At 51.7% G+C, this 115,343-nt stretch carries 105 protein-coding genes and 2 pseudogenes (1 of these 107 running past the window's edge); 53 read left to right on the forward strand and 54 right to left on the reverse strand.

Annotated elements, in window-relative coordinates:
• Positions 1 to 48: 48 nt before the first annotated feature.
• The 4 genes from hemG to pepQ are packed head-to-tail and all read right to left on the reverse strand — an operon-like array spanning position 49 to position 4,045.
• A complete protein-coding gene (hemG, locus tag B4923_RS10200) occupies positions 49 to 588 on the reverse strand; it encodes a menaquinone-dependent protoporphyrinogen IX dehydrogenase (RefSeq protein ID WP_109054260.1) in 540 nt (179 codons plus the stop codon).
• A gap of 19 nt (positions 589 to 607) precedes the next feature.
• A complete protein-coding gene (trkH, locus tag B4923_RS10205; protein ID WP_109054261.1) occupies positions 608 to 2,059 on the reverse strand; it encodes a Trk system potassium transporter TrkH in 1,452 nt (483 codons plus the stop codon).
• A 40-nt stretch (positions 2,060 to 2,099) separates the two neighbouring features.
• On the reverse strand, positions 2,100 to 2,714 hold the full coding sequence (locus tag B4923_RS10210) for an IMPACT family protein (protein ID WP_109054262.1): 615 nt from the start codon (positions 2,712 to 2,714) through the stop codon (positions 2,100 to 2,102).
• The gene (pepQ, locus tag B4923_RS10215) at positions 2,714 to 4,045 is read right to left on the reverse strand and encodes a Xaa-Pro dipeptidase (RefSeq protein WP_109054263.1); all 1,332 of its coding nucleotides are present in this window, start codon (positions 4,043 to 4,045) and stop codon (positions 2,714 to 2,716) included. Before pepQ ends, B4923_RS10210 begins: the two co-directional genes overlap by 1 nt.
• Positions 4,046 to 4,246: 201 nt before the next feature.
• Between pepQ and fadB the strand changes: the two genes are divergently transcribed.
• Positions 4,247 to 6,436 (forward strand): fatty acid oxidation complex subunit alpha FadB, encoded by a 2,190-nt coding sequence (gene fadB, locus B4923_RS10220; protein WP_109054264.1) that lies wholly within the window; start codon positions 4,247 to 4,249, stop codon positions 6,434 to 6,436.
• 11 nt (positions 6,437 to 6,447) lie between these two features.
• Positions 6,448 to 7,611 (forward strand): acetyl-CoA C-acyltransferase FadA, encoded by a 1,164-nt coding sequence (gene fadA, locus B4923_RS10225; RefSeq protein ID WP_109054472.1) that lies wholly within the window; start codon positions 6,448 to 6,450, stop codon positions 7,609 to 7,611.
• A gap of 81 nt (positions 7,612 to 7,692) precedes the next feature.
• On the opposite strand, the gene fre is transcribed toward fadA, so the two are convergent.
• Both fre and ubiD read right to left on the reverse strand, forming a co-directional pair.
• Positions 7,693 to 8,394: an NAD(P)H-flavin reductase gene (fre, locus tag B4923_RS10230; RefSeq protein ID WP_109054265.1), complete on the reverse strand. Its 702-nt coding sequence runs from the start codon at positions 8,392 to 8,394 to the stop codon at positions 7,693 to 7,695.
• A gap of 53 nt (positions 8,395 to 8,447) precedes the next feature.
• The gene (ubiD, locus tag B4923_RS10235) at positions 8,448 to 9,944 is read right to left on the reverse strand and encodes a 4-hydroxy-3-polyprenylbenzoate decarboxylase (protein ID WP_109054266.1); all 1,497 of its coding nucleotides are present in this window, start codon (positions 9,942 to 9,944) and stop codon (positions 8,448 to 8,450) included.
• A gap of 170 nt (positions 9,945 to 10,114) precedes the next feature.
• Between ubiD and rfaH the strand changes: the two genes are divergently transcribed.
• Positions 10,115 to 10,603, forward strand: coding sequence for a transcription/translation regulatory transformer protein RfaH (gene rfaH / locus B4923_RS10240; RefSeq protein ID WP_109054267.1), 489 nt, complete (start codon positions 10,115 to 10,117; stop codon positions 10,601 to 10,603).
• Between the two features lie 40 nt (positions 10,604 to 10,643).
• Here rfaH and hemB read toward each other — a convergent pair whose 3' ends face one another.
• The 12 genes from hemB to argC form a co-directional block, all read right to left on the reverse strand.
• Positions 10,644 to 11,666 carry a porphobilinogen synthase gene (gene hemB / locus B4923_RS10245; protein ID WP_109054268.1) on the reverse strand — a complete coding sequence of 341 codons (1,023 nt, stop codon included), beginning with the start codon at positions 11,664 to 11,666 and terminating at the stop codon, positions 10,644 to 10,646.
• A gap of 17 nt (positions 11,667 to 11,683) precedes the next feature.
• The gene (gene tatD / locus B4923_RS10250; protein ID WP_109054269.1) at positions 11,684 to 12,466 is read right to left on the reverse strand and encodes a 3'-5' ssDNA/RNA exonuclease TatD; all 783 of its coding nucleotides are present in this window, start codon (positions 12,464 to 12,466) and stop codon (positions 11,684 to 11,686) included.
• Between the two features lie 102 nt (positions 12,467 to 12,568).
• The gene (gene tatC / locus B4923_RS10255; protein ID WP_109054270.1) at positions 12,569 to 13,321 is read right to left on the reverse strand and encodes a Sec-independent protein translocase subunit TatC; all 753 of its coding nucleotides are present in this window, start codon (positions 13,319 to 13,321) and stop codon (positions 12,569 to 12,571) included.
• A 3-nt stretch (positions 13,322 to 13,324) separates the two neighbouring features.
• The gene (gene tatB / locus B4923_RS10260) at positions 13,325 to 13,846 is read right to left on the reverse strand and encodes a Sec-independent protein translocase protein TatB (protein WP_109054271.1); all 522 of its coding nucleotides are present in this window, start codon (positions 13,844 to 13,846) and stop codon (positions 13,325 to 13,327) included.
• Between the two features lie 3 nt (positions 13,847 to 13,849).
• Complete coding sequence (tatA, locus tag B4923_RS10265; protein ID WP_109054272.1) at positions 13,850 to 14,110, reverse strand: Sec-independent protein translocase subunit TatA; 261 nt, start codon at positions 14,108 to 14,110, stop codon at positions 13,850 to 13,852.
• A gap of 81 nt (positions 14,111 to 14,191) precedes the next feature.
• Positions 14,192 to 15,832 carry a ubiquinone biosynthesis regulatory protein kinase UbiB gene (ubiB, locus tag B4923_RS10270; protein WP_109054273.1) on the reverse strand — a complete coding sequence of 547 codons (1,641 nt, stop codon included), beginning with the start codon at positions 15,830 to 15,832 and terminating at the stop codon, positions 14,192 to 14,194.
• Positions 15,829 to 16,437: a ubiquinone biosynthesis protein UbiJ gene (ubiJ, locus tag B4923_RS10275; RefSeq protein WP_109054274.1), complete on the reverse strand. Its 609-nt coding sequence runs from the start codon at positions 16,435 to 16,437 to the stop codon at positions 15,829 to 15,831. The genes ubiB and ubiJ overlap by 4 nt, the downstream gene beginning before the upstream one ends.
• Before the next feature lie 12 nt (positions 16,438 to 16,449).
• The gene (ubiE, locus tag B4923_RS10280; protein WP_109054275.1) at positions 16,450 to 17,205 is read right to left on the reverse strand and encodes a bifunctional demethylmenaquinone methyltransferase/2-methoxy-6-polyprenyl-1,4-benzoquinol methylase UbiE; all 756 of its coding nucleotides are present in this window, start codon (positions 17,203 to 17,205) and stop codon (positions 16,450 to 16,452) included.
• Between the two features lie 155 nt (positions 17,206 to 17,360).
• Positions 17,361 to 18,893: a DNA recombination protein RmuC gene (gene rmuC / locus B4923_RS10285; protein ID WP_109054276.1), complete on the reverse strand. Its 1,533-nt coding sequence runs from the start codon at positions 18,891 to 18,893 to the stop codon at positions 17,361 to 17,363.
• Positions 18,894 to 19,083: 190 nt separating this feature from the next.
• Positions 19,084 to 20,457 carry an argininosuccinate lyase gene (gene argH, locus B4923_RS10290; RefSeq protein ID WP_109054277.1) on the reverse strand — a complete coding sequence of 458 codons (1,374 nt, stop codon included), beginning with the start codon at positions 20,455 to 20,457 and terminating at the stop codon, positions 19,084 to 19,086.
• Between the two features lie 62 nt (positions 20,458 to 20,519).
• A complete protein-coding gene (argB, locus tag B4923_RS10295) occupies positions 20,520 to 21,296 on the reverse strand; it encodes an acetylglutamate kinase (protein ID WP_211313947.1) in 777 nt (258 codons plus the stop codon).
• A 31-nt stretch (positions 21,297 to 21,327) separates the two neighbouring features.
• On the reverse strand, positions 21,328 to 22,332 hold the full coding sequence (argC, locus tag B4923_RS10300; protein WP_109054279.1) for an N-acetyl-gamma-glutamyl-phosphate reductase: 1,005 nt from the start codon (positions 22,330 to 22,332) through the stop codon (positions 21,328 to 21,330).
• A gap of 205 nt (positions 22,333 to 22,537) precedes the next feature.
• Between argC and argE the strand changes: the two genes are divergently transcribed.
• Positions 22,538 to 23,689 carry an acetylornithine deacetylase gene (gene argE / locus B4923_RS10305; protein WP_109054280.1) on the forward strand — a complete coding sequence of 384 codons (1,152 nt, stop codon included), beginning with the start codon at positions 22,538 to 22,540 and terminating at the stop codon, positions 23,687 to 23,689.
• A 263-nt stretch (positions 23,690 to 23,952) separates the two neighbouring features.
• Positions 23,953 to 26,592 carry a phosphoenolpyruvate carboxylase gene (ppc, locus tag B4923_RS10310; protein WP_109054281.1) on the forward strand — a complete coding sequence of 880 codons (2,640 nt, stop codon included), beginning with the start codon at positions 23,953 to 23,955 and terminating at the stop codon, positions 26,590 to 26,592.
• Between the two features lie 62 nt (positions 26,593 to 26,654).
• Here ppc and B4923_RS10315 read toward each other — a convergent pair whose 3' ends face one another.
• Together B4923_RS10315 and udp are read right to left on the reverse strand one after the other, a co-directional pair.
• The gene (locus B4923_RS10315) at positions 26,655 to 27,440 is read right to left on the reverse strand and encodes a tyrosine-protein phosphatase (RefSeq protein ID WP_109054282.1); all 786 of its coding nucleotides are present in this window, start codon (positions 27,438 to 27,440) and stop codon (positions 26,655 to 26,657) included.
• A gap of 168 nt (positions 27,441 to 27,608) precedes the next feature.
• The gene (gene udp / locus B4923_RS10320; protein ID WP_109054283.1) at positions 27,609 to 28,379 is read right to left on the reverse strand and encodes a uridine phosphorylase; all 771 of its coding nucleotides are present in this window, start codon (positions 28,377 to 28,379) and stop codon (positions 27,609 to 27,611) included.
• 336 nt (positions 28,380 to 28,715) lie between these two features.
• On the opposite strand from udp, the gene B4923_RS10325 reads away from it, so the two are divergent.
• Positions 28,716 to 29,543 carry a dienelactone hydrolase family protein gene (locus B4923_RS10325; protein WP_109054284.1) on the forward strand — a complete coding sequence of 276 codons (828 nt, stop codon included), beginning with the start codon at positions 28,716 to 28,718 and terminating at the stop codon, positions 29,541 to 29,543.
• Between the two features lie 175 nt (positions 29,544 to 29,718).
• Here the strand turns inward: B4923_RS10325 and metE are convergent, their stop codons facing one another.
• A complete protein-coding gene (gene metE / locus B4923_RS10330) occupies positions 29,719 to 31,986 on the reverse strand; it encodes a 5-methyltetrahydropteroyltriglutamate--homocysteine S-methyltransferase (RefSeq protein WP_109054285.1) in 2,268 nt (755 codons plus the stop codon).
• 104 nt (positions 31,987 to 32,090) lie between these two features.
• On the opposite strand from metE, the gene metR reads away from it, so the two are divergent.
• Positions 32,091 to 33,026 (forward strand): HTH-type transcriptional regulator MetR, encoded by a 936-nt coding sequence (gene metR / locus B4923_RS10335; protein ID WP_109054286.1) that lies wholly within the window; start codon positions 32,091 to 32,093, stop codon positions 33,024 to 33,026.
• On the opposite strand, the gene B4923_RS10340 is transcribed toward metR, so the two are convergent.
• The 6 genes from B4923_RS10340 to B4923_RS10365 all read right to left on the reverse strand — a co-directional run bounded on the left by B4923_RS10340 (position 32,932) and on the right by B4923_RS10365 (position 38,247).
• Complete coding sequence (locus B4923_RS10340; protein WP_109054287.1) at positions 32,932 to 33,831, reverse strand: carboxylate/amino acid/amine transporter; 900 nt, start codon at positions 33,829 to 33,831, stop codon at positions 32,932 to 32,934. The genes metR and B4923_RS10340 overlap by 95 nt on opposite strands.
• A 307-nt stretch (positions 33,832 to 34,138) precedes the next feature.
• Complete coding sequence (gene pagP / locus B4923_RS10345; protein ID WP_425428617.1) at positions 34,139 to 34,738, reverse strand: lipid IV(A) palmitoyltransferase PagP; 600 nt, start codon at positions 34,736 to 34,738, stop codon at positions 34,139 to 34,141.
• A gap of 514 nt (positions 34,739 to 35,252) precedes the next feature.
• Positions 35,253 to 36,074 carry a serine O-acetyltransferase gene (cysE, locus tag B4923_RS10350; RefSeq protein WP_109054288.1) on the reverse strand — a complete coding sequence of 274 codons (822 nt, stop codon included), beginning with the start codon at positions 36,072 to 36,074 and terminating at the stop codon, positions 35,253 to 35,255.
• Between the two features lie 111 nt (positions 36,075 to 36,185).
• A complete protein-coding gene (gpsA, locus tag B4923_RS10355; protein ID WP_109054289.1) occupies positions 36,186 to 37,205 on the reverse strand; it encodes an NAD(P)H-dependent glycerol-3-phosphate dehydrogenase in 1,020 nt (339 codons plus the stop codon).
• Complete coding sequence (secB, locus tag B4923_RS10360) at positions 37,205 to 37,675, reverse strand: protein-export chaperone SecB (RefSeq protein ID WP_109054290.1); 471 nt, start codon at positions 37,673 to 37,675, stop codon at positions 37,205 to 37,207. The genes gpsA and secB overlap by 1 nt, the downstream gene beginning before the upstream one ends.
• 140 nt (positions 37,676 to 37,815) lie before the next feature.
• Positions 37,816 to 38,247, reverse strand: a complete 432-nt coding sequence (locus tag B4923_RS10365; protein WP_109054291.1) for a rhodanese-like domain-containing protein — start codon at positions 38,245 to 38,247, stop codon at positions 37,816 to 37,818.
• Between the two features lie 451 nt (positions 38,248 to 38,698).
• Between B4923_RS10365 and envC the strand changes: the two genes are divergently transcribed.
• Together envC and B4923_RS10380 are read left to right on the forward strand one after the other, a co-directional pair.
• A complete protein-coding gene (envC, locus tag B4923_RS10375) occupies positions 38,699 to 40,000 on the forward strand; it encodes a murein hydrolase activator EnvC (protein WP_109054293.1) in 1,302 nt (433 codons plus the stop codon).
• A gap of 2 nt (positions 40,001 to 40,002) precedes the next feature.
• Positions 40,003 to 40,962 carry a divergent polysaccharide deacetylase family protein gene (locus tag B4923_RS10380; protein WP_109054294.1) on the forward strand — a complete coding sequence of 320 codons (960 nt, stop codon included), beginning with the start codon at positions 40,003 to 40,005 and terminating at the stop codon, positions 40,960 to 40,962.
• Between the two features lie 63 nt (positions 40,963 to 41,025).
• Here B4923_RS10380 and tdh read toward each other — a convergent pair whose 3' ends face one another.
• Complete coding sequence (gene tdh / locus B4923_RS10385) at positions 41,026 to 42,057, reverse strand: L-threonine 3-dehydrogenase (protein WP_109054295.1); 1,032 nt, start codon at positions 42,055 to 42,057, stop codon at positions 41,026 to 41,028.
• A gap of 10 nt (positions 42,058 to 42,067) precedes the next feature.
• On the reverse strand, positions 42,068 to 43,264 hold the full coding sequence (locus B4923_RS10390; RefSeq protein WP_109054296.1) for a glycine C-acetyltransferase: 1,197 nt from the start codon (positions 43,262 to 43,264) through the stop codon (positions 42,068 to 42,070).
• 254 nt (positions 43,265 to 43,518) lie between these two features.
• Between B4923_RS10390 and rfaD the strand changes: the two genes are divergently transcribed.
• From rfaD to coaD, 14 genes and pseudogenes are all read left to right on the forward strand, one after another.
• Entirely contained in the window at positions 43,519 to 44,451 is a 933-nt protein-coding gene (gene rfaD, locus B4923_RS10395) for an ADP-glyceromanno-heptose 6-epimerase (RefSeq protein ID WP_109054297.1), read from the forward strand.
• A gap of 38 nt (positions 44,452 to 44,489) precedes the next feature.
• On the forward strand, positions 44,490 to 45,542 hold the full coding sequence (gene rfaF / locus B4923_RS10400) for an ADP-heptose--LPS heptosyltransferase RfaF (RefSeq protein ID WP_109054298.1): 1,053 nt from the start codon (positions 44,490 to 44,492) through the stop codon (positions 45,540 to 45,542).
• Positions 45,539 to 46,522: a lipopolysaccharide heptosyltransferase RfaC gene (gene rfaC / locus B4923_RS10405; protein ID WP_109054299.1), complete on the forward strand. Its 984-nt coding sequence runs from the start codon at positions 45,539 to 45,541 to the stop codon at positions 46,520 to 46,522. Before rfaF ends, rfaC begins: the two co-directional genes overlap by 4 nt.
• Positions 46,523 to 46,551: 29 nt before the next feature.
• Positions 46,552 to 47,802, forward strand: a complete 1,251-nt coding sequence (locus tag B4923_RS10410; protein ID WP_109054300.1) for an O-antigen ligase family protein — start codon at positions 46,552 to 46,554, stop codon at positions 47,800 to 47,802.
• Positions 47,803 to 48,020: 218 nt separating this feature from the next.
• Complete coding sequence (rfaQ, locus tag B4923_RS10415; RefSeq protein ID WP_109054301.1) at positions 48,021 to 49,103, forward strand: lipopolysaccharide core heptosyltransferase RfaQ; 1,083 nt, start codon at positions 48,021 to 48,023, stop codon at positions 49,101 to 49,103.
• A 10-nt stretch (positions 49,104 to 49,113) separates the two neighbouring features.
• Positions 49,114 to 50,235: a glycosyltransferase family 4 protein gene (locus B4923_RS10420; RefSeq protein ID WP_109054302.1), complete on the forward strand. Its 1,122-nt coding sequence runs from the start codon at positions 49,114 to 49,116 to the stop codon at positions 50,233 to 50,235.
• A gap of 9 nt (positions 50,236 to 50,244) precedes the next feature.
• The gene (rfaP, locus tag B4923_RS10425; protein ID WP_109054303.1) at positions 50,245 to 51,042 is read left to right on the forward strand and encodes a lipopolysaccharide core heptose(I) kinase RfaP; all 798 of its coding nucleotides are present in this window, start codon (positions 50,245 to 50,247) and stop codon (positions 51,040 to 51,042) included.
• 23 nt (positions 51,043 to 51,065) lie between these two features.
• Positions 51,066 to 52,025, forward strand: a complete 960-nt coding sequence (locus B4923_RS10430; protein WP_109054304.1) for a glycosyltransferase family 8 protein — start codon at positions 51,066 to 51,068, stop codon at positions 52,023 to 52,025.
• Positions 52,026 to 52,036: 11 nt separating this feature from the next.
• Positions 52,037 to 52,972 carry a sugar glycosyltransferase gene (locus tag B4923_RS10435; protein ID WP_109054305.1) on the forward strand — a complete coding sequence of 312 codons (936 nt, stop codon included), beginning with the start codon at positions 52,037 to 52,039 and terminating at the stop codon, positions 52,970 to 52,972.
• 38 nt (positions 52,973 to 53,010) lie between these two features.
• Positions 53,011 to 53,928 carry a WaaS/CpsH family glycosyltransferase gene (locus tag B4923_RS10440; protein ID WP_109054306.1) on the forward strand — a complete coding sequence of 306 codons (918 nt, stop codon included), beginning with the start codon at positions 53,011 to 53,013 and terminating at the stop codon, positions 53,926 to 53,928.
• Between the two features lie 160 nt (positions 53,929 to 54,088).
• Positions 54,089 to 54,967 (forward strand): glycosyltransferase, encoded by an 879-nt coding sequence (locus tag B4923_RS10445; protein ID WP_109054307.1) that lies wholly within the window; start codon positions 54,089 to 54,091, stop codon positions 54,965 to 54,967.
• A 126-nt stretch (positions 54,968 to 55,093) separates the two neighbouring features.
• Positions 55,094 to 55,431: pseudogene (locus tag B4923_RS21080) on the forward strand (IS630 family transposase); the annotation flags it as partial.
• A 139-nt stretch (positions 55,432 to 55,570) separates the two neighbouring features.
• Positions 55,571 to 56,848: a lipid IV(A) 3-deoxy-D-manno-octulosonic acid transferase gene (gene waaA, locus B4923_RS10455; RefSeq protein ID WP_109054309.1), complete on the forward strand. Its 1,278-nt coding sequence runs from the start codon at positions 55,571 to 55,573 to the stop codon at positions 56,846 to 56,848.
• 34 nt (positions 56,849 to 56,882) lie between these two features.
• Positions 56,883 to 57,368 (forward strand): pantetheine-phosphate adenylyltransferase, encoded by a 486-nt coding sequence (gene coaD, locus B4923_RS10460; protein ID WP_109054310.1) that lies wholly within the window; start codon positions 56,883 to 56,885, stop codon positions 57,366 to 57,368.
• 9 nt (positions 57,369 to 57,377) lie between these two features.
• Here the strand turns inward: coaD and B4923_RS10465 are convergent, their stop codons facing one another.
• The 5 genes from B4923_RS10465 to radC form a co-directional block, all read right to left on the reverse strand.
• Positions 57,378 to 58,463, reverse strand: coding sequence for a glycosyltransferase family 4 protein (locus B4923_RS10465; protein ID WP_109054311.1), 1,086 nt, complete (start codon positions 58,461 to 58,463; stop codon positions 57,378 to 57,380).
• A gap of 39 nt (positions 58,464 to 58,502) precedes the next feature.
• Positions 58,503 to 59,312, reverse strand: coding sequence for a bifunctional DNA-formamidopyrimidine glycosylase/DNA-(apurinic or apyrimidinic site) lyase (mutM, locus tag B4923_RS10470; RefSeq protein ID WP_109054312.1), 810 nt, complete (start codon positions 59,310 to 59,312; stop codon positions 58,503 to 58,505).
• A 140-nt stretch (positions 59,313 to 59,452) separates the two neighbouring features.
• Positions 59,453 to 59,620 carry a 50S ribosomal protein L33 gene (gene rpmG, locus B4923_RS10475; RefSeq protein WP_004392084.1) on the reverse strand — a complete coding sequence of 56 codons (168 nt, stop codon included), beginning with the start codon at positions 59,618 to 59,620 and terminating at the stop codon, positions 59,453 to 59,455.
• A gap of 11 nt (positions 59,621 to 59,631) precedes the next feature.
• Positions 59,632 to 59,868 carry a 50S ribosomal protein L28 gene (rpmB, locus tag B4923_RS10480; RefSeq protein ID WP_009110942.1) on the reverse strand — a complete coding sequence of 79 codons (237 nt, stop codon included), beginning with the start codon at positions 59,866 to 59,868 and terminating at the stop codon, positions 59,632 to 59,634.
• A 238-nt stretch (positions 59,869 to 60,106) separates the two neighbouring features.
• Positions 60,107 to 60,772 carry a RadC family protein gene (gene radC / locus B4923_RS10485; protein WP_109054313.1) on the reverse strand — a complete coding sequence of 222 codons (666 nt, stop codon included), beginning with the start codon at positions 60,770 to 60,772 and terminating at the stop codon, positions 60,107 to 60,109.
• A gap of 184 nt (positions 60,773 to 60,956) precedes the next feature.
• Between radC and coaBC the strand changes: the two genes are divergently transcribed.
• From coaBC to slmA, 3 genes are all read left to right on the forward strand, one after another.
• The gene (gene coaBC / locus B4923_RS10490) at positions 60,957 to 62,213 is read left to right on the forward strand and encodes a bifunctional phosphopantothenoylcysteine decarboxylase/phosphopantothenate--cysteine ligase CoaBC (RefSeq protein WP_109054474.1); all 1,257 of its coding nucleotides are present in this window, start codon (positions 60,957 to 60,959) and stop codon (positions 62,211 to 62,213) included.
• On the forward strand, positions 62,182 to 62,640 hold the full coding sequence (dut, locus tag B4923_RS10495; RefSeq protein WP_109054314.1) for a dUTP diphosphatase: 459 nt from the start codon (positions 62,182 to 62,184) through the stop codon (positions 62,638 to 62,640). The genes coaBC and dut overlap by 32 nt, the downstream gene beginning before the upstream one ends.
• A 111-nt stretch (positions 62,641 to 62,751) precedes the next feature.
• Positions 62,752 to 63,348, forward strand: coding sequence for a nucleoid occlusion factor SlmA (gene slmA / locus B4923_RS10500; RefSeq protein WP_109054315.1), 597 nt, complete (start codon positions 62,752 to 62,754; stop codon positions 63,346 to 63,348).
• A gap of 67 nt (positions 63,349 to 63,415) precedes the next feature.
• On the opposite strand, the gene pyrE is transcribed toward slmA, so the two are convergent.
• The 3 genes from pyrE to B4923_RS20895 form a co-directional block, all read right to left on the reverse strand.
• Complete coding sequence (gene pyrE, locus B4923_RS10505) at positions 63,416 to 64,057, reverse strand: orotate phosphoribosyltransferase (RefSeq protein WP_109054316.1); 642 nt, start codon at positions 64,055 to 64,057, stop codon at positions 63,416 to 63,418.
• A gap of 104 nt (positions 64,058 to 64,161) precedes the next feature.
• A complete protein-coding gene (rph, locus tag B4923_RS10510) occupies positions 64,162 to 64,878 on the reverse strand; it encodes a ribonuclease PH (RefSeq protein ID WP_109054317.1) in 717 nt (238 codons plus the stop codon).
• Complete coding sequence (locus tag B4923_RS20895; protein WP_170116041.1) at positions 64,830 to 65,078, reverse strand: hypothetical protein; 249 nt, start codon at positions 65,076 to 65,078, stop codon at positions 64,830 to 64,832. The genes rph and B4923_RS20895 overlap by 49 nt, the downstream gene beginning before the upstream one ends.
• Between B4923_RS20895 and B4923_RS10515 the strand changes: the two genes are divergently transcribed.
• The 15 genes from B4923_RS10515 to B4923_RS10580 all read left to right on the forward strand — a co-directional run bounded on the left by B4923_RS10515 (position 65,077) and on the right by B4923_RS10580 (position 78,984).
• Complete coding sequence (locus B4923_RS10515) at positions 65,077 to 65,463, forward strand: YidH family protein (RefSeq protein WP_109054318.1); 387 nt, start codon at positions 65,077 to 65,079, stop codon at positions 65,461 to 65,463. The genes B4923_RS20895 and B4923_RS10515 overlap by 2 nt on opposite strands.
• Before the next feature lie 12 nt (positions 65,464 to 65,475).
• Positions 65,476 to 65,823: a DUF202 domain-containing protein gene (locus B4923_RS10520; protein ID WP_109054319.1), complete on the forward strand. Its 348-nt coding sequence runs from the start codon at positions 65,476 to 65,478 to the stop codon at positions 65,821 to 65,823.
• Positions 65,824 to 65,957: 134 nt separating this feature from the next.
• Positions 65,958 to 66,104 (forward strand): hypothetical protein, encoded by a 147-nt coding sequence (locus B4923_RS20900; RefSeq protein ID WP_170116042.1) that lies wholly within the window; start codon positions 65,958 to 65,960, stop codon positions 66,102 to 66,104.
• 17 nt (positions 66,105 to 66,121) lie between these two features.
• Positions 66,122 to 67,087, forward strand: coding sequence for an L-Ala-D/L-Glu epimerase (gene ycjG / locus B4923_RS10525; RefSeq protein ID WP_109054320.1), 966 nt, complete (start codon positions 66,122 to 66,124; stop codon positions 67,085 to 67,087).
• Between the two features lie 20 nt (positions 67,088 to 67,107).
• Complete coding sequence (locus tag B4923_RS10530) at positions 67,108 to 68,985, forward strand: ABC transporter ATP-binding protein (protein ID WP_109054321.1); 1,878 nt, start codon at positions 67,108 to 67,110, stop codon at positions 68,983 to 68,985.
• 41 nt (positions 68,986 to 69,026) lie between these two features.
• The gene (locus tag B4923_RS10535; RefSeq protein WP_109054322.1) at positions 69,027 to 70,568 is read left to right on the forward strand and encodes a glutathione ABC transporter substrate-binding protein; all 1,542 of its coding nucleotides are present in this window, start codon (positions 69,027 to 69,029) and stop codon (positions 70,566 to 70,568) included.
• Positions 70,569 to 70,586: 18 nt separating this feature from the next.
• Entirely contained in the window at positions 70,587 to 71,507 is a 921-nt protein-coding gene (locus tag B4923_RS10540; protein ID WP_109054323.1) for an ABC transporter permease, read from the forward strand.
• An 8-nt stretch (positions 71,508 to 71,515) separates the two neighbouring features.
• Positions 71,516 to 72,415, forward strand: coding sequence for an ABC transporter permease subunit (locus B4923_RS10545; RefSeq protein WP_109054324.1), 900 nt, complete (start codon positions 71,516 to 71,518; stop codon positions 72,413 to 72,415).
• Positions 72,416 to 72,424: 9 nt separating this feature from the next.
• The gene (locus tag B4923_RS10550; protein WP_109054325.1) at positions 72,425 to 73,486 is read left to right on the forward strand and encodes a DmpA family aminopeptidase; all 1,062 of its coding nucleotides are present in this window, start codon (positions 72,425 to 72,427) and stop codon (positions 73,484 to 73,486) included.
• Between the two features lie 10 nt (positions 73,487 to 73,496).
• Entirely contained in the window at positions 73,497 to 74,318 is an 822-nt protein-coding gene (locus B4923_RS10555; RefSeq protein ID WP_109054326.1) for a M55 family metallopeptidase, read from the forward strand.
• A gap of 104 nt (positions 74,319 to 74,422) precedes the next feature.
• Positions 74,423 to 75,376, forward strand: a complete 954-nt coding sequence (locus B4923_RS10560; RefSeq protein WP_109054327.1) for an isoaspartyl peptidase/L-asparaginase family protein — start codon at positions 74,423 to 74,425, stop codon at positions 75,374 to 75,376.
• Between the two features lie 280 nt (positions 75,377 to 75,656).
• A complete protein-coding gene (locus B4923_RS10565; protein ID WP_109054328.1) occupies positions 75,657 to 76,565 on the forward strand; it encodes a LysR family transcriptional regulator in 909 nt (302 codons plus the stop codon).
• Between the two features lie 160 nt (positions 76,566 to 76,725).
• The gene (locus B4923_RS10570; RefSeq protein WP_109054329.1) at positions 76,726 to 77,589 is read left to right on the forward strand and encodes a YicC/YloC family endoribonuclease; all 864 of its coding nucleotides are present in this window, start codon (positions 76,726 to 76,728) and stop codon (positions 77,587 to 77,589) included.
• A gap of 469 nt (positions 77,590 to 78,058) precedes the next feature.
• Positions 78,059 to 78,298 carry a putative hemolysin gene (locus B4923_RS10575; protein ID WP_109054475.1) on the forward strand — a complete coding sequence of 80 codons (240 nt, stop codon included), beginning with the start codon at positions 78,059 to 78,061 and terminating at the stop codon, positions 78,296 to 78,298.
• 350 nt (positions 78,299 to 78,648) lie between these two features.
• Positions 78,649 to 78,984 carry a GlpM family protein gene (locus B4923_RS10580; RefSeq protein ID WP_109054330.1) on the forward strand — a complete coding sequence of 112 codons (336 nt, stop codon included), beginning with the start codon at positions 78,649 to 78,651 and terminating at the stop codon, positions 78,982 to 78,984.
• A gap of 79 nt (positions 78,985 to 79,063) precedes the next feature.
• Here B4923_RS10580 and B4923_RS10585 read toward each other — a convergent pair whose 3' ends face one another.
• Complete coding sequence (locus B4923_RS10585) at positions 79,064 to 80,485, reverse strand: DASS family sodium-coupled anion symporter (protein ID WP_109054331.1); 1,422 nt, start codon at positions 80,483 to 80,485, stop codon at positions 79,064 to 79,066.
• A gap of 40 nt (positions 80,486 to 80,525) precedes the next feature.
• A complete protein-coding gene (locus B4923_RS10590; protein ID WP_109054332.1) occupies positions 80,526 to 81,878 on the reverse strand; it encodes a class-II fumarase/aspartase family protein in 1,353 nt (450 codons plus the stop codon).
• A gap of 244 nt (positions 81,879 to 82,122) precedes the next feature.
• On the opposite strand from B4923_RS10590, the gene B4923_RS10595 reads away from it, so the two are divergent.
• Positions 82,123 to 82,857, forward strand: coding sequence for a GntR family transcriptional regulator (locus B4923_RS10595; protein WP_109054333.1), 735 nt, complete (start codon positions 82,123 to 82,125; stop codon positions 82,855 to 82,857).
• A 40-nt stretch (positions 82,858 to 82,897) separates the two neighbouring features.
• Here B4923_RS10595 and B4923_RS10600 read toward each other — a convergent pair.
• The 3 genes and pseudogenes from B4923_RS10600 to B4923_RS10610 form a co-directional block, all read right to left on the reverse strand.
• Positions 82,898 to 83,074 (reverse strand): annotated as a pseudogene (locus B4923_RS10600) (ketoacyl-ACP synthase III); the annotation flags it as partial.
• A 203-nt stretch (positions 83,075 to 83,277) separates the two neighbouring features.
• The gene (gene argG, locus B4923_RS10605; protein ID WP_109054335.1) at positions 83,278 to 84,624 is read right to left on the reverse strand and encodes an argininosuccinate synthase; all 1,347 of its coding nucleotides are present in this window, start codon (positions 84,622 to 84,624) and stop codon (positions 83,278 to 83,280) included.
• A 242-nt stretch (positions 84,625 to 84,866) separates the two neighbouring features.
• Complete coding sequence (locus B4923_RS10610) at positions 84,867 to 85,799, reverse strand: LysR substrate-binding domain-containing protein (protein ID WP_109054336.1); 933 nt, start codon at positions 85,797 to 85,799, stop codon at positions 84,867 to 84,869.
• 120 nt (positions 85,800 to 85,919) lie between these two features.
• On the opposite strand from B4923_RS10610, the gene dcuC reads away from it, so the two are divergent.
• From dcuC to B4923_RS10625, 3 genes are all read left to right on the forward strand, one after another.
• Positions 85,920 to 87,197 (forward strand): C4-dicarboxylate transporter DcuC, encoded by a 1,278-nt coding sequence (gene dcuC, locus B4923_RS10615; RefSeq protein ID WP_211313944.1) that lies wholly within the window; start codon positions 85,920 to 85,922, stop codon positions 87,195 to 87,197.
• A gap of 14 nt (positions 87,198 to 87,211) precedes the next feature.
• Positions 87,212 to 88,480 (forward strand): amidohydrolase, encoded by a 1,269-nt coding sequence (locus B4923_RS10620; RefSeq protein ID WP_109054338.1) that lies wholly within the window; start codon positions 87,212 to 87,214, stop codon positions 88,478 to 88,480.
• Positions 88,481 to 88,716: 236 nt separating this feature from the next.
• Positions 88,717 to 89,292: a DJ-1/PfpI family protein gene (locus tag B4923_RS10625; protein WP_109054339.1), complete on the forward strand. Its 576-nt coding sequence runs from the start codon at positions 88,717 to 88,719 to the stop codon at positions 89,290 to 89,292.
• Positions 89,293 to 89,340: 48 nt separating this feature from the next.
• On the opposite strand, the gene xylR is transcribed toward B4923_RS10625, so the two are convergent.
• The 4 genes from xylR to xylF all read right to left on the reverse strand — a co-directional run bounded on the left by xylR (position 89,341) and on the right by xylF (position 94,500).
• Positions 89,341 to 90,531 carry a D-xylose utilization transcriptional activator XylR gene (xylR, locus tag B4923_RS10630; RefSeq protein WP_109054340.1) on the reverse strand — a complete coding sequence of 397 codons (1,191 nt, stop codon included), beginning with the start codon at positions 90,529 to 90,531 and terminating at the stop codon, positions 89,341 to 89,343.
• A 176-nt stretch (positions 90,532 to 90,707) separates the two neighbouring features.
• The gene (gene xylH / locus B4923_RS10635; protein WP_245929558.1) at positions 90,708 to 91,877 is read right to left on the reverse strand and encodes a xylose ABC transporter permease XylH; all 1,170 of its coding nucleotides are present in this window, start codon (positions 91,875 to 91,877) and stop codon (positions 90,708 to 90,710) included.
• Positions 91,870 to 93,411: a xylose ABC transporter ATP-binding protein gene (locus B4923_RS10640; protein ID WP_109054342.1), complete on the reverse strand. Its 1,542-nt coding sequence runs from the start codon at positions 93,409 to 93,411 to the stop codon at positions 91,870 to 91,872. Before B4923_RS10640 ends, xylH begins: the two co-directional genes overlap by 8 nt.
• A 93-nt stretch (positions 93,412 to 93,504) precedes the next feature.
• Positions 93,505 to 94,500: a D-xylose ABC transporter substrate-binding protein gene (xylF, locus tag B4923_RS10645; protein WP_109054343.1), complete on the reverse strand. Its 996-nt coding sequence runs from the start codon at positions 94,498 to 94,500 to the stop codon at positions 93,505 to 93,507.
• A 353-nt stretch (positions 94,501 to 94,853) separates the two neighbouring features.
• Between xylF and xylA the strand changes: the two genes are divergently transcribed.
• Together xylA and xylB are read left to right on the forward strand one after the other, a co-directional pair.
• Positions 94,854 to 96,173 carry a xylose isomerase gene (xylA, locus tag B4923_RS10650; RefSeq protein ID WP_109054344.1) on the forward strand — a complete coding sequence of 440 codons (1,320 nt, stop codon included), beginning with the start codon at positions 94,854 to 94,856 and terminating at the stop codon, positions 96,171 to 96,173.
• Positions 96,174 to 96,332: 159 nt separating this feature from the next.
• Positions 96,333 to 97,790, forward strand: a complete 1,458-nt coding sequence (xylB, locus tag B4923_RS10655) for a xylulokinase (RefSeq protein WP_109054345.1) — start codon at positions 96,333 to 96,335, stop codon at positions 97,788 to 97,790.
• 23 nt (positions 97,791 to 97,813) lie between these two features.
• On the opposite strand, the gene B4923_RS10660 is transcribed toward xylB, so the two are convergent.
• Both B4923_RS10660 and exaC read right to left on the reverse strand, forming a co-directional pair.
• The gene (locus B4923_RS10660; protein WP_109054346.1) at positions 97,814 to 98,806 is read right to left on the reverse strand and encodes an acyltransferase; all 993 of its coding nucleotides are present in this window, start codon (positions 98,804 to 98,806) and stop codon (positions 97,814 to 97,816) included.
• A 195-nt stretch (positions 98,807 to 99,001) separates the two neighbouring features.
• A complete protein-coding gene (gene exaC, locus B4923_RS10665; RefSeq protein ID WP_109054347.1) occupies positions 99,002 to 100,537 on the reverse strand; it encodes an acetaldehyde dehydrogenase ExaC in 1,536 nt (511 codons plus the stop codon).
• A 263-nt stretch (positions 100,538 to 100,800) separates the two neighbouring features.
• On the opposite strand from exaC, the gene fdhD reads away from it, so the two are divergent.
• The 3 genes from fdhD (at position 100,801) to B4923_RS10685 (ending at position 105,018) form a co-directional block, all read left to right on the forward strand.
• Positions 100,801 to 101,646 carry a formate dehydrogenase accessory sulfurtransferase FdhD gene (gene fdhD / locus B4923_RS10670; RefSeq protein WP_109054348.1) on the forward strand — a complete coding sequence of 282 codons (846 nt, stop codon included), beginning with the start codon at positions 100,801 to 100,803 and terminating at the stop codon, positions 101,644 to 101,646.
• 502 nt (positions 101,647 to 102,148) lie between these two features.
• Entirely contained in the window at positions 102,149 to 102,775 is a 627-nt protein-coding gene (sodA, locus tag B4923_RS10680; protein WP_109054350.1) for a superoxide dismutase [Mn], read from the forward strand.
• Between the two features lie 350 nt (positions 102,776 to 103,125).
• Entirely contained in the window at positions 103,126 to 105,018 is a 1,893-nt protein-coding gene (locus B4923_RS10685) for a methyl-accepting chemotaxis protein (RefSeq protein ID WP_109054351.1), read from the forward strand.
• 145 nt (positions 105,019 to 105,163) lie between these two features.
• Here B4923_RS10685 and B4923_RS10690 read toward each other — a convergent pair whose 3' ends face one another.
• The 5 genes from B4923_RS10690 to B4923_RS10710 all read right to left on the reverse strand — a co-directional run bounded on the left by B4923_RS10690 (position 105,164) and on the right by B4923_RS10710 (position 110,865).
• On the reverse strand, positions 105,164 to 105,526 hold the full coding sequence (locus B4923_RS10690; RefSeq protein WP_109054352.1) for a YibL family ribosome-associated protein: 363 nt from the start codon (positions 105,524 to 105,526) through the stop codon (positions 105,164 to 105,166).
• A gap of 150 nt (positions 105,527 to 105,676) precedes the next feature.
• The gene (locus B4923_RS10695; protein ID WP_211313945.1) at positions 105,677 to 106,210 is read right to left on the reverse strand and encodes an MltR family transcriptional regulator; all 534 of its coding nucleotides are present in this window, start codon (positions 106,208 to 106,210) and stop codon (positions 105,677 to 105,679) included.
• Positions 106,211 to 106,475: 265 nt separating this feature from the next.
• Complete coding sequence (locus B4923_RS10700) at positions 106,476 to 107,624, reverse strand: mannitol-1-phosphate 5-dehydrogenase (protein ID WP_109054477.1); 1,149 nt, start codon at positions 107,622 to 107,624, stop codon at positions 106,476 to 106,478.
• A gap of 245 nt (positions 107,625 to 107,869) precedes the next feature.
• A complete protein-coding gene (locus B4923_RS10705; protein ID WP_109054353.1) occupies positions 107,870 to 109,777 on the reverse strand; it encodes a PTS mannitol transporter subunit IICBA in 1,908 nt (635 codons plus the stop codon).
• A 383-nt stretch (positions 109,778 to 110,160) separates the two neighbouring features.
• Entirely contained in the window at positions 110,161 to 110,865 is a 705-nt protein-coding gene (locus B4923_RS10710; RefSeq protein ID WP_109054354.1) for a DUF3053 domain-containing protein, read from the reverse strand.
• Positions 110,866 to 111,225: 360 nt separating this feature from the next.
• Between B4923_RS10710 and B4923_RS10715 the strand changes: the two genes are divergently transcribed.
• The 3 genes from B4923_RS10715 (at position 111,226) to B4923_RS10725 (ending at position 115,179) form a co-directional block, all read left to right on the forward strand.
• Positions 111,226 to 112,203, forward strand: a complete 978-nt coding sequence (locus B4923_RS10715; RefSeq protein WP_109054355.1) for a helix-turn-helix domain-containing protein — start codon at positions 111,226 to 111,228, stop codon at positions 112,201 to 112,203.
• Positions 112,204 to 112,292: 89 nt separating this feature from the next.
• A complete protein-coding gene (locus tag B4923_RS10720) occupies positions 112,293 to 113,765 on the forward strand; it encodes an APC family permease (protein ID WP_109054356.1) in 1,473 nt (490 codons plus the stop codon).
• 34 nt (positions 113,766 to 113,799) lie between these two features.
• The gene (locus B4923_RS10725; RefSeq protein WP_245929551.1) at positions 113,800 to 115,179 is read left to right on the forward strand and encodes an aminotransferase class III-fold pyridoxal phosphate-dependent enzyme; all 1,380 of its coding nucleotides are present in this window, start codon (positions 113,800 to 113,802) and stop codon (positions 115,177 to 115,179) included.
• An 82-nt stretch (positions 115,180 to 115,261) separates the two neighbouring features.
• Here the strand turns inward: B4923_RS10725 and B4923_RS10730 are convergent, their stop codons facing one another.
• A protein-coding gene (locus tag B4923_RS10730; protein ID WP_109054357.1) for an iron-containing alcohol dehydrogenase crosses the window boundary here: on the reverse strand, positions 115,262 to 115,343 show its end. It continues 1,064 nt past the right edge of the window; the window shows 82 of its 1,146 coding nt (coding positions 1,065–1,146); its start codon lies off the right edge, out of view; the stop codon is at positions 115,262 to 115,264.

The following is a 115,343-nucleotide window of genomic DNA, read 5'->3' on the forward strand; positions in this document are numbered from 1 at the left end:
AAGCGATTGAGTGCGTTTTTTTTCAACAGTTCGCCGGGAAAGGCAGCGTTATGGGACTTTTTTGGCCGCTAACTGCGCGAATTCCTGTGTGAATCGCGTTACCTGCTGCCAATCCGTGTATTCGATTTCTTTACTACTGTCAGTTTCTCCCCCCGTCATCCTCATAATGAGTTGAATCATTACACGATCGAACCAGCGATAACGCGGGTAACGCAGCGCACCAGCAAAAACGCCGCACAGGTCCGGCTGCCAGGGCGAGTTCAACAGGAATTTACGCGTATAAGCGTTCGTCTGAATTGAACGCTTCTCCGGTTTACGGGCAGTTAGATTGACAGAAAAAAAAGCGCTGGGCATATGTTGTAAGGATGCAAGATTCTGACGAATGAACCGATTAACCACGGGATTAAACCGACCATACCGAACAGAAGCGCCGATCAGAATACAATCATATTTAGTCAAATCAATATTATGCGCACTGAGTAAACTAATGACATCACACTCCAACGCCCCCTTTAAGGCATTGGCAATATAAGAGGCTATTGCTCTTGTTTGCCCATCCTTACTCGAGAACAAAATTAACGCTTTCATCACCCTATTCCTTGCCGCTTTATTCACGCCAGAATGTTGGCGTAAACAAGACTAAAAGAGTAAACACTTCCAAACGTCCGAACAGCATTGTCAGGATCAAAATCCACTTCGCAGCATCATTCATGGAGGTGAAGTTATCGGCCACCGCGCCCAGACCCGGCCCCAGATTATTCAACGTCGCCGAGACAGCCGCAAACGCAGAGAAATCATCAACACCGGTAGCGATGACGGCCAACATACTGACGATGAAAACCAGCGCATAGGCGGAGAAAAATCCCCATACGGCTTCCAGTATCCTTTCGGGCAAGGCTCGATGGCCCAATTTTATCGTGTAAACCGCATTAGGGTGCACCAATCGCTTCAACTCACGCGAACCCTGCAGGAAAAGCAGCAGAATACGAATAACTTTCAATCCCCCGCCGGTAGATCCCGCGCAGCCACCAATAAAAGCGGAGCATAGCAGAAGTACGGGTAAAAACAGGGGCCATGAAGCAATGCTATCTGTCATGAAACCTGCCGTCGTCGCCATGGAAACAACCTGAAAAAACGCCTGATTCAGCGTTTGCATACTGCTGGCATAAACATTGTGAAACCACAGTACAACGGTACATACCGCAACCAAGGACATCTGGACAAAAATGAACATGCGGAATTCAGGATCTCGCCAATAAACACGAAGACTGCGTCCACTCAATACCGCAAAGTGCAGACCGAAGTTACAGCCGGAGATCAACAAGAAGACGGCAATAATGGTATTAATCGTTGGGCTATTAAAATAGCCGATACTCGTGTCATGGGTAGAAAAACCGCCTACCGACACCGTTGAAAAACTGTGGCCAATCGCGTCAAAAATCGGCATGCCAGCCAGCCACAGTGATGTGGCACAGGCAATGGTGAGTAACAAATAGATTAGCCATAGTGTTTTTGCGGTATCGGCAATCCTCGGACGCATTTTGTTATCTTTCAACGGGCCCGGCATTTCTGCGCGATAAAGCTGCATACCACCAACGCCCAAAATAGGCAAAATGGCGACCGCCAGAACGATAATCCCCATACCGCCGAACCATTGCAACATCTGCCGATAGAAGAGGATTGCCTTGGGCAGTGAATCCAGCCCCACCAGTGTGGTCGCCCCTGTCGTCGTCAGGCCGGAAAAAGACTCGAAAAAAGCATCCGTTACGCCAAGGTTAGGATGTTCTGCAAATAGAAAAGGCAGAGCCCCGACGCTGCCGAGCACGGTCCAAAACAGGACAACAATCAGGAATCCCTCACGGGATTTCAGCTCATGCCGTTGCTTCCGGTTAGGCAGCCAAAGTATTACCCCGATAGCCAGTGCGGCAAGAAATGTCTGGGTGAAAGCCCGGCCGGCGCCATCACGATAAATTAAGGCCACTAATCCGGGGATAAACATTGTCCCGGAAAAAAGGATAACCAGCAGGCCCACAATTCGGGTTATGGCACGCAAATGCATTGCAGAAAATTCCTTAGTGATTCATAAAACAGCGCTGGGATTACTGTGAAATTGGCAATAAATGCAACGCACCACGGCTCAGATCGCGCAATCTCACCGTCGCTTCCTCTACCCTTCGGACAGGAATAGACAAACGCAGTGTCACTTCCGCACCATATTCACTATGCAGGATTTGCCCACCGAGCTGATATATCAGCGTTTCAATCTGAGCCAGCAATGCATAGTCACAGCGTAAACCGTATTCTTTCTGTAATATTTTCTCTTGCAGCGGCACCAGCTTCAAAGCCTGTTGAACACCGCCGCCGTAGGCCTTCACTAACCCGCCAGTACCCAACTGTATCCCACCGTAGTAACGAACGACGACAGCGGTAATTTCTCCAATACCGCTTCCCATCAGCTGCGCCAGCATCGGCTTGCCTGCTGTTCCTGAAGGTTCGCCGTCATCAGAAAAACCAAGCTGCTGAGAATCATCCGGCGCGCCTGCCACAAACGCCCAGCAGTGATGGCCTGCGGCAGGATGCCATTCTCTTACCTGTTGAACAAAGCCTTTTGCAGCATCACCTCCCTGCGTAGGCGCCAGCATGGTAATAAAACGGCTCTTCTTGATTTCCTCACTGAAACTCACAGGCTCAATGGGGACCTTATAGCTCTGCATCAGGCCAGGTTCTGATCGCGAGTCATGTTTTCAACCCGCTTTTCATGAATGACGATATTATCTTCAATGCGGATACCGCCAAACGGTTTTAATGCATCAATCTTCCGCCAGTCGAAATGCTGGCTGAATGCACCGGCACGCCAGGGCTCAAGCAACGATTCAATGAAATAAATACCGGGTTCGATGGTCAATACCATGCCAGGTTCAAGAATCCGGGTGCAACGCAGATAGGGATGCTGAGAAGGGGCCGCTAAGTGAGTGCCGTAGTCATCCTGCATAAAGCCGGCTACGTCATGGACCTGTAACCCTAAAGGATGCCCTAATCCATGTGGAAAGAAGGGCGTCGTCAGTCCGTTTTCCACTATCGCTTCTTCACTGATTCCCTGAATCAACTGATGTGATTTCAGCAAATTCGCAATACGTTGGTGCATTTGCAGATGATAATCGGTATAGCGGACGCCAGCCTGAACGGTATCGATCAAACCCAGCTGTTCCTGATTCAGATCTTTCATCAACGCGGCAAACGCATTATCGCTCAGGGAAGAATACGTACGGGTCAAATCAGCCGCATAACCATTATATTCAGTCCCCGCATCAATCAGAAAACTGCGAACTTCTGACGGAACCTGCTGTTCCAACTGGGTGTAATGCAGCACCGCGGCATGCTCATTCAGCGCGATAATATTGCTGTAAGGCACATCGGTATCACGATGACCCGTCGCCGTCAGGTAGGCCAGATTGATATCAAACTCACTCATGCCGGACAGAAAAGCCTCATGCGCGGCGCGATGTCCCACAACCGCAGTTTTCTGAGCCTCCTTCATGCAGGCCAGTTCATAGTCCGTTTTATAAGCACGGTGATAATGCAGATAATCCAGCACGCCTTGAGGGTTGATATTTTCCGCCCGGATGCCCAGATCCACCGCACGCTGTGGGGTATAGCCAATATAGGCCACACGTTGACGCGAAGCCGGAAGCTGCTTTCCGATCTCATCGGCGTGACGCAAAACCGAGATGTCTACGTCGTTCGTCCAGAAACTGTCTGGTACGGGTGCGACGTTATGCCAGTAGTCGACCGGCGAATAGAACCACAGTTTTGGCGGATTAACACCGTCCACCCATAGCCAGCAATGGGGTACCTGTGTGACCGGAACCCAAGCTTTAAACTGCGGATTGACCTTAAAAGGATAGTCGTGATCGTCCAGAAATACAGTCAAGAGCTCGCCAGAGTGAATTAACAACGCATCAAGCTGATGACGTTCCAGAACGGCCTGCGTACGCTGCTGCAAAGTAGCCAGATGGTGGTGATATAAAGAAGCCAGCTTTTCCATGGGTATCCCCGTTCGTCACAACACGATTTTCATCACAACACAATTTTCCATTTTAACACAGCCATGACTCAACGGCAGTGTCCGGTGCTTTGTGATCCTACCGACAAAAAATTAATCTTTCATTTGCAAATAATTAACATTATAACCACAATTCGATCATCTGGTCGTACCAGATCGTTTACACTGAATCCGGAGATCAACATGCTTTATCAAGGTGAAAACCTCTACCTTCGCTGGTTTGAAGATGGCATCGCTGAGTTGGTATTTGCTGCCTCAGGTCCCGTCAATAAGTTAGATACCCGCACGGTTGCCAGCCTGGGTAAAGCGCTCGACGTTCTGGCGGAACAAAAATCACTGAAAGGGTTGTTATTACGCTCGGACAAGCCTGCGTTTATTGTCGGTGCAGACATTACAGAGTTTCTCTCTTTGTTTGCCGCCCCGGCCGACAAACTTCATGAGTGGCTAACCTTTGCGAACAGTATTTTCAATCGCCTGGAGGATTTACCGGTGCCCACGCTGTCCGCCATTAATGGTTATGCTCTTGGCGGTGGCTGTGAATGTGTACTGGCTACCGATTTTCGCATCGCGGCCACCGGTCTACGCATAGGTTTGCCTGAGACCAAGCTGGGCATTATGCCGGGTTTTGGTGGAACCGTTCGGTTGCCACGCCTGTTGGGAGCCGACAGTGCATTGGAAATTATTGCCGCAGGCAAAGATATCGGCGCAGACGAGGCATTGAAGATAGGTTTGGTACAGGCTGTCGTCGCAGAGGAAAAACTTCACTCCGCCGCCCTGAAAATATTGCAGCAGGCTATCAAGGGCGATCTCGACTGGCAAGCCTATCGACGCCCCAAACTTGAAGCATTAACGCTGAGCAAGATTGAAGCAAGCATGGTTTTTGCCACGGCGAAAGCCGTGGTGCTGCAAACCGCAGGTAAGCATTACCCTGCGCCCATGACGGCGGTGAAAACCATTGAAGCCGCAGCATCCATGACGCGCGATGCCGCGTTACAGCTTGAAACGCAAAACTTTGTCCCGTTGGCTCGTTCAGATGCTGCCCGCGCGCTGGTTGGTATTTTCCTTAACGATCAGTATGTAAAAGGTAAAGCGAAAAAGCTCGTCGGCGATCTATCGCCCCCGAAGCAGGCTGCCGTATTGGGAGCGGGGATTATGGGCGGAGGGATTGCCTATCAATCGGCGTATAAAGACGTCCCGATTCGCATGAAAGATATCGATGAGAAGCCGCTCGCTCTCGGCATGAACGAAGCCGCGAAGCTGCTGAATAAACAGCTGGAACGCGGCAAGCTGGATGGCGTGAAAATGGCGCGGATACTCGCTAATATTCACCCAACGCTGGATTATGCCGGTTTTGATCGCATGGACATGGTGGTTGAAGCCGTTGTTGAAAACCCGAAAGTGAAAGCCAGCGTGCTGGCCGAAACCGAATCTCACGTCAATCCGCATACCGTACTGGCTTCCAACACATCAACCATCCCCATTGCACAGCTGGCTACGTCATTAAAACGGCCACAGAACTTTTGCGGTATGCACTTCTTTAACCCTGTTCACCGTATGCCGCTGGTAGAAATTATTCGTGGCCCGCAAACAGATGAAAAAACCATTGCCCGCGTGGTGGCTTACGCCAGCAAAATGGGAAAAACGCCCATTGTCGTCAACGACTGCCCTGGCTTCTTTGTTAACCGCGTGCTGTTTCCCTACTTTGCCGCGTTCAGTTTGCTAATGCGCGACGGCGCGGATTTCCGTGAAATTGACAAAGTTATGGAGAAGCAATTCGGTTGGCCGATGGGGCCAGCCTACCTGCTGGATGTGGTTGGCATTGATACCGCTCATCATGCACAGGCCGTGATGTCGCAAGGGTTCCCACAGCGCATGGCAAAAGACTATCGCGATGCTATCGACGTACTGTTCGACAATCAGCGATTTGGTCAGAAAAATGGTCAGGGTTTCTATCGCTATCAGACCGACAATAGCGGAAAACAACGTAAAGCGCTGGACGAAAACGTCGAGAATTTACTGTCCACGGTCAGCCAACCAAGAAAAAATTTCAGCGCGGAAGAGATCATTGCCCGGATGATGATCCCCATGATTAACGAAGTGGCGCGCTGTCTGGAGGAAGGCATTGTCGATAGCCCGGCTGAAGCCGATATGGCATTGGTATATGGGCTCGGTTTCCCGCCGTTCCATGGCGGAGCATGCCGCTATCTGGATACACTCGGCAGCGCCCGCTATCTGGAAATGGCGCAGCAACTATCATCGCTTGGGCCACTCTATCAGGTTCCTGACGGACTGAAGCAAAAAGCCAAAGGCAATGAAAGTTATTATCCATCGGTCGCGCCACACGCGGACGTTTCCCAGGGGCAACCGGCATGAGGGCAAAAAATATGGAAAATGTAGTCATTGTTGATGCCGTGCGCACCCCCATGGGACGATCCAAGGGCGGCGCGTTCCGTCAGGTACGGGCTGAAGACTTATCTGCCCATCTGATGCGCAGCCTGCTTGGCCGGAATCCGGCGCTGGAGGCCGCCAGCATTGATGATATTTACTGGGGATGCGTACAACAAACACTGGAACAAGGCTTCAATGTTGCCCGCAATGCTGCATTGCTGGCAGAAATTCCGGCGACCGTTCCTGCCACGACCGTGAACCGGCTATGTGGTTCATCCATGCAGGCATTGCATGACGCGGCTCGCGCCATTATGGTCGGCGATGCCCATGTCTGCCTGGTTGGCGGTGTTGAGCATATGGGACACGTTCCCATGAATCATGGCGTGGATTTCCATCCCGGACTTGGCCGAACCACCGCCAAAGCGGCGGGTATGATGGGCCTGACCGCCGAAATGCTGGCTCGCATGCACAGTATCAGCCGGGAAATGCAGGATCAGTTTGCCGCACGTTCCCATCAGAGAGCTGACCGTGCAACAAAATCGGGGGCTTTTCACCATGAAATCGTGCCAACCTCCGGACATGATGCCGATGGTGTTTTACAGCGCTTTGATTATGACGAAGTCATTCGGCCGGAAACCAGCGTTGCCGGTCTGGCCGCGTTAAAACCCGCGTTTGATCCCGTCAACGGTACGGTAACGGCCGGCAGTTCGTCCGCCTTGTCCGATGGCGCTTCAGCCATGTTAATCATGAGCGAATCACATGCGGCGTCATTGGGGTTAACGGTTCGAGCACGAATCCGGGCAATGGCCGTCGTCGGCTGCGATCCTTCCGTTATGGGATACGGCCCGGTACCCGCAACCAGGCTGGCACTGAAACGAGCCGGACTGAGTTTGTCAGATATTGGACTTTTTGAGCTGAATGAGGCTTTCGCCGCGCAAACCTTGCCCTGTATTAAAGATCTGGGGCTACTGGAACAGTTGGACGAGAAGGTCAACCTCAACGGTGGCGCTATTGCGCTCGGTCACCCGCTGGGCTGCTCAGGAGTCCGAATATCGACCACGCTTATCAACCTCATGGAACGTCGCGATATTCAGTTCGGTGTGGCAACGATGTGCATTGGATTGGGACAGGGTATTGCTACGATTTTTGAACGCGCTTGAGCCAGCCGGCAATACATACCTTATAAAAAATCCCGCTGATGACAGGCGGGATTTTTATGCTTGCAGATCAGGGTGATATTTTTAAATAAACGAAAACGCATCGCTGAACATGTGTGCGGCCAGCGCACCGCGTTCATTGCAGAAACGTTCCCGCGCAATTTTCGCCATTTCAAAGCGGCCGGCAATATAAATATCCTGATCGGCTAATGAACCGTAGTCCTGCAATACCGCGCTTAACACCGTACCGGTTCGGCCATTCCAGCCATCTTCAGGCTGCTCAACAACGGGGATCACCCGCAGGTTAGGATGCTGTGCCGTCAGTTTTTCCAGCTCGGCAAGGTCATAGAGGTGCTTACTCTCTCTCCCTCCCCAGTAAATTGAAACATCGCGTTCAGGTTGCTGCGCCAATGCCGTAAGCAGAATAGAGCGGGCATATGAAAAACCGGTTCCGCCGGCAATCAGCACTAACGGTCGCTGACTGTCTTCCCGCAGCCAGGCTTCACCATGCGGAATATCCACCGTCAGCGCTTTCTCTTTAAGAATACGCTCCATCACCGCCATCGCGTAAAGATTAAGCTCAGACGCACCAATGTGTAGCTCAATGAAATTCTGTTCCATCGGCGTAGATGCCAACGAGAAAGGACGCTTGTCACGATCGCCCATCACAACCATCAGATACTGACCTGCACGGAAAGAAAAAGGTGCCTCAGGTAACAAGCGAACACGATAAACCGTATCGGTTATGGCTTCTACCGAAGTCACTTTACAGCTCAATGTTGTCATGCATTCCCTCTGTAGGGTCATAAAAGCAAAACTGAGAACAGAGCAACAGCCACTTAGCGCCGGGGTTCTCTGTCACTAAAAATAGCAAGCTCATCCCATATGGCATCAACGCGGGCGCATACCTGTGGGTCTTTCTTGATCGGATGTCCCCACTCACGCTGCGTTTCGCCCGGCCATTTATTGGTGGCGTCCAGTCCCATTTTGGAACCTAAACCGGAAACGGGTGAGGCAAAATCCAGGTAGTCTATCGGTGTATTTTCCACTAATACCGTATCGCGTGCCGGATCCATGCGCGTTGTGATCGCCCAGATTACATCTTTCCAGTCGCGGGCATTAATGTCATCGTCACAGACAATAACAAACTTCGTGTACATAAACTGCCGCAAAAAAGACCAAACGCCCATCATGACGCGTTTCGCATGTCCGGCGTACTGCTTCTTCATGGTAACGACCGCCAGACGATAAGAGCAACCCTCCGGAGGCAAATAAAAATCGACGATTTCAGGAAACTGCTTTTGCAGAATGGGGACGAATACTTCGTTTAGCGCCACACCCAATACTGCCGGTTCATCCGGCGGACGCCCCGTATAGGTGGAGTGATAAATTGCATCATGCCGCTGGGTAATATGCGTTACCGTAAACACGGGGAAATTGTCGACCTCATTGTAATAACCGGTATGATCGCCGTACGGCCCTTCCGGCGCCATTTCTCCCGCTTCAATATAGCCTTCCAAAACGATTTCCGCACTGGCAGGCACTTCCAGATCGTTAGACAGGCATTGCACGACTTCGGTTTTATGGCCACGCAGTAAACCGGCAAAAGCATATTCAGATAAGGTATCCGGTACCGGGGTAACGGCTCCCAGGATGGTCGCCGGATCGGCGCCCAACGCGACGGAAACAGGAAAACGCTGCCCTGGATTTGCCTGACACCATTCCTGAAAATCCAGTGCGCCGCCGCGATGCGATAACCAGCGCATAATCAGCTTGTTTTTCCCCAACACCTGCTGCCGGTAAATGCCCAGATTCTGCCGCTCTTTATGAGGCCCGCGAGTCACGGTCAGTCCCCAGGTAATGAGCGGCGCCACGTCTTCCGGCCAGCATTGCATGATGGGTATCCGGCTCAAGTCAACGTCATCACCTTGCCAAACCTGTTCCTGACACGGCGCGGACGATAACCGCTTAGTGGGCATATTCAACACCTGACGGAATTTCGGCATGTTATCCACCAGATCGCGAAACCCTTTTGGCGGCTCAGGCTCTTTCAAAAATGCCAGCAGTTTCCCGACGTCACGCAGGGCGCTGACATCTTCCTGCCCCATCCCGAGCGCGACCCGCTTCGGCGTGCCAAATAAATTGCACAGCACAGGCATGGCATAGCCCTTCGGGTTTTCAAACAACAATGCCGGGCCCTCCGCTCTCAGGGTACGATCGGCGATTTCCGTCATTTCAAGATAGGGATCAATGGGCTGGCTAATGCGTTTCAATTCACCCCTCTCTTCCAGCAGCGAGAGGAATTCGCGTAAGTCACGGTATTTCATGCTGATCATCGGGGCAGTCTGTTGAGGCTGATCATTATAAAGTCTCTTCTCCAGCCTGTCGCTGCTTAGTGCGGCTATTTATGACCGTCGCAAACGATGTTTAAAATCGCTCACGACGATTTTTATTACGGGCCTGCTTTTGCTATGCTTGCCCGTCATAATCATAAGTCTGCAAAATCATGGAAGCCTGGTACTTACTGTATTGTAAACGTGGTCAACTGCTACGGGCGAAAGAGCATCTTGAACGTCAGGATGTCGCCTGCATGAGTCCCATGATCACACTGGATAAAATGGTGCGTGGTAAACGTACCGAGGTTTGCGAACCGCTCTTTCCGAACTATCTGTTTATCGCGTTCGATCCCGAGCGAATCCACACCACCACAATCAGCGCCACACGTGGCGTAAGCAATTTCGTGCGATTTGGTAATGTGCCGGCCATCATTCCCCAGCAGGTGATAGACGATCTGTCATTATATCCAATGCAGGGGATTACCGATCCTCATACCCCACAGCCGGGCGATGAAGTGCTGATTACCGATGGGATTTTTAGCGGTCTGCACGCGATCTATACTGAACCAGATGGCGAGGCCCGTTCTATGCTGTTGTTGAATCTGTTGAATAAGCAGGTTCGGCAAAGTATTGATAATCGGCAATTCCAGAAAATGTAATCTCAGCAGAGCGGCAGTACGCCGCTCTGTCATCGCCCTATCAGCGCTGTAAATGCTGATCGTGCAGCCACTGTGCGACACGCTTGGCAAAGTAGGTCAGTACCCCATCCGCCCCCGCGCGTTTAAAACACAGCAACGATTCCATGACGACCGGCTGCTCCTGTAGCCAGCCATTTTGAATGGCCGCCATATGCATCGCATATTCACCAGAAACCTGATAGGCAAACGTCGGCACGCCGAACGACTCCTTCACGCGACGCACCACATCCAGATAAGGCATACCGGGCTTGACCATCACCATATCCGCCCCTTCCTGAAGATCCTGTGCGATTTCCTGCAAGGCCTCATCACTGTTGGCGGGGTCCATTTGATAGGTTTTCTTATTGCCGCCTTTCAGATTACCCGCGGAACCCACGGCGTCCCGAAACGGGCCGTAATAACAGGAGGCATATTTGGCCGAATACGCCATAATCTGTGTATTAATCAGGTTCTGCGCTTCCAGCGTCTCACGGATTGCGCCAATCCGTCCGTCCATCATATCGCTGGGCGCGACAATTTCAGCGCCTGCCTCTGCATGTGATAACGCCTGTCTGACCAGGATCTCCTTGGTGACATCGTTAATCACATAGCCTTCTCCATCAATGATGCCGTCCTGCCCGTGGGTGGTATAAGGATCGAGCGCCACATCCGTCAGCAAACCCAACTCCGGCACGGCGTCTTTCAGGGCGCGAACGGCTCGCTGAACCAGACCATCATGGTTATAGGCTTCTTCGGCATGTAACGATTTTTTATCCGCCTCAATAACCGGAAACAGCGATAAAACAGGAATACCCAATTTAGCGATCGCTTCCGCTTCCTGTAGCAACACATCAATCGACATTCTGAAAACCCCCGGCATAGAGGGAACTTCCTGTCGTTGGTTCGAACCTTCCATAACAAAGACCGGATAAATCAGATCATTGACCGTCAGGTGATGCTCAGCAACAAGACGACGGCTGAAATCATGACGACGGAGACGACGCATGCGGCGTCCGGGGAAAGTGCCGGGAAAAGCATTGCTCATATAATTATTCTCCTGAATCAAGCCAACCGGAAAACCCGGCGAGCATTTTCATCTGTTTTCTGCCCCAGCCATAGGGCGTCTTCTTCACGCCAACCTGCGACCTGATGGACGATATGTGGCAAAAAACAGGGTTCGTTACGACGAGATGCAGGCTTAGGATTTAAATCCCGGGGTAACAAATAGGGTGCATCGGTTTCCAATAACAACCGATCTGCTGGAATATGTTTTAGCAGCGAACGCAGCTCAAGGCCCCGACGCTCATCGCAGACCCAACCGGTAATGCCAACCATTAATCCCGCAGCGAGGCATTCGTCAAGTTCGGCGCGATTGCCGGTAAAACAATGAACGACAGCGGCCGGGAGTTTGCTGATCCAGGGCTTGAGTAAGGCAAGAAAGCGAGAATGCGCGTCACGGCAATGCAGGAATACGGGCAAGGAGAGTTCGGCAGCCAATGCTAATTGAGCGCTGAACGCGAACTCCTGATCGGCAGGCGTTGAGAAATTTCGGTTGAAGTCGAGCCCGCATTCACCGATTGCAACCACACAATCCGATTGCGCCATACCATAAACCTGCTCGGCGGCGGATTCATCCCAGCGGCTGGCATCATGGGGATGGACGCCCGCCGTCGACCAGCAGTATGTTGGATATTGCTCTGTCAGCGCCAGAGCCTGACGGCTTTCCTCAATATTTGTCCCTGTAATCAGCATACCGCTGACGCCAGACTGTTTTGCGCGCGCGACAACCTGCTCCCGGTCTTTCGCAAACTGAGAACTGGTTAAATTGACTCCGATATCAAACATTGGCTACTTACCTCGCGACGGTAGCACCGCTACCAAGGCGAACAAAAAACAAAACCTCTCAAAGAGAGGTCATTTCCTTTCCCAAATACAGGAAGAGCCACCTTATGGCGAAGGCTCTTCAGTTTCAGCACGACGCCCTTTTCCCACATAAAACCGGGAGAAAAATACGCCGATTTCAAACAGCAGGTACATGGGAATCGCCAACAGCGTCTGAGAAAATACATCCGGCGGCGTCAACACCATGCCAACGATAAAAGCACCGACCAGTATATAGGGTCGTTTCTTCTTCAGATCGTCCGGGGTAATCACACCGCTCCAGCATAGCAACACAATGGCGATGGGCACTTCAAACGACACGCCAAAGGCCATAAAGAGCGCCATGACAAAATCGAGATAATTGTTGATATCCGTCGCAATCAGAACCCCCTCAGGCGCGGTTTTAGCAAAGAAGCCAAACGCCAGAGGGAACACAACAAAGTAGGCAAATGCCATACCTGCGTAGAATAGTAGACTGCTGGAAACCAGCAAAGGTATCATCAGGCGGCGTTCATGTTTGTACAATGCCGGGGCAACGAATGCCCAGACCTGATACAACACCAACGGAGCGGAGACAAACACCGATACAATCATCGTCAGCTTTATAGGCGTGAAAAACGGCGAGGCGACATCGGTGGCAATCATGCTGGCTCCCGCCGGGAGTTGCGCAATCAGCGGAGCGGAAACCATCTGATAAATGTCATTGGCAAAATACACCAGACAAAAGAACACCACCAGTATGCAAATAATACTGTTCAGTAACCGTTTACGCAGCTCGATCAGGTGGCTAATCAGCGGTTGAGTATCTTCAGCAGCCATAAACTAACGATCATCACTTGTTTGGTGGGGAGAAACAGCAAGAGGCTGTTCAGATTTTGGCGTGTTCTCTGCAATCGGCGCAGCCGTAGCCGGGTTGATTTCCGGAACCTGGCTCTCTGAGGTTGATGAGGGGGCGTTTTCAACCTCAATCACACCATCGTGAATCGCTTCCGGATCGTTCAGCGGCTGGCTTGTTGACGGCTGTGCCGCATTCCCCTCATCGGTCGGCGATTTTGCATAACCGCGCTTCATTGCCTCAGCCGCTTCCTTGAGTTCATCCATGGACGCTTTCAGTTCCGGCGACAAATTTTGCAGGCTGGCTTTTTCCACCTTCTTCAGGCTTTCCTGCAACTCCTGCAATTTCAATTCCTGCGACAACTCGTTCTGAACCGTAGACGCCAGCGAACGCAGTGTTCTAATCCAGTTAGCCACCGTTCTTACCGCTACGGGCAAACGTTCAGGCCCAAGAACAACCAGGCCTATCACCATGACCAGCAACAGTTCACCAAACCCGATATCAAACACAGATTATACCTGCTCTTTGTGCTGGCTCTTTGCGTCGTCCTGCTTCGTTTCAGACTGTTTTTCTGCGATCGACTTGGTCGCAAAATCCGCATCCTGTTCCGTCTTATCCGTATTGGCAGACGGCTGCTCATCACCCATGGCTTTTTTAAAACCTTTGATGGATGCACCCAGATCTGAACCCAACGTTCTCAGCTTGTTGGTACCAAACAGCAATACGACGATTACCGCAATAATCAACAAGTTCCAAATACTAATGCCACCCATATCGTTTACCTCTTTCAAAAAAAGGGATCATAAAATTACCATCATTATAGTAAGGTAATCCTGCTAGCATCATGATCTGCTTCAACGAGTTCGACGCCAGCCAATAATCCAGGCGACAATTCCCGCCGCCATCAATCCCGAAGGGACGATATCGGCTTCAACATGGCTCACCAGTAACACCGTACCACTGATCAGTAGCGTTGCGCCAATACCCAACAGATAACGGGACTGTCCTTGACGAACATGCTGAGTTCGCAATTCATTGGCAAGCTTGTCTACACTCTGTTTCAACATCTTGTGCTGCCGTAAACCGTCATAAAATAATTCCGGGATTTCTGGCAGTTTCTCCGCCCAAAACGGGGCTTTTTCTTTTAAGGCACGGATCACCGCCGGTAACCCGACCTGTTCTTTCAGCCAGGTTTCCAGGAACGGTTTTGCCGTCTTCCAAAGATCAAGCTGGGGATAGAGCTGCCGTCCGATCCCTTCGATATACAGCAAGGTTTTCTGCAACAGCACCAACTGCGGCTGTACTTCCATGTTAAAACGGCGGGCAGTATTAAAGAGGTTCAATAATACATGACCGAATGAAATTTCCGCTAATGGCTTTTCAAAAATGGGCTCACAAACAGTACGAATTGCAAACTCAAAATCTTCAACGTTGGTATCCGCAGGTACCCAGCCGGAATCCACATGCAGTTCGGCGACTTTACGATAATCCCGGTTAAAGAAGGCGATAAAGTTCTCTGCCAGATAGCGTTTGTCTTCTTTGTTCAGCGAACCAACAATACCGCAATCGATCCCGATATACTGCGGATCTTCAGGATGCTCGTGGTTGATAAAGATATTGCCGGGGTGCATGTCCGCATGAAAAAAGCTGTCACGGAACACCTGAGTGAAGAAGACCTGTACGCCACGTTCCGCCAGAAGCTGCATATTGGTGCCATTGGCTGTCAGGGCCTCAATATCAGAAACCGGAATACCGTAAATACGCTCCATGACCAGCATGCTTTCGCTACAGTAATCCGGATACACTTCCGGGATGTACAGCATCGGGCTTTCTTCAAAATTTCGTCTCAACTGAATCGCATTCGCCGCTTCACGCAACAAATTAAGCTCATCAAGCAAGGTTTTTTCATATTCCTGCACCACTTCCCGCGGACGAAGGCGCCGTCCATCGGGCAACAGTCTCGGCAACCAGCCAGCCAATCGTTTCATCAAGCGCATATCGGCCCTGATGACGGGTAAAATATCGGGCCGGATAACCTTAATAACAATTTCTTTCCCCGTACTTTTCAGACGGGCGGTATGTACCTGTGCTATCGAAGCGGACGCCAGCGGTTTGATGTCAAAATCATCGAACCAACTTTCCAACGGAACGCCTCCCATCGACAGCTCGATCTGCTGGCGCGCCAGCCGGCCATCAAAAGGTTCAACGCGGTCTTGCAGCATAGCCAGTTGGTCGGCAATCGCGGGTGGAAACAGATCGCGTCGCGTCGACATCATCTGACCAAATTTGATCCAGACCGGACCCAGCTCCTGTAGAGCCAACCGCAAACGTTCTCCCAATGGCATATTGCGGTGACGGTTTGGCAACCAGAACAACAGGCGGCGGCCAAAACGCAGCGGTATCGTCAGCCGCATTTTAGGAATCAGCTCATCCAGACCGTAGCTCAGCAAAACGCGAACGATGCTGTAAAGGCGAATCAGCTCACCAGGCATCATCGTAAGGTCTCCAACTTCGCCAGCCGTTCAGACAATCGTTCGGCTGATGTCTCCAGGGCGGTGATTTCATCATGAAGCCAGGCATTTTCAAGTTTACCCGGCGCTAAACGCCACTCTTCCGTGATCGTCTCTGATAACACATGTTGCTGTCTGCACAAGGTACGGCTGAATAAACTCAGCGTTTTTTGCGCCGTCTGGCTTAGGCCCTGAGCAACAATGTCCCCCACATAGGGTGCAAGCCATTCCGCAGGATCAAACTCAGCTAAATCAAGCAGCACAATAAATTGCTGAGCAACCTGAATATCTCCCTCGATCACCAGGTCGCCGCTGCGCATCAGGGCTGACAGGTTCTGGCGATCGCGCAGTTTCATCAGCACGGACAGACGGGTCTTGAGCTGGCAGTCTGCCGGCTCCTCCCATTGGCTTATCACATCGAGCCGCTGCTCACTGAAAACCAGAACCAAAGGCGCGTCCAGTTCAGACAACTCGATTTGCAGCGTTTTCCCCTGTAGGCGCTGACGGGGCGCTTTCATACTGCGGTCGCGAAACAACAGCTGATTCAGCGCTGTTTCCAGCGTGGCAGTCAGGACAGACGTTATCAGCATTGGCATTTCCAATCAGAATTTAAAACCACGGTGCAGCGCCACAATTCCGCCAGTCAGATTGAAATAATTCACATCGTCAAAACCGGCGTCGCTCATCATTCCCTTCAGCGTTTCCTGATCGGGATGCATACGAATGGATTCCGCCAGATAACGATAGCTACCGGCATCGCTCGCCACCATTTCACCGATTCTCGGCAGGATATGGAATGAATAGATGTCGTAAACCTTGCTTAACGGCTTCAGCGTCGGCTTGGAGAATTCCAGCACCAACAGGCGTCCACCCGGCTTCAGCACACGGTACATGGAACGCAGCGCTTTGTTTTTGTCCGTTACGTTACGTAAACCAAAAGAGATGGTAATACAGTCAAAGAAATTGTCAGGGAACGGCAACTCTTCCGCGTTTGCCTGCACATAGCTGATATTATTGATGATGCCCTTGTTGCGCAGTTTCTCACGCCCCACTTTCAGCATCGAAGCATTAATATCGGCCAACACCACTTCGCCTTCGTCCCCCACCATACGGGAGAATTTTGCTGTCAAATCGCCCGTACCGCCAGCAACATCCAGGACACGCTGACCACGCCGCACGCCGCTGCACTCGACAGTAAAACGTTTCCAGATACGATGAATACCGAAGGACATCAGGTCATTCATCAAATCGTATTTTGCTGCTACAGAATGAAAAACATCAGCCACCATGACTTCTTTTTCATCCTTGGCGACAGTACGAAAACCAAAGTCGGTTGTTTTCTCCTGCTCATTAGCCATTTTATCCGCCTACTCTTTCAGTCAAATCGGGTCTACCTAATTAGTGGGAAGAGTGTAACAGACCCGTATAAAAAGCCCACCGCCTAATGCCTATCGGTTAAGGATTCACCGTAGCGTAAAAGTACCGTACAACGCCCAATGGGGTTGCAAGCCACTCAATTTTCTTTCATATCGGCTTTTGCAGGCAGATTCTCCGCATCCATACCGTCAGGCGCCGCAGCCAACGTATCCTGAACCGCATTTTCATGTGCCGTTGCCTGCTCCGCCAGGGAAGGGCTGATTGAACGTTTGATTTCCACGCCCAGATGACGAAACCCCTCCGCCTGACCAATGAGATTACCACGCCCGGAGGAAAGTTTATTCATTGACTGACGATAGCTGCCCTGTGCTTTATCAAGGCTTTGCCCCAATGTTTCCATGTCATCCACAAATAAACGCAGTTTATCGTACAGCCGTGACGCCCGTTCAGCGATCTGCTGTGCATGACGACTCTGCTGCTCATAGCGCCACAGATTATTAATGGTGCGCAACGCGACCAGCAACGTCGTCGGGCTAACCAACATAATATTGTGCTTTAGCGCCTCGCTGATCAACTCTGGCTGCCGATCGATCGCGACCAGAAAAGCCGGTTCGACGGGAATAAACATCAGCACATAGTCCAGAGAACGTAGCCCCGGCAGTTGCTGATAATCTTTACTGCCCAGCATGCGGATATGACCGCGAACAGAAAGCAAATGTTCATTCAGTGCCGCCAGGCGATCGGCGTCATCCTCACTATTGAAGTAGCGTTCATAGGCCACCAGCGACATTTTGGCATCAATGACCACATCTTTCCCCTGAGGCAAACGTACAATCACATCAGGTTGCATGCGGCTGTTAGTGCCGGTCTGTACACTGACCTGAGTCTGATACTCATAGCCTTCACGCAAGCCGGAAGCTTCCAGTACGCGGCTTAATACCACCTCGCCCCAGTTACCCTGTGTCTTATTGTCTCCTTTCAGGGCTTTGGTCAGATTGATGGCTTCGCGCGCCATCTGGGCATTCAGCTGTTGCAGATTACGGATTTCATGCGCCAGCGTATGCCGTTCACGAGCTTCTGCACCAAAACTGTCCTGTACCTGACGACGAAACCCATCAAGCTGTTCGCGCAGCGGCATCAGCAGACGATCCAGACTTTGTTTGTTTTGTTCGTCCACTTTGCGACCGCTGTGTTCAAAAATACGGTTAGCCAGATTCTCGAACTGGGTCGTCAGGCGTTGTTCGCTGTTCGCCAGCAACCGCTGTTTTTCCTCCGCGGCCATGCGGGTTTCTTCCAGCCGGATGGTGACTTCCCGCAGTTCGGCTTCCTGTGCGCGGTTAATCTCCCGCAGCGTCCGCAGTTCCTGATTTAACTGGCCGCATTCGTCACGCAGTTGCCCCAGCTGTTGCAGTTTTTCATGACTGGCCGACAGTTGGGCGTGTACGTTGCGTAGTTCCAGCTCGTTTTGCCGCAACCGTTGCTCGTCCTGTTGCTGAGCCTGCCGGCTCTCCTCCAGCAATGTCTGCGTTTGCTGCAGCGTCTGTTCCAGCAGGCGTTGTTCGGTGTCATGACGGGACAATCGCTGTTGTTGCGTCAGGCTGGCAATCAGCCAGCCCACCAGCAAGCCGACAGATCCCCCGCCCAGTCCATAAAATATACTGATATCCACAATGCCTCCGCAGCATCTACCTCTGTGCGTCAAGGTAAAATGATACTGTATGGATGTCCAGAGACAATTCGGGCTACGGGAACGTTTGGCAAGAAATTCGGTGAAAAATGCGAACAGCCTTCAAGGCAATCGATGAAATATTTCAGGCCGGTACATTTACCGGCCTGAAAGTATGAATGACGGGTACGAATCAGCTCAGACGTTGCTTCGCATCACCAATGGCTTTCGCCACCTGCTGCGGGGATACACCACCCTGTGCGGCGCGTTTGTCCAGACAGGATTGCAGCGACAGGATCGGATAGACATCATCCGCGATAACTGGACTGAACTTCTGTAAGTCAGCCAACGATAGCGCTTCCAGCGCCTTGCCCTGACGAATGGCTTCTACCACCGCCTCGCCGACAATATGGTGAGCTTCGCGGAACGGCACGCCTTTAGCGACCAGATAGTCAGCCAGTTCCGTCGCATTGGCGTAACCCTGCTCCGCCGCTTCCTGGCAGCGCGGCCGTTTCACCTGAATCCCCTCCAGAACCAGACCCGCCATCATCAGGCAGTCATGCCAGGTATCCAGCGAATCGAACAGGCCTTCCTTGTCTTCCTGCATGTCCTTGTTATACGCCAGCGGCAACCCTTTCAGCGTCATCATCATGCCGGTTAACGCGCCCTGAACACGGCCACATTTGCCGCGAATCAGCTCCAGCGCATCCGGATTTTTCTTCTGTGGCATCAGCGATGAGCCGGACGTCACACGGTCAGAAAGCTCAACGAACGCCGCTTCACCGCTGTTAAAGAAAATCAGGTCTTCGGCGAAACGGGACAAATGCACCATGCCGATTGAGGCGTCAGACAGGAGTTCCAACACATGATCGCGGTCGGATACCGTATCCAGACTATTCCGCGTCGCACAGGCAAATCCCAGCCAGCCAGCCAGTTGTTCGCGATCAATCGGATAGGCAGTGCCCGCCAACGCGCCACATCCTAACGGACTGACGTCCAGGCGCTTCAACGTATCTTCCAGACGGCTTTCATCACGTAGCAGCATTTCATGGTAGGCCAGACACCAGTGAGCAAACGTCACCGGCTGGGCCCGTTGCAGGTGGGTATAACCCGGCATCACCGCATCCTGATTCGCTTGCGCGGTGGTCACCAGCGCCTGACGCAGCTGACGCACCGCCAGCAGCAGCTCGGCAATCTGCGCTTTACACCACAGTTTCAGATCCGTTGCGACCTGATCGTTACGGCTGCGCCCCGTATGCAGCTTCTTGCCCAGATCGCCGACTTTGTCAATCAGACGCTGTTCAACCCAACTATGAATATCTTCCGCATCACTTTGCAGGATCATTTCCGGGTCAGCCTGTACTTCAACCAGCAGCGCATTCAATGCCTGTTCCAGTTGCTGCTGCTCCTGCTCGCTGAGCACATTGACGGTCACTAACGCTTTCGACCAGCCAACCGAGCCGATGATGTCCTGCTCTGCCAGACGGTAATCAAACCGCAGTGAGTCATTGAACTGTTTAAACCGTTGATCTGCTGCCTGACTGAACCGACCGCCCCACAAAGCCATAACCATTACTCCAAGAATTCAAATAAATACGAGTATCGCATCATGCCATACCCAGAAGCTGCTTACGCTAAAATACGCGTACCGATCGCCACGCCGTTGAACAACGCAGGCAGTTGATCAGCGTGACGCCAGCTGGCGATGTCCACCGGACGCCCCAGCGTACGCGCGGCATCCAGCGCGGCGTTGACCTTCACGATCATGCCATCGGTGATGATACCCTGCGCGATCAACTGCTCGGCTTTTTGCGCTGTCATCTCGGCAATACGCTGGCCTTTTCCATCCAGAATACCGCTGACATCCGACAGCAGGATTAAATCCGCACCCAGCGTTGCGGCCAGCGCGGTGGCAGCCTGATCGGCATTCACATTCATCAGATCGCCCTGTTCGGTAATCCCGATGGAGCTGACGACAGGCAAATAACCCGCTGACAGCAGCGTATTCAACAGTAGCGGAGAACCCGCTTCCGCTTTACCCACAAAGCCCAGCGCCTCATCCAGCTGCGTGACCCTGGTGCTGCCGCCGTCCGCCAGACATAGGCCGACAGCGTTAATATCGTGTTTCTTCGCCCAGGACAAGAGCGTTTTATTTGCAGAACCGGCCAGCGCCCCTGTAATGATGTCAATCTGATCGGCGGGTGTGACGCGCAGGCCATTTTTCTTCACCACAGGTAACGACAGTTTCTTCATCAGGTCGTCAACCAGACAGCCACCGCCATGCACAATTAACAACGGACGCTGGTGCGTCTGACGATAGGTGACCAATGCGTTAAACAGACGCTCCAGCGCCTCTTCGCTATCCAGTAACACGCCGCCTAGTTTGATAATTAACGGGTTCATTATGCTCTCGCGCCTCAGAATGATAAATTTTTGATCAGAGTAAAGACTGGGTTTCCGGGAAACCAAAACGAATATTCAGGCATTGTACCGCCTGAGCGGCAGCGCCTTTCAGCAGATTATCTTCCGTGGCGACGATGATCAGATGTTCACCCTCAACGGAGAAGCCAATGTCACAGAATGGCAGACCGACGACAGATTTCAATGCTGGAACGCCTTTCTCATACAAACGCACCAGCGGTTTATCATGATAAGCATTATGGTAAGCCTCTGCGATATCCTGTGATGTCACGCCCGGCTGCAAACGGCAGGTGATCGTTTCCAGTATACCGCGCGCAAAATTACCGAGATGTGGCGTAAAGATGACCGGCGTACCAAGGTGGGTTGAAATCTCAGGCGCATGACGGTGGTTGAAGATACCATAAGGTTGCAGGCTGACTTCGCAGAAACTGCTGGTTAAGGAAGCTTTACGTCCGGCGCCGCTCACGCCGCTGACGGCGTTAATGACCGGCCACTGTGCCGGATTCAGCAATTGTCCATCCACCAGCGGTTTCAACGACAGTTGTGCCGCGGTTGGATAGCACCCCGGCACCGCAATCAGCCGGGCGTGTTTGATACTTTCGGCCTTCCATTCGGCCAAACCGTATACGGCCTGAGCCAGCCAGTCCGTATGTTGATGTTCAAATCCATAATAGCGGGTATAGAAATCGGCATCCTGAACGCGGTAGGCGCCCGACAAATCAAAGACGGTACAGCCGGCCGCCAGGAACTCAGGCGCCAAATCATGACTGACCTTGTGATCCGTCGCCAGAAACACCACGTCAACACCTTTGGCGGCTTCAGCAACATGGGTCAACGGCTGTACCGGTAAATCGATAATGCCTTTCAGCTGTGGATGCAAATCGGAAAGCAATTTTCCGGCATCAACACTTTGCGCTGAAACCGCCAAAGCGGTTATGTTCATCTGTGGGTGACGGTTCAGGTAAAGTGCAAGTTCTGCACCGGTATAACCACTTGCACCAACAATCAACGTATTCAGCATGGGATCCGTATACCTTCTTAATTTATCTATGTAACAGGTAACAGGGTTCACCAGCGTAAACACGCTGTTCACCCGCGAAGCTAAGCAAAGTGATGAATTCCTCGCCACCCGGTATCTTGTGGTTTCCTTTCACTTAGCGTTATTGTATTTTTATTCAAAATAAATGCATGAATATTGATACTATCCTAACCAGAGGCTGTCAACAGTGAAGATGAATTTACCCCCTTTTATTGAGCTATACCGGGCGTTGATCGCGACTCCGTCCATCAGTGCAACCGACAGCGCACTCGATCAAAGTAATCAGGCATTAATCAACTTGTTGGCAGGCTGGTTTACCGATTTAGGCTTCCATGTCGACGTTCAACCCGTCCCCGGCACACAACATAAATTTAATATGCTGGCGCGGATTGGTGAAGGTAAAGGCGGTTTACTGCTGGCCGGGCATACGGATACGGTGCCTTTCGATGATGGACGCTGGACGCGCGATCCTTTCACGCTGACCGAGCACGATAATAAACTTTATGGTCTGGGCACCGCCGATATGAAAGGATTTTTCGCTTTCATTCTCGACACGCTGCGTGACATCGATCCAACAAAACTGACGAAACCACTTTATATTCTTGCGACCGCCGATGAAGAAACCACCATGGCGGGCGCCAAATACTTCTCAGCATCCACGCAGATCCGCCCGGACTGCGCCATTATCGGCGAACCGACCTCGTTACAGCCAGTGCGCGCCCACAAGGGCCATATGTCCAGCGCGATCCGGATTCAGGGGCAGTCAGGCCATTCCAGCGATCCGTCCCGCGGTGTGAACGCCATTGAACTTATGCATGAAGCCATTTCGCATCTGCTGGTGCTGCGCAACACGCTACAGGAGCGCTATCACAACGCGGCGTTCAACATTCCTTATCCCACCATGAATCTGGGCCACATTCACGGCGGGGATGCCGCCAATCGTATCTGCGCCTGCTGTGAGCTGCATATGGATATTCGTCCGCTGCCGGGGCTGACGCTGAATGACCTGAATGGCTTACTGGCTGACTCGCTGGCGCCAGTGAGTCAGCGTTGGCCGGGCCGGTTGACCATCAGCGAATTACATCCTCCCATTCCGGGCTATGAATGCCCGGCCGACCATCGTCTGGTGTCGGTAGTGGAAAAATTGCTGGCAACGAAAACCGAGGTGGTGAATTACTGTACGGAAGCGCCGTTTATTCAGGAACTATGCCCGACGTTGGTATTGGGGCCGGGTTCTATCAATCAGGCCCACCAGCCGGACGAATACATTGATACCGCCTTTATCAAACCAACGCGGGAACTGATTGCGCAGGTTATTCAGCATTTCTGCCACCACTGAGTGTGACCGCCAATGTCGCGGGGCCTGCGGGCTCCGCGATCGCCTTCTGATAAGCGCTCCTAATATCAGCTCATTTGTAATTAAATTTCACAAATTGCCATGCCTATATCAATGCAGGTAAAAAGATCCGCAGGTAGAAAGAATAGCGAGAACAAAGAATCGTCAATTGACGAATCAGACTTGTCGTGGCTAGATGAAAGAAGTGCAGAATATCTGTCAAGTGAAACAAACTTACAAAAATAGAGAGATGGGTCAGGGTAAATATGAACGAACAATATTCCGCAATGCGAAGTAACGTCAGTATGCTCGGTAAGCTGCTTGGCGATACCATCAAGGAGGCATTGGGTGAAAACATTCTTGATAAAGTAGAAACAATCCGCAAGTTGTCAAAGTCCTCTCGGGCAGGCAGCGAGAAGCATCGTCAGGAACTGCTGACCACATTACAGAATCTGTCCAACGATGAGTTGTTGCCGGTTGCCCGTGCATTTAGCCAGTTTCTTAACCTGACCAATACCGCCGAGCAATACCATACCATTTCCCCCCACGGCGAGGCAGCCAGCAACCCGGAGTTACTCGCCAGAGCATTTGATCGCTTAAAAGAAAGTAAGCATCTAACGGAAAGAGACATTCGTGATGCGGTGGAATCGCTTTCCATTGAGCTGGTATTAACGGCACACCCCACTGAAATCACCCGCCGGACGCTGATCCATAAGCTGGTTGAAGTGAATACCTGTCTTAAACAGCTTGATCATGACGATCTGGCCGATTATGAACGTAACCAGATTATGCGTCGTCTGCGTCAGTTGATTGCGCAATCCTGGCATACCGACGAAATCCGCAAAATACGGCCCACCCCGGTAGAGGAAGCAAAATGGGGCTTTGCCGTGGTTGAAAACAGCCTGTGGGAAGGGGTGCCTGCTTTCTTGCGCGAACTGGATGAACTGCTGGAGCAATCGTTTGGTTACCGCCTGCCCGTTGAGGCCGTGCCCGTGCGCTTTACTTCCTGGATGGGGGGCGATCGCGATGGCAATCCGAACGTCACCGCCGAAATCACCCGTCATGTGTTATTACTCAGCCGCTGGAAAGCCGCCGACCTGTTTTTGCAAGATATCCAGTTTCTGGTATCAGAACTGTCGATGTCCGAATGTACGCCAGCGCTGCGCAAGCTGGCTGGCGGCGACGAGGTACAGGAACCCTATCGCGCCATCATGAAATCATTGCGCGCCCAGCTCAATACCACGCTGAGCTATCTGGAAGCCCGTCTTAAAGGCGAACAGCTGCTGCCGCCGAAAGACCTGCTGGTCAACAACGAACAGCTCTGGGAACCGCTGCATGCGTGTTACCAGTCACTGCATGCCTGCGGCATGGGTATCATCGCCGACGGCCAACTGCTGGATACGCTGCGCCGCGTGCGCTGTTTCGGTGTGCCGCTGGTGCGCATCGATGTCCGTCAGGAAAGTACCCGTCACACCGACGCGCTGGCTGAAATTACCCGCTACCTGGGTCTCGGCGACTACGAAAGCTGGTCTGAATCCGATAAACAAGCGTTTCTGATCCGTGAATTAAGCTCTAAGCGTCCGCTATTGCCACGCTACTGGGAACCGAGCGCAGACACCAAGGAAGTGCTTGATACCTGCCGCGTAATCGCCAAAGCGCCGCAAGGCTCTATTGCGGCCTATGTGATTTCAATGGCGCGTACGCCGTCTGACGTGCTGGCGGTTCATCTGCTGCTCAAAGAGGCCGGCTGTCCGTTTGCGTTACCGGTCGCCCCGCTGTTTGAAACGCTGGATGACCTGAACAACGCTGACGAGGTGATGACCCAACTGCTGAATATCGACTGGTATCGCGGGTTCATCCAGGGTAAACAAATGGTCATGATTGGCTATTCCGACTCGGCGAAAGATGCCGGCGTAATGGCGGCGTCATGGGCGCAATACCGTGCTCAGGACGCTCTGATCAAAACCTGTGAGAAAGCGGGCATTGCGTTGACGCTGTTCCACGGCCGCGGGGGTTCAATTGGCCGCGGCGGCGCGCCGGCGCACGCCGCGCTGTTGTCTCAACCGCCGGGAAGTTTGAAAGGCGGACTGCGCGTTACCGAACAGGGTGAAATGATCCGCTTCAAATACGGCCTGCCTGAAGTCACTATCAGCAGCCTGGCTCTGTATACCGGCGCCATTCTGGAAGCCAACCTGCTGCCCCCGCCGGAACCCAAGCAGGAATGGCATGAAGTGATGAATGAGCTGTCCCGCGTTTCCTGCGATATGTACCGCGGATATGTGCGCGAGAACCCGGATTTCGTTCCTTACTTCCGCGCCGCCACGCCCGAACTGGAACTGGGTAAATTGCCATTGGGCTCACGCCCGGCGAAACGTCGTCCTAATGGCGGTGTTGAAAGCCTGCGTGCGATCCCGTGGATTTTCGCCTGGACACAGAATCGCCTGATGCTGCCCGCCTGGTTGGGCGCCGGCGCAGCCTTGCAGAAAGTCGTTGATGACGGCAAGCAGAAACAGCTCGAAACCATGTGTCGTGACTGGCCTTTCTTCTCCACGCGTATCGGGATGCTGGAGATGGTATTCGCCAAAGCCGACCTGTGGCTGGCGGAATATTATGACCAGCGACTGGTTGACAAAAAACTGTGGCCGTTAGGAAAACAGCTACGCGATCAATTAGCTGCCGATATCAATGTGGTGCTGACGATCGCCAATGACGATCACCTGATGGAAGACCTGCCGTGGATTGCAGAATCCATTGCCTTGCGTAACGTCTACACCGACCCGCTGAACGTATTGCAGGCCGAACTGCTGCATCGCTCACGGCAACAGGAACAGCCGGATGCCGAGGTGGAACTGGCGCTGATGGTTACGATTGCGGGCGTCGCCGCCGGGATGCGTAATACGGGCTAACCGCCGCATTTAGCGCTGCTGTAACAGACAAAGGCCGGTCTTTAGACCGGCCTTTCAATCGCTCAAACCAGGTATTTATCCTGCAAGAACTGGCGAGCCTGGTTGTCCAACCCATATTCGACCTCAAGCCAGCCATCGACAGAACCATGGCGCTCATAAATGGCCTGTAACGCCGTAACAATAAATTCTTCCTGCACCGACAGCACATAAGAAAACTGCCCCAGCGCTTTTTCATTGAGCGTGTTGGCCAGATGCGTCACCAGCTGCTGACGGAAAGGAGCCAGCGTGGTGTCGGTCAACAGATAATCTTCCACCACCGTTTGCTCATCCGCTCCCAGCGCGAACATCACCAGCGCAGAACCAATCCCGGTGCGATCTTTACCCACGGCGCAATGTTGTACCAGCGCGCCTTCGTCATCCGGCTGCATCAGCAATGCCACCAATTGACGGTAGGCTGAGTTATCAAACGGTAAACGACGGTAAAGCTCCAGCATAAATGCCCGCGAATCAAACGCCGCCAGCACATCAGATCCTAGCGAATCCAGATTCGCCGTCACTTCATGACGCAGAGGATTGGCCGGAAACGCATGGTAGTTCGCGCCGGACCAAAGGACATCGGGTTTACCCGCAATTTCGTCCTCATCCCGGTAATCAACGACGTGAGAAACCGGTACGCCGGCAAGATATTCACAATCGGCATGACTCAGCAAATCCAGGGAACCGGAACGAAACAGTTTGCCGTGACGAATAAGACGCCCATCTGCGGCGCGGTTCCCACCCAGATCGCGGAAGTTAATTCCACCGTCCAGCGGTAATAAAGAAGGATGGAGCAACATTGGTTCGGTCATATATCTCCTTGCGATTTGTTGTAACGGGCGAGCAACGCCACCGTCTGATGGTCAAACGGCACATCATATCGGTCAACCAATAACAGATTATCAGGAGACGGGCGGGTATCAATGTCGATCGCTCAATAAAACCCGGCCCGCAATGCGCTCGGTAAACAGTACGCGGAACTACTCGGCAGCCAGCAATCGGCGGGTGGCATCCAGCAGAACCTTGATAACGGTTGTCTCAGCCAGTTTCATTGTCGCCACGTCAGGAATTTCCTGTTGGGTCCGGTTAACGATCACGCCGGCGATCATCCCGGCTTTCAGTCCCTGACTGGCGCACATGGTCAGCAGCGTAGCGGACTCCATTTCATAATTCAGTACGCCCATGCTTTGCCACTCCTCCATTGAACCACGGAAGCGGCGCACGACGCGACCAGAGAACGTATCATATCGCTCCTGGCCGGGATAAAACGTGTCGGATGATGCGGTTACCCCAATGTGCAGCGCAACGCCATCCGCCTTCGCCGCGTCAACCAGCGCAGTCGTACAGGCAAAATCAGCAACCGCGGGGAATTCCATGGGCGCGAAATGCAGGCTGGCGCCATCAAGACGCACCGCCGCCGTGGTCACCAGCACATCACCCACGTTGATCCCTTCCTGAATCGCGCCGGTAGTACCGACACGCAGGAAAGTACGGATTCCGAGCTGAGCCAACTCTTCTACCGCGATCGAGGTTGATGGACCACCAATGCCGGTGGAGCAAACAATAACAGACTTCCCATCCAACTCCGCACGCCAGGAGGTAAATTCACGATGCGATGCCAGATATACCGGGTTATCCATCAGACGGGCTATCTTTTCAACACGTTCCGGATCGCCGGGAACGATCGCCAGCGTGGCGCCCTGTAAATCATGCTTTGTCAGACCGAGATGAAAAACATCAGATTTAGACATAACCGCCTCCCAGGCAATTAGTTGAGTAGTCAGAGGTATAAAAAAATTCTTCGACGTTGTACGGCATTGCATAAAACAGCGTTCAGAACGTTTGACAGGGGAAAACCCGCAATCAGCAAGACTCTAGCGTATTACCATGTCGTTTTTAGTGATGGCGATCACTCATAAAAAGGAAACAAAAACCAGCATACATAAAAAACGTGATAATAATCACAAATAGAGGCATCAAAAAACCGTTTACGCCGATGCCGCCGCTTTTATTGTAGATTCTTTAATCATTGTTACTATTGGTTATGGCTGTGAATTTTCACCGCCTGCCCAATACAGGAGATCGCCATGAAGACTGATGAGCCAACAGCCCTCAGACACCTGCCGCGAGGATTTTCTCCGGCGGTGACACCGCAAGCCTCCTCAACCATAAATACGGATACCGCGGACATTATCGCCGCTGAGACCACAATCCTTTCTCAGGGCGAGCAGTTGCCAGCTTACCTTGCCAAACCGGCCAATCAACCAGGACCTTTCCCTATCGTGCTGGTGGTTCAGGAAATTTTCGGCGTCCATCAATATATTCAGGATACTTGCCGTCGTCTGGCTAAACAGGGCTATATGGCCATCGCGCCTGAACTCTATTTCCGCCAGGGCGATCCTAGTCAGTACCATGAAATCCAACAGATTATGACCGAGCTGGTCTACAACGTGCCCGATGCACAAGTGTTATCGGACCTCGATCATGCGGCAAATTGGGCCATCAGGCAGGGAGGCGACGCCAGTAAGCTCGCCATCACCGGTTTCTGCTGGGGCGGGCGTATCGCCTGGCTCTACGCCGCACATAATCCGCAGTTAAAAGCCGCCGTCGCCTGGTACGGAAAATTCAGCGGCGCAAAAACGTTGAATAGTCCCAAACACCCTATTGATATCGCGACAGAACTCTGCGCCCCCGTGCTGGGGTTGTATGGCGCCAAAGATGGAGGGATCCCACTGGACGACGTGGATAAGATGCGTCAGGCGCTGCGCGCCGCCAATGCGGATGCAGAAATTATTGTCTATCCGGATGCGGGACACGCATTCCATGCCGACTATCGCCCCAACTATCATGCAGAATCCGCACAAGACGGCTGGCAGCGCATGCTGGCATGGTTTAAAAAATACGAAGTTTGCTAAACAACAGCAGGGAGGCTTACGCCTCCCTCAGACCATTGACAAAGTTAGATTTTAGGGGAAACACGGGGATGAGGTTCCCGCAGGGATGCCTCGCCCCGTGGTCGCCCCGTGTATCTCAGGTTTACAGACGACTTTGTCAGCAATCTCAAGGAGGCTTACGCCTCCCTTTACCATATCAAGCCTGAACTTCACGCAAACGCTGTGCCGCCTGCACCATGTTCGCCAGCGCCTGACGAGTTTCCGGCCAGCCACGGGTTTTCAGACCACAGTCCGGGTTAACCCACAGACGTTCGGCCGGGATGCGCTGCGCCGCTTTCAACAACAGCGCTTCTATCCATTCAACGCTGGGAACGTTCGGTGAGTGGATGTCATATACGCCCGGGCCGATCTCGTTTGGATATTCAAACTCTTCAAACGATTCCAGCAATTCCATATCGGAACGTGACGTCTCAATGGTAATCACATCCGCATCCAGCGCAGCGATGGAATCCATGATGTCATTAAATTCGCAATAACACATATGAGTGTGAATCTGGGTATCATCCTGCGCGACCGCCGCATTCAGACGGAACGCATCCACAGCCCAGGTCAGATATGCATCCCAGTCGGAGCGATGCAGTGGCAAACCTTCACGCAGCGCCGGTTCGTCAATCTGGATAATACCGATGCCGGCTTTTTCCAGATCCGCCACTTCATCCCGCAGCGCCAGCGCGATTTGTTTAGCGATAGTTTCACGGGTCACGTCTTCACGCGGGAAAGACCAGCACAGAATCGTCACCGGACCGGTCAACATGCCTTTCATCGGTTTGTCAGTCAGAGACTGCGCGTACTTCGCCCACTCGACGGTAATGGCTTTAGGACGGCTGACATCGCCAATAATAACCGGTGGTTTCACACAACGAGAACCGTAGCTCTGCACCCAGCCGTTCTGAGTAAAAATGAAACCATCCAGATGTTCGCCGAAATATTCCACCATGTCGTTACGCTCGGCTTCACCATGCACCAGTACGTCCAGCCCCAGACGTTCCTGCTCCGCCACTGCTTGCTTAATATGTTCGGAGATACCGGTACGATAGTTATTGCCATCCAGACGCCCCTGTTTAAAGTCCAGACGCAGGCCACGAATTTCCGTTGTTTGCGGGAAAGAACCAATGGTGGTGGTCGGCCATGCCGGCAAATTGAAGCGCGCACGCTGGGCTTTGGCACGCAGCGGATACGGTTGCTGGCGCTGGCTGTCCTGCGGGGTAATGGCCGCCAGACGCCGGGTAACCGCCGGATTGTTAACCCGAGCCGAAGTACGGCGAGCACGGATCGGTGCGCTGTACGCTTCCAGAGCCTGCGCGTTGCCGCTGTTGAGCGCCTGGGACAACAGAGACAGCTCTGAACATTTCTGGATAGCAAATGCAAACCAGCTTTTTACTTCATCGTCCAGACGCGTTTCGACGCTTAAATCGATAGGACTGTGTAACAGTGAGCAGGCGCTGCCCAGCCACAGCGTACGCTTGCCAACCAGTGGTTGCAGGCGCTCAAACCAGTTGCTCAGATCGGCACGCCAGACGTTACGTCCGTTGATCACCCCCAGAGACAGCAGCCAGTCGGCAGGTAATTGCGCATTCAACCCGGCCGCATCATCTTTACCATGGACCAGGTCCACATGCAGCCCCTGAACCGGTAACGCCTTGATGGTATCCAGATTCTGACCAATGCTGTCGAAGTAGGTTGTCAGCAGCAGTTTTGTTTGTCCTTGCAGAGCGTCATAGGCGGGTTTGAACGCGGCCAGCCACGCCTGCGGCAGTTCAAGCACCAATGCCGGTTCATCAATCTGCACCCACTCAATGCCGCGTTTAGCCAGCTCAGCCAGCACTTGCTGATACACCGGCAGAATAGCTTGCAGCAGAGACAAGCGATCGAACGGCTCACCCTTCGCTTTGCCCAGCCACAGATAGGTGACCGGCCCCAGCAGAACAGGTTTCACCTTATGACCCAGCGCCAGCGCCTCATCAACTTCATCCAGCAGTTGAGTCCAGGTCAGTTTAAACTGCTGCCCTTTGGTAAATTCAGGCACCATATAGTGGTAGTTGGTGTTAAACCACTTGGTCATCTCCGCGGCCGCGGCAGGTTCTCCCGTGGGCGCACGTCCACGGCCAATGCGAAACAGCGTATCCAGATCGACGGAACCATCAACATTCTGATGACGTGCCGGTACGTTACCCAGCAACAGGCTGGTCGTCAGCACATGATCGTACCAGGCAAAATCACCCACCGGCACCAGATCAACCCCCGCATCCTTCTGTTGCTGCCAATGCCGCGCACGCAGTTCGCGTCCGACCGTCAGCAACTCTTCCTGTGTGGCGTTGCCAGCCCAATAGCTTTCCTGTGCTTTTTTTAGCTCACGTCGTAGTCCAACACGCGGAAAACCCAGTGTGTGATTCAAAATCGTCATCGTTAATACCCCATTTAGCCATCCAGATGTTTACACATCCATAATCCGCAGGTAGTGTATTAATAACAAGCGCAATTTATTCACTGTCACTGTGAAGGACCCTCATGATCGAATTTAAACACCTGCGAACACTGCAAGCTCTGCGCAATACGGGATCGTTAGCCGCCGCGGCCGCCGCACTTCACCAGACCCAATCGGCGCTGTCTCACCAGTTCAGCGATCTGGAGCAACGTCTTGGATTCAGGTTATTTGTTCGTAAAAGTCAGCCGCTGCGCTTTACGCCTCAGGGAGAGATTCTGTTGCAGCTGGCTGAACAGGTGTTGCCGCAAATCCAACAGGCATTGCAGGCATGTCATGAACCGCACCAGACCACACTGCGTCTGGCAATCGAATGCCATAGCTGCATCCAGTGGCTGACCCCTGCGCTGGATGAGTTCCATCAAAACTGGCCGCAGGTGATCATGGACTTCAAATCGGGTGTAACGTTTGATCCGCAGCCCGCATTACAACAGGGGGAACTTGATTTGGTCATGACCTCGGATATCATGCCCCGTAGTGGATTACACTATTCCCCCCTGTTTGATTTTGAAGTCAGACTGGTACTGGCTCCCGATCATCCCCTTGCGACGAAAGAGAAAATCGAACCGGAAGATTTCAGTCTGGAAACGTTGATGATTTATCCGGTACAGCGCCAACGGCTGGATGTCTGGCGTCATTTTCTGCAACCGGCAGGCGTCAGCCCGACCTTGAAAAGTGTGGATAATACGCTACTGCTGATTCAGATGGTGGCCGCCCGCATGGGGATCGCCGCGCTACCGCACTGGGTGGTGGAAAGTTTCGAACGTCAGGGACTGGTCGTCACCAAAACACTCGGGGAAGGACTCTGGAGCCGGCTGTACGCTGCCGTCAGGGACGGAGAACAGCGCCAGCCAGTGATTGAAGCGTTTATTCGTTCGGCGCGTCAGCACGCTTGTGACCATTTACCGTTTGTACGGGACGCTTCACGACCCAACGCCGGTGTACCCACAGTGAGGACATAATAATCATTGCGCCAATAATAAAACTCGGCCAGTGTACCGTTTCCTGCCAGATAGCCAGATTGACCAGCAACCCCGCAGGAACATGGAAATTATTCATAATCCCTAATGTACCGGCATCAACCTGAGTCGCGCCGTAGTTCCACATGAAATAACCCAGCCCCGAGGCCGCCACGCCCAGCCAGACCAGCACTCCCCATTGCACGGAGGTGCTGGGTAGCTGGTTGGGATTGCCGAACAGCAGCCACGCCACCACCGAAACGGCCAGCGCCCCCAAATAAAACCATGAAAACGCAGTATGTTGCGGCATGGGATGCACTTCCATCAGGCGCTTGTAACCAACCTGCCCGATAGCAAAAAAGATATTCGCCGCCTGTACCAGAATCAGACCCCAGACAAAATGGGGGCTAATCTCGTCATAGCGGATCACTGCCGCCCCCAGCACCGCCAATAGCGCGCTCAGGATATATCCCCAGCGCAGCCGCTCACGCCGTAATAGATCGTAAATTAACGTGACATACAATGGCGTCATGACCGTGAAAAGCAGGAACTCGGGCACGCTCAAATAGAGATAAGCTTGGAAAACAAATAGATACATGATCCCCAGTTGACATGCGCCGACCAGCAGATACAGAAACAAAACGCGCGGCGCATATCCACGCCAGCGCAGGAACGGCAGGAAAACCAACGCCGCCAGCCCGATACGCATTAATACCGAAAAACAGCTGTCTACCTGCCCAGCCAGATATTCGCCAATCAGACTGAATGAAAAGGCCCACAAAATGGTGGTGATAATGAGTAATGACACAATAAAATCCACTCAACAATGAAGTGGCCGTATTGTAATAGAGAACGGTGTATAAGTTTCAAACAAATAAGTTTACATCTGAACAAATAGCGAACAAACAAAAGCGCGAAAGACTGATGGAAGGCGGGTTTGAATAATCAGCAGCGAATGATATTTAATCGCAGCCGCGCATCAAACACACAGGCAATACCAACGTAGTGACGAGGCTCATGAATGAGCCTCGTCCATAACGTGTTCAAAACGACAATCTGTTGCCCCGCAGCCCGGATTATTTAGGGTATCGCAATAGGCTGACAGAATACGCTTATTAAATTTGCCATCTAAACCAGGCAAAAAAAACGTTACCATTATTGTATGTACCGGGAATATACGTCGCCTGGAAAGAAAGCTTGTGGTAACTGATTGAGGCCAAAGGCAACAGAACCGGGATAGGGATATAATTCCAGTTATCCCGCATCGTCGCACCGGCAGTAAATCCCAACCCCAGTTGGAAATCCTGATCGCTGGTTGGCCGCCACCGTTTCTCAAAACCATAACCGCCGATCGGTTCCCATTTATTATGAGAGTCTTTGAAAGCCATAATATACAGTGAATGCCAGTCGCCATCCTCATCCAGACGCGACACACCATAGCCGGCCCCCCACGGACGTTCATTATATTCATCCGTTTTTTCTTTATCGTACGTCCAACGGTTATGCCAGGTAATCGCTGGAATATAGATATCGTGATTGGGCGACTCTGACCAGGTTTTAGAGATATTATTTTTACTTCTCTGCCACCAGCTTTCGTCATGTTTCGTCGCAGCAGTATCCGTACCTGCCGTGGCGCCGTCGTTAGACGAATAGCCCGTGGTATTATTGGTATTCACCACACTGTTATTATTATCCAGGCTAAGATTATTCTCCATACCCGCAGCTTGAACCAGGAACGGCATGCCAGATAACGCGGCCAAATACAGGGTTACTAAAATACGTTTTAAATACATCATAAGACTCTCTGCAACGTAACAAACACCATCCATATCCTTCAGCTTTCAAATTACAGAAATGTTGGTCGTCGTTTTCACTCGAATAACTGACTGATGTAAACTTATCGGGATTAATGAGAGACATCCTGTCTCTCACCGAAGGCCAGCCGCTGGCTGGTCAAATTCGTTTACCGCTTTCCTGTATCCTGAAATCTCTCGGATAAGATATATAACAATAAGTTGAATTATATAACTCAAATCATTCTGTCTGCACAGATAAGTGCGACAATAAAAGTCAGCTATTATGTAGACATAAGTGACAACAGGAGTTAAATAAATTTTAGTTTAAGAAAGCGTTTCAGAAATTTCTTACCTGAAATAACAAAAAACCATCTGATTTTCAGATGGTTTATAAATAAAAAACCGGAATGAACCGATAGCGAACGGCTGAAAACTAAATACCGTCACCATATTCAAAGCCGCGATTCACGCCATTAAAATACTGGTCCATATCCATCGCAGGTTTATCGGTTTCCGGACGTCCCACAATTCGGGCAGGCACGCCCGCTGCCGTCGTATGTGGCGGTACGGGCTGTAGCACCACCGAACCCGCGCCAATCTTGGCGCCGCGCCCCACTTCAATATTCCCCAAAATCTTGGCGCCGGCACCAATCATGACACCTTCACGAATCTTAGGATGGCGATCGCCGCTGGTCTTGCCCGTTCCCCCGAGGGTAACGGACTGGAGGATGGAAACATCATTCTCAACGACGGCGGTTTCCCCGATCACGATACCGGTCGCATGATCGAGCATGATCCCACAGCCAATCATGGCCGCCGGGTGGATATCGACGCCAAACGAGACTGAAATCTGATTCTGAAAATAGATCGCCAACGCTCTGCGATCCTGTGACCACAGCCAGTGCCCGATACGATAGGCCTGTAATGCGTGAAATCCCTTCAGGTACAGCAACGGAGTAGAGTATTTGTCCACCGCCGGATCACGCAGGCAAACGGCCTGGATATCACGAGCGGCGGAAACGATCATTTGCGGATCGGCCTGGTAAGCTTCTTCGGCAACTTCGCGGATGGCGATCGCGGGCATAATCGGATTAGCCAGCTTGTTGGCCAGCATATAGCTCAGCGCGCTCCCCAGATTTTCATGCTTCAGCAGTGTGGCATGGAAAAAACTGGCCAGCATGGGTTCGCAATCCGCCAGACTGCGCGCTTCCGCCTTGATATTTTTCCAGACCAGTTCCAGCTCTTCTATCGACATTGCCTTACTCCCCGCAGTACCACACACACCGCAATACAATTTATTATTATAAAAAAACGAAAGATACTATCAGCCCCCCAAATCAGGAAGCCCAGTAGAAAACGAGGTGTTTTATAATCGGGTGCTTTCGTCTTTACGCGTGCGTCCCAACAAACTTAACGCAGCTTCACGAGCATCTTTTCCACAATACAGAACTTGCCAAAGCTGTTCGGTAATCGGCATTTCAACACCATGACGTTGCGCTAACGCCAGCACTTCCTTGGTGTTACGGTATCCTTCCACAACCTGACCAATCTTATCCTGCGCATCCTGCACACCCATTCCCTGCCCCAGCATCATGCCGAACCGTCGGTTGCGGGATTGATTATCCGTACATGTCAGAACCAGATCGCCTAATCCGGCCATCCCCATAAAGGTGGAGGGATCGGCGCCCAGTGCAACGCCCAGCCGGGTCATCTCAGCCAAACCACGGGTGATCAACGCCGTGCGGGCGTTGGCGCCAAAACCAATGCCGTCAGACATACCCGCGCCAATGGCAATCACGTTTTTCACCGCGCCGCCAAGCTGTACCCCGATAAAATCAGGGTTGCGGTATACCCGGAAGCTTTTACCACAGTGCAACAGACGCTGAAGATCGTCCGCAAAATCGCTGTCCGTCGATGCCAGAGCAATCGCCGTTGGTAACCCTGCCGCCAGTTCTTTCGCAAAAGTCGGGCCGGATACCACTGCGAGCGGAATTTGCTCACCTAATGCTTCGCGCGCCACATCCTGTAGCAAACGCCCGGTTTCCGCCTCCAGCCCCTTGGTTGCCCATACCATTCGAGCATCCGCACGCAGATGAGGCTTGATTTGACGTAGCACATCGCCAAAAACATGACTGGGCACCACCACCAGCACATTTCTGCTCGCGGCTAATGCCCGCGCCAGATCGGTTTCCAGTTCCAGCGTGTCGGGAAAAGGGACATCAGGCAGGAATGCCTGATTACAACGAGCGGCCTGTAACGCCTGAATGTGCTCGGGGCTATGTCCCCAGAGCACAACGCGATGACCGTTGCGCGCCAGCGTAATGGCTAGCGCGGTGCCGTATGAACCGGCACCGACGACTGTCATGGAAGCGTCAGAGGCTTTCATCAGGCATCCTGCTGTGCTGCAGCGCCTTCACCGTCGGCCTGCTGCTGCAGATAATTCATAAACAGCGCATCAAAGTTTACCGGCGCCAGATTCAACTGCGGGAACGTACCGCGGGAAACCAGGCTGGTAATGCACTCACGCGCATAAGGGAACAGGATGTTCGGACAATAAGCGCCCAGACAGTGCGCCAACTGAGTGCCTTCGATACCGCCAACGGTGAAAATCCCCCCCTGCTGAACTTCACACAGAAATGCCGTTTCTTCACCCAGAGAAGCCGTTACCGTTACGCGCAGTACAACTTCATAAATGTCTTCCGCCAGCTGGCTGGAGGCCGTATCCAGATCCAGTTTTACTTCCGGTTGCCATTCCTGCTGGAATACCTGAGGCGCATTCGGCGCTTCAAAAGAGATATCCTTGGTATAGATACGCTGGATTTGGAAAGACATTTCAGTGTTGTTTTGTTCAGACATGTTAAATAATACCTTTTGTTAGATTTACGTGACGTCTTCCATCGTCGCTGAAGGAACAGACGCCAGCACATTACATCATCTTATTCCCGTCACCTTTCGGTCACGGCGAATGGTTGATTTGCCCGATTTCCGCGAACCTTTTATTTTCCACGGACCAAAGGCAGATTTTCACCGCTCCAGCCCGCAAGGCCGTCTTTCAGCACGACTACACGCTCAAATCCGGCTTTCAGCAGGTTGTCCGCCGCTTCGCGCGAAGACAGACCATTGGCGCAGACCACGATAACCGGCTGAGATTTATGTTTTTCCAACTCGCCTACGCTGCCATTTTTAATGTCATTAGGTAACAGGTTAAATGCGTTGGCAATATGACCACGGCGGTAATCGTCACGATTACGAATATCGACAACCACGGCATCTTCTTTGTTGATCAGTTGGATCGCTTCGCCGCGAACCACATCCTTCACTTTAGACAGTTTACTCTTCACAGTAAGCACGATGACGGCAACCAGCAGGGCAACCCAGGCCACGCTCAATATAGGGTGCTTGCTAATGAATGGCATAATCTCTTGCATGGGGTGTAACGACTCCCGAATCAGTTAAGCGATAAAAATATAAGGTTCCTGAGTATACCTGCGTGATACGGCAATTACAGCCAGTAAGCCAAGATAGCGTACTGAATCTGCGGCGCGGTACAAAAAATTTCCAGGAGAAATTTTTAACGTCGCACCAGCGACGGCCCGTCAAGGGTGGCCGCCAGGGATGGCTGGCCATAAAAAATTTCCAGGAGAAATTTTTAACGTCGCGTCAGCGACGGCCCGTCAAGGGTGGCCGCCAGGGATGGCGGCAACAAAAAATCACTGCGCAGATTATGTAATTCGACCATTCTATGCGTATACGTTCCCATTTATCTATTATTGATGCACCTGTAGCGCCAATTCCGTGTCACTCTTGTCACGTCTGGAAATAGAAATCCGGCAAGAGACAACTGGTAAGCCGCTGTTCATCGTGGAATAATCCATCGTTATGAGTAAAAAAGCGTTATCTGTTCAGTTAAGAGTGGCATGTAGCGCCCGTGGCTGTTTTTCTGCGTTACAAAAGCTGTTCACCCGATGCGCCAGCGCGCTTTGCGTCGGCGTTTTGCTGTTTTCCGGCTTCAGCCACAGTGCAGACAATCAACAGCAGCTCAAAACGTTGCAACAGGATATCGCCGAGAAAGAAAAACGGGTTCAACTACAGCAAAAACAGCGCGGCGCATTAGTCCAGCAATTGAAAAAGCAGGAACAGTCCATCGCGCAATCAAGCCGCCAGTTGCATGAAATACGCAATACCCTGTCCACATTAGGTACAGAACTGAGCGCACTGAACACGTCCATCGCCAAATTACAGACGCAGCAGAACACGCAGCAGAGTATTCTTTCCCGCCAGCTTGATACGGCATTCCGTCAGGGCCAGCATAGCGCGTTGCAGCTTATTCTGAGCGGCGAAGAAAGCCAGCGCAGTGAGCGTATTCTGGCCTATTTCGGCTACCTGAACGAAGCGCGTCAGAAATCCATCCAGGAATTACAGCAAACGCGTACCGAGCTTGCCAGTCAGAGAAAATTGCTGGAGCAAAAACAGGCGCAGCAAAAAACGCTGCTGAGCAATCAGCAACAGCAGCAACAGCAGTTGGAGCAAGCGCAGTCCGAACGGAAGAAAACCCTCTCGACGCTTGAAAGTTCGCTGGAAAAAGATCAACAGCAGCTAACGGAACTCCGCCAGAACGAAGCCCGCCTGCGCGATCAAATCGCCCGTGCAGAACGCGAAGCCAAAGCAAGAGCCGAGCGGGAAGCCCGTGAAGCGGCCAAGGTGCGAGAAAAAGAAGAACAGGCCAAACGTAGCGGCGGCAGCTATAAACCGACAGAAAACGAACGCTCGCTTATGGCGCGCACCGGCGGCCTCGGTCGCCCATCGGCTCAGGCGTTCTGGCCTGTGCGCGGACGGATTGAACATCGTTTTGGCGAACCGCTGCAAGGCGAACTACGCTGGAAAGGGTTGGTGATCGCCGCACCGGAAGGTACTGAAGTCAAAGCCATTGCCGACGGCAACGTCCTGATGGCCGACTGGCTGCAAGGCTATGGTCTGGTCGTGGTCGTTCAACACGGCAAAGGCGATATGAGTCTGTACGGCTATAACCAAAGCGCGCTGGTATCCGTTGGCGCACAGGTGAAAGCCGGTCAACCTATTGCCTTGGTAGGAACCAGCGGCGGTCAAAGCCAGCCTGCGCTTTACTTTGAAATTCGTCGCCAGGGTCAGGCGGTTAATCCACAACCTTGGCTGGGAAGGTAGTCTTGTCTTATTTGAAACCGAAATATCTTTACGCGCTTGGTCTGTTGACACTCACCCCTTTTGCACTTGCCGGGAAACTGTCCATTGTTATCGATGACTTCGGTTATCGCCCTCATAATGAAAATCAGATTCTGGCGATGCCGACAGCCATTTCGATCGCCGTTTTACCCAATGCGCCTTATGCCCGGGAAATGGCTATCAAGGCACACCATCAGGGACGTGAGGTTCTGATTCATCTTCCCATGGCCCCCATAAGCAAACAGCCATTGGAACGCGATACGCTGCGTCCGGATATGAGCAGCGAAGAGATCCAGCGTATTATCCGCCAGTCGGTCAACAATGTGCCTTACGCGGTAGGATTGAATAACCATATGGGCAGCGCAATGACCTCCAGCCTGTCAGGGATGCAGAAAGTGATGCAGTCTCTCAGCGCTTACCAGCTCTATTTTCTAGACAGCATGACGATCGGCAGCAGCAAAGCCAGTCAGGCGGCTGTCGGAACAGGCGTCAAAGTCATCAAACGAAAAGTGTTTCTGGATGACTCGCAAAATGAAGCCGATATTCGCCAACAGTTCAACCGAGCCGTGCAGATAGCGAGACGCAGCGGTTCCGCTATCGCCATTGGTCACCCACATCCGTCCACTATCCGGGTGTTACAACAGATGCTGCCCACGCTGGAGTCGGATATCGTGTTGGTGCGTCCCAGTCAGTTGCTGAACGAACCGACCCAACATTATGAGCCGCTGCCTCCGTCAAAGACGCCGAAACCGCTTAAACCACGTAACCCGTTCCGGGGAATACCGCAATGTCTGGCGAAACGGCCGCCGGAGCCCGTGAAAAATGATGTCATCTTCAAGCTGGTCAGCAGCAGTATCCGCGACAGCGCCGCCGTTACGTTCATCAAACGTCGCTGGCAAACCTGGGTTACTCCGGCGGACACCTATGAGAAAAAACAGCCGTGATCTTCAGAGAGACCCTATCCCTTTTATCGCGTAAATCCGATAGGCGGGGATAGGGAGAAGACGTCAGATCTCATCCCAACTGAGGATAACTTTACCCGACTGGCCGGATCGCATGGCATCGAATCCTTCCTGGAAGTCATCAATGGGGAAACGGTGAGTGATGATCGGTGAAAGATCCAGCCCAGACTGAATCAACGCCGACATTTTGTACCAGGTTTCAAACATTTCCCGCCCATAGATCCCCTTGATGAATAACCCTTTAAAAATCACCGCTCCCCAGTCAATCGACATGGGTTCAGGCGGAATGCCCAATATGGCAATCCGTCCGCCGTGATTCATGAACTGCAACATGGTGCGAAACGCCGGCGGTGCGCCCGACATTTCAAGCCCGACATCGAAGCCTTCGGACATTCGCAGCTCAATCATGACCTCCGCCAGATTTTCATGTGCCATGTTGACCGCCCGCGATACTCCCATTTTACGGGCCAACGCCAGACGGTACTCATTGACATCCGTAATCACCACATTGCGGGCACCCACGTGGCGGCACACCGCCGCCGCCATAATTCCGATTGGCCCGGCGCCGGTAATCAGCACATCCTCACCGACCAAATCAAACGACAAAGCGGTATGCACCGCATTCCCGAACGGATCAAAGATCGCCGCCAGTTCATCGGAAATGTTGTCGGGAATATGGAAAGCGTTATCGGCGGGAATCACCAGATATTCGGCAAACGAACCGGGACGATTGACGCCGACGCCAATGGCATTGCGGCACAGATGGCGGCGGCCGGCCCGACAATTGCGACAGTATCCACAAGTAATATGGCCTTCACCGGATACGCGGTCACCAATTCTGAACCCGCTGACCTCCTGACCAATAGCCACGATTTCACCCACGTATTCATGCCCGACAACCATCGGAACAGGAATGGTTTTCTGCGACCATTCATCCCAGTTGTAGATATGCACATCCGTGCCACAGATAGCGCTCTTGCGGATTTTGATCATGATGTCGTTATGACCCATCTCCGGCAGAGGCGCATCGGTCATCCAAATCCCTTTTTCCGCTCGTAATTTGGCCAGTGCTTTCATCATCACTCCTTCAGGCAATCACCCCCAGACGCCGCCCCACCCGGATAAAGGCATCGACAGCTTGCTGAACCTGCTGTGGCGTATGCGCGGCGGACATCTGGGTACGAATACGGGCCTGACCGCTGGGGACGACCGGATAAAAGAATCCCGTCACATAGACCCCTTCACGCTGCAACGCCCGGGCAAAATCCTGCGCCAGTTGAGCCTCACCGAGCATAACGGGGATAATGGCATGGTCGGCGCCAGCCAGCGTAAATCCGGCCTTGCCCATCTGTTCGCGGAACTGACGGGCATTCGCCCACAGGCGCTGACGCAGCGCATCCCCCTGCGCCAATAGCTCAATCACCTTAAGCGAGGCGGTAACAATCGACGGAGCCAGAGAATTGGAAAAAAGATAAGGTCGCGAGCGCTGACGCAACCATTCAATTACCTCGCGTCGCCCGGCGGTATAACCACCAGAGGCGCCGCCCAACGCTTTGCCCAATGTTCCGGTAATGATGTCGATACGCTCCATCACGGCGCAATACTCGTGCGTTCCTCTCCCCTGCGCACCAACAAAACCGACCGCATGCGAATCATCCACCATGACCAGCGCATCGTAGCGATCGGCCAGATCGCAAATCCCCTGTAAATCGGCGATCACGCCATCCATCGAGAAGACGCCATCAGTGGCGATCATGATATGGCGCGCACCTTCCGCTCTGGCCTGCTGAAGCTGGGCTTCCAACTGATTCATATCGTTGTTGGCATAGCGATAACGCCGGGCTTTGGAAAGCCGAATACCGTCGATGATCGAAGCATGATTCAACGCATCGGATACAATCGCGTCCTCCGGCCCCATTAGCGTTTCGAACAAGCCGCCGTTGGCATCAAAGCAGGAGGAGTAAAGTATCGCGTCATCCATGCCCAAAAAATCCGCCAGCGTTTGTTCCAGCTGTTTGTGAATATCCTGCGTACCACAAATGAAACGAACCGACGCCATACCGAAGCCATGGCTGTCCAGCCCCGATTTCGCCGCCGCAATCACTTCCGGGTTATCAGCCAACCCAAGATAATTGTTGGCGCAGAAATTAAGCAGCTTATCGCTGTCCGCGACATCAATTTCAGCCTGCTGTGCGGAGGTAATAAGACGCTCTTCCTTGAAAAGCCCTTCCGTACGGGCAGACAGAATCTGTGTGCTGAGTTGTTGATAAAATGCGGCGGGCATAAGCGATTTCTCCGGTGAAAAGGATGTCCATACAAATTAATAAGCTAGCGGAAGTCGGCAGGAATGAGCGGTAAAGAATCTGAAAATGTAATCTGCATCACGCCCCGCGTACATTGTCTGATACCAGTCACAGACGCAGAATTTGGGGATAAAGCAACACCGGGCTGCTTGCCGTAAAATGAAATGCTATTATAGCGGTTATGAACAGCGTGGGGCGTGGTGCCTCACCGGCAAGATTAACAAGGGTAGATCCCATGATTATCGTTACTGGCGGTGCCGGTTTCATCGGCAGCAATATCGTAAAAGCTCTGAATGACATTGGCTATCGGGACATTTTGGTGGTCGATAACCTGAAAGACGGGACGAAATTCGTCAACCTGGTGGATCTGGACATCACCGATTACATGGATAAAGAAGACTTCATTGCCAGTATCGTTGCCGGTGACGATCTGGGCGATATCGATGCCGTGTTCCATGAAGGCGCCTGCTCATCCACCACCGAGTGGGACGGCAAATATATGATGGACAATAACTATCAATATTCCAAAGATGTCCTGCACTATTGCCTCGATCGCAGCATTCCTTTCCTGTACGCCTCTTCCGCCGCCACTTATGGCGGACGCAACGATAACTTCATCGAAGCGCGTCAGTACGAGCAGCCGCTGAACGTCTATGGCTACTCCAAGTTCCTGTTCGATCAATACGTGCGCGAAATCTTGCCGCATGCAGAATCGCAAATCTGCGGCTTCCGTTACTTCAACGTCTATGGCCCGCGCGAAGGCCATAAAGGCAGCATGGCGAGCGTCGCATTTCACCTGAATAACCAGATTAATCAGGGTGAAAATCCCAAGCTGTTCTCCGGCAGTGAAAACTTTAAACGCGATTTCATTTATGTCGGTGACGTCGCCGCGGTCAATCTGTGGTTCTGGCAAAACGGCGCCTCCGGTATTTTCAACTGCGGCACGGGCCGTGCGGAATCTTTCCAGGCCGTAGCCGATGCGACGCTGGCCTTCCATAAAAAAGGCAGCGTGGAATACATCGAATTCCCGGAAAAACTGAAAGGACGCTATCAGGCTTATACTCAGGCTGACCTGACCCATCTTCGCGCAGCAGGCTACGACAAGCCGTTTAAAACCGTTGCCGAAGGTGTTGCAGAATATATGGCCTGGTTGAACCGTACCGTTTAATCGGACAAGGAACGGATAAACGGTATGAAAACACTATCATGAAAATCGTGGTCATCGGCCCTTCATGGGTAGGCGATATGATGATGTCGCACAGCCTGTATCGCACGCTGAAGGCTGAACATCCGGAAGCGGTCATTGACGTGATGGCGCCGGCCTGGTGCCGTCCGCTGCTGGCCCGTATGCCAGAAGTCAATCAGGCGCTGGCCATGCCGCTGGGACATGGCGCGCTGGCGTTAGGTGAACGCCGCCGCCTCGGCCTCTCACTGCGTGATGCCCATTACGATCGCGCTTACGTGTTGCCCAACTCGTTTAAATCCGCGCTGGTGCCTTTTTTCGCCAATATTCCACAACGCACCGGGTGGCGCGGAGAAATGCGCTATGGCCTGCTGAACGATCTTCGGGTACTGGATAAAACCGCCTTCCCGTTGATGGTGCAGCGTTATGTTGCGCTGGCTTACGATCGCCACCGTATCCGTCGCGCGCAGGATCTGCCGCAACCCTTATTGTGGCCGCAGCTACAGGTGAGTCAGGCAGAGATCACCGACATGAAGTTGACCTTCAACCTGTCTGACGGACGTCCGCTGATTGGCTTTTGTCCCGGTGCAGAATTCGGCCCGGCCAAACGCTGGCCGCATTATCATTATGCCGCGCTGGCACAATCGCTGATTGAAAGAGGCTATCAGGTTGCCTTGTTCGGTTCGGCCAAGGATCGCCTGGCAGGTGACGATATTCTTCAGGCGTTGACGGAAAACGCGCGACAATATTGCGCGAATCTGGCAGGGCAAACCTCGCTGGCGCAGGCGGTCGTGCTCATCGCGGCCTGCGGCGCCGTCGTCAGTAATGATTCCGGGTTGATGCACGTCGCTGCGGCACTTAATCGTCCGTTAGTTGCCCTTTACGGACCAAGCAGTCCGGACTTTACCCCGCCCTTGTCGAATCAGGCGGAAGTCATTCGTTTGATTACCGGCTACCACCGCGTGCGTAAGGGAGACGCGGAGCAGGGATACCACCAAAGTTTGATCGACATTCAGCCCGAGCGTGTTCTCACCGCGCTGGAAAAATACCTGACGGCGCCGGGAGAAAACGCATGAGGGTGTTGATCATCAAAACCTCTTCCATGGGCGACGTACTTCACACATTACCTGCCCTGACGGATGCCATGCACACCATACCCGGCATTCAGTTTGATTGGGTTGTGGAGGAAGGATTTGCACAAATCCCAGGCTGGCATCCAGCAGTGTCACGCGTCATCTCGGTGGCTATCCGCCGTTGGAGAAAAAGCTGGTTCAGCCAGCAAACACGTCAGGAACGTGCGCATTTCAAGCAGCAACTGCGTGAATATCACTATGATGCGGTGATTGACGCTCAGGGACTGATCAAAAGCGCGGCGTTGGTGACACGACTTGCCCGCGGAAAAAAACACGGTCAGGATTGTAAAAGTGCCCGTGAGCCATTGGCGAGCTGGTTCTATAACTATCGCCACGCCATCAGCCGCCAACAACATGCGGTCGAGCGCGTTCGAGAACTCTTCGCTGCCAGTCTGCACTACAGGAAACCGGCTGAACGCGGTGATTATGCGATTGCCGCCCGCTTTCTTTCCCGGTTACCCGCGGATACCAATCAATATCTGGTTTTTCTCCACGCCACAACCCGGGATGAAAAACACTGGCCGGAATCTCACTGGCATGAACTGATTGCCCTGCTGCAACCCAGCGGACTCAAGATCAAGTTGCCCTGGGGCACGGAGCATGAACATCAGCGGGCCGAACGTCTGGCGGAAGGTTTTCCCCACGTCGAGGTATTACCGCGTTTAACGCTACAGCAGGTCGCGGAGGTGCTGGCTGGCGCAAAAGCCGTCGTTTCCGTCGATACGGGGCTGAGCCACTTAACTGCCGCGCTGGACCGCCCCAATCTCACCCTGTATGGCCCTACCGATCCGGGGTTAATTGGTGGCTATGGGTTAAATCAGGTGGTGGAACTGTCTGAAAATCGGCAAATGGCTGCGATTACCGCCGGGGAAGTCCGTCGGAAATTGGATCAAATGATAGAATTAACGGCATCAGGCGAGTAATCCTGCTCTCCCACTATTTGAATAAACGCATGATCAATGAATTAAGATACGATCTGGAAAAACCTTCCGGCATAAGTACGCTCGCATTTTATGCCATTTTCCCCGGCTGTTTACTGACGTTAGGTGTTATGCCATTTAGTACCATTATTGCCGGATGGATTTTTTATTTAACCGGATCGCTGTCGGTTTTTTACGTGATGACGCACCTGAAAACCATCATGACGGCAAAACGACTACTGGCGATCCCACTGTGTCTGCTGGTTCTTGGCCTGAGCAATCTTATCTGGTATCACCAATACTACCTGCCCGACAACCTCTTCCCTGATGTCTACAACGCTTATCAGACTTCTGCCCACGCCTGCATTCTGGGGGCTTTCATCTTGCTGACGACGCTGCATATCACCCAGGAAAGGCAAAAATTTCTGCTTCCCTGCATTATGGCGGTCTGCGCCCTGATGCTGGGCTATGCCTTTTATCAGTCCTTATTTGGCGGTATGCGTCGTGTAGGGCTGGTATTTGGCCCGGCAACCAGCGCCGCCTATTTCATGACGTTCGTTGGCGCACTCAGCGCACAGGCGTTGCTCAAGCTCAACTCACGTTATAAATATTATCTCTATCTGGCACATTTCTTACTGGTCACCATTGCGATCATTTTGACAGAAACGCGAGCGGCCATTTTCGTCTATCCGATTGTCGGCGCCATGATCCTGTTATCCGAAGTCCGGCATGATAAGCGCCTGCTCGTCAAAGCGTTCCTGGGCTCCGTCATGACGATCCTGCTGTGTTCGGTACTTTTTCACGACACGATCCACAAACGAACCAACGACCTGCTGAACGATATACGCAGCTACAGCATGAACAACAGCAGGACATCGGTTGGGGCGCGTATCGCCATGTACCAATCGGGCATTGAAGCGGGCGAAGAGGCCCTGCTTGGACAATCCGCCGAGCAGCGTTCAGTACGAATTACCGCGCTGGCGGAGCAAAACCCCGGCTTAAGCGGCGCGTTGGCATTCCTGAACGTCCATCTTCACAACGAAGTGATTGATGCGTTTTCACTCAAAGGATTGCCGGGAGCCCTGCTCCTGGTGGCGTTATATGCGGCGCTGCTCTATTTCTCGTTTTTCATTCTACGCAGTCATCTATCGGTCGCGCTCCTCTTTGCCCTGATGATGTATGGGCTCAGCGACGTCATTCTGTATTCACGAGATATGCTCATGGCCTGGCTCATGGCATTCTGCCTCGGCACAACATTGACCGGCAGATGGTTGAAGCGGTAACGATAATATACGCCAGCGTCTTAATCATCAGATGACGGGTATACTCTTAATTATCGCTGTGAGAGCATAGCGGGTTTTAGTACCATAGCGGTATGAAATGGCACGCCGCATACCGTGTGCGAATTGCCGATAGATAACAGAGTACGACCCGCAGTCCATTGGTAGCTGTTGAGCCAAGGGCGGTAGCGTTCTGTCGTTTAAAGAAAGAAGGAAAGCGAGTGAGTCAAAAAGTCCTTCCCTATCATCGGATTTTGGTCGTGAAACTGCGCTTTCACGGCGATATGCTTCTTACCACGCCGCTCATCAGCACATTAAAATTCCATTATCCCGATGCGAAGATCGATGTCCTGTTGTATGAAGACACTCGCCCCATTCTGTCGAAAAATCCGGATATTCATTGTCTCTATGGCCTGAAAAGAAAAACGGCCACCGGGTTGGAAAAAATCAAAGATTTCCTTTCGATACGGAAAATCCTTCAGCAGAACCATTACGATCTGATCATCAACCTGGCCGACCAGTGGCCCGTGGCGCTGTTAATCAAATCACTGGGCAGTAAAAGCATTGCTATAGACCGTGGTCATCACCATAAAGGAAGGTGGTGGCGTTCGTTATTCAGTGAGTGTGTACGCCCACAGGGCGAACATATCATCGAACAAAACCGTTCGATGCTCTCGCCGCTAGGCCTGCCTGCAACGCAACAAAAAGACCGCATGTCGCTTTATTACGGCCAGGAAGATGCAGAACACATTTTCGCTTCACACCCCCATCTTCTGGCACAGCCATATGTCGTGATTCAGCCTACGGCCAGACAACTTTTCAAATGCTGGGATAACGACAAGTTTTCCCATGTTGTTGATCATCTGAAACAAAAGGGATTAGAAGTCGTATTGACCTGTGGCCCCTCACAGAGCGATCTCGACATTGTCCACGACATTCATGCCCAGTGCGAACACAAACCGGATATCACTTTCGCAGGCAAAACCCGTTTTCTGGAACTGGCTGCGTTAATCGACAAAGCGGTGCTTTATATTGGTGTCGATTCCGCCCCGATGCACATGGCCGCCGCGCTGAACACGCCTGCCGTATGCCTGTTTGGCCCTACAGACCATAAGAAATGGCGGCCCTGGTCTGATAACAGTATCGTTATCTGGGCGGGGGACTATCAGACAATGCCGGAGAGACGGCATCTCGATAGAAACCAGAAATATCTCTCCTGTATTCCCGCTCAGGACGTGATTCAGGCAGCGGAGACCCTGCTGGTTGACCACGACAGTTGCCCGCCACTCTCTGACGGGAAATAAGGAACCGCCGATGAACATTGCCCTCTGCCTGTATAAATACTTTCCCTTTGGCGGACTACAGCGCGACTTTTTCAGTATTGCCCAAGCCTGTGTAAAGCTGGGGCATCATGTCCGCGTTTATGTGTTGTCATGGCAAGGCGAAAAGCCGGATAACCTTGAGATTATTCTCGTACCGGTATCCGGCATAAGTAATCATATCCGTAACCAACGTTATGCCGAATGGGTTCAACGCCACCTTCAACAACATCCTGTCGATCGCGTTGTCGGCTTTAATAAAATGCCGGGACTGGATTTTTACTATGCGGCCGATGTTTGCTACGCAGAGAAAGTCGAGCAGGAAAAAGGATTTTTTTACCGCCTGACGCCTCGCTACAAGCACTATGCCGCCTTTGAAAACGCGGTATTCGAGCGCAGCAGTCACACCAAAATGCTGATGCTGACGCAGCGCCAGATTGCGGATTTCAAAAAACATTACGGCACACAAGACGAACGCTTTTTCATTCTGCCCCCGGGCATCGACCTCAACAGAAAATACGATCGTCAGGCTCCCGGGGTCCGACAGACATTTCGTCATGCGCAAGGCATTGACGAAAACGCCATCGTCCTGCTTCAGGTTGGCTCTGATTTTAAACGCAAAGGCGTTGAGCGCAGCATTCGGGCCATCGCCAGCCTGCCAGATACGCTGCGCCAGAAGCTGATTTTTCTGGTTGTCGGGCAGGATAAACCCGAACGTTACCAGTCACTGGCCAGCCAGTCGGGCGTTGGGGAAAATATACGCTTTTTCTCGGGACGAGATGACATTCCAGACTTCATGGCCGCCGCCGATCTACTGATACATCCGGCCTATCAGGAAGCCGCTGGTATTGTGCTGCTTGAAGCGATTACCGCCGGATTACCGGTCATAGTCACCGATGTGTGCGGTTATGCCTTCTATATCGACAAGGCGCAGGCAGGGTGTGTAATCCCCTCGCCGTACCATCAGGCGTTGTTGAATACGGCCTTGCTAGACGCTCTGAGTCAGCCGGACACATTACCGCGCTGGTCGGAAAACGCCCGACATTTCGCCGATAGCGAAGATTTATACAGCCTGCCGGAGAAAGCAGCGATGCTGATTTCCAGCGGTGATGAGTGAATAAACAGCATGATTGAACTAAAAGAGCCTTTTGCGTCGCTATGGAAAGATCGCGATCCATTTGAAGAAGTCAAAAAACTGGATGGTGACGTTTTCCGGGCGCTGGAAAGCCGTAAAACGCTGCGTTTCACGCTGGCCGGACGTTCCTGGTTCATCAAAATACATCGTGGCACCGCATTGAAAGAAGCGCTGAAAAACCTGCTTTCACTGCGCCTTCCCGTACTGGGCGCCGATCGTGAATGGTATGCCATTCACCGCCTGCAATCCCTCGGCGTAGACACCATGACCGGAGCCGGATTTGGGCAACGCGGGCTGAACCCATTGCAGCGCGAGTCGTTCATTATCACCGAAGATCTGAGCCCGACGATTAGTCTGGAAGACTATTGCGCCACCTGGCTGGAAAAACCGCCATCGGTGAAAGAGAAACGGCGCCTTATTCAACGGGTCGCGGAAATGGTCAGAAAGATGCATGCTGGCGGGGTGAACCACCGGGACTGCTATATTTGCCACTTCCTGCTTCATCTTCCTTACCAGCCCACGGATACCCAACTGAAAATTTCGGTGATTGATTTACATCGATCTCAGATAAGGAAAAAGGTTCCTACCCGCTGGCGTAATAAAGATCTTATTGGTTTGTATTTTTCGTCGCTTGATATCGGGTTGACGCAAACGGATATTCTTTATTTCCTGAAAATTTATTTTCATCAACCGTTAAAAAGGATATTAGAAAATGAAAAAAAACTGCTTAATGAAGCAAAAATAAAAGCTGATAAAATAAAGCGTAGAACTGTCAGAAAATCTTTATAATACATTCTTAAAAAGATAACATAATGAATAATGAAGAACCAATACATATTGCATACTGTACAGATGCTAACTATCTTGAGTATGTTGCAACGTCTATTATATCAATTATTCTAAACAATTTAAATAACCACATCCAATTCCATATTTTCCTTTCTGATGTAGAAATTGAAGATTATAATAAAATAAAAAAAATAAATGGCAATATAAAATATTATACTCTAGATGGAAACGAATTAGATAAATACAATGATAACTTTTCCATCAAGCATTTAAATAGATCAATCTATTTAAGGTTGCTTGTTCCTCGTTTATTACGTAGTGAAGTGAAAAAATTAATATACTTGGATGCTGATACATTATGTTTTTCTGATATTTCAGAAATAAATGATATTGATATTAGTAATGTCGTTTGCGCAGCTTGTTCCGATAGTATATCGGAACAGGATACCAGAAATAGTGCTCGATTAAATCTCATCAATTCAATCTACTTCAACTCAGGTTTTTTATATATAAATATAGATAACTGGATTAAGTATGATGTGGAAAAAAAGGTCAATAAACTCATTAATAGTAGTGAAAAAAAATTTCTTTATCCCGATCAGGATGCGCTAAATATTGTGCTCAATGAAAATATTGTTCTTATAAATAAGAAATGGAATTTTTTATTTAACTGGATGAATGATATTCAAAAAGAAAATTACTTCTTAGATAAAAAAAATCTACCCCATATAATTCACTTTACTGGCGGAAGAAAACCATGGTTTAAAGAACACACCGGTTTATCCCAAAACCTATATATTTTTTACAAGCACTTTACCCCATGGGCACAAGTGCCTCTAAAAAGCTATAAAAATAAAATGCGTAGTACGGATTATAGAGTATATGCCAAGATAGAATTCAAAAAGGGAAATTATATAAAATCATTTCTATTTTTCGTTAACTACTTACAATTAAAGTTAAAAAATAAAAAAACACACCAATGAGTCATTAAAAAATGAAAAGAACCACAACTCACTTAATTAATGAAATATATAAGGCATTTTATCGTATTACACATTCTAAACGCTATAAACATAATAGAAAACGGTGGCCTCATGTAAAAATAACAAGAGGTGAGCATGGCGACATCACATTCTTTAATTATAAAGGAAAGCCATTCCCTATAGTTCCTTTATCTATATTAAAGGGGCAATTTGATAAAAAAATTTTGCTAGTGGCGTCAGGGCCATCAGTCAATGAAATACCTTTTATCAAGGAGAAAAATCCGCCAGCGATGGGTGTTAATGGTGCGTACTCAATAAAAGATAAAGTTGATTTTAGCTTCTATATAATTACTGACATTAATTTTTTTGACCAACGACCTGAAATTATCAAAAATATTATATCGGATAAAGAAATATTACTATTCTTACAACCTGATGGTTTAGTAAACATAATAGAAAAATTTGGTTTAGATACTATTTCATGTAAAGTAGCACTTATTGAAGATGCATATAAAAGAACCTACGAACCAAAATTCTCAATTGAAGAAATAAAAAATAATAATCAAAGATCTAAAAGCATTTATTTCTATGATAAAAAAGATGAATCAGAAGAGGACATTGCTTTTGAAAAAAATATCTCTAATGGTGTTTTTCCTGGTAAAACGGTAGTTTATTGGGCATTGCAAGTTATTATATATATGGGCTTCAAGGATATATACATTGCCGGGCTTGACATGAATAACTTTGATAAACCACGGTTTTATGAAAGTGAAAAAGACAAGGTTTATTCACAACTTGAAATGAATTTTGAAAAAAACATATTACCATCATTTATTCATATGAGTGATATAGCAAATAAAAATAAAATAAGAATAACTAATTTGTCTATGAATAGCGCTATACCCGAGAAAGTTTTTAAAAAGGCTGATTACATTTCCACGTTATAAAATTATGACCAATAGTTCATAAAAAGAGGTGAAATCATATGAGAGTATTATTTTCTGATTGGTTTGCTGATTATGAAATTCTCATGATAAATGCAATAAAAGATACATTTGAAATCGATTCAATCATTCTAACAAAAGGATTCAAAAGCAAATTAATTCTTTTATTTTCGAGTAAGATAATTTTTCAGTTTCTTGTTAAACTATATTTTAAGAGGAAGTTTAAAAAAAATGACATCATCATTTTTAATGAATCGAGATATCATAAATACGCTGATATTATAAAACTCATTGAATGCAGGAAAATTTTATTATTAAGAAATATTGTATCTTATAATAAAAAGTTCAACATTGATGATGCTAAATACATTTTTGATAAAATCTATTCTTTCGATGAGAAAGATTGCAATAAATATAATTTAAATATATTAAATCAAATTTTCCCCTTTAGAATAGATCAGGCAAATGACTTCTTAAAGACAAACAACAGAGAAGAAAAATTTGATGTATATTATTTAGGAAAAGAAAAGGAACGAGGAGAAAAAATAAATAATACATATGACTCATTGAAAAAATTAGGGTTAAGTTTAAATTTCTTAGTTTTCGCTGAACATGGGAAAGAAAATAAAAGGTATAATTATATTAGAGAATCAATATCTTACATAGATAATTTGGTGAATGTGATTAATTCTAAAGCCATATTAGAAATAAACATAGAAGATCAGTCAGGTTTGACACTACGAACCCTTGAAGCAATTTTCTTCAACAAAAAACTAATTACCAACAACACTGATATTATAAATTATGATTTTTACTCCCCGGATAGATTCTTTATATTAGGCATTAACGACTTGAATTATATAAATGGATTTCTAGAAAAAAAAACTGAAGAAGTAAATCAAAAAATTTTGATAAAATACTCTCCTGAATTTATATTCAAAAACGTAATCATCTGTTAATCATATTATTTTTAAGTATATACTAGTGATACAAAAATCGCAGATTCACCGAAGTCCCGAAGTCCCGATCATTTTCAAGTGCTCAAATCCGCATCGTGATATTTTATTGGATATAATATCATTATAAAAATATAATATTATGAAATAAGGAATATTAATTATGCTTCCTTTAGTATCTATATACATATCGACATATAATAGGGCTGAAAAATTAAACAGAGCCATTAGATCTGTTATTAACCAAGATTATAAGAATATAGAAATTATTGTTTGCGATGATTGTTCAAAAGATGAAACCGCAGATATTGTAAAAAAACTCGCTCATGAAGATGCAAGAATAAAATACTTAAAAACAGATAAAAACAGCGGACCATCGGTAACAAGAAATTTAGGTATATTCAGCGCAAAAGGAGAATATATAACAGGTCTTGATGATGACGACGAATTCACTGTAGATAGAATATCATATTTCCTTGCAAACTGGGATGATAAATACTCTTTTATTTGTTGTAATTTTCTTGAGAATTATGGAAACAAAAGAAATTCATATTTTCAAGATAATAACACCACTGAAAAAATAGACACTTTCGAATTACTATTTAATAATATCGCTTCTAATCAAGTTTTCACAAAAACAGAAAGAATGAAGGCTATTGGTGGATTTGATGAAGAATGTCATACTATTGAAGATTGGGACTTTTGGTTAAGGTTATCAAATCATTACGGAGTAGCAATTCGTTTTCCTAAAATGACGTATATTATGAATCATGACCATGACAGTTTATATAGAGTAAGCAAAAGTTATCCATTTCATCTTGCTTATAAAGAGTTTATATATAGAAATCAAGAAATTTATAAAAACCACATGAAAGATAAATTTCATTTATTTATAAAGTATCTGAATTTGCTAGCTTTGAAAGAGAAAGATGAAAAAACATCTATAGAGAAACTTCATCAATCTCTTTTGAAAAAGAAGCTTAGATTTCAACGTATATTAGATGCTAATTATAAAATAAATAAAAATTTTTTCTTAAATTAAAAAACTTATTTTACACAAAATTATTTTATTATAACCTATTCCTTAATAAGCTTTCTATTATCATAGATATACCCGTAATCGTTGAAGATTCTTGATTTTATGTATCGAGGGGATCGTGCTGTCGGCATGAAAATACTTATCACGGATATGCCAAAAATAGAACTTGAACGCCTGCACGACATACTCAAGATGGCCATGTTCGTGATCGCATCAAAGCGGTTCTTCTGGCTTCAGAAGGCTGGAGTTCGCTATGATTGCAGACCCTGCACCTTCATGAAACCACTATCAACCGCCATATCAGTGATCACCTTGATGACCGCAAACTCAAACCCGAAAACGACGGATCTGACGGTATACTCAGAGCTGAACAGACAGAAAGTTTACTTACGCACTTGTCTCAATATTTGCTTCACCATACTCACGAAATTGTGGCTTATGTCGCTCAATGCTGGGCTATCCGCTTCTGGGCGGCTGAGGCGGTTCTCCCGCATTAATGGGCGTGATCGATAATTGCAGGTTCATCCCCTCCTATTTTTACAAATAGCCTTCTCCCACTTAACCCGATAAAATCGCCACCAGCGATAACCAACGACAGTAAAACGCATGCTACAAATTCTCTACACCGTACTTCTGTACCTTATCCAGCCGCTGATATGGATTAGACTGTGGCTGCGCGGTCGCAAGGCCCCCGCATACCGCAGGCGTTGGAGCGAGCGCTACGGTTTCTGCGCAGAGAAAGTCAAACCGGATGGCATCATGCTGCATTCCGTTTCCGTGGGCGAAACGCTGGCGGCGATCCCATTGGTCAGGGCGCTACGTCATCGTTACCCTAATCTGCCGATCACGGTAACCACCATGACGCCAACCGGTTCAGAGCGTGTGCGTTCCGCTTTCGGCGATTCGGTTTACCATGTCTATCTGCCTTACGATTTGCCCTGCGCATTAAAGCGTTTCTTTAATCAGGTACGCCCCAAGGTTGTGATTATCATGGAAACCGAGCTGTGGCCCAATCTGATCGCAGAGCTGCATAAACGCAAAATTCCTTTGGTGATTGCTAACGCTCGCTTATCTGCCCGTTCAGCGGCTAGCTATAAAAAAATAGGTCGTTTGACGCGACACATGCTGCGACGCATCACACTGGTGGCGGCACAGAATCAGGAAGATGGCGAGCGTTTTATCGATCTCGGTTTGAAACGCTCAAGCCTGACCGTCACGGGTAGCCTCAAATTTGATATTTCCGTCACGCCTGAGTTGGCTGCCCGGGCAGTGACGCTGCGCCGTCAGTGGGCGCCACACCGTTCGGTATGGATTGCCACCAGCACGCACGAAGGCGAAGAGTCCATCATTTTAGCGGCACATCGTCAGCTGTTGGCGACATACCCAGATTTACTACTCATTTTGGTGCCTCGCCACCCGGAGCGATTCGCGACAACTCAGGCTTTAACGCAAAGTTTAGGTTTCACTTACACCTTACGCAGCGGCAGCGAACAACCATCAGCCGATACTCAAGTGGTTATCGGTGATACGATGGGCGAGCTGATGTTGCTGTACGGTATTGCCGATCTGGCATTTGTGGGCGGCAGCCTGGTTGAACGAGGCGGACATAATCCACTCGAAGCGGCAGCGCATGCTATTCCTGTCCTTATGGGGCCACATACTTTCAACTTTAAAGACATCTGTAACAAACTTGAACAGGCAGATGGCCTGATCACCGTGACAGATGCCGCGTCCATAGCGAAAGAAGTGGGTAATCTGCTCGCTGATGAAGACTATCGCCGCTACTATGGTCGACATGCGGTCGAAGTATTGCATCAGAATCAGGGGGCACTACAAAAACTGCTGACATTGCTGGAACCCTATCTGCCACCGCGTACCCACTGATTGATAAAACCCCGTTGCGGGTATGAGGCATCCTATGACAACCAAGGCGATTTATCCTGGCACTTTCGACCCATTAACCAATGGTCATCTGGATTTACTGACGCGCGCCTCACACATGTTCGACAAGCTGATATTGGCAATTGCCGCCAGTCCAAGCAAAAACACGTTATTCTCGTTGGCTGAACGGGTTGAATTAGCCAGAAACGTGACTCAGCACCTGAAGAATGTCGAAGTGGTCGGCTTTAGCGAGCTGATGGTCCATTTTGCCCAGCATCAGCAAGCCACCATTCTGGTTCGCGGGTTGCGCGCCGTCTCTGATTTTGAGTATGAACTCCAACTGGCCAAAATGAATCACCACCTGATGCCGGCACTGGAGAGCGTGTTTCTCATGCCGTCGGAAGAGTGGTCTTTTATTTCCTCTACTCTGGTCAAGGAAGTCGCTCGTCACGGCGGCGATGTTTCGCATTTCCTGCCTGGACCTATTGCTGATGCATTACAGAAAAAGCTGCAATCGTCCTAAAGAAGCACATCAAGACCTGATGATGCTAAGCAGGCTATTCGTATTGGCCTCCAGACCAAAGCGGGCCCGGACATCTTTCTGACCCGTTTGAGCATAAGACAGCATGACCGCTTTATTTGAGAGTGCGAAATCCAGCGCTTTCACCCATTCCTGCGGTTCATTGCGCGATACGACAAGACCGGTAACATGGTCCTGTACCGTTTCAGGCAAGCCACCTTCATTACTGATGATAACGGGAACCGCTAAACCCAACGCTTCTATTTGCGCCATTCCCAAAGGCTCTTTCATTGAAGGCATGACCAGCACATCGGCTCTCTTCAACGCCGCCGCAACCGACTTTAACTCTCCCATCCAGATATTTTTTTGCAAACCACGCTCGTTGATTTCTTTTTTTAATTTTTCAGCGTCACCGCCGCCCGCCATAATATATCTCAGGTGAGGTCTGCTTTTTATTAATTCGCTCATCGCAGAGAGTATTATACCGTGCCCTTTCTCTTCTCTTAGCATACCAAGCTGAATAATCACCTCCCCCTGATTTTCATTGAGCCAATCAGACAAATCCTCCCTGACAGGAAAATCGATCTCATTATCGAGCTTTGCAAAATTAATTCCCGGGTAAACCACACGAATCTCTTTACCTGGAAACTGTGGCTTGATCTTGTGCGCCATAAATCGGCTTGGCACCATGACCAAATCAATGGGAAGGAAGCGATTGAAAGGATTCGGTTTTCTATTGGTATAATACGTTCTCGATCTGATGATTTTAGGCCGTCTTACCAACGTGATCGCCGCCACGCACAGATTATTGGCATCATGCCCACTGTGACAAATACAAGCCGTAGGACGATACTGCTTTATTGCCTTTCTAATGCCTTGAATCGTTGGCAGATGAAAGCTGTTGCGAAAAGGTAGATTAATGACGGATAAACCACGTGAACGAGCCTCGCCATCAATTCGCCCTTTAGGATTACACAATAAATAGGTAATCAATCCCTGCCCATTCAACGCTTCCATTTGTTGCAAAAGCTGCCATTCCTGTCCTCCCATATTCTTTGAACTTTCGAGGAAAAAGACGACATCATTATTTTTGTGCATATATCAACCCTGATTTAATGAATGAAATTTCAGGAAAAACTAACGCTGGCAAACCTGACAAAAAAACGTACTGCGCTGCCCATGCTTCGCCGTTACTATCGGTGAACCACACACCCGACAACGTTCACCGGCCCGGCCATAGACCTGAAGCTCCTGAGCGAAGTATCCCGGTTTGCCATCAGACTGAAGAAAATCACGCAATGTCGTGCCGCCCTGCTCAATTGAGCGCAGCAGTACCCGTTTGATGGTATCGACCAGTGAATGCGCTTCGGCTTCATTTAACGAACCGACCGCCCTGTCCGGCCTGATGCCCGCCATAAACAGTGACTCACTGGCATAGATATTCCCTACGCCAACCACTACTTTATTATCCATAATCCATTGCTTAACCAGCGTTTTTTTACCACGCGATCGCTGATACAAATAATCACCGGAAAATACCTCACTTAACGGCTCAGGTCCCAGATGTGCAAGCACAGAGCTGGTCTCTGGGTTATCTGTCCATAACCAGGCGCCGAAACGTCTGGGGTCCGTATAACGCAGAACCTTGCCGCTATCCATGACCAGATCGACATGGTCATGTTTCTCCGGTTCGATATACTCCGGCAGGATACGCAGGCTACCGGACATGCCCAGGTGAACAATGATCCATCCGGTGGTTAATTCAATCAGCAGATATTTGGCGCGCCGATGAACGCCCAGCACAGCCTGATCGCTGAGCGATAAAATTTCGCTGGAAACCGGCCAGCGCAAGCGGGAATTGCGGACTTCGGCGTAAAGAATGGTATGACCGACAAGGTAGGGAGAGATTCCCCGACGACTGGTTTCAACCTCTGGTAATTCAGGCATCGCTTATCTCCTGGAAAATGCCGGGTAAGTTAACATAGCAACGCAGCAAGCGTCTTCGTCAACCGCCCAATAAGAATGGGCAGGAAATTCTGTCATAAAAAAACCCGGCCGAGGCCGGGTTTTTCAATAATCCACTAAAATTATTTAATCTTAGCTTCTTTGTAGATCACGTGTTGACGGACAACTGGATCGAATTTCTTCAGTTCCAATTTTTCCGGCTTCGTGCGCTTGTTCTTCGTGGTGGTATAGAAGTGACCAGTACCAGCAGAAGAAACCAGCTTGATCTTCTCGCGAACACCCTTAGCCATGATTCAGTTCCTTAATACTTTTCACCACGGGCACGCAGATCGGCCAGAACCGTCTCAATACCCTTCTTATCAATAACGCGCATACCTTTAGCGGATACGCGCAGCGTTACAAAGCGCTTTTCACCTTCAACCCAGAAACGGTGTGAGTGCAGGTTCGGCAGAAAACGGCGTTTGGTCGCATTCAGTGCGTGGGAACGGTTGTTACCCGTCACCGGACGCTTGCCAGTAACTTGGCAGACTCGGGACATGTCTATTCTCCAAAAATCAAATCAGCTCGAGCTTCGTATAGGATGTTGGCCGCCTCGTCAGGCTATAGAGCCCATCTCAGCAACTTCACTGAAAAGACTCTGTCATCAGGGTAAACCTGCTGAGATAGGCTCTTAACGCCACACCCAAGATTCTCAAAGGTGGCGTAGTATACGCTCTGAAGCGTTAGCGCTCAAGTCCCGAACAACTAAAGATCCCGAAGGATCGCGGAAATATCGGTTAAATCCATCCACGCTCGGCAAAAGAAACGTATTCACCGCGTCCGATGACCAGATGATCAAGCACGCGAATATCCAGCAACAGACAAGCTTTAATGATTTGTTCGGTTATCGCACGGTCAGCCTGACTGGGCTCCGCTTTCCCGGAGGGATGATTGTGCGCCAGAATCAGCGCGGCGGCGTTAGCTTTCAGCGCTTCACGCACAATTTCCCGCGGGTGAACTTCCACGCTGTTGATGGTACCAGCAAACATCTCCTGATGACGAATAACCCGATGCTGATTATCTAAAAACATAACCAAAAAAACCTCCCTTTCCTGACGCGCCAGCAATAATTGCAGATATTGTCCGGTAATTTCCGGGCTCAGCATCGCATCCTCTTTCGCCAGACGAGACGAAAACAATCGACGTGACAGCTCCGCCACGGCTTTCAACTGCGCATATTTTGAAAGCCCAATCCCTTTTGCCATACAGAATGTCGTCCGATCGGCCGATAGCAGTTGATGCAGCGAACCAAATTCCGCGAGCAAATGTTCCGCCAGTTGCATCACATGTATACCGGGTAACCCGGTCCGTAAAAAAATCGCCAGCAATTCTGCATCCGTCAGCGCTTCAGCCCCCAAATTCACCAGTTTCTCCCGCGGCGCCAGTCCATTATCCCAGTCCATCGACCCTCCTCACCTGACAGACGGATATCATGACAGCTCCCGTATTGAGTAACGACAGCGAACGAAACAGGATGCGAAGCGCTACGCAATTTTCGGCCATAAAAGCGCTCGACCGCTTAAGACTCCTCTACCGGGTCAAGGTTATGGTAAAATAGCCTCTCTTTCGGTTTTCAATCGGATCATGATGATGACGGAACTTTCCAGCCAACCTGTTTCTGGTAAATGTATTTCCGGCAAACGAATCGTGCTCGGTATCAGCGGCGGCATTGCGGCTTACAAATGTCCCGAGCTGGTAAGACGCCTGCGCGACGCCGGCGCCGATGTTCGAGTGGTCATGACGCCAGCCGCCAAAGCCTTTATCACTCCCCTGACGTTGCAGGCCGTCTCGGGTTACCCGGTTTCTGACGATCTGCTCGATCCCGCCGCTGAAGCCTCAATGGGCCATATTGAGCTGGGGAAATGGGCGGATTTAGTGATCCTTGCCCCCGCTACCGCCGATCTTATCGCGCGTTTGGCCGCGGGCATGGCCAACGATCTGCTGACCACGCTGTGTCTTGCGACCGCAGCGCCGATTGCCGTTGTCCCGGCGATGAATCAGCAGATGTACCGCGCCACACCGACACAGGACAACCTGAATACGCTCACCGCGCGTGGCCTGATGCTCTGGGGACCGGATAGCGGCAGCCAGGCCTGTGGTGATATTGGCCCCGGCCGTATGATTGATCCGCTGGAAATTGTTGAACGCACCCAGCGGCATTTCTACGCCGTCAGCGATCTGCAACACCTGAATATCATGATTACCGCCGGTCCAACCCGGGAAGCGCTCGATCCCGTGCGCTTTATCAGTAACCACAGTTCCGGAAAGATGGGGTTTGCCATTGCACAGGCCGCAGCGGCCAGAGGGGCAAACGTTACGCTGATTACTGGCCCCGTCACTTTAGCGACGCCGGGCGGAGTGAAGCGGATTGATGTCAGCAGTGCGCTGGACATGCATCAGGCCGTGATGACCGAGGCTCCGCGTGCGCATATCGTTATCGGTTGCGCCGCAGTAGCAGACTATCGCCCCAAATTCGTCGCCGACGAAAAAATCAAAAAGCAGGGTGATGAAATCACTGTCACCATGATAAAAAACCCGGATATTATCGCTGATGTCGCCGCGCTGGATGAAAATCGGCCTTATGTTGTCGGGTTTGCTGCCGAAACCCAGAATGTGGAAGAATACGCCCGGCAAAAGCTGGCGCGTAAAAAGCTGGATCTGATCTGCGCGAATAACGTTTCCCTTTCCGGGCATGGTTTTAACAGTGAAACCAATGCATTACATCTTTTCTGGCAAGACGGGGACAAGCAGTTGCCGCAATGCGACAAGCATCTTCTTAGCCAAAACTTAATCGACGAGATTGTCAGCCGTTATGATGAAAAAAATCGACGTAAAGATTGTTGACCCACGCATTGGTCAGCAATTCCCCTTACCAACCTATGCAACGCCGGGTTCCGCCGGACTGGATTTGCGTGCCTGTCTGGATCAGGCGATTGAATTAAAAGCCGGTGAAACCACGCTGATCCCAACCGGACTGGCGATTCATATTGCCGATACCAATCTGGCGGCCATGGTGCTGCCTCGCTCCGGTCTCGGTCATAAACACGGCGTAGTACTGGGTAATCTGGTTGGCCTGATTGACTCTGACTATCAGGGGCAGTTGATGGTTTCCGTCTGGAACCGCGGTCAGCAGACCTTCACCATTGAACCGGGCGAACGTATCGCGCAGATGGTTTTCGTCCCTGTCGTTCAGACCGAATTTAATCTGGTCGAAGATTTTGTCAGCAGCGAACGTGGAGAAGGGGGTTTCGGCCATTCTGGTCGTAGCTAACGCGCACGGCCTTCTGTTACGGTGAAAAATATATAAGCCACAGCGCGTTATCGCGACTGTGGCGTTAGTGACTGTTTGTCAGTCAAATTTTTAGCAAGGGTCTTTTCATACATGGCAGAAAAAGAAAATACGAAAAGGAATCGTCGCGAGGAAATTTTGCAGGCGCTGGCGCAAATGCTGGAATCCAGTGACGGTAGCCAACGTATCACTACTGCAAAACTGGCTGCCAACGTTGGGGTATCTGAAGCGGCGCTTTACCGGCACTTTCCCAGTAAAACGCGTATGTTTGACAGTCTTATCGAGTTTATCGAGGACAGTCTGACCACTCGCATCAACCTGATTCTGCAAGATGAGAAAGATACGTTTAACCGTCTGCGTTTGATTTTATTGCTTATTCTGGGGTTTGCAGAGCGTAATCCGGGTTTGACACGCATCATGACCGGTCACGCGTTGATGTTTGAACAGGATCGTTTGCAGGGGCGTATTAATCAACTGTTCGAGCGTATCGAATCGCAGTTGCGTCAGGTCTTACGTGAGCAAAAGCTGCGTGATGGCAAAGGCTTTCAACATGACGAAACGCTGCTGGCCAGTCAATTGCTGGCGTTTTGCGAAGGTATGCTCTCACGTTTTATTCGCTCCGAGTTCCGCTATCGCCCGACGCAGGAATTTGATACCCGCTGGCCTCTGCTCGCCGCACAGTTGTACTAGCGTTCTTTTTCCGTCGGTAAATTCCCGCCAGAAGCGTCTCTGGCGGAGCCACATCAACAAACCATCATTAAATGCCGTACTGTTCGCGGTATTCTTTCACCGCGGTCAGGTATGCGGCCATCTCAGGTTTTTCCGCCAGATACGCGATCAGATCTTTCAGGGTAATGATGGAAATCACCTTACACTGGTAATCTCGCTCCACTTCCTGAATAGCCGAAATCTCGGTGCGTCCACGCTCCTGACGATCCAGCGCAATCATGATCCCGGCCAGCGTGGCGCCATGGGCCGTAATGATTTCCATCGATTCACGGATCGCGGTGCCCGCGGTGATCACATCGTCCACCAGCATCACGCGTCCCTGTAACGGGCTGCCGACCAGACTGCCGCCTTCGCCATGATCTTTGGCTTCTTTACGGTTAAAGCAGTAAGGAATATCACATTCATGATGTTCTGCCAGCGCCACTGCCGTGGTGGTTGCAATCGGAATGCCTTTGTAAGCCGGCCCGAACAACAAATCGAATTCAATACCTGAATCTACCAGCGCTTCTGCATAAAAACGCCCCAGCAATGCCAGATCGCGCCCGGTATTAAATAACCCGGCATTAAAGAAATAAGGGCTGATACGTCCCGACTTCAGCGTAAATTCACCGAATTTCAATACCTGTTTGCTGAGCGCAAATTCAATAAACTGGCGCTGATAGGCTTTCATTACTGCATCTCCTCGTCTTACGGATTAATAGATTTTTGTGCATCGCGGTCACATCGATAAAAGACAGACCATAAAAAAGCGACCAACAGGTCGCTTTAAAAAAATCAATCGGCTAACGCCGCTTTCTGTGCCTGAATGATGCTCCCGATCCCCTCGCGAGCCAATGCCAACAAGGACAACAGCTCTTCGTGGGTGAACGGTTCGCCTTCCGCGGTACCCTGCACTTCAATCATGCGGCCGTCTTCGGTCATCACCACATTCATATCGGTTTCCGCGGCAGAATCTTCCACATATTCCAGATCGCACACCGCCTCGCCGTTGACGATACCCACAGATACCGCTGCCACCATGCCTTTCAGCGGGTTTTTCTTTAGTTTGCCACTGGCGACCATCTGATTCAGCGCGTCGGCCAGCGCTACGCAAGCGCCGGTAATGGAGGCCGTTCGCGTACCGCCATCCGCTTGCAGCACGTCGCAATCCAGCGTAATGGTGTACTCGCCCAAAACTTTGAGATCGAGGGCCGCGCGCAGAGAACGGGCAATCAGGCGCTGAATCTCCAGCGTCCGCCCGCCCTGCTTGCCCTTGGCCGCTTCACGCGCATTGCGGCTATGCGTCGCGCGCGGCAGCATGCCGTACTCGGCGGTCACCCAGCCCTGGCCCTGCCCTTTCAGAAAGCGCGGCACGCCCTCTTCAACCGTGGCATTACATAAAACCTTGGTATCGCCAAACTCGACCAGAACCGATCCTTCGGCATGTTTTGTGTAATGGCGGGTCAACTTGAGGGGGCGTACTTGTTGTGCACTTCGGCCTGTAGGGCGCATGGCTCATCTCCGGCGGGTAAAGGTAACTGGCGCGCATTATACGGCCTTCGCGACGCAATGCCTATCTTGCCTTGCGGCACACGGTTATAATTTAAGGGATGCCGGGCTTTGCAGTCGATCATCGCCATCAGCCATACCATGACTGGAATAAGGGAGATAGCCAGCGCGGCGGCCACCTGAAAGATAAAGGGCATAAACATGAGCGAACCTCAGCAGCAGACCCGACAACATGAGAAAAAAATCCCCTGGCAGCAACAGGGGAGTTCGCCCGATTACCGTTTCTCTCTGGCGAACGAGCGAACTTTTCTCGCCTGGATCAGAACGGCACTGGCGTTTCTCGCCGGCGCTATCGCTATCGATCAGTTTGCCCTGACGCTGGCGCCAACCGTTATCCGCGAAGGGATGGCGATCTTCCTGTCGCTCGCGTGCGCGTTATTGACCTGGATGGCTTATCGCCGTTGGGTTGCCAATGAACTGGCCATGCGCACCGGGAAAAACCTGCCATACACCCGCTTGTTGCTGGTTATCACCGTGTTTGTCATCGGGATTGCCGTGATTCTGACCCTACTGATTTTCATGGTTTAATCAAAGGTGAGCATGGATACCCACGCCGACACCGCGCCGCACGATCCGGGCCTGCAACAGGAAAGAACCGCGCTGGCCTGGTCACGGACCGCATTCCTGCTGTTAGTCAACAGCCTGCTATTGCTGAAAGCAGGATTAACGTTATCCAGCCCCTGGTTTATTTCCGGCGGCGCGCTGCTATTCCTGGTCACACTGGCCATGTATGTCTGGTCAGCCATCAGACTACGCCTCATCCTGCGCTCTCATTCACCGTGTTCACGGCTTTCCATCCGTATGATGCGCGGCTTTACGTGCGCGATTATCGTCACTGCGTTACTGGTTGCCCTGATTAACCTGCTGACGCTGCTAACGTCTAACTGACTAAAAGAACAAAAAATCATACCACTTCCGGGTATAACCTCAGGCTATACCCTACCCATGAACAAGTATTCGTCAGTGATGATGCATCATGAAATATTCTTCTCATCACCCCATATTTTGATGAGAAAAGCGTCATGTTGATTCCACCGCCTTACCTGCCCGCTACCGGTAATGAGATTGAATCTCTGCTTCTGACGATGCCTGTCACCGTCGCGCTATATCAGCGTCTGATGGGGACTCCCGAGTGTGATGCCATCGGCATAAATGCAAAGCCAGCATGACAGGAGGAAGGTCAACGATGCGAGACATGCAAATTGAAATCGTCAAACTACCTTTAGCACGGCCTCTCTCTATTTCACGCCATACCCGCAACGCGGTCACCGTGGTGCGCGTCACGCTGGAAGAACGGGGGTTCATCGGGCAAGGAGAATGCACGCCCAATGCCCATAACGGCGAATCGCCGGAAAGCGTGTCTCATCAATTGCAAACGATCGCGCAGGCCGTAGAAAACGGACTGACTCCCGCCGCGCTACAGGACATATTGCCGCCGGGCGCGGCCAGAAACGCGCTGAACTGTGCGCTCTGGCGACTCAAGGCCGCGTTAAACAAGCAGACCCTGTGGCAGTGTCTCGACATTCAGCCGCCTGCATCGGTCATCAGTGCGGAAACCCTGTCTCTCGACAGTATGGAAAACATGGCGATAGCCGCCGCAGAGGCCGTTTCTCACGGGGCGCTATTGCTGAAAATCAAACTGGATCGCGAACTGATTCTGGAAAAGGTGGCCGCCATTCGTCAAGCCGCCCCGAATGCCACGCTGATGATTGATGCTGACGGCGCATGGAACGGCCTGGATCTCGGCAGCCTGTTCAACGCGCTGACGAAATACCAGATTGCCATGGTGGAGCAGCCGCTTCCGGCAGGTAAAGATGATGATTTATTGCGCCTTACCCATCCCATTCCGGTCTGTGCGGACGAAAGCTGCCGCCACAGCGCTGACATTGCCAAACTGCGTAGCCGTTACGACATGATCAATATCAAGCTGGATAAATGCGGCGGTATTACCGAAGCGCTGGCCATGGTGGAAGAAGCGAAACTTTACGGTATGCGGATCATGATTGGCTGCATGCTGGGCTCATCCATGGCGATGGAGGCCGCGCTGCCTCTCACCACGTTCGCGGAACACGTCGACCTCGACGGCCCGATCTGGCTTGCGGCCGACAGTTCACCCTATCTGACCTATAACCTCGGCCGTATCTGGCTATGACGCAACCAACCGGAGTGACCATGACGGATATCACGCAAACGGGTGCAGTAACCGCCACGGCACCCGGTAAAGCCACCAGACCGGTGCTGGAAATCAACGATCTGAGCGTTAGCTTTAGCGGACGCTCCGGTACGCATCAAGCGCTGAAAGGCGTTTCCTTCACGCTGAATAAAGGGGAAGTCGTCGCCGTGGTCGGGGAAAGTGGCTCAGGCAAATCCGTCACGTCGCTAACCGTGATGGGCTTGCTGGCAGATTCAGCCAACATTGAGCGGGGCAACATCAATTTTACCGCCCGCGACGGACGGCGGCATAACCTGCTCACGCTGAAAGCGGAGCAGCGTCGCCAGCTGCGTGGCCGCGAAATCGCCATGATCTTTCAGGAGCCGATGACCTCACTGAATCCGGTACTGAAGGTTGGCGACCAGTTGACGGAAGCGTTGCGCGATCATCAGATTTGCGATGCCGCCAGCGCGGATAGGAAAGCACGCGAACTGCTGCGTAAGGTACGCATCGCCGATGTTGACCGGGTCATGAAAAACTACCCCCATTCGCTGTCCGGAGGTATGCGCCAGCGAGTCATGATTGCGCAGGCGCTGGCCTGCGATCCGCAGTTGCTTATCGCCGATGAACCGACAACCGCGCTGGACGTCACCGTTCAGGCACGCATTCTGCAAATCCTGCGCGATCTGCAACAGCAGAGCGATATGGCCGTACTGTTTATTACCCACGATATGGGCGTAGTGGCGGAAATTGCCGATCGCGTGGTGGTGATGTATCGCGGTGAAGTGGTGGAACAGGGCAGCGTTGAGCAGATTTTTGCCGATCCCCAACATCCTTATACTCAGTCATTGCTGGCGGCCGTGCCCAAACTGGGCGATATGCGCGAAAGCGCCTGGCCCAAACGTTTCCCACTGCTTGGCCAATTGTCCGGCCATGATGACAGCGAGCAGATCACGGCCCGCTACGAGGCCGAACCGCTGCTGGATATTCGTGGTCTGCGCGTCTATTACCCGGTACGCACCGGCATTTTCTCCAGCGTGACGCACCATGTTCATGCTGTAGAACAAATTGATTTTAACGTCTGGCCGGGGGAAACGCTGGCCATCGTCGGAGAAAGCGGCTGCGGTAAATCCACCACCGGACGGGCGCTGTTGCGTCTGACGCAAAGTGAGGCGGAGAGCATTCATTTCCAGGGCAAAGAGATTTCCCAGATGAAAGATAACGAATTCCAGCCGCTGCGCCGTGAAATGCAGATGGTCTTTCAGGATCCGTATGCCTCGCTGAACCCTCGCCTCACGGTCGGCTTCACCATTGCCGAGCCACTTCTGCTGCACGGTCTGGTGAAATCACTGGAAGAAGCGACGCCGCAGGTTCAGGCGCTGCTGAAAAGCGTCGGTCTGCTGCCGGAACATGCTCGCCGTTATCCTCATGAATTCTCGGGCGGGCAGCGGCAGCGTATCGCCATTGCCCGCGCAATGGCGTTGCAGCCGCAAATCATCATTGCCGACGAGGCCGTCTCCGCGCTGGATGTGTCCATTCAGGCTCAGGTCGTCAATCTGATGATGGATTTGCAGAAAAATACCGGGGTGGCGTGGATTTTCATCTCTCACGACATGGCCGTCGTCGAGCGCATCGCCAACCGGGTTGCCGTGATGTACCTCGGTCAGATTGTGGAAATCGGGCCGCGTCAGTCGGTATTCAACGCGCCACAGCATCCCTATACCCGTCGCCTGCTGGCTTCGGTGCCCATTGCCGACCCCATGCGGCGCGGCGGGCGCGAACTGGATGACAGCGAGATCCCCTCTCCGCTGCGTAAAGCGGGCGAGACCGTAACAAAAACACGCTATCGACAGGTCGCGCCGCACCATTGGGTTGCAGACAGTGAATCCGCGGCCTGACACCAAAGACGACTTTTTTATTGCTAACCAGGAGAGACACCATGAAGCCATTACTTCGCCGTTCCGCCGCCGCCCTCGGGCTCTCACTGTGTCTGGCAGCGGTTGCCCAGGCACAGGATCTTCGTATTTCCATTTACGCCGATATTACCGGGCTGGACCCGCACGACACTTCGGATACGCTGAGTTACTCCATCCAGAGCGGTATCTTCGAACGCCTGTTCCAGTTCGATGACAAGATGAAGCTGGTCCCCAGACTGGCTACCGATTACACCAGCAATGCGGACGCCACCGAGTTTGTGATCAACCTGCGCGAGGGCATCACCTTTCAGGACGGGACGCCGTTCAATGCCGATGCGGTAAAAGCCAACCTTGAACGTCTGGCCGATCAGAGTAAAGGACTGAAACGCAACAGCCTGTTCAACATGGTGAAAACGGTCACCGTGATCACCCCGACACAGGTAAAAATCGATCTGAACAAGCCATTCGGTGCCTTTGTGAACACGCTGGCCCACCCGTCAGCCGTCATGCACAGCCCGGAAGCCCTGAAAAAATACCCGGATGAAGCACAGTTGCGCCTCAACCCGGTGGGGACCGGCCCGTTCAAATTCAGCGCATGGCAGCAAGGCAAGGACGTGAAGCTGGTGAAATATGACAACTACTGGCAGAAGGGCTGGCCGAAAGTCGACAGCGTAACGTTCTTCCCGGCGCCGGAAGACTCTACCCGCGTGGCGTCGCTGAAATCCGGTCAGGTCGATGCCATCTATCCGCTGCCGTCCGATCTGCTGAACGCGGTGCAAAGCGACAGCAAGCTGGCGGTACAGCGTGATGAAGGTATTTATCTCTACTACATGTCGCTCAACACCCAGCACAAACCGTTGCAGGATGTGCGCGTGCGCCAGGCCATCAACTATGCCATCAACCGCGATATGTGGTTAAAAGTCGGGTTCGCCGGCATGGGCGTACCCGCCACCTCGGCCATGCCGCCTAACGTCCAGTTCTACCAGCAGCAAACCACGCCGGATTACAGCTATAACCCGGAAAAAGCCAAGGCGCTGCTGAAAGAAGCCGGTTACGCCAACGGGCTCGATCTGAAACTGTGGACCACCAACCGCACGGATTACATCCGTAGCGCGCAGTTTTTCAAACAACAGTTGGCCCAGGTCGGCATCCGCGCCACCGTCACGCCAATGGACTCCGGCGCGCGTAACGCCAAACTCTGGGGAGTGAAGGATCCGAAACAGGCGGAATATGACCTCTATTATGGCGCATGGTCAACCTCAACCGGGGATGCCGACTGGGCGCTGCGCCCGCTGTTCGCCACCGAATCCTGGGTGCCGACCGCCTACAACGTCTCTTACTACAGCAATGCTGAGGTCGATAAGGCCATTATGGCCGGCCTGCAAACCGCCGATCCGGCGAAACGCGCCGTCGCGTATGCGCAAGCGCAGAAGCTGATTTGGCAGGATGCGGCCGTCGCCTTCCTGGGCGCACCGGATAATCTGGTGGGTAAAGTGAAAAACCTGTCCGGCGTTTACATATTGGCCGATGGTTCGCTGATCTTCGATCAGGCGGAATTTAAGTAATCACCCAGGGGGAAAACCATGCTTGCCTATATCGCCCGACGTTTGCTGGAAATGATCCCGGTTCTGCTGGTGATCTCCCTGTTAGTGTTCGGTTTTATCAAACTGCTGCCGGGCGACCCGGCACGCATTTACGCCGGGTCGGATGCCTCGATTGAAGCGGTGGAGGCGGCGCGCCAGCAATTAGGGCTGAACGCCCCTCTGCCACAGCAGTACGTCAACTGGCTCGGCGGTTTGTTCAAGGGCGATCTGGGGGTCACTTACCGTACCCAGCAACCCGTTGCTGAGGTGATCAGTAAAAGCTTTATGCCGACGATGTGGCTGGCCCTGGCCGGGTTTGCCTGGTCGGTGGCGCTGGGTCTGCTGATTGGCGTGGTTTCTGCGCTGAAACGGGGAAAATGGCAGGATTGGACGCTGATGAGCGTTGCCGTCGGCGGTATCTCCATGCCACCGTTCTGGCTGGGCCTGTTATTGATTCAGTTTGTTGCCATGCCGTTCGGGGTCTTTTCCGTCAGCGGCTTTAATCAGCCCAGCGATATTATTCTGCCGGCGTTGACGTTGGGCGCATCGGTGGCCGCGGTGATGGCGCGCTTTACCCGCTCTGCTTTTCTGGAAGTCGCGCAGGAAGATTATGTGCGCACCGCCCGTTCCAAAGGCTTACGCAATCGGCTGGTCACGTGGAAACACGTGATGCGCAACGCGCTGATCCCGGTGATTACCATGCTGGGATTACAGTTCGGTTTTCTGCTCGGTGGTTCAATCGTGGTGGAAAGCGTGTTCAGTTGGCCGGGCCTCGGCTGGCTGCTGATCGAGTCCATCAAAACACAGGATCAACCCGTCATTCAGGCATTGGTGATGCTGTTTGTGTTTGAATTTATTGTGATTAACCTGTTGGTGGACCTGCTGTACGCGGTGGTCAATCCGGCGATTCGCTTACGTTAGGAGACAAGATGAAACTCCCTTCCGAGCCCGCCGTGGCGGCTATCACGCTTAATAACGATACGATCCGTTCGCCATGGCGCGATTTCGCTCAGATTTTTATCCATAACCCGATGGCGCTGGCCTCCAGCGGGTTTATTCTGCTGTTGGTGCTGGTCGCGGTCTTCGCCCCCTGGCTGGCGCCGTGGGATCCCACGGAACCGGACTGGATGGCGCTCGCCTCGCCGCCATCGGCCGCCCACTGGATGGGCACCGACGACCTCGGGCGTGACGTAATGAGCCGGATCATCTACGGCGCGCGTATCTCTCTCTATATCGGCATTTTCTCGGTCACGCTGGGCATGCTGGCGGGCATCGCCCTGGGGTTGCTGGCAGGCTACTACGGACGCTGGGTGGACATGCTCATTATGCGCGGTTCCGATGTGCTGTTCGCCTTCCCCGGCATGCTGCTGGCGATTGCCGTGGTGGCGATTCTGGGGCCGGGACTGAACAACGTTATCATCGCCGTCGCGGTCTTCAGCGTGCCGGTATTCGCCCGTATTGTGCGCGCCTCCACGCTGTCGCTGAAACAGGCGGCCTATGTTGAAGCGGTACGCTGCGCCGGCGCATCGGATCGTATTATCCTGATGCGCCATATTCTTCCCGGCACGCTGCCTAACGTTATCGTCTATTTCACCATGCGTATCGGCACCAGCATCCTGACCGCCGCCGGTCTCAGTTTTATCGGTCTCGGCCCGGAACCGGACGTGCCCGAATGGGGCAATATTCTGGCTATGAGCCGCAGCCTGATGATGGCGGGCGCATGGCACGTCAGCGTTTTCCCCGGTATGGCGATATTTTTCACCGTACTGGCCTTTAACCTGTTGGGGGACGCGCTGCGTGATACGCTTGACCCCAAACTGAAAAGTTAAGGAAGCGTGATGACAGCTTACCAGCAGCAACAGCTCGACCTGCTCATACGCCGGTGGCGAACACAGAAACAGCTGGGGACGCCGCGCTCGGCCAGCGGGCCATACAACCGTATCAGCGATGTCGCTGGCGTTCGTATCGGGCACAGTACGCTGGCAGCCGGTGAAATTCAGACGGGCGTTACCGCGATTGTGCCCTCAGACGCCAACCTGTTTACGCATCCCCTGCCCTGCGGCGCGGCGGTACTGAACGGCTTTGCCAAGCCGATCGGACTGGTTCAGATTGAGGAGCTTGGTCTGTTGCAAACGCCTATTCTGCTCAGCAATACGCTGGCGGTCGGCACCCTGTTCACCGCGCTGACACGCCACGCCATTGCAAAAAATCCCGAATTAGGACGTTCCCAGCCCACGGTCAATCCGCTGGTGTTGGAATGTAATGACGGCTGGTTGAATGACATTCAGGCATTGGCCGTCACCGAACACATGGCGCAGAACGCGTTGCGGGAAGCCGGAGAAACGTTCAACCGCGGTAGCGTCGGCGCCGGACGCGGCATGAGCTGCTTTGGTCTGAAAGGCGGCATCGGCACCGCGTCGCGTCTGGTTCCTGAACTCAACGCAACGCTGGGTGTATTGGTGCTGGCCAATTTCGGTACGCTTTCCGCGCTGACGCTGGATGGCGTACAGGCGGGAGAGGCCATTGCCTCTTTATTATCGCCGGAGTCGACACCACAGAAAGATGCCGGTTCGATCATCATTATTATGGCAACCGACGCGCCGCTGGATGCACGCCAGCTTCGGCGTATCGCCAAACGTGCCGGCGCCGGATTAGGTCGGCTGGGCAGTTATTGGGGCCACGGTTCCGGTGATATTGCCGTAGCATTTTCCACGCAGCCACACCCGCAACCGCCCGAAGACGCCCGGCTGGAATCACTGTTGAGCGCCGCCGCCGACGCCACTGAACACGCGGTACTCGACGCCATGCTCAGCGCGGATGCGGTGACCGGCTTTCGCGGACATCATCGCCCGGCATTACGTCAGGTGCTGGATCGTCTGGCCGCTAATTTATCTGAGTAAGGAACAGGATATGAAAATTTTTATTTCCGCGGACATTGAAGGCGTTGCCGGGGTTATGCGCCCGGAACAGTGCAGCCCCGGCACCGCAGAATACCAACTGGCTCGCGGGCTGATGGAACAGGAAGTCAATGCCGCCATTGACGGCGCCTTCGCGGGGGGCGCGACCGAGGTGGTCGTTGCCGACAGCCACGCCGCCATGGTGAATCTGCGGGCAGAAAATATCGATTCCCGCGCGCGTCTGGTGCAGGGGAAGCCGCGTGGTTTATCCATGGTGGAAGGGCTGGAACAGCAGCAGTATGACGGCATGATGTTCATCGGTTATCACAGCGCCGCCGGGGAGTTTGGCGTACTGGCCCATACCATCAACGGTCGGGCGTTTTACCGGGTACACATTAACGGCGAAGTCATGGCCGAGAGTGATATTTATGCCGCTGCCGGCGCCGAGCAACACACGCCACTCTTGCTGGTCAGCGGCGACGATACGCTGCAACAGTGGATTGCCCGCTATTACCCCGCCACCCACTATGCCTGTGTCAAACGCGCCATTTCCCAACACGCAGCGGAATCATCAAGCCCGGAAATCGCCCGTCAGACCATCCGGCAGGCCGCCATGAAAGCAGTCAGCCACGCGCATCACACCATCACTTCGCGTATTCAGGCTCCGTACCATCTTGAGTTGATGGTGGCAAAACCGGTGCTGGCCGATCTGTTTTGTCTGATCCCTTGCGTAAAACGTCAGGATGCGATTACCGTCAGTTATACCGCGCAAACCATGGCGGAAATTGTTAGCCTGTTAAGCGCTTTTTCCTATCTGGCGACAACGCAAAACTGACCCAATGCCGTATCCGCAGACATGATGAAAAGCACAGAGGCAGTAGCAAAAAACACCGGCAGCAGCCGGGAAGCATGGAAATAACGAACCCAATAAGAGGCGGCATGACCAAACCAGTGATTGTGATCCACGGCGGCGCCGGCGCATTGACCCGCTCGGCGATGAGCGCAGAAAAAGAGCAGCGCTATCTGGCCGCATTGACGGATATCGTCGCCCGCGGGCAGCGCATTCTGGCGCGATACGGCAGCGCGCTGGATGCGGTGACCGAAGCCGTCCGGCTGCTGGAAGAGTGCCCGTTGTTCAACGCCGGCCACGGTTCGGTATTCACTCACAATGAAACCCACGAACTGGATGCCAGCATCATGGATGGACGCAGCCTGGATGCCGGGGCGGTCAGTTGTGTCAGCCATATCCGCAATCCGGTATTGGCGGCCAGAACGGTGCTGGAACAGAGCCAGCATGTCATGTTTACCGCTGAAGGCGCGGAAGCGTTCGCCCGCCAGCACAACCTTGACATGGTCGAACCGGCGTTTTTCTCGACTGAAGAGCGACGCCAGCAATTGCATCACGCACAAGCCGGAGCGGGCAACGTCGTACTGGATCATGATGGTCAGGCTAACAACGATCCTATCGACCCCGACCGCAAGTTCGGCACCGTAGGCGCCGTGGCGCTGGACAGCATGGGGAATCTGGCGGCGGCGACCTCAACCGGCGGCATGACCAACAAACAGGCCGGACGCGTAGGCGATAGTCCAATCATCGGTGCGGGTTGCTACGCCAATAACCGGACGGTAGCCGTGTCCTGTACCGGAACCGGGGAAATATTTATGCGCACCGTCGCCGCTTACGACGTTTCGGCGCTGATGGACTATGCCGGGCTTACGCTGGAACAGGCCGGCAATCGTGTGGTGATGGAGAAGCTGGTGCAGTTGGATGGCAGCGGTGGGTTAATTGCGGTCGATCGCGACGGCAATATTGCGCTGCCGTTTAACAGTGAAGGGATGTACCGCGGCTACGGCTATGTTGGGGAAACGCCTGTCGCAGCCATTTACCGCTGATCGCGGCGAATAACCGATCTGCCGCTCCACCGATACACCGATACCGTTTATGGATTAGGCCGGCGTTCTGCGCCATCGTAGTGCGCCGTGCGCCACCAGTACGCATACAACCACCGTTGCCCAACCTCCGTTCCGGTCCTCAATCCCCTTCCTGCTCCGCGCCAGTAAGCGCCACGGTATTGCCGGAAATGGCGTAATAATTGCATTGGATGGGTATCGTCCAAACCTTTCTCACGGCATCACACCGAAGAAACACCCGTTGCAACCGGAGCATGTGACCATGCGCTTACGCCACATTGAAATCTTTCAGGCCATTATTCAGGCTGGCACGATCAGCGGCGCCGCGCGCCTGCTCAATGTTTCTCAACCTAACGTCAGCCGGGTTCTCAGCCACGCGGAGCAACAGCTTGGTTTCGCGTTGTTCGAACGACACGCTCAGGGCATGGTTGCGACGCTTGAAGGTCGCCGCTTAATCCCCAAAGTGCAGGAGTTGTTCAGCCAGCTACAAAACATTAGCCAGCTGACCGAACAAATCAAAACCGGAAAAGAACAATCGGTTCGCCTGGGAGCGGCTCATGCGTTCGGGCAAATGATCGTGGCGCCCGCGCTGGTAGAATTTCGCAGGCAGGCCACTCTGGTGAATGTCGAACTGGTTACGGAACATTTCAGTACCCTGTGCCAAAACATTCTGCAAAACCAGCTCGATTTTGCGCTGATATTTGGGCAACAGGTCCCTGCCGAATTTCTGGCAGAGCCGCTGTTTCAATCATCCATGGTGGCGCTGCTTCCCAAGGACAGCCCGATAAATGGGCCGGTTTCTCTGGAATGGCTATGCAACAACAACCTGCTAATGATGCAGCTACAGGATCCGCTCGGACAGGTGCTGCATCGGGCATTGCGTGACAAAGCCCTGAAACCTTCGACCTCGTTGTACATCAAAACGTATTCCGTGATTGCCGATATGGTGCTGGCCGGCGGAGGCGTGGGCGTTGTGGATCTTTTTACCGCCTGTCGCTACGCCGATCAGCTTAAGATCGTACCGATCGATCAGCCTTTGCCGTTTGAAGTCACACTGATTAGCCGTCGTGATAATCCTCAGTCGCGGGCAACGTTGCAGTTGAAGCAGATCATGAAAAGTAAATGTTGGGAAATCGCCCGCCAAAATGAAGCACTGTTGCATGCGGCGTAAACCGACAAGTAAGCTGGGATAACAGCACATTATGAGTACTTATCCATAACCAATAAGACGATTCACTATCGTCCGACGGCGTCGTTGTAGATTTTGTCCTACCTTGTCCCGGTACTCAACGCTATAATCTCTCCATCATTTGCTCTACAGGTATGCACCAATGATTCGCAGCATGACCGCTTACGCCCGGCGAGAAATCAAGGGCGACTGGGGAAGCGCAGCCTGGGAACTGCGTTCTGTTAACCAGCGCTATCTGGAAACCTACATCCGTTTACCAGAACAATTCCGCAGTCTGGAACCTGTTATTCGCGATCGTATCCGTGCACGATTAACCCGCGGAAAAATTGAATGCAACCTGCGTTTCGATCTGGACCCGCGGGCACAAAGTTCGCTGATTTTGAATGAACAGCTGGCAAAACAGCTGGTCAACGCCGCCAACTGGGTAAAAATGCAGAGCGATGAGGGAGAAATCAATCCGGTCGATATTCTGCGCTGGCCCGGCGTGATGGCCGCTGAAGAGCAGGACCTTGATGCAATCAGCGCCGAATTATTACAGGGATTGGATGGCGCGCTGGATGACTTCATCACCGCACGGGAAAGCGAAGGTAACGCGCTGAAAGCGCTGATTGAACAGCGTCTGGCTGGCGTCAGTGCCGAGGTTCTCAAAGTCCGCGCCCATATGCCGAACATTCTGCAATGGCAGCGTGAACGACTGCTGAGCAAACTGGAAGAGGCGCAGGTTCAGTTGGAAAATAACCGACTGGAACAGGAGCTGGTGATGATGGCGCAGCGCGTTGATGTCGCAGAAGAACTGGACAGGCTAGAAGCCCACGTGGCTGAAACCTACAAAATTCTGAAAAAAGAAGAAGCCGTAGGCCGCCGTCTGGATTTCATGATGCAGGAATTTAACCGCGAATCTAACACGCTGGCCTCAAAATCCATTAATTCCGACGTCACAACTTCCGCGATTGAATTGAAAGTGCTGATTGAGCAGATGCGGGAACAGATTCAAAATATTGAGTAAATTCTCACCGTCAATAAAACCCGCTCTAACAGCCCGATTATACGGGCTGTTTCTTTCTCATAATGTCTCATCATTGATCTCCTTTGCGCAGCGCCGGCATTTCTCAATCCCCCTTAGATGCCAGTAGATCATTTCCACCCTTTGTCTTATTCTCATACATCGTCATATATTCAATAGGGGCGGGTTCATTGGTAGTTAACAAGTCCTGGGTTTGATGTCCCCCCTCGCCCAAACGGAACCAAAATGAGTAAACCGACGATAGTCTTTATCGCTGTGGCCGTACATAATCGGTGGTTCAGGTAGTCAAAAAAGTTCAGGAAAGGGAAGTATTTTGAGGCTTGTCGTTATATTTATTGTTATTGCCGTCCTGCTGCTCAGTGTATTTATGTATATGAGCAATACCGCGCCGTTACCGTGGTGAAGAGATGTCTGCAAGTATACGTAAGGAAATATTCGAATGAGATTTGAAATGAAGTTCGCTACGGCATTCCTGGCGCTCATGGTTGTTGCTGGATGTAGCACTCAACATGGCGTTAGCGCCAAAAAATCAGTCGGCATGCCTAACCCTGCATCCGTTTATTGCCAAGAAAAAGGCGGCAGGCTGGAGATGGTTGGAATGAATAGCGGCACAGTCGGGTACTGCGTATTGCCAAACGGCGAGCGTATCGAAGAGTGGACGCTTTACCGCCGAGACCATAATCAATCATAGCCTGCGGTACGATACTTCTAAGTCAGCCACGACAATATGCCAAGATTTCATCAGATTGCCTGAACGGCGTTCGTATTGATGGCATTAGCTGGTCTTCAGAATCCAGCAACAACGCTCTGATGTATTGCCGTCATCAAAAGAAATTCCGAACACCCCCTCTTCAAGCAAGATTAAATGTTATTTTTCAGTGTATTTATCACTATGCCTGACCTGATAAGCGACGTTGTATGCGGTTATTGAGCGACTCAATAAGCAGGACTTCTAAAATGGCGTTCCTCTGTTTTTAAGGATTTACAGATCTGTCCATACATGTTGGGATATCGATAACGGATTTTGATCAGGGGAATGAAATGGGCTTAGTGTTGAAAGCGGTGATCGGTGCGGTTGTTGTTTTGCTCATCGGGTACTTATCAAAGACAAAAAATTATTACATTGCCGGACTGGTTCCACTCTTCCCGACATTTGCCCTTATTGCCCATTACATCGTTGCGACTGAGCGCAATGTCGCCGCGCTACGCACCACCATCTTATTCGGCATGTGGGCCATCATTCCTTATTTCGCCTATCTTGCGTCTCTCTGGTACTTAAGCGGCATAACGAAGTTATCCTATTCACTGTTCGGTGCTTTAGCCTGCTGGTGTATTACCGCGATAGCTTTGATTGTTATCTGGGGCCGCTGGCACTAGGCGGGGAGACACCGCAAAGGCCATACCCGCTGTTTTACCTCAACAAGGGATACGGCCTTACCGTACTGATTAATCTGACTTAGTAATAACCCAGTAATTTCCACCAAACCAGACCGACGGCGAAAATCAGGATGACGTTGAAGGTGACAATTAAAAAATTAATTTTATAAAAGCGTATACGTTCAAAATATCCCTGAGCAAAATAAATCGGCCCGGGTCCTCCGCCATATTCTGTATTGCCCCACATCAGGTTACTAAAAATACCAAAGCAGATGGCAACCATCATCGGCGGTGCGCCTGCGGCGATTGCCGTCGCGGCAAAGGGGACATACAGCGCCGCGACATGCCCGGAGGCGGTGGCAAAGAGATAATGCACGTAAATATACAGAACACCCAATAAAACAAATGTTTGTATCGCGCCAAAGCCGTGAATGGAACTGCCTAATATCGCGGCCATCCATTTAATGAATCCCAAATCGGATAGTCCACTGGCGAGGCTGATAATTACGCTAAACCAGATGACGGTATCCCAGGCCGCATAATCTTTTAGCAAATCTTTCCAGTCAACGGCGCGAACAGCGAACAGATACGCGGCCAATCCAAGCCCTACCGACGTGGCAGATAAACCGGTTATCAGGCTGGTTCCCCATCCGATCAGCGCGAGAATAAAGCCAAATGCGACCTTTTTCTCCACCAGCGTCATAGGGCCTAATTCTTCCAGCGAACGACGACCCATCTCTTTCGCTTCGGGCGTGCGTTTTAGCTCCGGATTGAGAACTTTGTACACCAGCAGCGGCATCAGACAAAAGCAAACCATGGCAGGAACAACCGCAGCGATAAACCAACCCCCCCAGGTAATTTCTATACCCAAAGAGCCTTTCGCCAGACTGCTGACCAGCGGGTTTGCCGCCATCCCCGTGAGGAAGATAGCACCAGTAATCGGCGTAAACTGAAAGCAGACCATGGTGAGAAAATCACCGATCCTCTTCCCGGTTTCGCCGGGGGCTGATCCCAATACGCCGTTAATCGAACGTGCAATCGGGAAAATGATCCCGCCGGAACGCGCGGTTACCGAAGGCATGGCGGGCGCCATGATCAAATCGGATATCCCTAATGAATAGGCGATACCGAGACTGCTTCCGCCGAATAATGAAAGCATTTTATACGCTATCCGTTTTCCCAGTCCTGATGTCACAAAACCAAGAGAAAGAATGTAGGCGCAAAATATTAACCATACGGTTCCACTGGAAAAACCGGATAAGGCTTTTGCTTCCGTTAACGTATTAGTAAAAATGGTCACACAAAGCGCAATTAACATAACCGCGCCAGAGGGTAATGGCTGTGTCAAAATTGCAGCGATAGTCGCGGCAAAAATAGCAAACATGTGCCATGCCTGAGGCGTAAGACCTTCCGGGATAGGACACAGCCAGATTATTCCGCCGATGGCGACAGGAATAATCGCGGCAATGATCTTTTTCCCCGTAAATGATCCAGATGACATCATCATCTCCTCAATCGCTAGGTAGTTTGATTGTCGTGAATTAATTCCGACCGGCTGAACTTTTTAAGACCTGATCAACCATGGCTGGCGCCATGCCAAGGTAATTCGCGGGATTCGTCAGTTGCTCAATTAATTCAGCGTCAAGACGGCTGGAAACGCCGGGCATGGCATTCAGCACATCGGCAAGGCGACCGCCTTTCTCATTCACAATGCGGCAGGCGTCATACACGATATCGTGCGCATCCTGACGGCCGATATAAGGCGCCAGCCCCATCATCACGGCTTCCGCGACAATCAGCCCTTTGGTCATATCAAGATTTCTGGCCATGGCGTCTTCATCCACGATCAGTCCGCTCAACATAAACTTGGCTTGATGCAGCGCGCCTGCCGTCAGCACGAAGCTTTCAGGAATCGCGATCCATTCGGCGTGCCAGGGGCCGGTCGCGCGTTCCAAATCCTGAACCATGGCGTCCAGCATTAAGCCCGCCTGTTGGCGTACGCCTTTGGCGCAGGCCAGCATCAATTCGCTGGAGATAGGATTGCGTTTTTGCGGCATGGTGCTGCTGGCTCCACGGCCCTTTACGAAGGGTTCGTACAGTTCCCCAAATTCGTTGGAGGCCATCAGCATGACGTCATACGCAATTTTGCCCAGTGAACCGGTGATTAATGCCAATAAATTGACCGCTTCAGCAAATCCATCGCGTGCGACGTGCCAGGTTGAAACCGGAACCCCCAGGCCAAGCTCTTCCATCATGGCTCGTTGTACTTCCAGCCCCTTATCGCCCAGAGACGCGAGCGTGCCCGCGGCTCCCGCGAATTCGCCGACCAGAATACGCGGGCTGGCTTGCTGAAGACGTTCCTCATGACGATCAAAAATATCGAGCCAGATGGCGACCTTGTAGCCAAACGTTACGGGCAAGGCTTGCTGCAAGTGGGTACGGCCGGCCATCGGCGTATTGCGGTAACACAGCGCCAGATCGGCCAGCGTGCCGCGCAGCGTTTTAATATCCGTCTTGATGAGTTCAAAAGCGTCCCGGATTTGCAGCACTACGGCGGTATCCATAATATCCTGGGTGGTCGCGCCCCAATGGACATAGCCACCTGATTCGCCAGCCTGCCTGGAGATTTGATGTACCAGCGGAAGGATGGGATAACCGACTATTTCTGTTTCATGGCGAAGCAGCTCAAAATCAAGCGTGTCGGCATCGCATTTAGCCGCAATTTCCTGCGCAGCGGCTTCAGGGATAACACCGCAGCGAGCCTGGGCTTTAGCCAGCGCGATTTCCACTTCCACGTATTTGCGGATCAGCTCGCGATCGTCAAAAACAGCGCGCATTTCCGGGGTGCCGAAAGCATCACGAAATAAAATTGAATCAAGTACATTCGAGGCCATAAAAGAATCCTTGATAAATCATAAGGGTGATAAAATACGGCATGCCTTACTCCGGAACGCGGCTACAATCAGTTGAATGCCGCATGACGATAAGACATGCGCAGCCAGATTAAATGACCGTACAACTGTAAATGTACGTACATTTAATATGTACAGACAAAATAGAATGTACGGACATTTAAAGGGAAGTATTTTTGCATCCCTTTGTGATGTGGATCATTAATATTTATTGAAGCCGTTACCTATGAAAGAGTCTTTGTATAAGCGTATTTCGCGTGAACTGATTCAAAACATCGCATCCGGCCGGTTCCCGGCAGGCACGCTCCTGCCGTCCGAATTGGAATTGTGCGAGCAGTATCAGGTTAGCCGCCACACGGTACGCGAGGCATTGCGTGATTTAACCGAGCAGGGCTTAATTTTGCGACGTAAGGGCATCGGCACCATGGTGGCCGACAGAACCGCGGATAAGGGGCTTAATCACCCGCTGGCGTGTCTTGAAGATTTATTTTTCCTGGCGAAAAACAATCTGCGGGTGGTTAAAAAGATCGATGAAATCGTCGCGGATTATGAACTTTCCCAGGTTATCGGCTGTGAGCCCGGCTCGCGCTGGCTGCATATCGCCAGCATCCGTGAAGACAGCAAGAAAAAAGATGAACCGATATGCTGGACTGACAGCTATGCCAGCCCGACATACGCCAAAATACGTCAGTTGGTGCGCAGCGATCCGTTTGCATTAATCAGTGATTTAATCGAAGAACACTATGGCGTGCAAAGTAAGGAAGTCAGGCAGACCATTTCCGCCGTCAACATTTCCGCCAGGATAGCCAAAGCACTGGGTGTTGAAAACGGATCGCCCGCCTTAAGAATCGTGCGCCGCTATATCGATCGCAACGGTGAGACGTTTGAAACCACGGTATCGATCCATCCCGCTGACCGATATACCTGTTCTATTGTGCTAAAACGTCACAATAGCAATTAACACAAGCCGACCGCTTTCACCAACGCACCCGTTTATCGCGGGCGCGATCGTCAGCATGGTGGCGGTAAATAATCCCCGAGCGGCTTTCAACATATCCTGCGGGCTTGTTTAGCCGAACATCCAATTCCGCTGAGGTAACACGTCGATCGGGCAATGCAATACCCGTCGAAATAATCTTAAGTGGCACCAATCCCTGAGGTAACGTTGTATCTGACATATCCAACCTATGTCCTTTCCAGAATCACATTCTTTTTTTATCTGGCACTTAACCGAGAGACGCCTGTGCCCGTTGATTAGAATAACGTAATGATGCGTAATGTGAATGGTGAACTCAACCACACGCGGCGTTATGGGAATAACGGTGACGCAAAAAAGGCACGCCCATGTCGTGCCTTTCGTTTTTACAGCCGGAATCGAAAATTATTTTTCCGTTTTATCCTGCAACTGACCAACCTGCGGCAGACCCGCACTGGCAGACGCAGACAGCAAACCGGTTTCAACATAGTTGAACAGTTTTTCACGCGTATCGGTGATATCCAGATTACGCATGGTCAGCTGACCGATACGGTCATCCGGCGAGAACACCGAGTCACCTTTTTCCATCGTCAGACGTTCCGGCTTGTAGGTCAGATTGTCGGAAACGGTATTCATGATGGAGTAGTCATTGCCGCGACGCAATTCCAGCGTCACTTCACCCGTGATGGCGCTGGCAATCCAACGCTGAGAGGCATCACGCAACATCAGCGCCTGCGAATCAAACCAACGTCCCTGATACAGGAAGCGGCCCAACTGACGCCCGTGCGCGTGATACTGTTCAATGGTATCTTCGTTATGGATACCGGTTACCAGACGCTCGTAAGCAATGTGCAGTAACGCCATTCCCGGCGCTTCATAGATGCCGCGGCTTTTCGCTTCAATAATACGGTTTTCAATCTGGTCGCTCATGCCCAGACCGTGGCGTCCGCCAATACGGTTTGCTTCCAGCATCAGTTCGACGTCGTCGGCAAAGGTTTTGCCGTTCAAGGCGACCGGGTGACCGCGTTCGAAACGGATGGTGACTTCTTCCGCGGCGATTTTGACGTTTTCATCCCAGAATTTAACGCCCATGATCGGGTTAACGATTTTGACGCTGGAGTTCAGATATTCCAGATCCTTGGCCTCATGCGTCGCGCCCAGAATATTGGAATCGGTGGAATAGGCTTTTTCCGCAGACATTTTGTAACCGAAACCGGCCTGCGCCATGAACTCGGACATTTCCTGACGGCCGCCCAACTCATCAATGAAGTCGGTATCCAGCCACGGTTTGTAGATTTTCAGTTCGGCATTGGTCAGCAAACCGTAACGATAGAAACGCTCGATATCGTTACCTTTATAGGTACTGCCGTCACCCCAGATGTTAACGCCGTCTTCTTTCATTGCGGCAACCAGCATCGTACCGGTGACCGCACGGCCCAACGGAGTGGTATTAAAATAGGTCACGCCCGCCGTGGTGTTGTGAAATGCGCCGCACTGAATCGCGGCAATCCCTTCAGCAACCAGTTGCTTGCGGCAGTCGATCAAACGGGCGTTTTCAGCACCGTATTCCATAGCGCGGCGTGGGATCTCCTCGTAGTCATCCTCATCCGGCTGACCCAGATTTGCGGTATACGCATAAGGAACCGCGCCTTTCTGACGCATCCAAAGTAGCGCAGCGCTGGTATCCAGACCACCTGAAAACGCAATACCTATACGCTGACCAACTGGAAGATGCTTAAGAATCGTTGTCATAAATGTAATCCCTGCTCGAAAGATCGATGGTTAGAAGCTTAGCAGCCCACACCATTATGTTACGCAATACATTGATGAGAGGTGATACCTTTGCCGCATCGCAGAACAGGCAGGCCAAGACTATCGTCAAAATCAACACGCTCAAGAATGCATATTTATGCAAAATAAGTGAGTGATAATTTAAACATCTTTTTGCTGGGACAGGAAGAGTAGAGTGATACTTTATGCAAAAAAATTCGCGCTCAACAATGATGGGGAACCGGTCTCCAATTATAACACCGTACATGGCGACAGACTAAATCGAGCATTTTCTGCGCCGTACAGGTTAATGGACGAGAACGAGAATAAACCAGACTATAAACCGCATCAGGTAAAGCATCCTCAATGGGTATAACGCCTAATCGCTGATTAAAATCATCCAACGCCAACCGCGCCAGCGACAATACGGTCAGGTAGTCTTCACGCAACACCAGCTGTAAGCCGCAAATACTGGAATCCGAACGTACCGGCGCCTGGGAAACATCGGAAACGCCAAACAAAATCTGCTTTTCTATCTGCTGGTAATATCCCATATCCGTTTCCGGCATAAACCAGCGCCCCTTTTTCAACTGCGCCAGAGAACGGCTGTGGGCCAATGGGTGCCCAATACGCGCCGCCACGCCAAACGGCGCGACAAAAAGGGGTTCGATGACAAATTCGGCGACCGGCACCGTCGGCGCAATTGTTCCTACCGCAAAATCAAGCTGCCCCTCACGTAGCGCAGACAACAGGGTTGAAAGCTGGGCCTCTTTTATAACGACGCTGGCTTGAGGAAGATCTTTTTTAAAGTCATTGAGAACCGAGGATAGTATCGTCACAGCCAACAGCGATGAAATCCCAAACGCCACCCCGCCCTGAGAATGCTGATTAATCTGTTCAATTTCATCGGCCGCCCGTTCCAACTCTTCCAGGATCAAGCGCATCCGTATAGCGAAAGCACGGCCTGATTCCGTTAGCGTAATACCATTATTACTTCTTATCAGCAGGGTCGCGCCCAGCGTTTGTTCTAACTCCCGTAGCGCGCGGGTCAGTGCAGGCTGCGATTGATTCAGCGCTCGCGCTGCCGCACGGATACTGCCACATCGAATGATCTCATGAAAAATTCTGAGCTGTTGTAATTTGGGTAAATACTTCATCACGGCCTCTATCAACTTTTGGCATCGCCTACAACTTATTATCATCTCCACACGATCAAAGTGGTTATGTTACATAGTATCCATCCTGCTATTTTGTCCCGTTACGATGGAGCTTACTCCGTGCTACAGCTCATTTTAGGTATCCTGGTTTTGTTCGCGACGCTCTGGCTGCTGATAAAACGGCACGATACCCGTACCGTGCTCATCGGCTCCGGCCTGTTACTGTGCCTGGTGTCATTTTCACCCATGGATGCCTTTGCCGCATTCAGCAAGCGGATGACCACTGCGGGTTTGATTGAGGCTATCTGCGCCAGCATGGGGTTTGCATATGTAATGAAATATACCCGGTGTGATGCCAGTCTGGTGCAGATTTTAACGAAAGGACTCAGCCGGCTAGGGATCTTTCTGGTGCCAATGGCCGTCATGGTCACATTCGTCATCAGTATCGCCATCCCCTCGGCTGCCGGGGTTTCTGCCGCCGTGGGGGCAACGCTAATCCCCTTGCTGATTGCCGCCAAAGTGCATCCGACGATTGCCGGGGGAGCGGTTTTATCCGGCACGCTGGGTGCGGTGCTCAATCCCGGCGTGGCGCATAACGCCTTTATTGCCAATATCGCCAAAATGAATGTCATGGATCTGGTGTTCTACCACGCCCCCATCAGTATCGCCTGCGGGGTGATTTGCGCGGTCAGCCTGATGATCGTTGCGATGGTTCGCAAAGAGTTAAATTATCAGGCCGGACAGGATATATCGGCGACGGCGACCGTTGATACGGAAAACCCGCCCGATGAAAAACCTCATTATCTGCATGCGTTAGCTCCCTTTATTCCGGTGCTATTACTGGTTTTTTCCAATGCGGGATGGTTGGGTAAAACCGAAATGAACGTCCCTGCGGCAATGTTAATCGGCTCGATTTATGCCTTATTCATTACCCGCTCCAGCGCCAGTCAATTAACAAAAGAATTCTTCAACGGCATGGGTTCCGCCTATGCCAACATTCTCGGCATCATCATCGCCGCCGCGGTGTTTATTGAAGGTCTGCAAGCCTGCGGCATTATCAAAAGTTTTATCACGCTGTTAACTCAATATCCTGAGTTTGCCCGCTGGGGCGGCACCATTGGCCCGTTCATGATGGGATTGATCACCGGCACCGGGGATGCCACCGCCTTCGCATTTAATGAAGCGGTCACCCCACATGCCGGTTCTTTCGGGTATGAAATTCCCAATCTGGGCGTCGGCGTCATGCTGGCGGCCTGTCTTGGCCGCAATATGTCTCCGCTGGCCGGCGCGGCGATCGTCTGTGCGGGTTTGGCCGGGGTGAATCCGGTCGACATGATAAAAAGAACCGCCCCGGGGATGATCGTCGCGGTCATCGTCGTGGCGCTTTTCTTCCTGTAATTAAGGTGCAAAAAATGAAAGACATCACGTTACAACAGTTAATCGACTGGCGTAGAGAATTTCACCAATTCCCCGAAGAAGGCTGGTCGGAGTTTGTGACTACAGCAAAAATCATTACCCGTCTGCGCGCGATGGGCTATCGCGTGCAAGCGGGTAAAAAAAATATCAATGAACAATTCATCCGGGGCAGAAACGATAACGTGGTGGAAAAGGGCCTCGCCGCCGCGTATGCCCAGAATATTGACCCTACGCTGCTGGCGGAAATGGACGGACTGACAGGCTGCGTGGCGCTGCTGGACAGCGGTCGTCCCGGTCCGACCATCGCCTTGCGCTTCGACATTGACTGCGTATTGGTGCAGGAAACCGCGTCTCCCGACCATATCCCCAATCAGGCGCAATTTGCCTCCGTTAATCCGGGAAAAATGCATGCCTGTGGTCATGATGGACATACCGCCATCGGCTTAGGTATCGCACAGTGGTTGATGCAGCAGCGCAACACGCTGAACGGACGCTTCAAACTGATTTTTCAACCCGCGGAAGAAGGGGTTCGGGGGGCCAGGCCCATTGCTGAAAGCGGCATTTTAGACGATGTGGATTATTTTTTGGCCCTACATCTGGGAACCGTGGCCAAAAGCAATGAAGTTTTGGTCGATCCGCAGGGTTTTCTTTGTACGACCAAGCTGGATTTTCGTTTCTATGGCGTACCGGCTCATGCCGGCGCTGATCCGCAAAAAGGGCATAACGCCTTGGCAGGCGGCTGCCATTGCACCATTCAGTTGTTGGGTATCGCCCGACATGGCGATGGCATGTCGCAGATAAACGTTGGCGTAATCCGCGCTGGCGAAGGCCGCAACGTGATCCCCGCGAAAGCTGAACTACAGATAGAAGTAAGGGGCGCGACCAAAGAGATCAACGACTATATGACCGATCGCGCAATGCGTATCGCCCAGGGCGCGGCGCACAGTTTTGACTTGAGACTGGAAACAGAAATTACAGGCGAAGCCGTCGACCTGCGTAACGATCCAGAAATGATTGAGGTGTTGAAACAGGCCATTGCCGAGCACCCTTCGTTGAAGGTGGTATCACACCACTTTGGCGGCAGTGAAGACGCCACTATCCTCGCCAGACGAGTACAAGACAAAGGTGGTAAGGCGCTCTATTTTATTCTGGGATCGGATCTTACCGCGGGACACCATCAATCCAACTTTGATTTCGACGAGCAATCACTCCTAACGGGTGTCGAGCTGTTTGCCGGGTGCATCCAACGGTTATGCAAAATGTAGAGTCGCTTCTTATTCTTATGCAACAGGCTTGGATATGTTGCATAAGATAGCGATCAAACCAGCTAAGTAATTTTCAGCCAATTTGACGAGTATAGCGCGATTTCTTATGCAAGCTAAGCAGCAAAAACGGTTTACGCGACATCGCCGACAATAATAAAACATCGTTTCAGTTTCATTGTTAATCTTTGCTATCCTCCCGCTGTTAATGGTTTCCTTTGCATGTTGCTGGAGAGGTTATGTCTAAGAAAGTCGCCATTCTGCTGGCACCTGGTTTTGAAGAAGCAGAAGCGATTATGGTGATCGATGTACTGCACCGCATGAAAGTGGAAGTCACCATGCTGTCTTGTCACGACAGGCTGGAACTGCGCAGCTATCACAATATTCGTATGTTTGCCGATGCCTTACTGGAAAGAAATCAGGATGTCTTGTTCGATGCCGTGATCCTCCCCGGAGGCCCACAGGGAACGGTAAACCTGGCAGCAAACCCCGCGGTGGTTGATTTCATCCGTCGTCATGATGAAGCGGGCAAACTGATTTGCCCGCTGTGTTCCGCCGCTGCTCGCGTACTGGGTGGCAATAAACTGCTTAAAGGCCGTCGCTATGTTTGCTCAGGCAAGCTATGGCAGGATGTCACCGACGGCGTCTACGTGAATGAAAAGGTTGTCGAAGATGGCAACCTGATCAGCGGCAAAGGTCTGGGCGTGACGTTCGATTTCGCCTTCACTATCGCCACACGTCTGACAGGCGACAAGGAAAACGCCAACTTCCAGGTTGAGCATATCGATTACGATTACTGGCGCACCCCGGCCTGAATATTATCTCTGGCGCGGGTCTATCCGCGCCATGTTCCCGCAAACGTCCTAATCGTTCTGATAACCAGCCTCACCATAACGCTCACGATACTCTTTCGGCGTGATGTCATACCCTTTCTTGAACACCGCATAAAAGTAAGGCAGCGACGGGTAACCGCACATCAGCGAAATTTCACTAATCGAAAGCGATGTCGAAATCAGTAAATTCCGCGCGCGATCCAGCTTTTCCGCATGAATCACCCCATGAATCGTCTGGCCGATCTCATCCTTGAAGCGTTTTTCCAGATTAGAGCGGGAAATCCCCACCGCATCCAGCACCTGCTCGACTTTAATTCCTTTACAGGCGTGATAACGAATAAAGTGCATTGCCTGAATCACCGCCGGATCGTGCACCGAACGGTAATCTGTCGAACGGCGCTCAACCACCCGGACCGGGGGCACCAAAATACGTTGCAGCGGCAGCTCACGGTCATTCAACAGCAGCTGATGCAGCAATTTCGCCGCACGATAACCCATCTGACGGGTTCCCTGCACCACCGACGACAGCGCCACCCGGGAAAGATAGCGAATCAGTTCTTCATTATCGATGCCTATCACACACAGCTTTTCCGGCACCGCAATATTCAGATGCTCACACACCTGCAACAGGTGACGCGCCCGGGAATCGGTTACGGCAATAATGCCCGTCTGTGGCGGCAACGCCTGCACCCAATCAGCCAGCCGGTTCTGCGCGTACTGCCAGTTATCCGGCGAGGTTTCCATTCCCTGATAAACCACCCCGCGATATTGCCCGGCCGCAACCAACTGCCGGAACGCATACTCGCGCTCCTGCGCCCAGCCTTTACCGACCGACGCTGGCAACCCGTAGAAAGCAAAGCGATTTAATCCCTTTTCCTTGAGGTGCATAAACGCACTTTCCACCAGCGCATGGTTATCCGTGGCAATATAATGGACAGGCGGATAATCCTCCGGATTATGGTAAGACCCTCCGACGCCCACCAGCGGTACATGGACATTCTGCAACAACCGCATGATTTCACGGTCGTCAAAATCAGCAATCACGCCATCGCCCAGCCAGTCTTTAATGTTATCGATACGGCAACGAAAATCCTCTTCGATGAAAATGTCCCAGTCACATTGAGAAGCCTGCAAATACTCACCGACGCCCTCAACAACCTGACGGTCATACACCTTGTTTGCATTAAACAACAGGGTAATGCGATAACGTTTTTCAAACATGGCAGTGAACGTTCATTGGTGGCGATGTCCCTTTAGTGACAAACCCTCTAATCACACAACCTTCGATAGCCTATTCACCTGAATAGCACAGCTCTCCCGGAGGGTGAAAATAATTTCCTTATTATTGCGACCTGCCACGTATTTCCCGTTGGTCACCGCCACAGTATGACGGACGCTCACACCCGGCGTTTTGTTGCGGTATCCATCCACACGGCGAGCAGCAAAATGCCGCCTTTTACGATGTATTGCCAGAATGTCGGCACATCCAGCATGCTCATGCCGTTATCCAGCGACGCCATGATAAACGCCCCCATGACCGCGCCGGCCACGCTACCAATCCCGCCCGCCAGACTGGTCCCGCCGATTACGCAGGCCGCTATCGCATCCAGTTCGGCAATATTGCCAGCAGAGGGGGACCCGGCACCCAATCGTGAGCTGAGGATCAACCCGGCGACCGCGACCATCAGCCCATTAATGGCAAACACCGCCAGCTTGGTGCGCTCTACGTTTACGCCGGACAAACGCGCGGCTTCAATATTACCGCCCACCGCATAAATACGGCGGCCGAATGCGGTACGGGTAGCCAGAAAAATTCCCCCCAGCATCAGGAGCGTTAAGACCAGCACCGGCGTTGGCACCCCACGATAATCGTTCAACAAATAAATCGCGCCCAGCACCAGCAGGGCAGTAACCGTCTGCCGCCCCACATCCCCGGCAGGCGGCATGACAGGCAATCCCAGCCGTGCCCGACTGCTGCGTCTACGCCACTGCCAGGCAATAAACACCATCAATCCCAACGCGCCAAACGTAAAGCCGACGCCTGAAGGCAGGTAGCTTTGACCAATCTGCGACATCGCTTCGCTGGTGGGTGAAACCGTGGTGCCGTTGGTAATACCGATAAGAATGCCGCGAAAAGCCAACATGCCCGCCAGCGTCACAATAAACGAAGGCACCTTACGATACGCCACCCACCAGCCGTTCCATGCGCCCAGAAGCAGACCGAGCGCCAACGTCACTACAACGGTCAACGGCAACGGCCAGCCAAACCAGACATCAAAAATCGCCGCCGCGCCGCCGAGTAACCCCATCATTGATCCAACCGACAGATCGATTTCCGCCGAAATAATGACAAATACCATCCCCACCGCCAGAATGCCGGTAATCGCGGTCTGGCGCAGCAGGTTGGAAATATTGCGCGCACTGAGGTAGGAGCCGTCGGTCATATAGGTGAAAAAGAGCATAATCGCGATAATAGCCGCAATCATCACGTAGACCTGAAGATTGATACTTTTCAACCGGTGCAATAGGGATTTCGGCTCAGCGACGGCGTTTCGTTGTTCAGACAGCGATGTTTTCAACACGATGTTCACTCCTCAGTGCAGCTTCCATGACCTGTTCCTGCGTTAAATCACGATTCACCAAATCCGCTTTGATACATCCCTGATGCATCACCAGCACACGATCGCTTAATCCCAGGACTTCAGGCAGTTCAGAAGAAATGACGATGACGGCTATTTTCTGTTTCACCAGCGCGTTGATGAGTTTATAGATCTCGTATTTGGCGCCGATATCGATACCGCGAGTAGGCTCATCCAGAATCAGGATGCGCGGATTCAGTAACAGACATTTCGCCAACACCGCTTTTTGCTGATTCCCCCCACTCAACCTGGCAATGGCCAATTCAGGACTTGGCGTTTTCACTTTCAGATCCGCCAGCGACTGCCGGATGACATCCTGTTCGCTCGCCTCATTCAGTACCGAACAGGCTCCAGCGAAACGATCGAGGGCGGCCAACGTAATGTTGTGCGCTACGCTCATGATCGGCACGATACCGTCCTTTTTACGGTCCTCCGGCACCATGGCAATCCCCTGCCTCATCGCCTGCTGACAGGTATTGATCGTTACGCGCTTGCCACCCAGAAACAGTTCGCCCTCCCAACGGCCGGGATAAGCGCCGAACAGACACTGCACGGTTTCAGTACGGCCCGAGCCAACCAGCCCGGCAATGCCTAGAATTTCTCCCTGATGCAGAGAAAAAGACACGTCGTCCACCCGGCGAATATGACGGTTGACCGGGTGCCAGGCCGTCAGGTGCTCAACACGCAGCACCTCTTCGCCGATGGCATGGGGTTCGTTGGGATACAACTCCGTCAGTTCGCGCCCGACCATCATCGCAATGATCTGATCCTCGCTCAGCGTTGACGCCGACTGCGTACCAATGTGTTTGCCATCGCGAATGACGCAAATCACATCGGAAATCGCTTTGACTTCATTGAGTTTGTGAGAAATGTAAATACAGGCGATACCGTGATCGCGCAGATCCTGAATGATGTCGAGCAGAATGGCCGTTTCCCGCTCCGTCAGCGAAGCGGTCGGTTCATCGAGCACCAGCAAACGCACCTGTTTGTTCAGCGCCTTCGCGATTTCCACCAGTTGCTGTTGCCCGAGCCCCAAATCGCCAACTTTGGTATTCGGATCGATGGACAGTTTTACCTGTTCCAGCAGACGCTGGCAGCGCAAATACATGTTGTCATAATCCATGACCCCGAAGCGTGACCACTCATTGCCCAGAAAGATGTTTTCCAGCACGGTCATTTCTTTCACCAGCGCCAGTTCCTGATGAATAATGGCGATGCCCTTCTGCTCCGTATCGCGGATATGGCCTGCCCGTAGCTCATCGCCGGCAAAAAGTATCTGCCCGCTATAACTGCCATAAGGGTAAATGGCGCATAGCACCTTCATCAGGGTGGATTTCCCGGAACCATTTTCACCGCACAGCGATAACACCTGTCCGGCCTCCAGCGTAAGGCTGACATTGTCCACCGCTTTCACGGCCCCAAACGCCTTAGTGATGTTTTTCATTTCCAACAGACACGGCATCATAACCCCCCGTGATTCACCATTCTCAGACTGAGAAGCCGCGGGACATCGCCACACACCATGACGTTGTATCGTGGTGCGTGGATAATACGGTTAGTACACATCCGCTTTTTTGTGGAAGTCATCGGCAATGACCGTGCTATCGATGTTGTCTTTATCCACCGGAATGGGCGTCAATAAAAAGGCCGGGATATCTTTCAGCCCATTGTTTAATGTGGCGTTGGACTCCGGCGCCTGGCCTGAACCGAGGGTAACGGCAATATCGGCGGCATCCCTGGCCAGTTTGCTAATCGGTTTATACACCGTCATGGTTTGCGTTCCGGCGACAATACGTTTTATCGCCGCCAAGTCCGCATCCTGCCCGGAAATAGCCACCTTGCCGGATAAGCCCTGCGCGGCGAGAGCCTGAATAGCGCCCCCCGCCGTCGCATCGTTTGAGGCGACCACCGCGTTAATGTTGTTATTGTTTGCCGTCAGCGCATTTTCCATAATTTTCAACGCATTTTCCGCCAACCAGGCATCAACCCACTGGTCGCCGACAATTTTAATTTTTCCATTATCGATCAACGGTTTTAATACTTTCATTTGTCCCTGACGGAACAGCTTGGCATTATTATCCACTGGCGAACCGCCCATCAGGAAATAATTCCCTTCAGGGATCTTGTCAATCAAATATTTCGCCTGTAATTCACCGACTTTCTCATTATCAAACGAAATATAAAAATCCACATCCGCATTGTTAATCATGCGATCGTACGCCAGAACTTTTATTCCTTCACGTTTCGCTTCCGCAATAACATTACTTAATACCTGCCCGTTGTAAGGAATAATAACCAGCACATCCACACCGCGGTTAATCATATTTTCTATTTGCGAAATCTGTGTTTCTTCATTGCCATTTGCCGATTGCACAAAAACGCTCGCCCCTTTGGACTTGGCCCGTTCAACAAAGATATCGCGATCTTTTTGCCAGCGTTCAAGGCGTAAATCATCGATAGCCATCCCTATTTTTACTTCTTTGGCAAAACCGGGTTGACTGACAAGAGCGAGTACGGCACAGGCTGACAGTAAGAAGTGTTTAACTTTCATCGTAGAGTACCTTTTTTATTTAAAATGCAGGGCATGAAACTCCAATAGCCCGCAAAGTATTGTCGCTAAACACTTCCCCAGCAATTGCAGATTTTTATCCTCCAATTATGTTTTTTGGTTTAATTTCTTTTTTTTGATAGCGGTCATGTTTTATTGCCGATTGATGTTTTTCTATTTTCAACGTTTGCGAAGTACATTCAGAATTAACCGCATCTTTTTTTGCGACTCAGCGCACATTTAATAATTCTCTGAATTTCAGTGTGAAATAACGTAATTGAGTAAACCCCGATCAAATCCGAAGATTAATTCCAATTCCCTTCTCTTCCGTCAGGGTGGTTTCTAAGGAGTCAATGATGCAATCCTATTTTGAACAGATTGAAAAAGTGCGTTATGAAGGCAGCGCAAGCGAAAATCCCTTCGCGTTCCGCCACTACAATCCTGACCAGGAAATCCTGGGTAAACGTATGGCGGATCATTTACGTTTCGCGGTGGCTTACTGGCATACATTCTGCTGGAACGGCTCGGATATGTTCGGCGTCGGCGCGTTTGAACGTCCGTGGCAACAGGCGGGGAACGCGCTGGAGCTGGCAAAACTCAAAGCCGATATCGCATTTGAATTCCTCCAAAAACTGAATGTGCCTTATTACTGTTTTCACGATGTCGATATCGCGCCCGAAGGCAATTCTTTGCAGGAATACCGGCGTAATTTCGCCGTTATCACCGATTTACTGGCTGAAAAACAGCAAAACAGCGGCGTTAAACTGCTGTGGGGAACCGCGAACTGCTTCACGAACCCCCGCTATGGCGCCGGGGCCGCCACCAATCCCGATCCCGACGTCTTCGCCTGGGCGGCAACACAGGTTTTCAGCGCCATGAACGCCACTAAACAACTGGGAGGAGAAAACTATGTACTGTGGGGCGGCCGCGAAGGCTATGAAACCCTGCTGAATACCGACCTGCGTCAGGAACGTGAGCAGATTGGCCGTTTCATGCAGATGGTCGTCGAGCATAAGCATAAAATCGGTTTTCAGGGCACGTTGCTGATCGAACCCAAACCGCAAGAACCCACCAAGCATCAGTATGACTATGACGTCGCGACAGTTTATGGTTTTCTGAAGCAGTTCGGTCTGGAAAAAGAAATCAAGCTCAACATTGAAGCCAACCATGCCACGCTGGCCGGTCATTCGTTCCACCATGAAATCGCCACGGCCATCGCGCTGGGTATTTTCGGCTCCGTTGACGCCAACCGGGGCGACCCGCAGCTAGGTTGGGATACCGATCAGTTCCCCAATAGCGTGGAAGAAAACGCGCTGGTTATGTATGAGATCCTCAAAGCGGGTGGTTTCACCACCGGCGGTTTGAATTTTGATGCCAAAGTCCGTCGTCAAAGCACCGATCGCTATGACCTCTTCCATGGGCATATCGGCGCAATGGATACCATGGCGCTGGCGCTCAAGGTCGCGGCGCGCATGATTGAAGACGACACGCTGAATCAACTGGTTGCCAAACGCTATGCAGGCTGGAACGGCGAACTGGGTCAACAGATTCTGCAAGGTAAAGCATCGCTGGAATCACTGGCGCACTATGCGGAAAGCCATCAGTTGGCGCCACAACATCAGAGCGGCCATCAGGAACTGCTGGAAAATATCGTCAACCGTCATCTGTTTGGGTAATCATTGGCGGGCGTTCATCTCCATCGTCCCTGCGGCAACAGGCAGGGATCGGCTTCCGATGGCCGCCCGCTGCGCGGGAAATTCCGGCCTTGCGCAGCAGACGCGAAGCGCGATACTCATCCTGTTTAATCTTGTCGCTGAATACACCAAGAGGCTTCTATGTACATCGGTATCGACCTTGGCACCTCGGGTGTCAAAACGATTCTACTGAATGAAACCGGGCAGGTTGTTGCCAGCCACAGCGCCCCCTTGACCGTTTCCCGCCCGCATCTTTTATGGTCTGAACAGTCACCCGAGTCATGGTGGCAAGCCACCGAAAGTACATTGGACGCACTTGCAGCACAGCACGATCTTCACGCCGTCAAAGCGCTGGGTCTGACCGGGCAAATGCATGGCGCGACTCTGCTGGATGCTCATCAGCGCGTGTTGCGTCCAGCCATTCTCTGGAATGACGGACGTAGCGCGGCCCAATGCCAGGCGCTGGAACAACGGGTGCCCACCGCACGGCAGATCACCGGCAACCTGATGATGCCAGGCTTCACCGCACCCAAGCTGAAGTGGGTACAGGAGAATGAGGCCGATATTTTTCGCCGGATTGATAAGGTCTTGTTGCCAAAAGACTATCTACGCTGGCGCCTGACAGGCGAGTTTGCCAGCGATATGTCCGATGCAGCCGGTACGCTATGGCTGGATGTGGCAAAACGGGACTGGAGCGAAACCCTGCTGGATGCCTGTTCTCTGAATCGTCGGCATATGCCCGACCTGTTCGAAGGGAACCAGATAACCGGCTATCTGCGGCCAGAAATGGCCAAACGCTGGGGAATGTCGGCAGTCCCGGTTATTGCAGGCGGCGGCGATAACGCAGCAGGCGCAATCGGCGTCGGGCTCTATCAGGCAGGGCAGGCAATGCTATCTCTCGGCACATCCGGCGTTTACTTTGCCGTCAGCGATGGCTTTCTCAGTAATCCACAGCATGCCGTACACAGCTTCTGCCACGCCCTGCCTGACACCTGGCACTTGATGTCCGTCATGCTGAGCGCCGCCTCATGTCTTGATTGGGTCGCTCATCTGACCCATGCCGAAAGTGTCGCGTCGCTTTTGCAAGAAGTCGTACAAACCCCCAACGATGAAACGGTCACGCCGATATGGTTTTTGCCTTATCTTTCCGGCGAGCGGACGCCGCACAATAACCCCAATGCCAAAGGTGCGTTCTGGGGGCTGACCCATCAACATGGTCGGGCGGAGCTGGCGCGCGCGGTACTGGAAGGCGTCGGCTTTGCCCTTGCCGACGGTATGGACGCATTGCATATGACGGGGCTGAAACCCAGCAGCATCACGCTGATTGGCGGTGGCGCCCGCAGTCCCCACTGGCGACAGATGCTGGCCGATATCAGCGGACAGACGCTGGAATACCGCACCGGGGGAGATGTTGGTCCGGCGCTGGGGGCCGCACGTCTCGCGCAGATCGCCATCAATCCCGATGCATCATTATCCGAGCTGTTGCCACCGCTGCCCCTGGAGCAGGTACACCTGCCGGATGAACGGCGCCATGCGGCCTATGCGGAGCAACGACGTACATTCAAAGCGCTTTATCAGCAGCTTAGTCCACTCATGTAAGATTTGGCGCAAGATACGCAGCCTCAGGAAACCAGACGCCGCGTATCCAGCTTCTGTAACGCCATCGACAGTAACAGGCTGCCCAGCAACGCGATCGTAAAAATATAGAAAATATCCAACACAGGACGAGAGGAGAAATCCAGATCGTGCGAACGCATATAGTGAATAATCAGCGCGTGAAAGCCATAAATCGCCAATGAATGGCGCGATATAAAGGCGAATCCCGGCAACACCCGATGATTCAGATAATGTTTAACGATCACCAGCAGGCTGACCGCCGCCAGAAATACCAGCGGACCACAATAAATATAAAAAGTCTGGGTAAAATTATCGTTTCGCAACGTATGGTATTTAGTTCCCAACGCCACTATCACTATGCAGAAAATAAATAACGGTATTGCCGCAAGCGCCGCTTTCCGTGGCATATCCAGCAGGCCCAGCGCACGCCCGAGCATGGCATATAGCAAGTAATAAAAGGTATCGCCATAAATATAGAGATTGACTGGCAGTAACGTAAACCCGGCAAATTCAACACGCCCCGTGTTCGGATTGGCAATAACCGCCAGCAGAGCAATAAATATCAGCAAATACTTCCCGGAAACCGGTCCGATATTAATCAACGGAGAAAAAAGATAAATCACGACAATGGCATAGAAAAACCATAAGTGATAAAAAACCGGTTTCTGTAAAGCATGATGCAGTGAATTCAGGCCATTAATAGGCGTCAGCGTCGAAATATAAATCAATGCGACCGCGCTATAAAATAGAATACACAGACTTATTCTCAGGAAGTGTTTTTTCTGTGCGTTGCGTTCACCAAAAAACAAATAGCCGGAAATCATGAAAAACAGCGGCACACAAACACGGGAAGCCGAATTAAGGATATTCGCCACATCCCAATGCGCTTCACCCGGTGTTCCCCCTGCGGTAATCGGGTACGTTGTGCTGTGAATGAGAACGACCATCATACAGGCCACTGCCCGTAAATTATCAATCCAGCCGATCTTGTCGGTCATGCACAGCCTCTTAAAATATGATGCCTATTCAACAGAGTAGTGCTTGTTCCATGTTGACACAATCAACAATCGGGTTAATCCGAGAGAAGCTACTCCCCCAGACCGGGAGAGGTTGGGTGGGGGTTTACAAATATTAACCCCAACCCTCCCCTTCACAGAGGAGGGAGCAAGTCCGAACGGGGTAAGGAACGGATATCAGAACAAGCCCAAAGGTTTGTCGGAATAGCTTACCAGCAGGCATTTGGTCTGTTGATAATGTTCCAGCATCATTTTGTGGTTTTCACGTCCAATACCCGATTGTTTGTAGCCGCCAAACGCCGCGTGGGCCGGGTAAGCGTGATAACAGTTGGTCCAGACGCGTCCGGCCTGGATGCCACGCCCCATGCGATACGCAATATTACCGTTGCGGCTCCACACGCCCGCGCCTAATCCATATTCGGTGTCGTTGGCAATCTCCAACGCATCCTCCATCGTTTTAAAGGTCGTCACCGCCAGCACGGGTCCGAAGATTTCCTCCTGGAAAACGCGCATGCTGTTTTTACCAAACAGAATGGTGGGCTCCAGATAATAACCCTGAGCCAGATCCCCCGGCATCTCTTTACGGCGACCGCCCGTCAGAACGCGGGCCCCCTCTTTCTTGCCGATGTCGATATAGTTCAGAATGGTATCCAACTGACCGGAAGATACCTGCGCCCCCATCATGGTTTTGCTGTCCAGCGGATGACCGACGCGGATAGATTCGACGCGCTTGATCGCGCGCTCCATAAAGCGATCGTAAATCGATTCCTGCACCAGCGCCCGGCTCGGACAGGTACAGACTTCCCCCTGATTGAAGGCAAACAGCGTGAACCCTTCCAGCACTTTGTCAAAAAAGCTGTCCTCTTTATCCATCACATCAGCAAAGAAAATATTCGGCGATTTGCCTCCCAGTTCCAGCGTCACCGGCGTCACGTTCTGCGCGGCATAGCCCATGATTTGCTGGCCCACTTCTGTTGATCCGGTAAACGCCACTTTGGCGATACGCTTCGAGGTCGCCAGATATTCACCGATTTCACTACCTGAACCGTTAACGACGTTAATCACTCCCGGCGGCAGGATATCCTGAATCAGCTCCATCAGGATCAACACCGACATCGGCGTCAGCTTGGCCGGTTTCAGCACGATACAGTTTCCTGCGGCCAGCGCCGGCGCCATTTTCCAGCAGGCCATCAACAGCGGGAAATTCCAGGGAATGATCTGCCCCACCACACCGAGCGGCTCGTGGAAATGGTAGGCCACGGTATCGCCGTCAATTTCACTGATTGCGCCTTCCTGCGAACGGATGCAGGCGGCAAAATAACGAAAGTGGTCAATAGCCAGAGGGACATCCGCACCGCTGGTTTCACGAATGGGTTTGCCATTATCCCAGGATTCCACATTGGCCAGCAGGTCAAGGTTCTGCTCCATCCGGTCAGCAATGCGGTTGAGGATTAACGACCGCTCTTGCACAGACATTGCGCCCCATTCCACTTTAGCCTTATGGGCAGCATCCAGCGCATAGTCAACGTCACGAGAGGTCGAACTGGCCACTTCACATAAAGGCTGACCGGTGATGGGCGTCAGGTTAACAAAATACTGACCGCCGTCAGGGGGTACCCAGGCGCCGCCGATAAAGTTGTCATAGCGTTTTTTCAGATTGAGAGAACCATACTCGCCGGATGTCAATCGGCCTGTAGAGGTGTCTTGTGTCATTTCAGTCTCCTTTTCGCTGTCCAAATGCGCGGCCGTGCCGCAGTGAAAATAGAGGCAATATGAAGAAATTCGTTGAATAAAGCGTACACAGAGATTTACGTTTCCGACAGGCAGAAACCGAGGAGAATGATAACTCTTCGAGTTAACGCACAATTTATCATTTGTACCGCCATGAACATACATGACCTTGCGGAGGCGCTCACCGTTCAGGGAGAAAAGCTCGCATCCATCAGTCGGTGGTGAAATAATGCCCTCCATAGTTTATGGTTGCTAACTTACGGGTACGTCAGGTGAAAAACCTCCATCCATCAGCGGTTACCGTCCCTGTCGGTGTATCGCCGCGCACCGTGCGCCATCAAAGCTCACTGTCACTGACGCAGAGCGATTGGCTGGCAGAAGAAGTGCCGGTCGCGCTGGTTTACAACGGCATTTCACATGTTGTCATGATGGCGTCGCCGAAGGATTTGGAACAGTTCGCGCTGGGGTTCTCTCTGTCGGAAGGCATCATTGCGTCGCCACAAGATATCTATGGGATGGACGTTCTGCCGGTGTGCAACGGTATCGAAGTGCAAATCGAACTGTCGAGCCGTCGTTTTGCCGGATTGAAAGCACGCCGCCGGGCAATGGATGGACGCACAGGCTGCGGCGTCTGTGGCGTGGAGCAGCTGTCCGAAATTGGCAAACCCGTCGCACCGTTGCCGTTTACCCAAACGTTCTCGCTCAGTCACCTTGATACCGCGCTGGCACAGCTTAAAAACGTACAGCAGATAGGGCAGTTGACCGGCTGTACGCATGCCGCCGCCTGGATTACACCGGATGGCACGCTACAAGGGGGCTGTGAAGACGTTGGCCGTCATGTGGCGTTGGATAAACTGCTTGGCATGCGGGCAAAACAACCATGGCGGCAGGGAGCGGTGCTGGTTTCCAGCCGGGCGAGTTATGAAATGGTGCAGAAATCCGCCATGTGCGGAGTAGAGATCCTGTTTGCGGTGTCCGCCGCCACGTCACTGGCCGTTGAGGTTGCCGAACGCTGTAACCTGACGCTGGCAGGCTTCAGTCGACCGGGCCGTTCCACTATTTATACCCACCCTCAACGGTTGCGCGAATGACAGATAAAAAACGCACCTGCGACTTGAACGATGACGGGTATATACCCTAAATAATTCGAGTTGCAGGAAGGCGGCAAGGGAAGGACAAATTCGGCGGGAACGAATTTGAACAGCCAACGGCTGGCCTTCAGTGAGAGACAGGATGTCTCTCATTAATCCCGATGAGCTTATTCAGGTAAGTGATTCGGGTGACTGAGCGCAGCCAACGCACATGCAACTTGAAGTATGACGGGTATAGACCAATTTGTTTTTAACCCGAGAAATAATGACATAAGCGCCTGTTATACAGGGCTAAAACCGTCTCGCCTTTGACGCCGGAGCGAGAATAATCATTTTCAATATCATTTAATTAACTATAATGAACGTAATGCTTACGCGGTGCTAACAAAAAAGGGCGCCGTAATAGGTACGAGAATATGGCGTACTTAAATCGTGTTTTTCAGTACGACAACGCTTTTTCGGTACTACCACTTTCAGTACTACAACCATGGAGATGCTAAACATGAGTTATTCACTGCCATCCCTGCCTTATGCTTATGACGCGCTGGAACCCCATTTCGACAAGCAAACGATGGAAATCCATCACACCAAACACCACCAGACTTACGTCAATAATGCAAATGCAGCGCTGGAATCTCTGCCTGAGTTTGCCAGCCTGTCAGCTGAAGCGCTGATCGCTCAGTTGGACAAAGTGCCGGCAGAGAAAAAAACCGTTTTGCGTAACAACGCGGGCGGTCACGCAAACCACAGTCTGTTCTGGAAGGGCCTGAAGCTGGGTACGACACTGGCTGGCGACCTGAAAGCCGCAATCGAACGCGATTTTGGCAGCGTTGACGCTTTCAAAGAAAAATTTGAGCAAGCGGCGGCAACCCGTTTCGGTTCTGGCTGGGCCTGGCTGGTGCTGAAAGATGACGGCAAACTGGCGGTGGTTTCTACCGCAAACCAGGACAGCCCGCTGATGGGTGAAGCGATTTCTGGCGCGTCCGGCTACCCAATCGTTGGCCTGGACGTGTGGGAACACGCTTACTATCTGAAATACCAGAACCGCCGTCCGGATTACATCAAGGCATTCTGGAACGTGGTGAACTGGGACGAAGCGGCAAGCCGTTTTGCGCAAGCGAAAAAATAATCTTTTTCGCGACATCAAGGATTCTGTAAATTCGAGTTGCAGGAAGGCGGCAACCTGAAAGATAAAAGGAACATCCATTGATGACATAAACCGGGATAACTTACTGTTATTCCGGTTTTTTATTTACCGGCGTCACAAATCCTTTCTTATCTCCCACTTCTTTAACTATTTAATCGCCACGTATATATAAAGTTTTCATACAAGTTGCCGATAACTCATGTGCAATTCCATCGTGTGATTTTTGTGAAGATATCCTTCAGCAAACGACAATCTCACGGTGCCAATACCACTCGCAATGCAGGCGTCACCCGAGTAGGTAATTCAAATCATAAAAGATTGGAAGAAATGGAATGGCGATAAAATTCGAAAATATCAAAGTAGGTAAAAAACTAGGATTAGGTTTCTTTCTGATCTTAATAATGACGGCGATCATTGCCGGCGCGGGCGTCATACACATAGAGGAATTAAAGCAAAGTATTGATAAAACCAATTTAAGCAACAATATCCGTGAAGAAATCAATCAGGCCAAATATTACCGGGCGCTATATAGTGCCAGTTACCAGTCTGAAGATATGCAAAAAAATATCCTTCACATCAATAACATGAATCAGTTGGTGTCTGAGTCAAAGCAATGGGACTGGTGGGGAAATGACACCGCGATGCTTTCTCAAATTACCACCGCCGTTGCCGAATATCAGAAAATTCAGCAAAGCTACATTGCGGCCATCAATAAAAAAGATGATATCCGCAAAAGCTGGAACCTCTCGGAAGCAGGAAAATATTTACAACAACTCGATGATCAGTTAAAGGCTGATGAGTATAACTTTGCGCTTCAACTACAGTTTTCCGAACTCAACCAGAAATTGACCGCTATTCGCTACCATGTGCGTGGCATTCTTCTTTCCCGTGATAGAGAAGCGGAAAGCGATCTGAAGAACGCGATCGATGATGCACAAAAGACGCTGAGCGCTCTGTATCAAAACCTGCCAGCTGAGCAACAGGAAATTCTTAATCCGGTACTCAGCATCATGAACACTTATGAAGAACGGGCGTTGGCGTATATGCCTGCCTATGAGGAAGAAGTGGCGTTAGCCCGGCAGATGGGAACCATCGCCGACCAGATGAACGACGCGATCGAAACGTTGCTCGACAACCAGCTACAGTCCACTCAGCAGGATATTCGTTCTTCCGAAATTCAAATGGTCATCACCACGCTGATTACGCTGGTGCTTGGGCTGCTGATTTCCTGGTTTATTTCCCGCCAAATTACGACGCCGCTGCATCAAACGCTGGATATGGCCGAACGCATCGCCACCGGCGATCTCACTATGTCCATCAAGACCGCTCGCCGTGATGAACTGGGCCAGTTGATGAGCAGCATGGCGAAAATGAATGACAATCTGCATAACATGATCGATGAAATCCGTATCGGCGTCAGCCAGATCTCGACCGCATCAGGCGAAATCGTGGCGGGTAATACCGATCTGTCTTCACGCACCGAGCAACAGGCGGCGGCGGTCGAGCAAACGGCGGCCAGTATGGAAGAGTTGACGGCCACGGTGAAACAGAACGCCGATAACGCGCACCACGCCAATAAGCTGGTCATCAGCGCGTCTCAAACCGCGAAACAAGGCGGTGAACAAGTCAACAACGTGGTGAAAACCATGAATGACATTGAGCACAGCTCCAAACGCATTGCAGAAATTACCTCTGTAATCAACAGCATTGCCTTCCAGACCAATATCCTGGCGCTGAATGCCGCGGTAGAAGCCGCTCGCGCGGGCGAACAGGGCCGGGGATTCGCCGTGGTGGCCAGCGAAGTGCGTAATCTGGCCCAACGCAGTTCGCAAGCCGCGAAAGAAATCGAAGGGTTGATCGCCGAATCCGTCCGTCAGGTGACTCAGGGGGCCGTGCTGGTCAGCAACGCAGGCAAAACCATGAGCGACATCGTGACGTCAGTCACTCAAGTGCATGACATTATGGGTGAAATTGCTACCGCCTCCGATGAACAGAGTCGCGGTATCGAGCAGGTCAATCAGGCTATCGTGGAAATGGACAGCACGACCCAGCAAAATGCCGCACTGGTGGAACAATCCTCGACGGCGGCCGACTCGCTGGAAGAACAGGCGACACTGCTGAAGCAGGCGGTTTCCGTCTTCCGTTTATCCAATACGCGCGATGAATCAACGCCAGCCGGCATCGCTTTCTCCCAGTCGCCAACGCAACTGGACTACAAACCCTAATCAGGAACGATACATTTATGCTCGTGCGCAGTTCGTTATGGCTGCGCACTTACCGAGGTAAGTGCATCGAAATACATTTGCTGTCAGACAACACAGCCGCCAATAGCGTTGATTGATTGCGTAAAGCGCCAGGGAAAATGGCCGCTTAAAATGGCTTCGGCGCGTAGCCCGTCATCTCTTTCAGTTCCATTTCACGGCCCAGCGCCGTCATGGGATGCACGACCACCAGCCCGCGGACGCTTTTCTTCAACGCGCCCATATTCGCCTGCTCTTTTTTGGTGATGGCGCGGCTGAAGGGTAAGCGAGACAGTTTCTGCGCTTCCTGGCTGAGCTTCTGAACTCGTACACTTCGCAAACGTTCGATTTCTGCCGTCAGCGTCTCGCATGCCTCCAGATTAAGGGCTATCGCTTCGGCATCCCCCTGGGCAAGCAACGTGGCTTGCTTGCGAGTCAACGCATCCAGTTGATCGCTAAGGCGTTTAATTTCTGCTTTTTCTTGCTCTTTCATAACCTATAAACCTGTCGACCCTTCTTACCTGACGTTACCGCTTATCCGCAACGCCAATTAATTTGGGTATATCATTGAAGAATCATGCGGGGCACAAGCATACACCAAATGGCTCACCGGTGCAGTGGACGAAAACAGAGAAACAGGGGGTCAAAAAGCCTTTTTCAAACTGATCCGGGAAATCAGCTCGGTGAGTGACAGCACCAGCGTCGAACGCACCATTTGTTGATAGCGCTGTTGCTGCATGCTGACCAGCAGTGGGTCGATGGAATCGCCGCCAGGCGGTAGCGCAGGCGCAGAGGGCAGCGCACTCACACAATGCAGTTCGCCAACCGGTCCAAGGATCTCGTCATCCGTAAAATGGTATTCATGCTCGTCATGAGCGAGTTCCTCGCCCAGCGCCATCAGCAATTCGGCGTCTTCATACTCTTTACGGCTGATCATGCCCAGGCCATAAATCAGTTTGAGACGCACAGAAAGATCGCCCAGCGGCCCCGTTCCTGTCATTAGTGGCTCAACCGCATATTTCACGGCATAGTCATCTTTGCGAAACACCTGCAACATCAGGATACTGACGGCCTCAGCCAGCAGGTCAACGGCCTTGAGCATAAAGCTGCGCACCGTTGTACCTGAGTTCAGTGTCTCAAGAACCCGGTTTTCAAACGCCTGTGTTTCTTCCATCATCACTTCTCGTACCTTTAACCCGCACACAGACCTGCTTATCTCCGGTAGGACATTCAACTAGCCAGCGCAACCATGCCCGTTTCCCGACACTATCCGTCCCACACATTCCCAACAGAACGCTCAGCGGCATTATCCGTCATGCCCGCGCAGACAGACATCTTTTTTAAGATCAACCGATGACATCAGGGAAAAATCCCCGCGTTCACGGGGATGTCGTGCCGGATAAAGTTTGGCAACGTTCAGAAGGCAAACATGGTCCGACACATTATTGCATGGCGTTATACACACTCACGGCTTGCGCGACAACCTCACTGTTCGCATCCAGACCGGAGATCTGCGCCAGCGCAGCCTGTGGACCAAGGTTCTGCAACAGTTCAGCCAGCTCCTGCGCCTGCGGGTCCTGCTCGCTGCGATAGTGCATCGCCGCCGCGATACCGATAATCAGGTTGTCATGCGGCAATTGATATTCCAGCGTCCCCAACAGCGGCTTGATCAAACGATCGCCCGCACTCAGCTTACGCAACGGTTGACGCCCCACCCGCTCCACGTCATCGTGCAGATAGGGGTTTTCAAACCGGCTGAGGATTTTATTGATGTACGCCGCGTGCTTGCTGGCATCAAAACCGTAGCGTTTGATCAGTACCGCACCGCTCTCTTCCATCGCGCCTTTGACCACGGCCCGGATTTCCGGATCGAGGATCGCATCACGGATAGTCTGGTGCCGGGCCTGCTGCCCCAGATAGGCCGTAATGGCATGACCGGTGTTCAGCGTAAACAGCTTGCGCTCAACAAACGCCATCAGGTTATCGGTGAGCTCCATCCCCGGAATGACGGGCAGTTCACCGCAGAACTGGGTTTGATCAACAATCCATTCACTGAACGTTTCTACCGTTACGGCCAGCACATCATCGCTGCCCGCTTCGGAAGGCGGAACAATACGGTCAACGGCGGAGTCCACGAATCCCACATGTTCATCGACCCATGCCAGCAGCGTTTCCGGCAGCAGTTTCAGAACGTGCTGCTTAAGCTGGCTGGTGCCGCGCACCATATTTTCACAGGCGATGATGTTCAGCGGCTGTGAATTGCCATCCTCATGACGTTTCACCAATCCCTGAGCGATCGTCCCGGCAATTTTTTCCAGAATCTGCGGCCCGACAGCGGTAGTGACCAGATCAACCCCGGCAATCAGCGCGATGGCTTCCTGACTGCCGCTGTGCACCGCACTGACGTTACTTACGGTATCCAGACGCGTTTGTTCTCCCACAATACGCACCTGATAGCTTTTGCGACGGTTCAACGCATCCAGCAGCGGCTGGCTGACATCAGCGAATGTCAGTTCGATATTGGCATCGGCCAGCAGTTTACCAATGAATCCCCGGCCAATATTGCCGGCACCAAAATGTAATGCTTTCATCATGCTTTAACCTTTTAAAACGAAAAGATAAAAAGAGGCGGCCCGGAGGCGGCGGCATATATACCCAATAGATTGCAAAGTGCAGGAAGGCGGCAACGAGTGACAAATTCGTCGGGAACGAATTTGAACAGCCTACGGTGAGAGACCGGAGGTCTCTCATTAGTCCCAGTCACTTACTTGAGTAAGTGACTGGGGTAAACCGGGAACGGCCAACGCATCTGCAACCTGAAAGATGACGGGTATAATCAGGCGTTCTTTTTACCGGACAGCAGGTCGAGTACATCCTGCACGTCGTGGGTATGCGCGAGACGATCAATCACCGCTTCGTCATCAAGCGCATTAGTCAGACTGGTGATCACCTGAATGTGTTCATTGTTACGGGCGGCGATACCGATGACCAGACGGGCCACCTCATTTTCTTCATCGCCGAAACGCACGCCATCAGGGTACTGGCAGAAAACCACGCCGGTTTTCAGTACCCGATCTTTCGCTTCAATCGTACCATGCGGTACCGCGATGGATTCACCCAGATACGTGGACGTCAGTTTCTCGCGATCCAGCATCGCTTCGACATATTCCGGTTCAACATAGCCACCTTTGACCAATTGCTCGCCCGCAAAGCGAATCGCCTGCTCTTTATCGGTCGCATGCTGATTGAGAAAGATATTCTCAGCACGCAGTTGGAACAGGTTTGACGACTCGGCAGTTGCGGCGGCAGGCGCGGCAGCAGACGGCGTGGCGCTTCCCTGCGCGGCAACCAGGCGGGTCGCCAGATCGCTATACAGGTTACTGTCGAGGAAATTGGTCAGCGAAATATGCTGAGCCTGTGGTGCATGCCGCATTGCCCGCTCAGTCAGATCGCGGTGGGTAATAACCAGATCGACATCGTCCGGCAGGCTATTAATCGCGCTGTTGGTGACGGAGATATTGGTCAGCCCGGCATCCTGCACCTTCTTGCGCAGCACCCCCGCGCCCATCGCGCTGGAGCCCATACCGGCATCACACGCCACGATGATTTTACGCACGGTGCTCAGATCACCGCTGATGCCCGTATTCACGCCGCCCTGCCCTTTGGCGGTGGCTTTCATTTCCTGCATACGGCGAGTCGCATCGCCCAGATCGTCTTCGCTCTTTTGCTTCATGCTCTTCAGCAGAATCACAGAAACGATGAAGGAAACAGCAAATGCCGCCGTAATCGCCGCAATGTTAGCGAAATACGCGCCTTTCGGCGTCATCGCCAGCACCGCCAGAATTGAACCCGGAGAAGCAGGAGAAACCAGACCGCCACCCAGAATGTTAAGGGTGAACACGCCGGTCATACCGCCCAGAATCACCGCAATAATCAGACGCGGGTTCATCAGGACATAAGGGAAATAAATTTCGTGAATCCCACCGAGGAAGTGGATGATCGCCGCGCCCGGTGCAGATTCTTTTGCATTGCCACGACCGAAGAACATGTAGGCCATCAATACGCCCATACCCGGACCTGGGTTGGCTTCGATCAGGAAGAAAATCGATTTTCCGGTTTCAGTAGCCTGTTGGATACCCAACGGCGAGAAGATACCGTGGTTAATGGCGTTGTTCAGGAACAGAATTTTTGCCGGTTCAACGAAAATCGACGTGAACGGCAGCAGGTTATTCTGCACCATCAGGTTAACGCCGGCCGCCAGTACATGGGAGAACACCTCGACCAGCGGACCGATAGCCAGGAATGCCAGAATAGCCAGCAACATGCCGAGGATACCGGCAGAGAAGTTGTTGACCAGCATTTCAAAACCACTTTTGATTTTGCCGTCAACCATTCTGTCGAAGCGCTTGATTGCCCAGCCGCCCAGCGGGCCAACAATCATCGCGCCCAGGAACATGGGAATATCCGTCCCGGCGATCACACCCATGGTCGTGATGGCACCCACCACGCCGCCGCGTTCACCAAAGACCAGACGGCCACCGGTATAACCGATCAGCAACGGCAGCAGATAGGTAATCATCGGACCGACGAGATTCGCCAGCGTCTCGTTGGGAATCCAGCCCGTAGGAATAAACAGCGCGGTAATAATACCCCAGGCGATGAATGCGCCAATATTGGGCATCACCATGTTGCTCAGAAAGCGGCCAAAATTTTGCACTTTGACCTTAAAGTCTGGTGAAAGCATAAAAACACACCCCTATTGAGACGCGCTGACAATAAGAGCGCGTGATAATTATCGTGAGACGCTGTGACAACCATTCATCACATGAACGTCCCCGTCTGTATTGCTATATGCAACGCGGACTCTAGCACGCTGTTTTCATACCGCAACTTCACGGCATAAACGTGACAAAAATCACACAACCACCCTACATTACCGCCACAAATAGGTGATTAACTTCACAAAAAAGCATTAAAAACGCCGAAATCCCACGCCGCCAGCCAGTATCCCTTGGCCATATTTGTGATACTAATCACATTTCAACTCATGCCATTTGTTTTGATTATGTGATTCTTATCACAATTTATTTTCACCCCCGCGCCCGTTTCCCCCTCAATCTGTCGAACTTACGGTGCGGCGGCGACACCCAGCGACGTTAGCGCGTTCGACAGGTTCTGCTGCTGCGCAGGTAACCCCGCTATCATGCCGTTGTACTGGGCCACCTGTTGCGGCGTATGGAAATGTACCTGGGCACCGTTGAAAACGACCTGATCGCCTTGCGCCTGCAAATAATCCCCCACCTGAATCAGGCTCTGGGCAAACGAAATCGCGCTGGGGATCAACGGCAGCAATATGTTGGTCGGCTGCGTCACAACGCGGTTATACAATCGATCATAGCCAACTTGTAATTCTTCCGGTTGTTTGAGCGCGCGGCGGGCATTATCCGCTTGCGCTTTTGCCGTCTGAATATGTTGCCCCAGCATATTTATGGCGCCGATAGACTGGCGGAGCGCGTCACGTTGAGACAGGAAATCTTCGGGGACGCGTATATGGGAAACCTGCGCCATCATTGGCGTCAGACTACCGGCTACGGCCTGATGAAACTGCTGGGAAAAGGTGGTCAGGATCGCGTAATCGTTGACAAAGGGCCCGAAATTCTTCTTTTGTTCTTCTGTCAATTCAGGCAGTTTTCCATCCTGTTGCAGTTGAACATTCTGCACGAAAACCGTAAAAGCTTTACGCTGATCGGCTTCGCTATCGCCACATCCCGCAATCTGCAATGCCATAAAAAATACGAAAACAGACCACAGCCAACGTGTGCGATATTCCATCACTCCTCTCATTCCATGCTCCTGTTTTTAGTATGTTCTGATCGTCCGGCTACGTTTAAGCATAGTCGGATCAATCCAGCTGTGCCGAGATGTTGTTCACTTACAAACCGGATGACACAAGATCGATGACAAAGGCGACATCAGCCTTACCTTAACTGCTTAAAAAATGAGCAAGCCTCTCTCTATGCTGGTGCACACGCCAGCGGTTCTTCCCGCGTTTTCCCGCGCAGGCAGGCTTCTTTCGAAGAATAACCGTTTAAAATCATTCACTCTGAATTTTTGCCAGATTTCGTTATTTGCATGGCGTAGTTCTTGCTTGTGATTGGTATCCACCTTCACACCTTCATTCAAGGGCAGATCATGGCACTCACGTCTCATTCAAGTTATCAGAATGCAAGTCATCGGAATGGATTTCGCTGTGCATCGCATATTCGGGAATTGGCTCAGCACAGCCAACTGCTGGCTGACTGGTCGCTCCGTTACGATCAGATATCCCAAGGCCGATTTGAGGGCAATATCAAAGAGGCCTGGATTGACGATATACAGTTTCATGAGGAGCAGCTATCTCAAGCGGTGTTTCAAAGCGGGAAAGGACGTGATGAGACGTTGTGTCTGGGCGTATTCAATATGTTGTCAGCTGAAGCACGCTGGATGGGCAAAAGCCTGACATTGCAGGATGTAACCTGGTCCTATAACGGCGGTGAGTTGATGTTGCAAACCCCCGATCGCTCCTCGATACAGGTACTGAGCATTCCGCTTTCACTGCTCCCTGACATTGCCAATGAGTTACCCAATGCAGTTTACTCTGTCAGAGACGATGCGCTGGCTTCACGTATCCGGCAACAAATCACCGCCACATTCAACAGCATCATCGATCATCCGCTTCAGATGGCCAGCCAGCAAGCCAGACAACATTTCAAAAGCGATCTCAGGGAACTGGTGTTCGCATTTTTTGATGTCGCCAACCGGCAAAATGCCACCATACGGCACTCGCAGCAAAAAGCGCAGCGCGTTGTCAGAAGTGCGCAGGAGGCATTGATTGAGAATCGGAGCATGCCGCTGACCATGGATGAACTGTGTCTGATGACGCATACATCACGACGCACCCTACAGAACTGTTTTGAGGTGGTGACGGGGCAAAGTCCGGCCGTGTTTCTCAAAAATATGCGGCTGAACGGCGTAAAAAGGACGCTGGTGACCAGCCGTGAGCCATTAAACATCAGCGATGTGGCGTCACAATGGGGATTCTGGCACCTGTCACAATTTACCGCAGACTACAAGCGTCTGTTTGGCGAGTTACCGTCTCAGACATTGAAAGCCATCCGTCGACTCAACTGAAGCGTGATGGAAAAGTTTGCCAGATTTCGATAACGGAAAAACGAAACGCATTCATAGACTGGCCATGAACCATCAGGAGGGACAGGAACATGGCACAGCATCATACTTATCCTCAAAAAGCGTATTCTCAACACGCTCAGTCTCAGCGACATAAGCTTCAGAAAGGCAGTCTTGGACTGTGGTCGATCATCTTCTTCGTCATTGCTGCCGCCTCCCCGCTAACCGGCGTGGTCGGTGGTTTACCCGTCGCATTTATGGTCGGCAATGGCGCTGGCGTTCCCGGCGTCTATGTTCTTGCCGGGCTGCTATTGATCGTTTTCAGCTTCGGATTTATGGCAATGGGCCGTTATATCGTCAATGCCGGCGCTTTTTACGCTTACATTGCACAAGGGTTGGGAACACGCAGCGGCATCGCCGGGCTGAGCGTAGCGCTGCTGGCTTATACGGCGATACAGCTGGCCGTCACCGCGATGTTCGGCTTTTTCTGCTCACAGTTTATTGAATCGCAACTCAGCCTGCACGTTCCCTGGTGGCTGCTTTCCTTAGGTATGCAGGTTCTGGTTGTCGTACTGGGCATTGCCAGAGTGGAACTCGGCGGTAAAGTGCTGGGTATCCTGATGCTGCTGGAAGTCGGTATTGTGTTACTTGCCGATGCCGCCATCATTACACAGCCGCTGACGTTTGAATTAAGCTCGTTTACGCCCTCCACCATTTTTCAGGGGGATATCGGGATCGCCATGATATTCGCCATCTGCTCTTTTGTCGGATTTGAAGCCACGGCGATTTACTCGGAAGAGTGCCGCGATCCGGGTAAAGTCATCCCGCGCGCCACCTTGCTGGCCGTAGTGCTGATTACGCTGTTTTTTGCGGTCAGCGGCTGGGCTTTCGTCCAATATGCGGGAGCCGTCAATGTCGCCGAACTGGCGGCAAAAGATCCGGGAATGTTCGTATTTACCATCGTTGAACACATGCTCGGCCCCTGGGCAATTCATGTGATGTCCATTCTCCTGTTGACCAGCCTGTTCGCCGCCGCACAGGCCTTCCACAACACCCTTTCCCGCTATCTGTTCGCCATCAGCCGGGATGGCCTGCTGTGGTCCAAAATGGCGGCGACACATCCGAAACACCAGACGCCGTACATTGCGAGCATGGTACAGAGCGCGTTTATGCTGTGTTCAACCGCCCTGTTCGCCATCGCGCAACTTGATCCCCTGGCGAACATTTTCTCTTGGGCATCTGCGCTGGGCAGCATGTCCATCCTGCTGCTCCAGTTCGGCGTTTCCGTTGCGGTGATCGCCTACTTTATAAAAAACCCATCCGCGCAGGTTTCATTCTGGAGCCGGTTAATCGCCCCGGCTATCGCTGCCGCCGGGATGTTTGTGACGCTGGTGATAGTTATCAACAACCTTGATGTGCTCAGCGGCTCCTCGTCACCCGTTGTCGCTGCTTTACCTTATCTGGTGCTGATCACCGCGCTGGGTGGGTTCCTGGGAGCCCATTTCCTGAGTCGTCTTCATCCAGAACGCTACTCACGGGTCGGTCAAATCGTCGAGAGCCTGTAACCCACCGTTTCCTTGATTTAATGGAGTTTTTGATATGACTATGTTGAATGAAAAGCCCACGCAGAACGACAACGTAACCGGGTCAACCTACCGTTTCTGGCATCCAATGGCGCATCCTAACGACTGGTCAGGACGCGATCCCCTGCGGATCGTAAAAGGTGACGGGCTGTATGTATGGGACGACAAGGGCCGTAAGATGCTGGATGGCTTCGCGGGGTTGTGGTGTGTCAACATCGGCCATAACCGCCCGGAAGTCAAAGCGGCGATCGGCAAGCAGATGGATGAGCTGGCCTACTACCAGTTGTTTGATGGCGTCAGTCATCCCGGCGCCGAAAAGCTTTCTAATAAATTGATCCAACTGACGGCACAAGAAGGCATGAGCCGCGTTTTGTACGGCATGGGCGGTTCTGACGGTGTGGAGACCGCACTGAAAGTGGCGCGTCAGTACTGGATACTGAAAGACGAGCCTAAACGCACCCGTTTTATTTCACTGAAGAACGCCTATCACGGCGTACATATCGGCGGCACATCGGTATCAGGATTGCCCATCTACCGCTTGAGTTACGGCCCCATGTTGGAAGGCTGTTCCCAGATCGAATCGCCGTGGCTTTACCGTAACCCCTGGAATTGTGATGACCCAACGACGCTGGGCAAGCTGGTCGCCGAGCAACTGGAACGCGATATTGTGTATTATGGCGCGGATACCATCGCGGCGTTTATTGCGGAACCCGTGCAAGGCGCAGGCGGCGTCATCGTGCCTCCCGCCAATTTCTGGCCGCTGGTGCGTGAAGTCTGCGACAGATACGGCGTTCTGCTGATTGCCGATGAAGTCGTGACCGGTTTCGGCCGTAGCGGCGCCATGTTCGGCTCCCGTGGCTGGGGCGTAAAACCTGACATCATGGTCTTTGCCAAAGCCTTGACGGCTGGCTATGTACCGCTTTCCGCCACGGTCTTCAATCACCGCATTGAAGAAGCCTATTCATCCAACCAGGATGCGCGCGGTTTGTTGATGACGGGTTATACCTATGGCGGCCACCCATTAGGCTGCGCGGCGGCGCTGGCGGTGCTGGATATCGTGGAAAATGAGAATTTGCCCGCCAATGCGGCACATATGGGAGAATACCTGCTGGGCCAGTTGCAATCGTTCGAACAACGTTTCCGGTCAGTCGGCAACGTGCGCGGTAAGGGATTGATGATCGCCATTGATTTGGTCGAGAACAAACTGACGAAAACACCTCTCGCTCCAAATAATAATCTGGCGTTCCGCATCGCTGAGGCCACCCGCAATGCGGGTGCTGTTGTTCGTCCAGTAGGTCCGAAGCTGGTGCTGGCTCCGCCGTTGATTATCGACAAGGCGGGCTGCGATCTGCTGGTTTCTGCCCTGAACACCGCCTTTGAAAAAGAAGACCAATAAGCCGTATCTGATTAAACGCAACCACAAACCATCCGGGATCGAAAAATCGATCCCGGATTATATCTGTCAGCAAGACGCCGGATTATTGTCCGTAATACGCTGCGGTATACAGATCCCGCATGTCTTCTACCTGAGGATTACCCGGATTGGTTAACGTGCAGGGA

Origin of the sequence: Brenneria roseae subsp. americana, assembly GCF_003115815.1 — a bacterium.
GTDB lineage: Bacteria > Pseudomonadota > Gammaproteobacteria > Enterobacterales > Enterobacteriaceae > Brenneria > Brenneria roseae.

Excerpts from the sequence above, each read along its gene's own strand:
- hemG (WP_109054260.1), bottom strand. The coding sequence starts at position 588 with ATGAAAGCGTTAATTTTGTTCTCGAGTAAGGATGGGCAAACAAGAGCA.
- trkH (WP_109054261.1), bottom strand. The coding sequence starts at position 2,059 with ATGCATTTGCGTGCCATAACCCGAATTGTGGGCCTGCTGGTTATCCTT.
- B4923_RS10210 (WP_109054262.1), bottom strand. The coding sequence starts at position 2,714 with ATGCAGAGCTATAAGGTCCCCATTGAGCCTGTGAGTTTCAGTGAGGAA.
- pepQ (WP_109054263.1), bottom strand. The coding sequence starts at position 4,045 with ATGGAAAAGCTGGCTTCTTTATATCACCACCATCTGGCTACTTTGCAG.
- fadB (WP_109054264.1), top strand. The coding sequence starts at position 4,247 with ATGCTTTATCAAGGTGAAAACCTCTACCTTCGCTGGTTTGAAGATGGC.
- fadA (WP_109054472.1), top strand. The coding sequence starts at position 6,448 with ATGGAAAATGTAGTCATTGTTGATGCCGTGCGCACCCCCATGGGACGA.
- fre (WP_109054265.1), bottom strand. The coding sequence starts at position 8,394 with ATGACAACATTGAGCTGTAAAGTGACTTCGGTAGAAGCCATAACCGAT.
- ubiD (WP_109054266.1), bottom strand. The coding sequence starts at position 9,944 with ATGATCAGCATGAAATACCGTGACTTACGCGAATTCCTCTCGCTGCTG.
- rfaH (WP_109054267.1), top strand. The coding sequence starts at position 10,115 with ATGGAAGCCTGGTACTTACTGTATTGTAAACGTGGTCAACTGCTACGG.
- hemB (WP_109054268.1), bottom strand. The coding sequence starts at position 11,666 with ATGAGCAATGCTTTTCCCGGCACTTTCCCCGGACGCCGCATGCGTCGT.
- tatD (WP_109054269.1), bottom strand. The coding sequence starts at position 12,466 with ATGTTTGATATCGGAGTCAATTTAACCAGTTCTCAGTTTGCGAAAGAC.
- tatC (WP_109054270.1), bottom strand. The coding sequence starts at position 13,321 with ATGGCTGCTGAAGATACTCAACCGCTGATTAGCCACCTGATCGAGCTG.
- tatA (WP_109054272.1), bottom strand. The coding sequence starts at position 14,110 with ATGGGTGGCATTAGTATTTGGAACTTGTTGATTATTGCGGTAATCGTC.
- ubiB (WP_109054273.1), bottom strand. The coding sequence starts at position 15,832 with ATGATGCCTGGTGAGCTGATTCGCCTTTACAGCATCGTTCGCGTTTTG.
- ubiJ (WP_109054274.1), bottom strand. The coding sequence starts at position 16,437 with ATGCTGATAACGTCTGTCCTGACTGCCACGCTGGAAACAGCGCTGAAT.
- ubiE (WP_109054275.1), bottom strand. The coding sequence starts at position 17,205 with ATGGCTAATGAGCAGGAGAAAACAACCGACTTTGGTTTTCGTACTGTC.
- argH (WP_109054277.1), bottom strand. The coding sequence starts at position 20,457 with ATGGCTTTGTGGGGCGGTCGGTTCAGTCAGGCAGCAGATCAACGGTTT.
- argC (WP_109054279.1), bottom strand. The coding sequence starts at position 22,332 with ATGCTGAATACGTTGATTGTTGGTGCAAGTGGTTATACCGGTGCAGAA.
- ppc (WP_109054281.1), top strand. The coding sequence starts at position 23,953 with ATGAACGAACAATATTCCGCAATGCGAAGTAACGTCAGTATGCTCGGT.
- B4923_RS10315 (WP_109054282.1), bottom strand. The coding sequence starts at position 27,440 with ATGACCGAACCAATGTTGCTCCATCCTTCTTTATTACCGCTGGACGGT.
- udp (WP_109054283.1), bottom strand. The coding sequence starts at position 28,379 with ATGTCTAAATCTGATGTTTTTCATCTCGGTCTGACAAAGCATGATTTA.
- B4923_RS10325 (WP_109054284.1), top strand. The coding sequence starts at position 28,716 with ATGAAGACTGATGAGCCAACAGCCCTCAGACACCTGCCGCGAGGATTT.
- metE (WP_109054285.1), bottom strand. The coding sequence starts at position 31,986 with ATGACGATTTTGAATCACACACTGGGTTTTCCGCGTGTTGGACTACGA.
- metR (WP_109054286.1), top strand. The coding sequence starts at position 32,091 with ATGATCGAATTTAAACACCTGCGAACACTGCAAGCTCTGCGCAATACG.
- pagP (WP_425428617.1), bottom strand. The coding sequence starts at position 34,738 with ATGGAGAATAATCTTAGCCTGGATAATAATAACAGTGTGGTGAATACC.
- cysE (WP_109054288.1), bottom strand. The coding sequence starts at position 36,074 with ATGTCGATAGAAGAGCTGGAACTGGTCTGGAAAAATATCAAGGCGGAA.
- gpsA (WP_109054289.1), bottom strand. The coding sequence starts at position 37,205 with ATGAAAGCCTCTGACGCTTCCATGACAGTCGTCGGTGCCGGTTCATAC.
- secB (WP_109054290.1), bottom strand. The coding sequence starts at position 37,675 with ATGTCTGAACAAAACAACACTGAAATGTCTTTCCAAATCCAGCGTATC.
- B4923_RS10365 (WP_109054291.1), bottom strand. The coding sequence starts at position 38,247 with ATGCAAGAGATTATGCCATTCATTAGCAAGCACCCTATATTGAGCGTG.
- envC (WP_109054293.1), top strand. The coding sequence starts at position 38,699 with ATGAGTAAAAAAGCGTTATCTGTTCAGTTAAGAGTGGCATGTAGCGCC.
- tdh (WP_109054295.1), bottom strand. The coding sequence starts at position 42,057 with ATGAAAGCACTGGCCAAATTACGAGCGGAAAAAGGGATTTGGATGACC.
- B4923_RS10390 (WP_109054296.1), bottom strand. The coding sequence starts at position 43,264 with ATGCCCGCCGCATTTTATCAACAACTCAGCACACAGATTCTGTCTGCC.
- rfaD (WP_109054297.1), top strand. The coding sequence starts at position 43,519 with ATGATTATCGTTACTGGCGGTGCCGGTTTCATCGGCAGCAATATCGTA.
- rfaF (WP_109054298.1), top strand. The coding sequence starts at position 44,490 with ATGAAAATCGTGGTCATCGGCCCTTCATGGGTAGGCGATATGATGATG.
- rfaC (WP_109054299.1), top strand. The coding sequence starts at position 45,539 with ATGAGGGTGTTGATCATCAAAACCTCTTCCATGGGCGACGTACTTCAC.
- B4923_RS10410 (WP_109054300.1), top strand. The coding sequence starts at position 46,552 with ATGATCAATGAATTAAGATACGATCTGGAAAAACCTTCCGGCATAAGT.
- B4923_RS10420 (WP_109054302.1), top strand. The coding sequence starts at position 49,114 with ATGAACATTGCCCTCTGCCTGTATAAATACTTTCCCTTTGGCGGACTA.
- rfaP (WP_109054303.1), top strand. The coding sequence starts at position 50,245 with ATGATTGAACTAAAAGAGCCTTTTGCGTCGCTATGGAAAGATCGCGAT.
- B4923_RS10430 (WP_109054304.1), top strand. The coding sequence starts at position 51,066 with ATGAATAATGAAGAACCAATACATATTGCATACTGTACAGATGCTAAC.
- B4923_RS10435 (WP_109054305.1), top strand. The coding sequence starts at position 52,037 with ATGAAAAGAACCACAACTCACTTAATTAATGAAATATATAAGGCATTT.
- B4923_RS10440 (WP_109054306.1), top strand. The coding sequence starts at position 53,011 with ATGAGAGTATTATTTTCTGATTGGTTTGCTGATTATGAAATTCTCATG.
- B4923_RS10445 (WP_109054307.1), top strand. The coding sequence starts at position 54,089 with ATGCTTCCTTTAGTATCTATATACATATCGACATATAATAGGGCTGAA.
- waaA (WP_109054309.1), top strand. The coding sequence starts at position 55,571 with ATGCTACAAATTCTCTACACCGTACTTCTGTACCTTATCCAGCCGCTG.
- coaD (WP_109054310.1), top strand. The coding sequence starts at position 56,883 with ATGACAACCAAGGCGATTTATCCTGGCACTTTCGACCCATTAACCAAT.
- B4923_RS10465 (WP_109054311.1), bottom strand. The coding sequence starts at position 58,463 with ATGCACAAAAATAATGATGTCGTCTTTTTCCTCGAAAGTTCAAAGAAT.
- mutM (WP_109054312.1), bottom strand. The coding sequence starts at position 59,312 with ATGCCTGAATTACCAGAGGTTGAAACCAGTCGTCGGGGAATCTCTCCC.
- rpmG (WP_004392084.1), bottom strand. The coding sequence starts at position 59,620 with ATGGCTAAGGGTGTTCGCGAGAAGATCAAGCTGGTTTCTTCTGCTGGT.
- rpmB (WP_009110942.1), bottom strand. The coding sequence starts at position 59,868 with ATGTCCCGAGTCTGCCAAGTTACTGGCAAGCGTCCGGTGACGGGTAAC.
- radC (WP_109054313.1), bottom strand. The coding sequence starts at position 60,772 with ATGGACTGGGATAATGGACTGGCGCCGCGGGAGAAACTGGTGAATTTG.
- coaBC (WP_109054474.1), top strand. The coding sequence starts at position 60,957 with ATGATGACGGAACTTTCCAGCCAACCTGTTTCTGGTAAATGTATTTCC.
- dut (WP_109054314.1), top strand. The coding sequence starts at position 62,182 with ATGATGAAAAAAATCGACGTAAAGATTGTTGACCCACGCATTGGTCAG.
- slmA (WP_109054315.1), top strand. The coding sequence starts at position 62,752 with ATGGCAGAAAAAGAAAATACGAAAAGGAATCGTCGCGAGGAAATTTTG.
- pyrE (WP_109054316.1), bottom strand. The coding sequence starts at position 64,057 with ATGAAAGCCTATCAGCGCCAGTTTATTGAATTTGCGCTCAGCAAACAG.
- rph (WP_109054317.1), bottom strand. The coding sequence starts at position 64,878 with ATGCGCCCTACAGGCCGAAGTGCACAACAAGTACGCCCCCTCAAGTTG.
- B4923_RS10515 (WP_109054318.1), top strand. The coding sequence starts at position 65,077 with ATGAGCGAACCTCAGCAGCAGACCCGACAACATGAGAAAAAAATCCCC.
- B4923_RS20895 (WP_170116041.1), bottom strand. The coding sequence starts at position 65,078 with ATGTTTATGCCCTTTATCTTTCAGGTGGCCGCCGCGCTGGCTATCTCC.
- B4923_RS10520 (WP_109054319.1), top strand. The coding sequence starts at position 65,476 with ATGGATACCCACGCCGACACCGCGCCGCACGATCCGGGCCTGCAACAG.
- B4923_RS20900 (WP_170116042.1), top strand. The coding sequence starts at position 65,958 with ATGTTGATTCCACCGCCTTACCTGCCCGCTACCGGTAATGAGATTGAA.
- ycjG (WP_109054320.1), top strand. The coding sequence starts at position 66,122 with ATGCGAGACATGCAAATTGAAATCGTCAAACTACCTTTAGCACGGCCT.
- B4923_RS10530 (WP_109054321.1), top strand. The coding sequence starts at position 67,108 with ATGACGGATATCACGCAAACGGGTGCAGTAACCGCCACGGCACCCGGT.
- B4923_RS10535 (WP_109054322.1), top strand. The coding sequence starts at position 69,027 with ATGAAGCCATTACTTCGCCGTTCCGCCGCCGCCCTCGGGCTCTCACTG.
- B4923_RS10540 (WP_109054323.1), top strand. The coding sequence starts at position 70,587 with ATGCTTGCCTATATCGCCCGACGTTTGCTGGAAATGATCCCGGTTCTG.
- B4923_RS10545 (WP_109054324.1), top strand. The coding sequence starts at position 71,516 with ATGAAACTCCCTTCCGAGCCCGCCGTGGCGGCTATCACGCTTAATAAC.
- B4923_RS10550 (WP_109054325.1), top strand. The coding sequence starts at position 72,425 with ATGACAGCTTACCAGCAGCAACAGCTCGACCTGCTCATACGCCGGTGG.
- B4923_RS10555 (WP_109054326.1), top strand. The coding sequence starts at position 73,497 with ATGAAAATTTTTATTTCCGCGGACATTGAAGGCGTTGCCGGGGTTATG.
- B4923_RS10560 (WP_109054327.1), top strand. The coding sequence starts at position 74,423 with ATGACCAAACCAGTGATTGTGATCCACGGCGGCGCCGGCGCATTGACC.
- B4923_RS10565 (WP_109054328.1), top strand. The coding sequence starts at position 75,657 with ATGCGCTTACGCCACATTGAAATCTTTCAGGCCATTATTCAGGCTGGC.
- B4923_RS10570 (WP_109054329.1), top strand. The coding sequence starts at position 76,726 with ATGATTCGCAGCATGACCGCTTACGCCCGGCGAGAAATCAAGGGCGAC.
- B4923_RS10575 (WP_109054475.1), top strand. The coding sequence starts at position 78,059 with ATGAAGTTCGCTACGGCATTCCTGGCGCTCATGGTTGTTGCTGGATGT.
- B4923_RS10580 (WP_109054330.1), top strand. The coding sequence starts at position 78,649 with ATGGGCTTAGTGTTGAAAGCGGTGATCGGTGCGGTTGTTGTTTTGCTC.
- B4923_RS10585 (WP_109054331.1), bottom strand. The coding sequence starts at position 80,485 with ATGTCATCTGGATCATTTACGGGGAAAAAGATCATTGCCGCGATTATT.
- B4923_RS10590 (WP_109054332.1), bottom strand. The coding sequence starts at position 81,878 with ATGGCCTCGAATGTACTTGATTCAATTTTATTTCGTGATGCTTTCGGC.
- B4923_RS10595 (WP_109054333.1), top strand. The coding sequence starts at position 82,123 with ATGAAAGAGTCTTTGTATAAGCGTATTTCGCGTGAACTGATTCAAAAC.
- argG (WP_109054335.1), bottom strand. The coding sequence starts at position 84,624 with ATGACAACGATTCTTAAGCATCTTCCAGTTGGTCAGCGTATAGGTATT.
- B4923_RS10610 (WP_109054336.1), bottom strand. The coding sequence starts at position 85,799 with ATGAAGTATTTACCCAAATTACAACAGCTCAGAATTTTTCATGAGATC.
- B4923_RS10620 (WP_109054338.1), top strand. The coding sequence starts at position 87,212 with ATGAAAGACATCACGTTACAACAGTTAATCGACTGGCGTAGAGAATTT.
- B4923_RS10625 (WP_109054339.1), top strand. The coding sequence starts at position 88,717 with ATGTCTAAGAAAGTCGCCATTCTGCTGGCACCTGGTTTTGAAGAAGCA.
- xylR (WP_109054340.1), bottom strand. The coding sequence starts at position 90,531 with ATGTTTGAAAAACGTTATCGCATTACCCTGTTGTTTAATGCAAACAAG.
- B4923_RS10640 (WP_109054342.1), bottom strand. The coding sequence starts at position 93,411 with ATGCCGTGTCTGTTGGAAATGAAAAACATCACTAAGGCGTTTGGGGCC.
- xylF (WP_109054343.1), bottom strand. The coding sequence starts at position 94,500 with ATGAAAGTTAAACACTTCTTACTGTCAGCCTGTGCCGTACTCGCTCTT.
- xylA (WP_109054344.1), top strand. The coding sequence starts at position 94,854 with ATGCAATCCTATTTTGAACAGATTGAAAAAGTGCGTTATGAAGGCAGC.
- xylB (WP_109054345.1), top strand. The coding sequence starts at position 96,333 with ATGTACATCGGTATCGACCTTGGCACCTCGGGTGTCAAAACGATTCTA.
- B4923_RS10660 (WP_109054346.1), bottom strand. The coding sequence starts at position 98,806 with ATGACCGACAAGATCGGCTGGATTGATAATTTACGGGCAGTGGCCTGT.
- exaC (WP_109054347.1), bottom strand. The coding sequence starts at position 100,537 with ATGACACAAGACACCTCTACAGGCCGATTGACATCCGGCGAGTATGGT.
- fdhD (WP_109054348.1), top strand. The coding sequence starts at position 100,801 with ATGGTTGCTAACTTACGGGTACGTCAGGTGAAAAACCTCCATCCATCA.
- sodA (WP_109054350.1), top strand. The coding sequence starts at position 102,149 with ATGAGTTATTCACTGCCATCCCTGCCTTATGCTTATGACGCGCTGGAA.
- B4923_RS10685 (WP_109054351.1), top strand. The coding sequence starts at position 103,126 with ATGGCGATAAAATTCGAAAATATCAAAGTAGGTAAAAAACTAGGATTA.
- B4923_RS10690 (WP_109054352.1), bottom strand. The coding sequence starts at position 105,526 with ATGAAAGAGCAAGAAAAAGCAGAAATTAAACGCCTTAGCGATCAACTG.
- B4923_RS10695 (WP_211313945.1), bottom strand. The coding sequence starts at position 106,210 with ATGATGGAAGAAACACAGGCGTTTGAAAACCGGGTTCTTGAGACACTG.
- B4923_RS10700 (WP_109054477.1), bottom strand. The coding sequence starts at position 107,624 with ATGAAAGCATTACATTTTGGTGCCGGCAATATTGGCCGGGGATTCATT.
- B4923_RS10705 (WP_109054353.1), bottom strand. The coding sequence starts at position 109,777 with ATGCTTTCACCAGACTTTAAGGTCAAAGTGCAAAATTTTGGCCGCTTT.
- B4923_RS10710 (WP_109054354.1), bottom strand. The coding sequence starts at position 110,865 with ATGGAATATCGCACACGTTGGCTGTGGTCTGTTTTCGTATTTTTTATG.
- B4923_RS10715 (WP_109054355.1), top strand. The coding sequence starts at position 111,226 with ATGGCACTCACGTCTCATTCAAGTTATCAGAATGCAAGTCATCGGAAT.
- B4923_RS10720 (WP_109054356.1), top strand. The coding sequence starts at position 112,293 with ATGGCACAGCATCATACTTATCCTCAAAAAGCGTATTCTCAACACGCT.
- B4923_RS10725 (WP_245929551.1), top strand. The coding sequence starts at position 113,800 with ATGACTATGTTGAATGAAAAGCCCACGCAGAACGACAACGTAACCGGG.